Source organism: Methylobacterium sp. 190mf, from assembly GCF_900107945.1.
Classification (GTDB): Bacteria; Pseudomonadota; Alphaproteobacteria; order Rhizobiales; family Beijerinckiaceae; genus Methylobacterium.
Map to the genome: position 1 here is coordinate 56041 of NZ_FNVI01000003.1, position 111140 is coordinate 167180.

The following is a 111140-nucleotide window of genomic DNA, read 5'->3' on the forward strand; positions in this document are numbered from 1 at the left end:
CCGCTGACGGAGGCAGACTGGGCGGCCGAGTTCGCCAAGTACAGGGACACGCCGCAATACAACATCCTCAACCAGGGGATGGGATTGTCCGCCTTCAAGGTGCTGTACGGCTGGGAATGGGGCCATCGCCTGCTCGGCCGGGTGATCGGCCTCGTGTTCTTCCTGCCGCTGATCGTGTTCTGGTGGCAGGGCCGGATCAGCCGGCGGCTCGGCCTCGGCCTGCTCGGTCTCGGCGCGCTCGGCGGCCTCCAGGGCGCCATCGGCTGGATCATGGTCGCCTCGGGCCTCCAGCCGGGCATGACGGCCGTGGCGCCGCTCAAGCTCGCCCTGCACCTCACCACCGCGAGCCTGATCCTGGCCGGGCTGGTCTGGCTGGCCGCGGGCCAGCGCCCCGGCGTCTTGGCGCCCGCCCCGGCGCGCCTGCGGGCCACGGCCCTGCTGCTGCCGATCCTGGTCCTGGTGCAGATCTTCCTGGGTGGCCTCGTCGCCGGCTCGCATGCCGGCCTCGTCTACAACACATGGCCGACCATGGACGGCCACCTCGTCCCGCCGCTGGACAGCCTGTTCGCGATCCGGCCGTGGATCGAGAATTTCATCGACAACCACGCCTTGGTTCAGTTCGACCACCGAGTGACGGCCTACCTCGTCTTCGTCGTGGCGGTGCTGCACGCCGTCGACGCCCGGCTCACCGGCCCGAAGAGCGCGGCTGGGCGGGCCACGGGGGTCGTCATCCTCGTCCTCGCCCAGATGGCGCTTGGGATCGCGACGCTGCTCCTCGCCGTGCCGCTCTGGGCGGCGCTCGCGCATCAGGTGCTCGCCATGGCGGTGCTCACGATGGCCACCGTCCATGCCCGCCTCGGCCGGGGATCCGGCCTGGTCGAGCCCGCAGCCGCCGAGCCGCCGCTGGGCTTCGAGGGGCTCGCCGCCGGCCGCATCTAGGCTCTCGTGCGGTGCAGCGGCCTTGCTGCGCCGCACGAGACTTTTACCGCTTTCAGTGGAACCTTGGGATAACTCCCCATCAGCAATCTGCACATGGAACGACTAATACTTCTCAAGCTTTAAGCTGCACGCGTTGCAGGAGGCTTCAAGATGTCTCTCGCGGAGGATGGTCGACCGCTCTCCCTGACCTGGCACTACACGCCGCGGGAGATCATGGCGGATGGCGTGATCCACGGTCTCGGCGTGGTGCTCGGCCTCGCCGGTGCCGTTGCCCTGGTGGCGACCGCGGTCACGGCGCATCTCGGGCTCGGCGAACGTGCGGCCGTTGTCGTGTACGCCACGGCCCTCGTCCTGATGCTCGGCGTCTCGGCCGTCTACAATCTCTACCCTGTGAGCCCGCGCAAATGGCTCCTGCGCCGCGCCGATCACGCGCTGATCTACCTGATGATCGCCGGGACCTACACGCCGCTGGTGGCCCTCGTCGGGTCGGGCCCGCGGGCCTACGCGCTCCTGGCGATGATCTGGGTCGTGGCCCTCATCGGGATCGCCGTGAAGCTGTTTCTGCCGGGCCGGTTCGACCGCCTGTCGATCGGGCTCTACCTGTTGCTCGGCTGGAGCGGGTTGTTCGCCTACGAATCAGTGATCGCGGCGCTTCAGCCGACCGCCCTGTGGCTCTTGGGAATGGGCGGAGCGCTCTATTCGATCGGCGTCGTGTTCCACATCTGGCGGACCCTGCCCTTCCAGAACGCGATCTGGCACGGCTTCGTCCTCGCCGCCACGGCCTGCCACTACGGGACGATCTGGGCCAGCCTGAACGGCTCGCCGATGACGTAGCGTTGGGATCGATTGCGATCGTGCGCGTAAAATTCCGGTTACCGTCCTGATGGAAAGGTCGAGACGCGGCGACCTGCTTTAAGTTTCCTGCGACCACGGGTGAACCACAACCTAGGGACTGATATTCCCGGGAGCTGGACCGTGGTCCCGAAGACGAACGACTCTGGCATCGCTCAGCGTTACCGGATCCTGCACGTGTTCCGCGCGCCGGTGGGCGGCTTGTTTCGGCACGTGATGGATCTCGCTCGCCTCCAGGCGGCCGCGGGGCACCATGTCGGTCTCATCTGTGATTCCAGCACCGGCGGCGACCGCGCTGCGGGCGCCCTGGCGGACTTGGTGCCCTGCCTGGACCTCGGCCTTGTCCGGCTGCCGATGCGCCGCAATCCGCATCCGTCGGACTGGTCCTGCCTCCGGGCCGTGGCGCAGAGGGCCGCGGAGGTCGGCGCGGAGGTCCTGCACGGACACGGCGCCAAGGGCGGCGCCTATGCCCGGCTCGCCGCGGCAGGTCCGGCGATCCGCGCCTACACGCCGCACGGCGGCAGCTACAATTACCGGCCAGGCAGCCCGCTGCACCGCCTCTACATGGGTGCCGAGGCGGTGCTCGCCCGCCGCACCGACGCGTTCCTGTTCGAGAGCGAGTACGTCGCCGGCCGCCATCGTAGCTTCGTCGGCGGTCCCGAGCGGGTGACGCGGATCGTGCACAACGGCATCGCCGAGGCCGAGTTCGCGCCGCTGGACCGCGTCGCCGAGCCCTTCGACCTGCTCTACGTCGGCGAGCTGCGGGAGGCCAAGGGCCTGCCCTACCTGCTCGAGGCCCTCGTCCGGCTGCGGGCCGAGGGCCGGGCGCTGCGCCTGCTCCTCGTTGGGTCGGGACCGGATGCCGAGATCCTTCGCGACACTGTGGCGCGGCTCGGCCTCGCCGACGCGGTGGCGTTCGAGCCGCCGCAGGCGATCCGCTCCGTGCTCGCCCGCGGGCGGATCCTCGTCGTCCCGTCGCTCGCGGAGTCGCTGCCCTACGTCGTGCTAGAAGCTGCCGCGGCGGCGCAGCCCCTGGTCGCCACTCGGGTCGGCGGAATCCCGGAGATCTTCGGCGCGGCCGCGCGCGACCTCGTGCCGTCGCGCGACCCGGCGGCGCTCGTGGAGGGGATCCGACGGGTCCTCGACGCCGCGCCGGAGGCCCTGGCCGAGCGGACGCAGAGTCTGAGCGCCTCGATCCGGCAGCGCTTCTCCCTGGAACGCATGGGCAGCGAGGTGATCTCCGGCTACGCCGCGGCCTTCGAGGCCCGCGCGGAGCGCCGCGATCCCGCACCGCGCGCGATCGCCGGAGCCCGGACCGCCTGACGACGAGACCATCAGCAAGAGGAACGGGGGCCTGTGCGCCGCGGTGGAAAAGGCGGCGGCGCCCGCGCTCTTAAATGTTCCCACAATGCCCCGTGCCAGGGTTTCGCCGAGGCAGCGACCGCAAGGCTCGGGGGGAGCCGATCGATGAGCGCGTTCGACATTCGCGATCTTCTTGAGGCCGCCGTCCCGATGGAGGCGTCCTCGACCCCGGCCGCGGGCAGCGTGCCCCTCGCCGAGACCGCCGTCCCCGGCCCGACGGCGATCTCGCCCGTCGTGGTGGCCGGTCTGGTGCGCGGGCTGGAATGCGCGCTCATCTTCGGCTTGGGCGCATTGCTGCACGTGCTGATGCTCCGCGGCCGCGTCCCGTTCGGACTGACCTACGCGGGCGCGATCGGCATGATCGCGGTGATCACCGTGACGCTGATCCAGGCGTCCGGCGGCTACCGGGTCGCTGCCTTCCGGAGCTTCTTCAAGACCGCCGTCCGGCTGATCGCGGCGTGGTCGATGACATTCTTGATGGTCGCCGCCGGCCTCGTGCTGGCCAAGGTCGCCGACCACTACTCGCGCCTCTGGCTCGCGACCTTCTTCGGCACCGGCCTCGCGATGCTGCTGGTCGGCCGCTTCGTCCTGTTCCGCATCATCGATGCCCAGACCCGGGCAGGACGGTTCGACCGGCGCACTGCGATCGTGGGCGGCGGACAGCCCGCGGAGGACCTGATCGCCGCCCTGGAGACGCAGAGCGAGAGCGGCATCCGCATCGTCGGGGTGTTCGACGACCGCAATGCCGATCGCTCTTCGGACGTGGTGGCGGGGCACCCGAAGCTCGGCAACGTCGACGACCTCGTCGCCTACGCGCGGCACGCCCGGCTCGACCTGATCGTCTTCACGATCCCGATCACCGCGGAGGCCCGGATCCTCCAGATGCTCGCCAAGCTCTGGGTCCTGCCGATCGACATCCGCCTCTCGGCGCACGCCGCAAAGCTGCGCCTGCGCCCGCGCAGCTACTCGTATCTGGGCTCCGTCCCGGTGCTGGACGTGTTCGACCGTCCGATCGCCGACTGGGACGTCGTGGTGAAGGCGCTGTTCGACCGCTGCGTCGGCCTGATGATGCTGCTGGCGCTATCGCCGCTCATGCTGGTCATCGCCCTCGCGGTCCGGCTGACATCGCGCGGGCCGGTGCTGTTCCGGCAGAAGCGCCACGGGTTCAACAACGAGCTGATCGAGGTCTACAAGTTCCGCTCGATGTACGTGGATCAGTGCGACGCCGGCGCGGCCAAGATGGTGACACGGGGCGATCCCCGGGTCACGCCGGTCGGGCGCTTCATCCGGAAGACCTCGCTCGACGAGCTGCCGCAGCTGTTCAACGTGCTCAAGGGCGACCTGTCGCTGGTCGGCCCGCGCCCGCACGCGTTGCAGGCCAAAGCCGCCAACACGCTCTACGACCAAGTGGTCGACGGGTACTTCGCGCGCCACAAGGTCAAGCCCGGCATCACCGGATGGGCGCAGGTCAACGGCTGGCGCGGCGAGACCGACACCTCAGAGAAGCTGCAGCGGCGCGTCGAGCACGACCTCTACTACATTGAGAACTGGTCGGTGCTGCTCGACCTGCAGATCCTGCTGACCACGCCGTTCGCGCTGTTCAAGACCGAGAACGCCTACTGAGAGGAAGGGCCGGCACCGGAGCGGTGCCGGCCGGAAGCCCACTACGGCAGCGCGCCGGCCTTCTCCTTGGCCTTCAGGATCGTGTCGCGGCAGCCCTGGGCGTCGCCGGCCTTGTCCTGCTGGCGCGCCTGGGCGACCAGCTTCTTGGCCTCCTCCACGCCCGAGGCGGTGGGCTTCACGGCGGCGTCCGACTTGGTGAGCGCTGGCGGCGTGTCGAGCGCCTTGGGCGAGTTGGAGGACGTGGTGCCGCCGGGCGGGGTCGTGCCGGTCACCGAGGCGGCGCCGGCACTGTCGAGCCGCCGCTGCAGCGTGTCGACCTCGTCGGCGCACGGGGTCGCCAGGGCCGGCGTGGCGGCCGCCAGGGCCAGGGCTGCGACGGCGAAACGGATGATCATCGAGACGAGGCTCCACGGTGTCGGGATGCGGCCGGCGCCGACCCCTCATGCGTGAGCGGGCGGTGATGCGCCGGTGCGGCTACCGGGGAGACGCCGGGCGAACGGGCCCGTTCCCGAGACAGGAGGCCGCATGCGGTAGCGCGGAAACGCGACGGGCGCCCCGCGCGGCCTTCTGGCCGCGGGAGGCGCCCGCCTCTCGACATTGCTGACGGATCAGTACTTCCGGATGATCGGCTCCGGCGACATCGGCACCGGATCGGCACCGAAGGCGTAGCGGATGCCGGCGTAGACCGAGAAGGGCTGCGCCAGGGTCGTGGTCCGCGGATCGCTGATCCGCAGGTTGCCCGCCACCGCGCCCGGCTCGGCGTAGGTGCCGAACGTGGTGTAGCGGTTGTTGGTCAGGTTGGTGATGAGGCCGAAGACCTCGAGGTTCTTCGTCACCTGATACTTCGTCTGGAAGTTCAGAACGTAGTAGGGCGGCAGCTTGCGGTTCAGGTTCGACTCGTCGCCGCGGAAATAGGACGAGGAGAAGGCCTGGAGGTAGAGGCCGAACTGCCAGTTGGGCGTGACGAAGTAGTCGAACCCGGCCTTGATCTGGTGGGTCGGCACCAGCGGCACGACGTTGCCCTTGCGGACCTGGATCGCGCCGTCATCCGCGAGCGGGTTGTTGGGCGACGACAGGGTGCCGTTGAACTGGAAGGTCGCGTCGACCAGCGCGTAGTTGGCGTAGACCCGCAGGTAATCGGCCGTGTACTCGCCGCCGACCTCGATGCCCTGCCGCTGCGTCGACGGCACGTTGACGAAGTAGGCGCGGGCGGTGTTGCCGGGGGTGGCCAGCGACAGGATGTCGTTGGCGAGATCGGTGCGGAAGGCGCCGATCTTGTAGGTGATGATGCCGCCGTCATAGGTGTTCGGCAGCTGGCCGCGGAAGCCGACCTCGTAGGTCCGCCCGGTGACCTGCTTGAGCGGCGGGTCGGCCACCAGCGAGTTCGGCAGCAGGCACGGCCGGTCCGGGTTGGCGCAGGCCAGCTCCAGCGGGGTCGGGGCGCGGTTCGATTCCGAGTAGCTGCCGTAGAGGTTCAGCGCGTCGAAGAACCGGTAGGTGAGGCCGGCGACCGGGTTGATCTTGTTGAAGTAGTGCGTGCCGGTCACGTCCGGCGAGAAGCCGGTCAGATCCTCGCTCTGGATGCGCGCGAAGTTGAGCCGCGCGCCGGCGGTCAGCGACAGCCGGTCGGTCACGTCGAGCGTGTCGAGGGTGTAGAGGCCCATGTAGAGGTTGGAGCCGTTGACCGAGCTCGGCGCGATGCCGAGCGCGCCGGCGGTCCGCAGCTGCGGTGTGCCGAGGCCCGGGACGTTGCCGTAGAACGGGTTGCTCGGGTTGGTTGTGATCGACAGATCCGGGTTGATGACGCCGAGCGTGCTGGACGACTTGAAGCCGTAATTGGCCGCGTCGATGCTGCCGCCGACCACGAAGGTGTTGGACAGGCCGAAGATCCGGTCGCGGTTGGCGGCCTGGAGCGAGCCGCCGAAGCCTGTAGCTTCCGTCCGGGTCGTGTCCAGCGTGCCGTACGGGATGCCCGCCCGGAACGGGATGCGCTGGTTCTGCTGCCCCAGGATCAGGAACTGGTTGCGGAAGGCGAGCTGCGACTGACCGGCCGCCGGGCTGAACCCGTCATCCTCGAAGCAGAGGTTGCCGCGGAAGCTGGAGCGCGTGCTGCAGTTCTCGAAGTTGCCGTCGTTGCCGTCGACGTAGGTCTGGCTGAAGCGGCGGAAATAGGCGTTGCCGGCGAGGTCCCAGGTCGGCGAGATGTCGACCCGGCCGGTCAGCTGGAGCGTGCCGACCTCGGTGGTGGTGGTCTGCGGGAAGGTGAAGATCGCCCGCGGGTCGCGGTGGGTGAAGTCCACCGGCGTGGCCGCGGCCGCGCCGAAGAAGCTGCGGGCGGCGAGCCCGATCAGGTGGAACTCCGCATCCTGCGAGCGGTAGCCGATGTCACCGTAGAGGCGGCCGATCGTGCTCGGGCTCTCGTAGCGCCAGCCGCGGTCGTTCAGGCCGTCGCCGGTGAAGTAGACGCTCCAGGGACCGGAGACCTTACCGTACTCGAGATAGCCGGCGGTGCGCGCGTCCGAGCCGCCCCAGGCCGAGATCTCGGTGCCCTGCCAGGTGAAGCCGTTCTTCATCTGGATGTTGACCGCGCCTCCGAGCGCGTTGAGGCCGAAGACCGGGTTGCCGGTGACCACGTCGATGCGCTGGATCGCCTGCGGCGGGATCAGGTCGAAGTTGACGATGTCGCCGAAGGCCTCGTTGATGCGCACGCCATTCTGATACACGGCGAGGCCCTGCGGCACGCCCTGCACGGGCGAGGCCGTGAAGCCGCGGTAGGTGATGTCGACGCGGTTGTTGTTGCCCTGCGAGTCGGAGACGTTGATGCCGGGCGTGCGCCGGGCCAGCGTCGTGGTCAGGTTGTCGCTGGCGCGATCGATCGTGATATCGCTCGCCGTGACCGATTCGACGGTGCTGGGGATCTTGTAGAGCGGCTGCTCGGAGCCGCGCAGCCGCACGCCGGTGCTCGGTCCCAGGGAGCCGGCCGGCGGCACCGGTCCGGGACCGTTGAAGATCTGCGCCTGGCTCGAATTTCCGCCGCCGGACCCGACCGGCGACGTCGAGACGACGCTGATCTCGCCGAGCGTGACCGATTGCTGAGCCTGCACCGCCGCCGGGAGAACCGTCCCGGCGAGAACCGATGCCGACGCGACCAGGCCGCTCCGAAGCGCCCGAAGTGACATCCCCAACCCCCTCAAACCCAAACACGTGCTCGTGACTGCCGAGCTTGGGTCTTTCTTGGAGGGTGCCGGGAACGCGCACAATTGGTTCAAGAACACGTGAGACGCGTTTCGGCCTCATTTCCGGCCTGCGCCGAGCGAAGCCGCCGCCACGTGGTTAAACAGCAACAGTTTCGGTAAAGATTTCAGCCACTTAAGGATATTTCGGCAATCTACCCGGGATAGTTTGGCAATGATCGCCGGCGCGTGGTCAGAGCCGTGCCTGAATCAGGCGCGCGATCTCGCCGAGCCGCTGCTCGAGCAGCTGCGGAACCTCGCAGACATAGGTCAGCGACTGGCTCCGCTCCTGAAAGATCCGGCGATCCCAGGCGAACTTCGTCTCCAGCTCGGACTGGTCTTTCGGGAGTTCCGTGGCGTCGGAGGCGCTCGGCGCGTCCTTCACCTGACTGATCTTGTCGGCCTCGTCGCGGATCCGCTCGGCCATACGGCGCTGGCCCTGCGCGTAGCGCGCGATGCCGCCGACCACCTTGTTGCGCTCGCCGTTCAGCACCTCGAACACGCCAGAGTAGACGCGGGTCAGGGCCTTGTCCTTCGCGTCCTTGTCGGAGCCGAACTTCTCCGCGAACGTGTCGAGGAGCGGGCCGACCTGCGAGAGGTCGGTGCGGCGCGACGCGATCTTCTGCGCCAGGACGGCGGCGTCGTTGTCGCTGCCCCAGTCGCCGGCGGCCTCCACGTCGGGGCCGGTCCAGAACTGGCCGGGACTGAGTGTGGCGACCTTGCGCTGGACGCAGGGCCAATCCGGATCCTGTTTCGGCTGCGCCAGGGCTGGACCGGCGAGGATCACGAGCCCGAGCGCCGGGCCGACGATGCGGGTCAGGAGGACGTTCATTGGGCGGACTCCATCAGGTGTTGTCGCCGGCCGGGCCGCCGCGCCGGGCCATGATGCCGCGGCCGGGGTCGTAGGCGACCACCGCCATGCCGAAGAAGGCGAGCCCCACGCCCAGCACCACGGCGCAGGCGACCGGCTCGAACTGGAGGTAGAGGGCGTAGCGGACGAGCTGGACCGCGTGGCTGAACGGGTTCAGCTCGCAGATCCAGTAGAGGGTCTCGGAGGATTCCCGGATCCGCCACAGGGGGTAGAGGGCCGACGAGGCGAAGAACATCGGGAAGATCACGAAGTTCATCACGCTGGCGAAGTTCTCGAGCTGGCGGACCAGCGAGGACAGGAACAGCCCGATCGCCCCCAGCATCAGCCCCGTGGCCAGGAAGGCCGGCAGGGCCGCGAGGTAGCCCAGCCACGGGATGTCGCTCTCCCAGAAATACGCCACGGCCAGGAACGCGTAGGCCTGCACGATCGACACGGCGACGCCGGCGATCAGCTTGGCGAGCAGGAGCAGCCACCGCGGATAGGGCGAGGTGAGCAGCACCTTCATCGAGCCGACCTCGCGGTCGTAGACCATGGACAGCGACGATTGCATGCCGTTGAACAGCTGGATCATCACGGCGAGGCCCGGCACCACGTAGACCTCGTAGAGCACGTAGGTCTGGTAGGGCGGCTCGATGGACACGCCGAGTGTGTTGCGGAAGCCGGCCGCGAAGATGAACAGCCAGACCAGCGGCCGGACCAGCGCCGAGAAGAACCGCTCCTTCTGATTGAAGAATCGCAGCAGCTCGCGGCGGACGATGCCGCCGAGGCAGATCAGGTAGCCGACCGCATCGAGGCGGCCGATCCGCGCGGCCTGGCCGCGCGGCGGGGCGGTGCCGATCCGGGTGGCGAGGGGCGTCGGGTTCGTCATGCCGCCGCCCTCCCCGGCTCGGCGACCAGGCGGCGGAACGCGTCGGCGAGGGCCTCGCCGGGCCTGCCGATCCCGCCGGCCCGGCCCCGGGCGACGATCCGGCCCCGGTGCAGCACCACGGCGTCGTCGTCGTCCGCGATCTCCTCGAAGATGTGGGTCGCCCAGAGCACCGACAAGCCCTCCTCCCGCACCAGGGCGCGGACGATCGCCACGATGTCGGCCCGCGACTCGAGGTCGAGGCCGACGGTGGGCTCGTCGAGGAGCAGCAGGTCCGGGCGGTGGATCAGCGAGCGGGCGATCTCGATCCGGCGCGACTGGCCGCCCGAGAGTGTGCGCACCTTGTCGTGGCGGCGGTCCGCGAGTCCGACGCGGTCGAGCAGCTCGCCCACACGGACCTTGGCGGCGCCGCGGGCGATGCCGTGCAGGCTCGCGTGGTAGAGGAGATTCTGCTCGACGGTGAGATCGGTGTCGAGGGTGCGGGCCTGGAACACGACGCCGAGCCGCGCCAGCGCCCGGGACGGCTCGCGATCCAGGGCGTGGCCGAAGATCGAAACCCGCCCGGTCTGGTTGTTGTAGAGCCGGGTGATAACCGAGAACAGCGTCGTCTTGCCGGCGCCGTTCGGCCCCAGCAGCGCGGCGAAGTGGCCACGCTCCACCGTGATCGAGACGTCGTTCAGCGCGGCGCGGGCGCCGAACTTGTGGCCGACATGCTCGATCAGGAGGGCCGCCGGCTCGGTCGCGCTCATCGGCCCAGGACCTTCCGGGCGTCGGAGACGGCGTCGAGGCACTCGTCGAACTCGCCCTCCTTCTGCTCCCGCTCGGCCACCCGCAGGGCCTCCCTGAGCTTCGGCACCGCCGTCTCGGGCGGGTTCAGGGCGAGGGCGTCGCGGATCATCGTGATGCCCTCGGCGCAGGACGAGGCGTCGTCGGCCGCGAGGGCCGGGCCGGCGGCGAGGAGGCAGGCGGAGAGGAGGAGGATGCGCATCACTTCACCGTCAGCGTGCCGGTCATGCCCTTGGACTCCAGGCCGTGCACCGACCACGTGTAGGTGCCGGGCTTGATCGCGACGAACTCGATGGCGATCTCACCGGGATCGTCGAACTCCAGGTGATCGGGTGGGCCGCCGCCGTGGATCTCCTTGTGCTCGATCACGATCTGGTTGAACCAGATGTAGCGGAAGAACTCCGGCGCGTAGAATTTGTATTCCTGGCGCCCCTTGGCGACGATCCGTAGCCGGTAGGCCTTGCCGGATTCCAGCGTGATGTCCTTGTTCTCGACCACGAAGTCGTTGCCCTGATCGTCGCCCAGGACGAGGTCGGGCAGGTTCTCCCGCTTCTTGGTCAGGTCGAGGGCACTGGCCGGTGCCGCGGCGAGCAGCCCTGCCAAGCCGAGGGCCGCCGTTCGAAACATGCGTGTCATGTCGTGTTCCACCCTAGGGCCGCGTCGCGCGCGGCCGTCCTCGCTCGGCGCCCGGAGGTCGCGCGGATCAGTTCGGCGAGATCGCCACGCCCCAAGGCAGGAGCCCGACCGGGATGCTCTTCACCACCTTCTCGGCGGCCACGTCGATCACCGAGACGTCGTTAGAGGTGCCGTTCGTGGTGAAGAGCTGCTTCTGGTCAGGCGTGAAGGCGAGCTGCCAGACCCGCTGGCCGACCGGCAGATACTTCTCGACCGCGTAGGTCTTGGCGTCGATCACGGCGACGCGGTTCGCCGGCCCGAGGGCCACGAAGGCCTTGGATCCGTCCTTGGTGATCCGGATGCCCACCGGCTGGATCGCCTCGTCGTTCACGCCCGGGATCTTGAAGGTGATCTTCCTGATCACGCGGCGCTGGGCGACGTCGATCACGCTCACCGTGCCGCCGACCTCCGCCGAGACCCACAGGAACTTGCCGTCGGCGGTGAACTCGGCGAAGCGCGGCCGGGCGTCGACCAGCACGTTGTCGATGACCTGGAATGTCTTCGTATCGATGAAGTGGGCCATGTTGGTCGTCTCGGAGGTGTTGACGAGGATCTTCCCGTCCGGCGACAGGCCCATGCCCTCCGGCTCGACGCCCACCGGTACCTCGGCGAGCACCTTGTTCTTCTCGATGTCGATGATCGTGACCTGGCTGTCGTCCTCGTTGGCCACGTAGAGCGGGTTCCCGGAGGCGTCGAGGATGAACTGCTCCGGATCCGGCCCGGAGCGCAGCGAGCGCACCACCTTTCCGGAACTGGTGTCGAGCACGTCGATCCGGTCGTCGTCGCTCGCGCAGACGAACAGCTCCTTGCCATCCTTGGAGACGGTCACACCGCGCGGGCGCCGCCCGACCTTCCACGTCGCCGTCACCGCCATCGTGTTGGTGTCGATGACGCTGACCGAGTTGCCCTTCTCGTTCGTCACGTAGGCGGTGAAGGCGGCGGCCGGCCCGCACAGGGCGAACCACGCACCGAGGGCGACCCCACTCAGACATGCCTCGACGCGGCGGCTCATACGGTTTCCTTCCCTTGCGACGGCCCGGCGCCCTGGGCGGACGTTCTCGGGGGACGTTTGTAGTGCGATTTCCGCGCGTTGCGAGGGCCTTGGCCGCTCGCCATCGCCGCAGGCCGCGGGTTCACTTGAACTTGCAGGTGGTCTCGGGGAGGTCGACGCCCAGCGTGTCGAGGGGCGTGCGCTGGTGCAGGAAACCCTGCTCCGGCGCGACGGAGACCAGCGCCTTCGGCTGTACCACGATGATCGCCTGCCGGAGCTGGTGGTCCCAGGGCCGGAAGCTCAGCGGCACGCCCTTGTAGGCCGGCAGCGTGAAGGCAGGCTCGACGAGGTACGGGGCGATCACGGCCGGGTCGTTGGTCTTCTTGGCCGTCACGGCCTCGCCCACCGTCCGCACCGCGGCCCAGACCTGATAGTCCAGCGGGCGCATCAGCCGGGAGGCGAGCCGCCGGAACCGGTTCTGGGCCTGCGCGGCGCCCCAGGTCTCCAGCACGGGGGACCAGGTCGTCGGCGTCAGCGCCTGCGTGCCGCCGACGGGGCGCGGATCGACGGTGCGGTAGGGCACGTAGTCGCCCCAGTCGCCCTCCTCGTCGGCCACGATGGCCATGTCGTAGTCGAGGCCCCGGGTGAAGACCATCGCCTCGGCGCGGGTCGGCGTGTCGCCGCGCGCCTTGGCGAGGGGGCCGAAGGTCCAGGGCTTCTCGGCGGTGATCTTCAGCGCGAACTTCCGCGCCGAGTTGCGCATCGCGTCGGCGTAGGCCTTGTCGGCGTCGGTCGGGCCGACGATCAGGAAGAGCTTCCGCCAGCGCATCACGGTCAGGTACTGCGCCAGGGCGTCGGTGAGCATCGCCCGCGACGGCAGGATGTGGAACACGTTGGCGCGGCACTCGGCGCCGCGCAGACGATCGTCGGGCGCCCCCGCGTTGAGCACGACCGCGCCCGTGTCCTTAACGGCGTCGGCCACGGCCAGAACCGCGTCGGCGGGGAGCGCCAGGACCAAGTAGCGCACGCCCTTGCCGATCAGCTCCTTGGCCGCCGCCACGGCGTCCGGCTTGTCGTCGGTCAGGGCGACTTCGTCCAGGACGTAGGTCTGCTTGGTGAAGCGGCCGGTGGTGTTGTTGTCGGCGATGCCCATCTTGGCGCCGGCCAGGCCCTCGTCCTCCGGCGCCGCCTCGGCATCGTACGAGGACGGGGCGGACTGCGGCCGGTAGATCAGGCCGACATGGGTCTCGAGCGCCTGCGGAGCGGCGGCCTGGGCCGGCTGCGCCGCCGCGGCCGGCGCCGGGTCCTCGGCCCGCGCCGCCGCCGGGGCGATGGCGAGCGCGACGGCGGCCGCGCGCAGCCAGGACGGGCGCGTCTTGTGCCGGAGGGCCGTGTCGGGTGCAGGATGGTGCATGCGCGCGGCCTCTATCAGCTTCCGCTCAGGCCGCTCAACCGCGGCGTCTCGTCCCGACGTTCACGTTACCGTCGTGGGATAGGCGGGCGCGGAAGTACATTGCCAAATTGTCCCTTCGCCCGACCTATGGCGGGAACGATGCCGCCGCCTCGGGCGGTCGAACGCCTCGAGAGGAAGCTCCCGCCGATGCGCCACACGTCTCTCCGCGCCGCGCTCGCCTGCGGCGTCGTCCTGTGGACCACCCTGCCCGGTGCGGCCGGCGCCGCCGAGAAGGCCGCCGTCTTCCCGGTCGAGCTGTTCGATCCCGGTGCCGCCTACGGATCCCGGACGCGGCCGGTGGACGCCCGGAAGCTCGCCCTCGTCACCGACGAGTTGCGCAACGCCCTGCGCGACAAGGCCGGTCTGGAGATCGTCGATACCGCGCCCAAGGCCGACGTCGTGGCCAAGGAGGGGCCGCTCTACAAATGCAACGGCTGCGCGGCCGACATCGCCAAGAGCCTGGGTGCGGACCTCGTCGTGACCGGTTATGTGGAGAAGGGGTCCGGCCAGATCTTCAACCTGAGCGTCGCGATCGCCGAAGCCGATACCGGCAAGGTGGTGCGCGGCGGGCAGGTGACGATCCGGGCCGACACCGACGATACCTGGGCGCATGCGATGCGTTGGGTGGTCAAGAACCGCCTGCTCGCCGAGCCGCTGCCCGGGAAGTCCTGAGACGGCCCGTTCAAGTTCGAGTGTTTCGTGCCCGCGTCCACCATCCAGCAAGACCCCCTGCCCCGGCTCCTCGTCAGCGTTCGCGATCCGGCCGAGGCCGAGGCAGCCCGCCTCGCCGGCGCCGACCTGATCGACGCCAAGGACCCGGAGCGCGGGGCGCTCGGCGCCCTGGACGAGGACGTCGTGCGGGAGATCGTCGCCCGCGTGTCCGGCGGTGCCGCGACGAGCGCGGTGGCCGATCCGGCGGCCGGATCCGTCGCCGCCCTGGCCCGGACCGGCGTCGACTGGGTGAAGGTCGGTCTACGTCCTGCCGAGATCCGGGACGCGGCGACGCTGGCCGATCGCGTCGCGGCCGCGCCGGGCCGGCTGATCGCCGTGCTGTTCGCCGAGGACGGGCCGGCGGCCCCGCATGTGCCCGCCCTGGCGGCGGCCGGCTTTGCCGGCGCCATGATCGACACCGCCGGCAAGACCGGCGCCCGCCTGCCCGACCTCGCCGCGCCCTCGGACCTCTCGGCCTTCACCACCGCCTGCCGGGCGAACGGCCTGATGAGCGGCCTCGCCGGGTCGCTGCGGGTCATCGACATCCCCGGCCTCTGCGCGCATCGGCCGGATTACCTCGGCTTCCGCGGCGGCCTGTGCCGGGACTTCGACCGCCGCAACGGCATCGATCCGCTGCGCGTGGCCGAGGCCCTGCGCGCCCTGCGGCCGAGCCGGCAGGACGCGGCGTGACGAGCGTCATCAAGATCGGCGGCAGCCTCGAGGCGGATCCGCATCGCCGCCGCGCCCTGCTGGAAGCGATCGGCGACGGCACGCACGGGCGCTGCATCGTGGTGCCGGGCGGCGGCGCCTTCGCGGACGCCGTCCGGGCCGCGCAGGCGCGGGAGCGCTTCGGCGACGCCGAGGCCCATCGCCGGGCGCTCGACGCCATGAGCGACGCGGCCGGCATCTTCCGCGGGATCGAGCCGCGGCTCGTGCAGAGCCTGGAGCCCTGGGCTGAGACGGCGCCCGCGCGGATTCGGGTCTGGAACCCGCGCGCTCTCCGAGCCGGCCACCCGGACATCCCGGAGACCTGGGACGTCACCTCGGACAGCCTCGCCCTCTGGCTCGCCGCGCGGGTCGGGGCGGAGCGCTGCGTCCTGGTGAAATCCGTCGATGCGCCGCCGGGCGTCGACCCCGCCGCGCTGGCGCGGGACCGGATCGTGGATGCCGCCTTCCCGGGCTTCGCGGCATGTTTCGGGGGGACGATCGAGGTCTGGGGACCGCACCGCCGCGTCGCGGTCGAGACGAGGGCCGCCGCGTGAGCACCGCCGAGCACATCGTCTTCGTCACCGGCCGCCTCGCCCGGGCGCGGCTCGAGAAGGTCGCGGCGGGGCTCCCGCAGACCCTCCACTGGAGCATCGCGGATGCCGGCGTGAAGGTCGCGGCGCTGATGACCGAGGAGATCATCCGCCGGCGGGTCGTGCTGCCCGAGGGCGCCACGCGGATCGTCCTGCCGGGCCGGTGCCGGGCCAATCCCGAGCACCTCGCGGCGCATTTCGGCGTCCCCGTGGAGCGCGGCCCCGACGAGGTGGTCGACCTGCCGGCCTGGCTCGGCCTGACCGCCCGCAAGGTCGACCTGTCCCGGCACGACCTCCGGATCTTCTCGGAGATCGTAGACGCGTCGAAGATGAGCGTCGACCAGATCCTCGCCAAGGGGCTCGATCTCGCCGGGCGCGGCGCGGACGTCATCGATCTCGGCGGTCTGCCCGATACCTCGTTCCCGCACCTCGAGGATTCCGTGCGGGCCCTGAAGGGCGCCGGCCTGAGGGTCAGCGTCGATTCCTTCTCCCGCGAGGAACTGGTCCGGGGCGCCGGCGCCGGCGCCGACTTCCTGCTGAGCCTGAACGAGGAGACCCTCGATCTCGCCTTCGAGACCGACGCGATGCCGATCCTCGTGCCGATGCGGCCGGACGACCTGCCCTCCCTCGATCGCGCGATCGAGCGCATGCTCAAGGCTGGGCGGCCGTTCCTGGCCGACCCGATCCTCGAGCCGATCCACCACGGCTTCGTCGACTCGATCGCGCGCTACCGCGACACCCGCGTCCGCTGGCCCGAGATCGACATGATGATGGGCACCGGCAACCTCACCGAGCTGACCGAGGCCGATTCCCTGGGCGTCACGGCGCTGCTCGTCGGGATGTGCTCGGAGCTGTCGATCCGCAACGTGCTGATCGTGCAGGTCTCCAACCACACCCGCCGCACCGTCGAGGAGCACGACGCCGCCCGGCGGGTCATGTACGCGGCCAAGGCCGATTCGGCGCTGCCGAAGGGCTACGGCCGGGCGCTCCTCGCCCTTCACGACAAGCGCCCGTTCGTGCAGACCGCCGACGAGATCGCCCAGGCCGCCGCCGAGGTGCGTGACCCAAATTACCGGATCGTGATCGCCGAGGACGGGATCCACCTCTACAACCGCGACATCCACAGGGTCGGCACCGACGCGATGGCCTTCTTCCCCGACCTCGACGTGGCGAGCGACGGCGCCCACGCCTTCTATCTCGGCGCCGAACTCGCCAAGGCCGAGACGGCGTGGCGGCTCGGCAAGCGCTACGTTCAGGACGAGGCCCTCGACTGGGGCTGCGCGGCCGACGCCGACATCGAGGATGCCACCGCCTTCAAGAAGGCCGGCCACACCCGCCATTCCGGACCCGACGCGCCCCCGCCCGGGACCCGCGACGCGCGCCTGGCCGGGCCCGAGGCCGGCGCGAGCCCGCCCGAGACCGTCCCGGAGGCCGCGGCGCGCGCCGCGGTCGCGCCCGAGCGCCCGCAGGATCCGCCGTCGAAGCTGGTCTGCGGGCGCCTCGTCCCCGCCGACAAGGCGTGAGGCCATGCCGCTGATTCTCGAGACCATCGTCACCACCTTGTCCCCGGCGGGCGAGCTGCACCTCGTCCCGTTCGGGCTGATCGGCGAGGATGAGGGCTACGTCCTCGCGCCGTTCCGGCCATCGCCGACGATCGTCAACCTGGAGGCCAATCCCTGCTTCGCGGCCTCGAGCCCGCGCGACATCCGGGTGATCGCCGGCGCGGTGACGGGCCGGCGCGAGTGGCCGACGCTGCCGTGCGCGGCGATCGAGGGCCGCCGCCTCGCCGACAGTTTCGGCCACGCGGAATTCGCGGTCGCCTCCGTCGAAGCCCACGAGACTCGGCCTCGCTTCCGTGGCCGGATGGTCCACAGCGCCGCGCATTCGCCGTTCATCGGCTTCAACCGCGCGCAGGCGGCGGTCCTCGAGGCCGCCATTCTTTCGACCCGGCTCCACATGCTGGAGCCCGAGAAGGTGTTGACGGAGATGGCCTACCTCGCCATCGCCATTGGCAAGACCGCGGGACCGCGCGAGCGCGAGGCCTGGGGTTGGATCGAGGACAAGGTCGCGGCGGCCCTCGGCCCCGAGGCGCGCGTCCTCGATCGCGACGACCGCTGAGGGCGGGAGGAGAAGGACAAGATGAAGAAAATCACCCTGGCCCTGGCGGCCACGGCGGCCCTGGTGGCGGCGACCGCGCAGGCCCACGGCCCGACCCGGCGCAAGATCACCGAGTCGATCGAGATCAACGCCCCCGCCGACAAGGTCTGGGCCGTGGTCGGCGACCTGAAGAATTCCGACTGGATGCAGAACGTCACCAAGACGGAGCTCAACGGCGACCCGGCCGGCAAGTTCAAGCGTGTGCTGACGCTCAAGAACGGGAATCAGATCTCCGAGACCAGCAACAAGTACAAGCCGGAGGACAAGCTGTTCTCCTACTACATCGACAAGGTCGACGTGAAGGATCTTCCGGCGAACGACTACTCGGCGACCATCACGGTCGAGCCCGAGGGCAACGCCAAGTCGAAGGTCGAGTGGAAGGCGGCGTTCTATCGCGGCTACATGAACAACGACCCGCCGCCGGATCTGAACGACGAGGCCTCCGAGAAGGGCGTCGGCGACTGGATCAAGGCGAGCCTCGCCAACCTGAAGGCCAAGGTCGAGAAGGGCTCGTGAGCCCGGCTCGGGGCCGCGCGACCCTCGTCGCCGGCCTCGTCCTCGTGGCGACCGCCTCCCGCGCCGAACCGGCCCGGGAGGCCATCGTCACCGCCCAGCTCGGCGGCGCGGTCGAGATCGTCGACCTGGCCGCCGGGAAGGTGGTGCGCCGCATCCCCGTCGACGGGGCCCCGGCTGGGATCGCCCTGTCGCCCGATCGCCGGCGGGCCTACGTCACGCGGCCGGAGGGGCACGGCCTCGCGATCCTCGACCTCGACGCCGGCAAGGTCCTGTCCGAGGTGCCGCTGCCCGGCGGCCCGCTCGGCGTCGCTTCCGACCCGCGGGGCGGCGCGGTCTACGTGGCCGACTGGTACGGGCACCGCCTGTTCGTGCTGACCGAGCGCGACGGCACCCTGGTTCCGGACGGCGAGATCGCCGTCGGCGCTTCGCCCTCGGGGATCGCCGTCAGCCCCGACGGGGCGACGCTCTACGTCGCCAACCGCGAGGCCGACACGGTCTCGGTCGTGGACGCCGCGACCCGGCGGGAGACCAAGGTCATCCCGGTGGGGCAGCATCCGTTCGGAATCACGCTCGATGCCGCGGCGGGGCGCGCCTACACGGCCAACGTGACCGGCGACGACGTCTCGGTGCTGGATCTGAAGACAGGGCGCGAGATCGGCCGCATCCCGACCGGCCGCCGGCCCTACGTCATCGCCCTCGCCGGCGGGCGCGGCTTCGTGACGGACCAGTATGCCGGCAGCGTCACGGCGTTCGACCTCGCCACGCTCAAGCCGATCGCCGATGTCGATGTCGGCGACCACCCTGAAGGGATCGCCGCGGATCCCGACGGACGCCTCTACGTCGCCAACTGGGGCGACAACACGCTGAGCGTTCTCGATTCGAAGACGCTCAAGGTGCTGGCGACCATCCCGACGGGCAACGGCCCACGCTCGTTCGGCGCGTTCCTGCGCTGAGCGTCAGCCCGGTCGGCGCTGGGGCGCCCGCCGGTAGGCCGCCCGGGCCATCAGGAGCGCACCGCCGACCTGCAGGAAGCCGGTCTCGCCGAGATCCGAGGGGGCGATATGCGCCTGGATCAGCAGCCGTGTCAGCGCGTTCAGCGCGAGCAACGTCAGGCAGAAGGCCGCGGCGGCGAGCAGGCTGGCGACGAACTCGGGCATGATCTCCCTCCCGTGTCGAACGGGGAGAGATTAGCAAGCCGCGCGCCAAGGCCAAGCTGCCGGGCCGTCCGACCTCAGCGCTTGCGTCCGGCGGGTGCCGGCGCCGGCGTCCCGGCCTGCGCGGCCGGCGTGGGCCGCGGCGTCTCGACGGCGAGCCGCTTCACCGGCCAGCCGTCGCTCCAGCGCTCCATGTCGGCGAGGCGCGGATTGTTCTTCAGCGCCGTCGCGTCCGATCCGGCGAAGGCCGCCGCGGCGGCGAGGTCGAAGGTCTTCCAGAAACCGAGATAATCGAGTGCGTCGACCCGGGCGAGGTTGATCTGCGAGACCAGGGTCTGCTGCTCGCCGGACAGCGCCATGTCGGCGGACCAGCGGAACGGCGGCGGCTTCGTCGCGTCCTTGGGCGCGTCCTTCGGCTCAGGGCCCGGCTTGATGGCGCCGCCGTCGTAGGCCGTGTCCACGCCGGCCGGGGCCGCCAGGGTCGCCGTCAGGGCCGGGAAGCCGTGATCGTCCGACAGCGCCCGCACGAAGAGCTTGCGCTCCAGCGGCACGGCACTCGCCTCGCGCAGGAGGCGCTTGGCCGCGAGATCGGCGGCCCGCGTGTCCTTGTCGCCGACCATGGTCACGATCAGCGTCGCGGGATCGATCGCCGACAGGTCGTTGAGGGCGATGCCGCGGGATTTCGGCCCGCTGGCGATGCCGCCAGGCATCACCGCGAAGATCAGCTTCGGCACCGGCAGGCCCTGGGCCTTGGCCGCGGCAGCCAGATCCATGGCGAGCGGAGCCCCGGCGAGGTGGCCGATCATCGCGACGCGGCCGAGGTCGGGCTTCGCCTCGCCGTCCGTCGCGATCTCGGCGAGGGCCGCCTTGACGAGGGATTCCGCGATGGCCGGGGCGTCGGCCGGGCGGGTCCGGTTCACCTCCTGAAATCGTGGATACAAGATGAGCCAGCCCTGGCGGGCGAGATGATCGATCCAGCCGCCGTAGCTCTGCGGATTGACCGCGCCCCACCCGTGCAGGACGATCGCGACCGGCCGGCCCTTCTCGGGGGCCGCGCCCGCGGCGTAGAACGCGTAAGTCGAGGCCGTGCCGCGCCCGAGCAGCCGCTTGGTCACCGTCGCCTTGCGGTCACCCACACCGCCCGCGCCGTCGGCGGGCTGGGCCGGCGGGGTCGCCGCCTGAACGGACGCGAGACCGGCCAGGGTCAGGATCGCGGCGGCGGTGAGCGATCCGCGAAGAACTGTGAGACGCATCCGGGACTCGACTGAGAGACGCACTGCGTCGGCAGGTCAGAATGCGCTGAATAGCAGATTCTCTCGTCTTGGCGACCCGCTGGCGCAGTCTCCTGTCAAGGTTCCGCGGCGGAAGCTAGGTCGGGCCGCAGCCCGCGGGACCCGGACGGTCGAGCTGCCGCGCCAGCGCCGCCAATTCCGCCGGCAGGTCGCGATCCGCCGTGCCGTAGACACTGAGCAGCCCCTCCCGGACCGTGTCGAGAACGGCGGATTCCGCCGAATCCCGCGAACCGGGGCGTCGGAGTGAATCGGCGTGGTTGGTTGCGACAATCTTCATGGCGGCGTCGGGGATCGGTTGTACTGCGGAAGTCCGGGCGCGGCGCGCTCCGGAGTGGCGTACAACTGTGCGGCCGCCTCAGGTTTCCAAGCCGGACGGGATTATTTTGCCGCCCGGTCCGATAACGGACGGTCCCGACCCGGCCGAGGGTCGCCCGGCCGCCTGCTCCACCCAGGCGAGGATGTCTTCGGCGCGCCACGGCTTCGGGATGAAGGTCGCCGAGACGCGCAGGTCGCTCGGCTGGTCGCCCGCGTCGCCCGAGGTCAGCAGGACCCGCACGCGCGGCCAAGTCACGCCGATGATCCGCGCGAGCTCGAAGCCGCCGATCGGTCCGGGCGTGCGGACGTCCGAGAAGACGACACTGACCTCGTCCGCGCGATCGTTGAGGATCGCCAGGGCGCGATCGGCGGTCTCGGCCTCGATCACCGTGAAGCCGGTATCCTCCAGCAGCGTGGCCGCGAGGAAGCGCTCGTCGGGCTGGTCCTCCACGACGAGGATCACGGGCTTCTGGCCAGGCTGTACCGAATCGCTCATGGACCAGGACACTCTACAGGGGCTGAACGGCGGTCGCTTCGATCGGTTCAACGCCCGAGCGCCGCGAAGGGCCAGACCCGCGCGGGCACAGATCCTCCTTGGATCCTTGCACGATTGTGAAGTTGTGGCCGTGTCTTGGGTAACACAGCCACTCCGGAACGCGCCCGATCGGGCGTCCTGGGCCGACTATTCAGCCGACGCCGTGCGATTTCAGGAAGGCCAGCGCGCGCTTCCAGCCGTCCTCCGCCGCCTCGCGGCGGTAGCTCGGACGATAATCCGCGTGGAAGCCGTGCGGCGCGTCCGGGTAAACCACGAGTTCGACGCTCTTGCCGGCCGCCCTGGCGCGGTCGCGCGCCTCCTCGACCGCCGCCACGGGGATGCCGGTATCGGCCCCGCCGTAGAGGGCGAGGAGCGGCGCGTGGATCTCGGCCGCCACGTCGCCGGCGGTGCGCGGCTGGATGTCGGTCCGCTCGCCACCGACCGGCCCGTACCAGGCAACGGCCGCCTTCAGGTCGCGACGATGCGCCGCGTAGAGCCACGTGGCGCGCCCGCCGCGGCACCATCCCATGACGCCGAGGCGGTTCGGGTCGCCTTTCGCCGCCGAGGCCGCCCAGGCCACCGTCGCGTCGAGATCGCCGATCCACTGCGCGTCCGGCGTCTTCGCGATGACGTCGCGGATGATCTGCTTCGGATCCGACATGGTCGAGAGGTCGCCCTGGCGGGCGTAGAGCTCGGGAGCCACGGCGCAGTAGCCGGCCTTCGCGAGCCTGCGACAGATGTCCTTGATGTAGTCGTGGACGCCGAAGATCTCCTCGATCACCAGGACGATCGGGAACGGGCCCGCGCCCTCCGGAACCGCGCGGTAGGCCGGCATCGGCCCGTCCGCGGCCGGGATCTTCACCTCGCCGGCCTCGATGCCCGCACTGTCGGTGTGGATCACCTGGGCCTCGACGCGGGTGGTCGCGAGCGTCAGCCCGCTCATCAGGCTCGTCATCACGAAGCCCCGTCGCGACAGGGGCGGCGTGATCAACCCGTCGAGTCCGGCCCGGTCGTGATCCGCCATCGTGCTCTCTCCCTCGTTCCGAGGCTGAGGGCTATCCGCGGGCGGCCGCCCGGGTCAAATCGGCTGCCGTCGCCGGGTCCTCAGGCGCCAGCGGCCGCCAGGGCCCGGACGGGCCGCGGGCTGGCGGCGCGCGCCGGCTCGGCGATCTCGCGGGGCTTCAGCATGTCGCCCAGGCTCACGAAGGTCTCGGCGGCCGGCGAGATCACGGCGCGGATGCCGTAGCCCAGCGCGAAGGAGCGGATCAGCTCGGCGTCCCGCGGGATGCCGAACCGGTCGAGAGCGGCGAGGAACGCCTCGCGGAACAGGCTCGGCCGGCACCAGCGCTTCTCGGCCATCTGCAGCGGCCAGTCCCACAGGCCCTCCGCCCGGCGCGTCGCGAGCGCGGAGCGGGCGATGAAGTAGCCGGTCTGGCGGTGCTCGATTCCGTCCGCCTGCACCGACCAGTCGTCGTTGCCGAACAGTTCGACCTCAGCCGCGTCGCCCATCGGGTCCTCCGCCCTGAACCAGCCTTCCGGCGCACCGGAACATTGCCGGAACACTGGAGCGGAAATCGGCGGTGGTCAAGGCGCTTGTTCCCGGTGCGTTCGCGAATCGCGCGGGCGCGCCTCAGCGGGCCTTGAACATGGCGTGCTCGATCCGGTCGCCCGGGGCGATCCCGAGCTTCGCCGCGGTGCCGGCGTTCAGCTCGAGCACCGCCACGACCGGGCCGCCCGACGGGATGATCGCCGTGGAGAGCGGCTCGGTGTCGGCGGCGATCCGGCTGATCGTCCCGTCGGGCCGGATGAACACCATGTCGAGCGGCAGGTAGGTGTTCTTCATCCACATCGTGACGGGCTGGTTCTGCTCGAAGTCGAACAGCATGCCGTGGTCGGCCGCCATGTGCCGGCGGAACATGAGGCCGCGGGCGCGGGCGGCGTCGTCGCGCATTACCTCGACGTCGAAGCGCTTCGGCCCGGCCTTCGTGACGATCGTCAGCGGCTCCGACTTGGTCGCGGCAGCCCGGGCGGCCGCCTGCGCCACGACGGCGGGCGCCGGGGCGATCGCGGTCAGGGCGAGGCAGGCGATGGCGGCCGCGCGGGCGGTGCGAAGGAGGGATCTCACAGGCTCATGCCTCTCGTGGGATGGCGCGCGGACCGTGAGGCCCGTCGCCCGGTGATAGACCAGGACATGCCGAAGGGGAATCCGGCTCCGGATTTTCCGAGCTTCGACAAGGAGATAGGACGGGGTGTGCCGGGCCGGGGAAACGCGGCCTCAATGGGACGCGGGCATCGTCCCGTCGATCAGCCGCACCTCCGCCGCCATCACGCCCTTCGAGCCGTCGCCGTAGCGCACCAGGACGGACTCGCCGGGCTTCAGCTCGGCGATCCCGTAGCGCCGCAGCGTCTCCATATGCACGAAGATGTCCGGCGTCCCGTCGCCGCGGGTCAGGAATCCGAACCCGCGCAGGCGGTTGAACCACTTCACGACGGCGGTCTCGAGCCCGCTGGTCGGCGTCACGGTGACGTGCGTGCGCGGCATCGGCAGCTCGGAGGGATGCACCGCCGTCGCCTGATCGAGGGAGATGACCCGGAAGGCCTGCCAGCCGCGGGGCCGCTCGACGGCCTCCACGACGATGCGGGCGCCCTCGCTGGCCGCCTGGTAGCCGTCGCGCCGCAGGCACGTGACGTGGAGCAGGATGTCGGGCGCACCGTCGTCGGGCACGATGAACCCGAAACCCTTGGACACGTCGAACCACTTGATGCGGCCGGCCACTTCGACGAGGTCGAGCGCCTCATCCTCGTGCTGATCCAGTTCGCCGGTTCGGGCGACAATCCCCCGCTCGGGGTTCTCCAGCCCGGATCCGCGTTCGTCAGACATGGCCGAGCAACCTACACCGAATCACGCCGCGCGCTCTCCCGGCAAGATTAACGAAGTCCTGATGTCCGGGAAGCCCATTTGGCCGACAGAACAGTGACGCCAAGTTGCAATCTTGGCGCAAGGAGGCGGGGCCGCAACAGTCGATCGGTCGCAGGCTCGGGCGAAACCGGCGTTTAAGCGTCGGGGCTGCCGAGGGGTTTTCCGGATGCCGGCTCTCCCTCCCGGCACTCCCGCGCACGCCGCGTCGGCGTTCACGTTTCCGAGAGCCGACGCACCCGCTTCGGGCTCGGTCGGAGCGTCCGTCGCACGGCGCGATGGAAAGGACGGCCCCGACATGGTTTGGGTGCACCATCATGTCCGTTGACGTCACCCTCGACCGTCCCGTCGCCGCCCCCCCGGTCGCGCCCGCCTCGCAGCGGCGCCGCCTGCCGGTCATCGACGCGGCGCGGGCGGCCGCCCTGCTGGCGATGGCGAGCTACCACACGCTCTGGGATCTCGGTCACCTGCGGCTGACCGCGGAGAACTACGCGCTGACGCCGACGGGGCGGCACGCCGCCGAGACGATTGCCGGCACCTTCCTGGTCCTGGTCGGCGTCGGCCTCGTGCTGATGAACGGGCGCGGGGTCCGGCTTCGACCGACGCTGCTGCGGTTCGCGCGGATCGGCGGGGCGGCGCTCCTCGTGACTCTCGGCACCTGGGTCATGTTCCCGGACGCCTTCGTGTTCTTCGGCGTGCTCCACTGCATCGCCGTCTCGAGCCTGCTCGGGCTGCCGTTCCTGTTCCTGCCGGTCCCGGTCACCGCCGTCGCGGCCGCGGCCGTGCTCGCCGCGCCGCACGTGGTGCACGCGCCCGTCCTCGACGCGCCGGCCCTGTTCTTCCTCGGCCTCGGCTCGGTGTTGCCGCGGACGAACGACTACGTGCCGCTCTTCCCCTGGTTCGGGCTGGTGCTGGCCGGCATCGTCCTGGGTCGTCTGGCCCTGCCGCGGCTCGCCCGGTCGCGGCTGGGAGCCTGGGCGCCGCGCACGCGGCTCGGCCGCGCCGCCACCTTCGCGGGCCGGCACAGCCTCGCGATCTACCTCATCCACCAGCCGCTGCTGCTGGCGCTGCTGACCGGGCTCGTCACGGTGGTCGGCGTCAATCCGCGTGCCGGGCTGCGGGCGTTCCGCGCCGATTACGTGACGATCTGCGCGCGCACCGGCGGCGAGCCGCCGCTCTGCCGCATCGCCGCCCGCTGCACCTCGGAGGCGCTGCTCCGCGAGGACCTGTTCCGGGAGGATGGCCGTCCCTTCAGCGGGACGGAGCGCCTGCGCGCGCAGGCGATCTCGCAGGGCTGCTACGCCACCCTGGAGGCCGCCACGCGATCCGCGCGCTGAACGCGGCGACCGACCTCGCAGGGTTGGTCGCCGGCGCGGACCGGATCAGTCCTTGGCGCGCTCGACGTAGGATCCGTCGGCCGTCATGACGACGACGCGGGTGCCGGCGGCGATGTGGGGCGGCACGGTCGTGCGCACGCCGTTCGACAGGGTCGCGGGCTTGTAGGACGACGAGGCGGTCTGGCCCTTCAGGACCGGCTCGGTCTCGGCGACCTCGAGCGTGACACGCTGGGGCAGCTCGATGGTCAGCGGGACGCCGTTATGGACGGAGAGCATCACCGCCATGCCCTCCTGAAGGTACGGGGCGGCGTCGCCGACCACGTCCTGCGGCACCGCGATCTGCTCGTAGTTCTCGGGGTTCATGAAATGGAACCCCTCGCCGTCGCTGTAGAGGAAGGTGTGCTCGCGATCCTCCACGAAGGCGCGCTCGACCTGCTCGGTCGTCCGGTAGCGCTCGGACACCTTCACGCCGTCCGTGATCCGGCGCATGTCGAGCTGGGTCACCGGGGTGCCCTTGCCGGGGTGGATGTTCTCGGCGAACAGGATCACGTAGAGCTTGCCGTCCTTCTCGACGACGTTGCCCTTGCGGAGCGTTGAGGCGATCACCTTCACGGAATTGCGTCCTGCATTGACATGGGGGCCGGCACGCGCCAAGCGCGGGCGCTGCATCTCGGACCCCGCCACTATCGCATCTGCGCCGCGGTTGCCAGCGGGCGGGCGCGGACCGTCGATGGCAACCGGCATCGGCCGCGGCGCGTCTCCGCGGCCCGGAGCCAGTCAGGTCCGAGGATGAGAGTGCTCCAGAACGCGACGCGTCCCGGTTGGAGCCGGCCGGTCCCGATCCGGCGCGGAGGCCGGTCGTGAGCGGACCCGCCTCCCCCTGGTGGTCGGCCGGCCGCCACGCCGACCGGCGCCCGGCGCTGCTCCTGCGCAACCGCGTCCTCGCGGCGTTCCGCGCGTGGTTCGCGGACCGCGACTTCGTCGAGGCCGAGGCCGCCTGCCTGCAGGTCTCGCCCGGCAACGAGGCGCACCTGTCCGCCTTCGCCACCGAGGCCGTCGGTGCGAGCGGCGCCCGCACGTCCCTCTACCTGCACACCTCGCCGGAATTCGCCTGCAAGAAGCTGCTGGCGGCGGGCGAGCCACGACTGTTCAGCGTCGCCCGGGTGTTCCGAAACCGCGAGCGCGGGCCGCTGCACCATCCCGAATTCACGATGCTCGAGTGGTACCGGGCCGGCGCCCCCTACACGGCGCTGATGGCGGATTGCGCCGACCTGCTCGCCGGCGCGGCCGAGACCGCCGGCGCCCGCCGCTTCACCTTCCGCGACCGGGAGACGGATCCCTTCGCCGAGCCGGAGCGCCTCACCCTGGCCGAGGCCTTCGACCGCTTCGCCGGGATCGACCTGCTGGCGAGCGTCGCGCCGGGCGGCGAGACGGACCGCGAGACTCTGGCCGCCGCCGTCGCGGCCTCCGGCCTCCGGGTCGCCCCGGACGATACCTGGGCCGACCTGTTCTCCCGCGTCCTCGTCGCGCGGATCGAGCCGCATCTCGGCCTCGGCCGCCCGACCATCCTGTGCGAGTACCCGGTCAGCGAGGCCGCCCTCGCCCGTCCGGCGCCGCACGACCCGCGGGTGGCCGAGCGGTTCGAACTCTACGCCTGCGGCGTCGAGCTGGCCAACGCGTTCGGCGAGCTGACCGACCCGGCGGAGCAGCGCCGCCGGTTCGAGGCCGAGATGGCCGAGAAGCAGCGGGTCTACGGCGAGCGCTACCCGATCGACGACGAGTTCCTCGCGGCGCTGGCCGTCATGCCGGAGGCGTCGGGAGTCGCCCTGGGCTTCGACCGCCTGGCGATGCTGGCCTGCGGGGCTACCCGGGTCGAGGACGTGATCTGGACTCCCGTGGCGGAGACGCGGCCATGAACCGGGTCCTGCGCAGCGCGGACGACCTCCTCACCGCCGGCCTGATCTCGGGGGCGGAGGCCGAGGCCCTCGGCGCCGTCCTCGCGCGCTACGCGGTCTCGGTGACGCCCGACATGGCCGAGCTGATCGACCCGCAGGACCCCGACGACCCGATCGGCCGCCAGTTCGTGCCCCGCGCCGCGGAAGCCGTGGCGACGCCGGAGGAGCGCGCCGACCCGATCGGCGACGCCGCCCACGCCCCGGTGACGGGGATCGTGCACCGCTACCCGGACCGCGTGCTGCTGAAGCCGCTCCACATCTGCCCTGTCTACTGCCGCTTCTGCTTCCGCCGGGAGATGGTCGGACCCGACGGGCTCGGGACCCTCACCGACGCCGAACTCGACGCCGCCCTCGCCTACATCGCGCAGGATCCGCGGATCTGGGAGGTGGTGCTCACCGGCGGCGACCCGTTCGCGCTCTCGCCGCGCCGCCTCGGCGCCATCGCGGAGCGCCTCGCCGCCATCCCCCATGTCCGGGTCATGCGGGTCCACACGCGCGTGCCCGTGGTGAAGCCCGATCTCGTCTCCGATGCCCTGGTCCAGGCGCTCAAGCGGTTCGGGCGGGCGGTCTTCGTCGCCGTGCACGCGAACCATCCGCGGGAATTCACCGCCGCCGCCAGCGCCGCCTGCGCCCGGCTGGTCGATGCCGGCATTCCCCTGGTCAGCCAGTCGGTGCTCCTGCGCGGCGTCAACGACGAGGCCGCGACCCTCGAGGCGCTGATGCGGATCCTCGTCGAGAACCGGATCAAACCGTACTATCTCCACCACGGCGACTTGGCCCCCGGGACGGCCCACCTGCGCACGGACGTGCCCAAGGGGCAGGCGCTGATGCGCGCCCTGCGCGGCCGCCTCTCCGGCCTCGCCCAGCCGACCTACGTGCTCGACATTCCCGGCGGCCACGGCAAGGTGCCGATCGGACCGGGCTACCTGCACGACACCCCCGACGGGGTGCGCGTGACCGATCCGGGCGGGCAGGACCACGCCTACCCGCCGAAGGCGTGACGGAGACTCTTCGATTATGCGCAGGCTTTGGGGCCGCCTCACCTCGGTGAACGTGCAGAAGGCGGTGTGGGGACTCGACGAGACGGGCCTGCCGTACGAGCGGGTCGAGGCCGGCGGCGCCCACGGGGTCGTCGACGACCCCGGCTACCGCGCGATGAACCCGAACGGCCTCGTCCCGACCTTGGAGGAGGACGGCTTCGTCCTGTGGGAATCCAACGCGATCCTCCGCTACCTGGCGGCGGTGAGCCCGGCCCTGGCCCTGCCGGCTGACCCCCGGGCGCGCGCCCACGCGGAGCAGTGGCTCGACTGGCAGGCCACGAGCTTCACGCCGGCCATGCGCGACGCCTTCTGGCAGCTCTACCGCGCGGCCGATCCGGACCGCGGCCTGATCGCCGCATCGCTGAAGAAGAGCGAGGCCATGGCGGAGATCCTCGACCGCCATCTCGCGGACCGGACCTACGCGGTCGGCGACAGCTTCGGCATCGCTGACATCGCCCTCGGCTGCGCGGCGCATCGCTGGCTGAACCTTCCGGCCGAGCGGATCGAGCGCCCGGCGCTGCGGCGCTGGTACGACCGGATCGCCGTCCGGCCCGGTGCCGCCCGGGCGCTCGGCGAGCCCATCGCCTGACGGCCGCCGCGGGCGCCCGGAGCCTTGCCGGCACGCCCGCGCGATCCACCTTCCCCGACCGCGCCGCCCGGACCGGGACCGGCCTTTCACGGAGCCCCCGATGGCGATCGACCCAACCCTGCGCGACGCGCTCTCCGCCGTGACACCGGCGAGCCTCGCCCGCGCCCTTGCGCGGGCCGGGGTGAAGGCCTGCACGCCACACGGGCTCTCGGCGCGGGGGAGCGGAACCGTGGTCGGGCCCGCCTACACGATGCGGATGATCCCGGCCCGCGACGACGCCGCGGGCGATCTCGCCGCGGCCATCGATGCCGTCCCCGAAGGCGCTGTGGTCGTGATCGATGCCGCGGCCTCCGCCCTCGCCCTGCCATTCGGAGCGATCCTGGCGGCACGCCTCGCCCAGCGCGGCGCCGTCGGTCTGATCACCGACGCGGCCCTGCCCGAGGAGATCGGCCTCCCCGCCTGGTGCCGGCCGGCCGCGGCCACAGGGGCCCTGGCCCTGGTCGGCACGCAGGAGCGCGTCGCCTGCGGCGGCGCCGCCATCCATCCCGGCGATATCCTGGTCGGCGACTCGAGCGGCCTCGTCGCCGTGCCGGCGGCGCTCGCCGAGCGGGTCGCCCTGGAGGCCGTCGAGCAGCAGCGCCTCGATCTCTGGATCCAGCGCGAGGTCGAGCGCGGCGCCGACCTCGCGAGTCTCCTTCCGCCGGACGCCGCGGCGCTCGCCCGGTTCGAGGCCGAGACGAAGCCGGCCTGAGCACCGTGTTCTTCCCCGTCTCGAAGGTGATCTTCTTCCTGATCACCCCGTCGAACTTCTGCATCTTCGCGATCCTGCTCGGGATCGCCGTCGCTGCGGTGACGCGGTGGCGGAGGGCCGGCCTCGGTCTGGCGCTGCTCGGCACCCTGCTGCTCGGCGCGGCCGGGCTGGCGCCCCTGTCGGACGTGGCCCTGATCCCCCTCGAGCAGCGCTTCCCCGCCTATCCGGATGACGGGCCGGCCCCGGCCGGGATCATCGTGCTGGGCGGCGGCATCGAGACGGGCCTCTCGGAGGCGCGTCGCCAGATCGTCGTCAACGATGCCGGCGAGCGGCCGATCTATCTCGCCGACCTCGCCCGGCGCTACCCGGCGGCGCGGCTGGTCTTCTCCGGCGGCAGCGGCTTCATCGCGGGCGGCATGGCCGAAGCCGACATCGTGAGCCGGCAGGCGGACGTGATCGGCGTTCCGCGGACGCGCCTTATCCTGGAGAACCGCTCGCGCAACACCCACGAGAACGCCGCCTTCTCGGCGGCCCTGGTGCAGCCGAAGCCCGGCGAGCGCTGGCTGCTCGTGACCTCGGCCTGGCACATGCCCCGGGCGGTCGGCTGCTTCCGCCAGGCCGGATTCGCGGTGGACGCGTTCCCGGTGGATTACCGGACCCGCGGCTGGGGCGACGTCGCGCATTTCCACGGCTTCGCGTCGGACGGGCTGCTCCAGTTCGACCTGGCCGTGAAGGAGTGGATCGGCCTCGTCGCCTATCGCCTGTCCGGCTACACGCCGGACTGGCTGCCGGGACCGGATTCCAGGGGGGCTTCCGAGGCCGCATCGGAGGTCGGCAGCGACAGGCGGTAGATCCCGCGGAAATCGTCCGGGTCGACGGGCTTCCCCTTCCGCAGGATCGCGATCCGCCCGGCATGGGCGAGCCGCACCGCGACCCGGCGCACAGGCTGCATCAGCGGGCCCCAGCCGTCCGGGTGCGGGCCGCCGAGGGCGCGGGCGACCTCCGAGGGGCAGACGGTCTTGTCGGCGCCGCGCTCGGCCACGAGGCGCAGCATCGCCGTCTCGATCGCGGCGTCGTCGGGTCGTGGGTCGGTCATGTGCGGGCCTCTTCGGCGGGCGACAGGAGCGGCGCCTCGAGCGGTCCCTCGTGGGGCCCCTCCCCGGCTTCGAGGAGAGCCTTGCGGATCTCCGAGGCAAACTGGCGGCGCCACATGATGATCACGACGGCCGTCGTCGAGACGAACAGCACGTAGGGGCTGATGAACCAGCCGAGATAGGCCAGCGCGAAAAAGAACGCGCGCTGACCGCGGGCGAAGTGCCGCCCGGCGCTGACGTTCATGGCCGCGAGCCGCCGCACCGCCCGCAGCATCTCGACGTCGCTCGTGCCGGACCCCTTGTGCGGCACGGCGCCCAGCAGGATCGCCGTGTAATTGAACAGCCTGTAGGCCCAGGCGAATTTGAAGAACGCGTAGACGAAGATCAGCGCGAGGCCGGCGACCTTCAGCTCCCAGGTCAGGCGATTGGCCACCGTCCCGAAGGGCAGCGTGGCGAACAGGTTCAGGACGTCGTCCCCGGAGCGCGACAGGGTCAGGACGGAACCCAGCGCGATGAGCGAGGTCGAGGCGAAGAAGGCCGTACCGTTCTGCAGCGAGGCGTTGATCTGCGTGTCGACCACCCGGTTGTCGCGGCCGATGACCTGGCGCGCCCAGTTGGCCCGGTGGCCGTTCATGATCTGGCTGAGGGAGACCATCCTGCCGCGCAGCCGGCCGACGGACAGGCCGTAGGCGATCCAGGCGAGGACGAAGTAGAGCAGCGCCGCGAGATCGAGATGCGAGAAGGCGGCGCTGCCGGCGGACAGGTCGGTCATGGTCTCCGGATGGCGGATACGCGAAGGGGCCGTCCGCCATACCAGTCCGCGGGCGCGCGCTGAACCCGCCGCGGCGATCTCAGTCGCGCAGGATCCGGAATTCGCCGTCGCGCGGCACGTCGCCGCCGTCCCGCGCGGCCACGTCGGTCACGCGCGCACCCGGCGGACCCGACCGGCACAGGGCCGCCATCTCCGCCACGGCCTCCGGCGCGCCGCTGAAGACCGCCTCGACCGTGCCGTCGTCGCGGTTGCGCACGGAGCCGGCGAGGCCGCGGGCGCGGGCCTCGGACTGCGTCCAGGCCCAGTAGGACACGCCCTGGACGCGACCGGTGACGATGACGGAGATCGTCCGGGTCTCGCTCATGCGGGCGCGGTCTCGCCTGGATGGGCCCGCGCCGGCGGCGCGGGCCGGGATGGCCTCACTCGGCCGCGATCGGGCGACGCATGCCGGCACCGAGGGCCGGGGTCCGCGTCGCGCCGGTGCGGACATGCGTGGAGTAGAGCATCAGGCCCGTGAAGGCGATGCCGCCCACGATGTTCCCGATCAGCGTCGGGATCTCGTTCCAGAGCAGGTAGTCCATCACCGTGAGGTGGCCGCCCATGAGGATCGCCGACGGGAACAGGAACATGTTCACCACCGAGTGCTCGAAGGTCATGAAGAAGAACACCGTGATCGGCATCCACATCGCGATGACCTTGCCGGGCACCGAGGTCGACAGCATGGCGCCGATGACGCCGGTCGAGACCATCCAGTTGCACAGCATGGCGCGGACGAAGAGCGTCAGCATCCCCGAGGCGCCGTACTTCTCGTAGCCGAGGGTGCGCGCCTCGCCGATCCCGGCGATGAGCTTGCCGACGGCGTTCGGCTCGGTGGCGAAGCCGAAGGTGAAGACGATCGACATCATCACCGCGGTGGTCAGGGCGCCCGCGAAGTTGCCGAAGAAGACCAGCACCCAGTTGCGGGCGACGCCGGCCACGGTGACGCCGGGGCGCTTGTCGATGAGGGCGAGCGGCGTGAGCACGCAGACGCCGGTGAACAGGTCGTAGCCGAGCAGGTACAGCATCGAGAAGCCGACCGGGAACAGCAGCGCCGCGACCAGCGGCTGGCCGGTCGCCTGGTTGACGCTCACCGCGAAGGCGGCGGCGAGCGCCAGGATCGCGCCGGCCATGTAGGCCCGGATGAACGTGTCCTTGGTAGCCATGAAGACCTTCGCCTCACCGGCATCGACGGCCTTCTTCACGAAATCGGCGGGCGCCAGATACGACATGCACAACTCTCCCTCGCGAACGCACGCCGATCGTCGTTGACCGACGGGCGCGCCGCGCAATCACGGATGGCCGGACGGGCGCGGTGCTGCCGCTCGCCCTCCAGCTCGCTCGTGGGCAAGCATGTCGCGTACCAACTGCGCGACGCTCAAGCGGGCAGGCCGCGGGTCCAGGTGCCGAGTTCCCGAAGATAGGCGGGCGGCAGCTGCGCCGCGCGCGCCGCCGCGACGACCGCCTCCAGGTACCCGGGCCTCGGACGCCCGGGCGCGGTCGAGCATCCGCGATAGATCAGGGCGCGCTTGACGCCCTCCCCGGTGCGGATCGGCAGCGCCGCCTTGGTGTAGAGCCCCCCGGCGACGCCCTCGTAGCGGTCGAGGGCCGGGATGTCGTCGGGAGCGAGTTCCCACAGGACGCCCCAGACGGTGCGCCTTCGATCGGGCACGACCGACGCGTAGCCCTCGCGCATGATGATGAAGCGGTGGTTCGGCAGATGTCCGCCGCCGATCAGCCGCGAAACCGGGCAGCGCAGCGCCATCGCGGCGGCATCCATGTTGGCGCCGTAGGCGAAATAGAGGGGCATGCCGGAGCTGTGAGAGCCTACTCGCCCGCTGGGGGATCGAGGCGCTGCGCGGCCCGCTCGTTCGCGCGCACGGCCGCGTAGGCGATCGCCAGCGTGATCGCCGGAATGCCGAACGTTACGAAGATCCAGTCGTAGTTCACGGCTTCAGGCTCCGGAGGGCACGCCTCGCACCGTAACAGTACTGCGCAGCCGGTCCCCAGCCAAACGAGCGTGAAGATCGCGTTCTCGACGCGCAGCGCCGGTGCACTCGGCACACCGAAGCTCGCGGCCGTCATCGGCGTGACGAAGCCGATGACGACGTAGGCAACCGCGATGTTGTTCAGCGCCGTCGCCAGCAGCTTGGTCTGCTCATTGTGAACCGTAGTCACGGCCGCGAGCGCGACGCGTGCCCCGCGATCAGGCGAATTCCAGGATCACCGCGTCGACCGCGAGGCTGTCGCCCTCCTTGGCGTGGATCTTCCCCACCGTCGCGTCGCGCTCGGCGCGGAGGACGTTCTCCATCTTCATGGCCTCGACGACCGCGATCGGCTCGCCGTTCTTCACCTCCTGGCCCTCGGTGACGAGGATCTGCTTCACGAGGCCGGGCATCGGGCAGAGCACCTGCTTGCCCGAGCCGGCCTGCTCCTTCACCGGCATCAGGGCGGCGAGCTCCGCCTCGCGGCGGGTGTAGACCCGGGCCTCGGCGGCCGCGCCGGCGTGCTGCAGGAACACGCCGTTGAGCAGGCTGCGCACCTGGATCGCCACGCGCTCCGAGCCGATCGTGCCGATCCAGACCGGCTCGCCCGGGCGCCAGGCGCTCGCCACCGTGAGCGCCGTGCCGTCGTCGCGGGTGACGAGGATGTCCTCGCCCTCCGGCTCGACCGTCACCGGGAAGGATTGACCCGCCAGGATCACCACGCGCTCACGCTCGAAGGCGAAGAGGCCGGGCGCGCGCATCTGCCCGGAGATGCCGCGCTTGCGCTGGTTGAGCTTGTGGTCGATCGCCGCCGCCGCCGCCATCATGCGGATCGCCACCGGGCCGGCGGGCTCCGGAGCCGTGAAACCCTCGGGGAATTCCTCGGCGATGAAGCCTGTGGACAGCCGACCCTCCTGCCAGCGCGGATGGGCCATCAGCGCCGAGAGGAACGGGATGTTGTGGCGGATGCCGTCGATGGCGAAGGCGTCGAGGGCCTCGCCCTGCGCGGCGATCGCCTCGGCCCGGGTCGGCGCCCAGGAGACCAGCTTGGCGATCATCGGGTCGTAGTGGATGGCGATCTCGCCGCCCTCCTCCACCCCGGTATCGTTGCGGATGATCGCCGTGCCCTGCTGGCCCTCCTCCGGCGGACGGTAGGTGGTCAGCCGACCGATCGAGGGCAGGAAGTTGCGGGTCGGGTCCTCGGCGTAGACGCGGCTCTCGACCGCCCAGCCGTTCAGCTTCACGTCGTCCTGGGTGATCGGCAGCTTCTCGCCGGCCGCGACGCGGATCATCAGCTCGACGAGGTCGAGGCCGGTGATCATCTCGGTGACCGGATGCTCGACCTGCAGACGGGTGTTCATCTCCAGGAAGTAGAAGGACTTGTCCTGCCCGGCGACGAACTCGACCGTGCCGGCCGAATCGTAGTTCACCGCCTTGGCGAGCGCGACGGCCTGCTCGCCCATCTTGCGGCGGGTCTTCTTGTCGAGGAGCGGCGACGGCGCCTCCTCGATCACTTTCTGGTTACGGCGCTGGATCGAGCACTCGCGCTCGCCGAGGTAGACGACGTTGCCGTGCTTGTCGCCGATCAGCTGGATCTCGATGTGGCGCGGGTCGGTGATGAACTTCTCGATGAAGACGCGGTCGTCGCCGAAGGAGGAGGCCGCCTCCGACTTGGCGCGGGCGAAGCCCTCCGCCACTTCCTCGCCCGAGTAGGCGATGCGCATCCCCTTGCCGCCGCCGCCCGCGGAGGCCTTGATCATCACCGGGTAACCGATCTCGTCGGCGATCTTCCTGGCGTGCTCGGGTGATTCGATCACGCCGAGGAAGCCCGGAACCGTCGAGACCTCGGCGGCGGCCGCCGCCTTCTTCGACTCGATCTTGTCGCCCATGGCGGCGATGGCCCCCGGGTTGGGGCCGATGAACACGATGCCGGCAGCCTCGAGCGCCTTCGGGAAGGCCTCGCGCTCGGAGAGGAAGCCGTATCCCGGATGGACGGCCTGGGCGCCGGTCTTCTTGCAGGCCTCGACGATCTTCTCGATCACGAGGTACGATTCGGAGGCGGCAGCGGGCCCGATATGCACGGCCTCGTCGGCCATGGCGACGTGCACGGCGTCGCGATCGGCATCCGAGTAGACCGCTACGGTCTTGATGCCCATCCTCCGGGCCGTCTTGATCACCCGGCAGGCGATCTCACCCCGGTTGGCAATCAGGATCTTGTCGAACATCGCTGGCGCACTGCTTTCGAGATCGCCGGATTGCGCACCGGCTTGACTGTCCCGATAGATCAGTTGCGCCGCCGACGGAAGCTGCGCCTTGGTCTGAGGCTCAGGCGGCCAGGGCGAAGGTCATGCGCGGGGCCTGGACCGTGTCGCGGGCGCGACGGTTGGCCTCGAGGGCGAAGGCCACCAGTGATTCGGCGCTGCTCTCGGCCTCGCGGACGACTTCCATGGCGATCCGGGCACCCACCGCGCTCGGGCCGTCGCGGCCGCTGAGCGAGGCGGCGAGCCACGCGGCGACGTCGCGGTCGATGTAGCCGGTCGGGCGCGAGCCCCACACGGCGAAGTCGACGACCGAGGCGACCAGGAAGTCGGCGAAGGCGTCGGAACCGATCACCGCCCGCTCGAGGGCGATCAGGAGGTCGGCCTCCTCGCGGTTCATGAGGCCGTCCGGGAGAACCTCGCGCTTCAGGACGAGCAGGTCCTCGTCGCTGATCGTGCCGGCCGAGACAGCATGGTTGCAGAACTGTTGAACGGAAATGGTGGTCATGATCGCCTGCCTCCCCGACCTTTGTTGCGGTCGGCTCTAGTCCCTGTGTGTCTTCAACTTACGGGACCGCTCCCCTTCCAGAGGTTAATGGCGAGATCTGAACGGAAGTTCAGGTAAACACCCCCCGAGCAAGCAGGCTTATTGGGACGTTGACCGGTTGCGTTACCGGACGATGACCGTGGCTCCCACGGGCACCCGGTTGTAGAGGTCGACCACGTCGATGTTGCGCATTCGGATGCAGCCCGAGGAGACCGCCTGGCCGATCTTCTCGGGCTCGTTCGTGCCGTGGATCCGGTAGAGCGTGTCCCGACCGCGATCCGACAGGTACAGGGCGCGGGCGCCGAGCGGGTTCATCGGGCCGCCCTGCATGGCGTGGACGTGCGGCCAGCGCCGGATCATCTCGGCCGGCGGGTTCCAGGCCGGCCACTCCGCCTTGCGGTCGATCCGGGCCGTGCCGGTCCAGCCATACGCCTCGTCGCCCACCGACACGCCGTAGCGCATCGCCCGGCCGTTCGGCAGGACGAGGTAGAGCTGGCGCTCCTTGGTCTCGACGACGATGGTGCCGGGCGCTTCCCGGGTCGGGTCGGCGATCTCGTAGCGGGCGAAGTGCGGATCGAACTCGGCCTCGGGCACCAGGGCCATGTACTCGGCGTCGCGGGCCGAGAGCGCCGGATCGGGCACGCCCTTGAAGGTGCAGCCCGCCAGCAGCAGGGCGCAGCCGAGTCCCGAGATAATGCGCATATCCCCGCCTCGAAGGTCGTCGCGGCCGCGGACGGGGCGCGCGGATCGCCGATCCGGGTCCGTCCCGTGGAAGAATCACGCAACCATAAGGGGGCAACGGCACCCCGCCGTAGTCCGCGCGTTGGGCCCGTGGCACATTGCCGGCTCCTGTTGCCGGTGCGCGACAGGCGAGCATCCCGGGAGCGACCCTCGTGACCACCCTGTACGTGAGCCATCCCGCCAGCTTCGATCACGAGGTCCCCGAGGGGCATCCGGAGCGACCGGCCCGGATGCGCGCGGTGGAGCGGGCCCTGGAGGACGAGCGCTTCGCGGGCCTCGTGCGGGCCACGGCGCCCCGGGGCGAGATCGAGACCGTCACCCTCGCGCACCCGCGCGAGTACGTGGACGCGCTGGTGGCGGCGGTGCCCGAGCACGGCATGGTCGGCATCGATTCCGACACGATCCTGTCGGCGGGCAGCCTCGAGGCGACGCTGCGGGCCGTGGGCGGCGGGATGCACGCCGTCGACGCCGTCGTCGGCGGCGAGTGCCGCAACGCCTTCGTGGCCATGCGCCCGCCCGGCCACCACGCGGAGCGGACCCGCGCGATGGGCTTCTGCCTGTTCAACCACGCCGCCATCGCGGCCCTGCACGCCCGGAAGAAGCACGGCGCCGAGCGGGTGGCGCTCGTGGACTGGGACGTCCACCACGGCAACGGCAGCCAGGACATCTTCTGGAACGACGCCTCGGTGCTCTACTGCTCGACCCACCAGATGCCGCTCTATCCCGGGACCGGATCGCCGTCCGAGCGGGGCGAGAAGGACACGATCGTCAACGTGCCGCTGCGGCCGAACGACGACGGCGAGGTGTTCCGCGAGGCGTTCGAGACCGGCATCCTCTCCCGCCTGGAGGCGTTCCGGCCGGACGTGATCGTGATCTCCGCCGGCTTCGACGCGCACCGGCTGGACCCGCTCGCCAATCTGCGGCTGGAGGCCGAGGATTTCGGCTGGGCGACCCGCCGCCTGATGGACCTGGCCGAGCGCTGCGCGGGCGGCCGGGTCGTCTCGATCCTCGAGGGCGGCTACAGCCTCGAGGGCCTCGGCAAGTCGGTGGCCGCCCACGTCGACGCGCTGATGGGCCGCTGACGGCGGCTGCGTTGCGGTCGTCCGGCGGCAGGCGATAATCGGCGTCTCGGAGGAGATCGCCGCCATGCCGCCACGGAGCCGTCTGCGCCCACCCCTGCGGAGCATTCCCGTCCCGGCCGCGGGCACCGCTCGATGACGCTCGCGGGCTTCCTGACCTACGCGCTGGCCCTCGGGGTCGCTGCCGCGATCCCCGGGCCCGGCGTCGTCGCCCTCGTCGCCCGGGCCCTGGGCGCCGGTTTCGGCGCCGCGATGGCCTTCTCGCTCGGCCTGATCCTCGGCGACCTGACCTATCTCGCCGCCGCGATCTTCGGCCTGTCGCTGATCGCAGAGGCGCTCGGGGCGGTCTTCGTCGTCGTCCGCTACGGCGCGGCGCTCTACCTGGCCTACCTGGCGTTCCGGCTCTGGCGCGCGGCCGGAGCCGCAGCCCGGGTCGAGGGGGAATCGCGGGACCGGCCGTGGACCAGCTTCGTCGCCGGGCTGACCATCACCTTGGGCAATCCGAAGACGATCGTCTTCTACCTCGCGATCCTGCCGACGCTCGTCGATCTGCGGGGCGTGACGGCGGCGGATTGCGTCACCCTCGTCGTCATCACGGCCGCGATCCTCTTCGCCGTGATGACGCCCTACGCGGCGCTGGCGGCGCGGGCGCGCGAGTCTCTCCGGCGGCCGGCCTTTCGCGCGCGGCTGAACCGCGGCGCCGCGGCGATCATGGCCGGCGCGGCTTTTTGGACCGTCCTGCGCCGCGCCTGACCGGGGCGCTCTTCCGGGCCTCAGCCCTCCAGGGGCTCGTCGCCGAGGAGCTCGATACCGAAGCCCGAGAGGCCGACATAGGAGCGGGACGAGGTGGCGAGGTTGCGGATCGAGACCACGCCGAGATCGCGCAGGATCTGGGCGCCGAGCCCGACCTCGCGCCACTGCCGCGCCCGCAGCGCCTCCGTTCCCTCGTCGGTGACGCTCTTGACCGGGACACCCGCGGTGCCGTCGCGGAGATAGACCAGCACGCCGCGCCCGGCCGCCGCGAAGCGCTTGAGCACGGCGTCGATCTGCTTGCCGCCGCCGATCACGTCGGCAGCGACGTTGGAGCGGTGCAGGCGCACCAGCACGTCGCGGCCGTCGCCGATCTCGCCCATCACGAACGCGAATTGCTGGATCGACTCGAAGGGCGTCGAGAAGACGTAAGCGTTCAGGTCGCCGTGGTTCGAGCGCACCGGGAAGTGTCCGACCCGCTCCACCAGACGATCGCGGGCCTGCCGATAGGCGATCAGGTCAGCCACCGAGACCTGCTTGAGGCCGTGCTTCTCGGCGAAGGTCTCGATCTGCGGCCCCTTCATGACGGTGCCGTCGTCGTTGGCGAGCTCGCAGATCACGCCTACGGGCGGCAGCTCGGCGAGGCGGCACAGGTCGACGGCGGCCTCGGTGTGGCCCGAGCGCATGAGCACGCCGCCGTCGCGGGCGATCAGCGGGAAGACGTGGCCGGGCCGCACGAAGTCGCCGGCGCCCATGTTGCCGTTGGCCAGCGCCCGCACGGTGTTGCAGCGCTGCTCCGCCGAGATGCCGGTCGTCAGCCCGTGCTTGACGTCGACCGTGACCGTGAAGGCGGTGCCCAGCGGTGCGTCGTTCGACGCCACCATCGGCGCGAGGTGCAGGCGCCGGGCCTCGGCCTGCGTGATCGGCGCGCAGACGATGCCGCAGGTGTTGCGGATGATGAACGCCATCTTCTCCGGCGTGCAGAGCGAGGCGGCGACGACGAGGTCGCCCTCGTTCTCGCGGTCGTCGTCGTCGGTGACGACCACGATCTCGCCGCGGGCGAAGGCCGCGATGGCCTCTGTGACGGTGCAGTGGGGCACGGGCATTCTCGAATTGTTGGGACGGACCCGGATCAGGGCTGGGATCCGACCTGTCCGCGATGGCGCAGATAGTGATCGGCCAGCACGCAGGCCATCATGGCCTCCGCGACCGGCACGGCGCGGATGCCGACACAGGGATCGTGCCGGCCCTTGGTGACGAGATCGACCTCGCCGCCGTCGCGGGTGACGGAGCGGCGCGGGGTCAGGATCGAGGAGGTCGGCTTCACGGCGAACCGCACCACGACCGGCTCGCCGTTGGAGATGCCGCCCAGGATGCCGCCCGCGTGGTTCGCCAGGAAGCGCGGCCGGCCGCCGTTGCCGGCCCGCATCTCGTCCGCGTTGTCCTCGCCGCGCAGGGCCGCCGCCGCGAACCCGTCGCCGATCTCGACGCCCTTCACGGCGTTGATCGACATCATCGCGGCGGCCAGGTCCGCGTCCAGCTTGCCGTAGACCGGTGCGCCGAGACCGGGCGGCACGCCCTCGGCGACGACCTCGATGACGGCGCCGACCGACGAGCCGTCCTTCCGGAGCCCGTCGAGATAGGTCTCGTAGAAGGACGCCGTCTCGGCATCGGGGCAGAAGAACGGGTTGTTGCCGACCGCGTCCCAGTCCCAGCGGGACCGGTCGATGGCGTGCGGGCCCATCTGCACGAGGGCCGCCCGGATGGTCACGCCCGGGATGACCTTGCGCGCCACCGCGCCGGCCGCGACCCGCGCGGCGGTCTCTCGCGCCGAGGACCGGCCGCCGCCGCGGTAGTCGCGGATGCCGTACTTCACGTCGTAGGTGTAGTCGGCGTGGCCGGGGCGGTAGCTGTCGCGGATCTCCGAGTAGTCCTTCGAGCGCTGATCCGTGTTCTCGATCATCAGCGCGATCGGGGTGCCGGTGGTGAGCTGGCGGCCGCCGGTGCGGTCGTCCGCGAAGACGCCGGACAGGATCTTGACCTGATCGGGCTCGCGGCGCTGCGTCGTGAAGCGCGACTGGCCGGGCTTCCGGCGATCCAGCTCGGCCTGGATCTCCTCGGCCTCCAGGGGCAGGCCGGGCGGGCAGCCGTCGACGACGCAGCCGAGCGCGATCCCGTGGCTCTCGCCGAAGGTCGTGACGCGGAACAAGTGGCCGAAGGTGTTGTGCGACATGGCGCGGCTGCCTTAGCGCGGGAGCGGCGGGGGCACAAACGCGGCCCGTGCAGGGCGGCCGGGCAGACCCGCGCGCGGTGACGGGTCGGAGCGCCCGGCAGCCTCACCGGGCCTTCGGCGAACCGGGCAGATCGAGCCCGCCCCGCGCCTTGAGCGCCCGGTACGCCGCGACCGCCGCCGCGAGATCCCGGCGCAGCCGGCGCTCGTCGCCGAGATCGGCGAGGGCGTAGGTGAGGCCGAGGATGTGGGCGGCCTCGTAGCCCTCCGGCAATTCGCCCGCGCTGCCGAGGGCGATCGCCGCGTTCGGCAGCGCGTCGGCGAAGTCCGACAGCCGAGTCCTGAGCGCGGCGCCGCTGGCGCGAAGATGGGCACCGGCCGCCGGACCGTGGCTGCGGATCGCCGCCACCGTTCCCTGCGCCAGCGACAGGTGCACCGCCTCGCGGTTCGCCGGAAACAGGTAGACGAGGTAGTAGCCCCGCGTGGCGCTGGTGGTGACGGCGGGATCGAACACGGCGATCCAGGGGATCGCGGCCCAGTGGCTCCCGCGCCCCGGGCTGCCCTTCACCAGGAACGGCCCGTCGATCGGCTCCAGGGCGGCGCGCAGCTCGTCCGGCGCACCCCTGCGGATGACGGCGGCGAGCGGGTGGCCGGCCGGCGGATCGAGCCGGGCGAGCGGGTATTCCTCGACGATCCGCCGGAGGGCGTAGCCGAGGCTCACGGCCGCGCCAGCACCCCGCCGGTGATGGCCTCGCGTACCCCGGTGGTCGCCGGGAAGGTGATCGGCAGGCCCTTGAGCGAGCGCACCGCGAGGTACGCGAAGGCCTGCGCCTCCAGATAGGCGGAGGACCAGCCGATCGCGTCCGCGGTCGTGATCTCGGCGCGCAGGTGGTAGTTCAGGAGCCGCACCAGCTCGCCGTTGCGGGCGCCGCCGCCGGCCACGATCCAGCGGGTCGGGACCTCCGGGGCGTGGTCGAGGGCCCGGGCCACGGCCCGGGCCGTGAAGGCCGTGAGCGTCGCGGCGCCGTCCTCGGTCGAGAGTTGCCCGGCGAGCTTGTGCGAGAACCAGTTCCGGTCCAGCGACTTCGGCGGTTTGCGGAAGAAGAACGGGTGCGTCAGGAGCCAGGCGAGCAGCTGCTCGTCCGGGCGGCCGCGGGCGGCGGTGCGGCCGCCATCGTCGAGGTTCTTGCCCTCGCGCTCCTGCATCCACTCGTCGATCAGGGCGTTTCCGGGACCGGTGTCGAAGGCGATGACGCCCCCCTTCGAGTCGATCAGCGTCGCGTTGGCGACGCCGCCGATGTTGAGGATGCCGAAGGGCCCGTCGAAGCCCGACGCCTCGGCGAGCGCCTTATGGAAGACCGGCACCAGCGGCGCCCCCTGCCCGCCCGCCTCGATATCGGCCCGGCGCAGGTCCGAGACGACCGGGATGCCGAGCCGGGTCGCCAGCGCCTGCCCGTCGCCGATCTGGATCGAGATCCGCTGGTCCGGGCGGTGGATCACGGTCTGGCCGTGGAAGCCGATCACGTCGATCTCGGAGGCATTCAGGCCGTGCTCCTCCAGGAAGCGCTCCACGGCCTCGGCATGGGCGAGGGTGACGAAGGCCTCGGCCTCCGGCAGACGCCCCGGCCGGTCGGCGGGATGGAGGACGGATTCGGCGTCCTTGGTGGCGGCGCGCAGCAGCGCCTTCTCGTCGTCGGCGTAGCCGCGGTAGCCGGTGGGGCCCAGCGGCTCGAGGAAGTTGTTGTGGCCCTTGACCACGTGGACGCGCTCGCCGTCGGTCTCGATCAGCGCGATGTCGACGCCGTCCAGCGAGGTGCCGCTCATCAGTCCGATCGCGCGCATCATCGCCATGCCGTGCTGCCCCGTGCCTTTCGGTCAACGCCCTGCTAAGAGCGCGCCGTATCCTGAACCCAGCGCGAGCTAGCATGCGGGGCCTCGGCCTGTCGCGCCAGCGCGCGACCCGAGATGGCATCCATGACCGCCGAGAGCTTCGCGCCGAAATCCGACTTCCTGCGGATCCTGACCGAGCGCGGCTATATCCACCAGACCTCGGACCTCGCCGGCATCGACGCCGCGGCCCTCGAGGGCCGGCTGACCACCTATGTCGGCTACGACTGCACGGCGCCCTCGCTCCATGTCGGGCACCTCCTGTCGATCATGATGCTGCACTGGCTGCAGGCCACCGGGGGCAGGCCCATCGCCCTGATGGGCGGCGGCACGACCCGGGTCGGCGACCCGTCCGGCCGCGACGAGACCCGCAAGATCCTCACCGTCGAGCAGATCGACGCCAACAAAGCCGAGATCCGCAAGACCTTCGACCGGTTCCTGCGTTTCGGCGACGCGGCCGGCGACGCCGTGATGGTCGACAACGCCGAGTGGCTGACCAAGCTCAACTACATCGAGATGCTGCGCGACGTCGGCCGCCATTTCTCGGTGAACCGCATGCTGTCGATGGACAGCGTGCGCCTGCGCCTGGAGCGCGACCAGGAGCTGTCGTTCCTCGAGTTCAACTACATGATCCTTCAGTCCTACGACTTCGTGGAGCTGAATCGCCGCTACGGCTGCGTCATGCAGATGGGCGGATCGGACCAGTGGGGCAACATCGTCAACGGCATCGATCTCGGCCGCCGCATGGGCACGCCGCAGCTCTACGCCCTGACCTGCCCGCTGCTGACCACGTCGTCCGGCGCCAAGATGGGCAAGACCGCGGCCGGCGCCGTCTGGCTCAACCCGGACATGCTGAAGCCCTACGATTACTGGCAGTTCTGGCGGAACACCGAGGACGCGGACGTGGCCCGCTTCCTCAAGCTGTTCACCCTGCTGCCCATGGAGGAGATCGCGCGCCTCTCCGCCCTCGCCGGCTCCGAGATCAACGCGGCCAAGACGGTGCTGGCCACGGAGGCGACCGCGCTGATGCACGGCCGCGAGGCCGCCGAGGCCGCCGCCGAGACCGCCCGCAAGACCTTCGTCGAGGGGACGCTGGCCGCCGACCTCCCGAGCGTCACCGTGCCGTCCGCCGCCCTGGAGGCGGGCCTCGGCGTGCTCACCGCCTTCGGGCCGGAGGTCGCCAAGCTCGTGCCGTCCACCAGCGAGGCGCGCCGTCAGATCAAGGGCGGCGGCCTGCGGGTCAACGACGTGCCGGTCACGGACGAGAAGGCTGTCCTCGGCCGCGGCGACGTGACCGCGGACGGGGTGATCAAGCTCTCCTTCGGCAAGAAGCGGCACGTGCTGTTGCGGCCCGAATAGGCCGCCCGAGACCGCCACGAGGGACGGAACGCGTGAGCATAGCCCGCATCCTGGTGATCGACGACGAGCCGCCGATCCGCCGGCTGCTCCGCACCGGTCTCGGGACGCAGGACTACGCGGTCGTCGAGGCCGCCGACGGGGCCGCGGCGCTCGCCGCCCTGGAGGCCGGCGGGGTGGATCTCGCGATCCTCGACCTCGGCCTGCCCGACATGGCCGGCCACGCCCTCCTGGCGGCGATCCGCGAGCGCTGGCCCGACCTGCCGGTCGTGATCCTGTCGAGCCGCGACGACGAGCGCGGCAAGGTCGAGGCTCTCGATCTCGGCGCCGACGACTACGTCACCAAGCCCTTCAGCATGAACGAGTTGCTGGCGCGCATCCGCGCGGCCCTGCGCCATCGCCTCGCCATGCAGGGGGAGCGGCCGGTCTTCCGGGTCGAGGACCTCTCGGTCGACCTCGTCCGCCGCATCGTCCGCGTCGGCGAGCGCGAGGTGAAGCTGTCGCCGCGGGAATACGAGTTCCTGCGCGTGCTGGTGCAGCACGCCGGCAAGGTGCTCACCCACGCGCAGCTCATGCGCCACGCGCCGGCCTCGTCGGACCCGCAGTACCTGCGCGTCTACATCCGGCAGCTGCGCCAGAAGCTCGAGCCCGATCCCGAGCGCCCGCGCTACCTACTCACCGAGACCGGCGTCGGCTACCGCCTGCGCGCGCCGGACTGAGCCCGGCGCACCGGCTCAGGGCTCCAGCCCCTCCTCGACGCGCCGCGCGGCGCGCAGCTTCTCGACCCGCGCCACCGAGAACACCGAGGCCTCGTAGAGGAGCAGCATCGGGATCGCGAGGGAGAGCTGCGAGATGACGTCCGGCGGGGTCAGGATGGCGGCGGCGACGAAGACCAGCACGATCGCGTAACGACGCTTCTCGCGCAGGAACGCCGCGTCGATGATCCCGATCTGGCCGAGCAGCGTCAGGATTACCGGCAGCTGGAAGGCGATGCCGAACGCGAAGATCAGCGTCATGATCAGCGACAGGTACTCGTCGACCTTCGGGAGCAGCTTGATCGTCGGCTCCCCGGCGACGCCCACCTGCTGGAGCGACACCGAGAATTTGATCAGCAGCGGCATCGCCAGGAAGAACACCACGAGCGCGCCGAGCAGGAAGAAGATCGGGGTGGCCACGAGGTAGGGCAGGAACGCCTTGCGCTCGTTGCGGTAGAGGCCGGGTGCCACGAAGGCGTAGATCTGCGTCGCGATCACCGGGAAGGCCAGGAAGGCCGCGCCGAAGACGCTGAGCTTGATGTTGGTGAAGACCTGCTCGAGAAAGTGCGTGGCGATCAGCTCGGCGTTCTGCGCACCCACGATCGAGACGTAGGGGTAGACCAGCACGTTGTAGATGTCGCGCGAGAAGAAGAAGCACGCGAAGAACATCAGCACGAAGGCGATGAGCGACTTGATCAGCCGCGACCGCAATTCGATCAGGTGCTCGAGCAGGGGCGCCCGGGACGCCTCGATCTCGGCCTCGTCCGCCTCGCTGATCATCGGGCAGCCGTGCCGTTCTTGGACTCTTCGGTGGCGGGATGCGCGGCGGGCGGGTCGGGCGGAGGGCCGAACGGATCGTCCACCGAGCCGGGCACGGGCAGGGGCGCCTCCGCGACCTCGGTCGCCGCACCATGGTCCGACGCGCCGGCTGGCGTCACCGGATGCGTATCGGCGGCGTGAGGCGCCGCCGCGGCTTCCTGCTCGGCCTTCAGCTGCGCCGTGGCGTCGGCCAGCGACCGGGTCTCGACCGGGGGTGTCTCGGGGCCGGGCATCTCCGGTCCCATCTTCTCCGGACCCATCTTGGCCCGGCCCTCGACGGCGCCCTTCAGCTCGTCGCGGATCGTCTGCACCGGATTGAAGGTCGAGCCCGCCGTGCGGACGGTGTTGCGGATGCCGTCGACCTCGCGCCGGACGTCGTCGAGCTCGGCCTCGCGGATCGCCTCGTTGAACTGCATCTGAAACTCGCCGGCCATGCGGCGCAGCTTCGTGGTGATCTGCCCGACGGTGCGCAGCGCCTTCGGCAGATCCTTCGGCCCGATGACGATGAGGGCGACGCCGCCGATCAGCATCACCTCGCCCCAGCTCATGTCCAGCATGTCGTCGACGGTCCTGCTGCCCCGAGATCCGGCACGGCGGCCGGACCCCGTCAGGCTCTACACGAGCGCGCGCGCTCTGACAGTCCTACAGTCAAGCTCGCCCTCAGACCGGCTTGCGCTCGCCGCCGGGGATATGACTCGCCGGGATCGCGGTGCCGGGGCTCGTCTCGGCGGTGTGCGGGATGGTGCGAACCGGCTCGGCCGGCGGCGGCGCGGCCTGGGCCGCCGGCGGGGTCTCGTCCTCGGCCATGCCCTTCTTGAAGGCCTTGATGCCCTTGGCGACGTCGCCCATCAGGTCGGACACCTTGCCGCGTCCGAAGAGCAGCATCACGATGACCGCGACGATGACCCAGTGCCAGATACTCATGCTGCCCATGGCAACCTCCTGCGGGCGCCCCGAAGAAGCGGGAGCGTGACGCCACGTCCGGTTGAGGATTTCGGGGCGAACCTAGGGATCGCGCCGCCCGAACACAAGCAGAGGCGATGCCACGGCCGGTGGAAGGCCGCGATGGATCGCCGCGCGGTGTCTCAGGTCAGGCGGCGGCGAGGGCCGCGGCGAAGCGGTCGCGGGCTTCCGCGACGTCGAGCCCGTCGCCGGCGGGGTCGAGCCGCGCCAGCGCAGCGGCGGCGCGCCGCGCGGCCTCGCCGGTCAGTTCGGGCGCCGCCTCGGCCACAGCCTGCATCTCGTCGCGCGCGCCGTTGCAGTGGAGGCCGATGTCGATCCCCGCCGCGAAGGCGCGCTCCGTCCGGTCGCGGAACGTGCCGGTCAGCGCGTGCATGGACAGGTCGTCGGTCATCAGCAGGCCGTCGAAGCCGATGGCGCCGCGGATGATGTCGCGGATGACGGTGTCTGATTGGGTCGCCGGCCGGTCGGGGTCAATGGCGGTGAAGACGACGTGCGCGCTCATCGCCATCGGCAGGTCTGCGAGGGCGCGGAAGGTGCGGAAATCCTGCCCGGCGAGATCCGCGCGGGTCGCGTCGACCACCGGGAGGCCGTGGTGGCTATCGCAGGTGGCGCGCCCGTGCCCCGGAATGTGCTTCATCACCGGCAGGACGCCGCCGGCCATCAGGCCCTCGGCGACGGCGCGTCCGATCTCGGCGACCCGTTCCGGACTCGTCGCGTAGGCGCGGTCGCCGATGATGTCGTGCGAGCCCGGCGCCGGCACGTCGAGGACGGGGGCGCAGTCGACGTTGATGCCGACCTCGGCGAGGTCGTGTGCCATGAGGCGCGCGCCGAGGCGGGCGATGGTCGCGGCGCTGCCGTTCAGCCGACCGTAGCGACCGCCGGCCGGATAGGCCGGCCAGTGGGGCGGGCCCATCCGCTGGACCCGGCCGCCTTCCTGGTCGATCAGGATCGGCGCCCGGTCGGACCCAACGCAGTCCCGGAGTGCCCCGGTGAGGGCGCGGACCTCGTCGGGCGTCCCGATGTTGCGCTTGAACAGGATGAAGCCCCAGGGCTTCACGTCCCGGAAGAAGGCCCTCTCCTCCGCCGTGAGCGACGGGCCGGTGCAGCCGAGAATCAGGGCGCGGGAGGTCATCTGGAACGGCTCGGATACTGCTCGGTGGCGGCGCGAAGACGGCGCGAGAACGGCGGCAGGGCCGCCGGGCGGCGCGAATCGATGGCGACAGAGTCGGGCGGGAACGGGGAGCCGGCAAGACCAAACCGGGGCCCCGGACCGGTGGCCGGGGCGATCGCGCCGCCCGTGTTGCCTAGGGGACTCGGTCGGACGGGCGACGCGGATCACCGCGGACGGGCACGCCGTCCCGTCCGCGAGGTGCCGTCAGGAGATCAGTTCTTGGCCACGAAGCACTGGCCGCCCGCGCCCTGCAGGGCGCTGCACAGGCTCGCGGCCTGAGCCTTCTCCAGCGGTCCGACGCGGACGCGGTAGATCGTCTTGCCGTTGACCTCGGCCTGCCGGATCAGCTCGGGCTTGCCGGCGAGCTGCGCGTACTTGGCCTGCAACTGGTGGAACGCGGCCTTGGCCTCGGCGGCGGAGCTGCGCACTCCCAGCTGGACCGAGAAGCCGCTGACCGGGCCGGACTTCACGGCGTCGTCGTCCGTCGTGGTGCTGGCGGTGGTGTCGGGCGCGGCCGCCCCGGCCGGAGCGACGGCGGCGATGCGCTGGGCGGCCTTCGGCGGCGGCTTCACGGCCACCGGCTTGGGCGCCGGCTGCTCGACCGCGGCTTCCGGCTGCGCGTCGACGGGCGTGGCCGTGGTCGCCGGCATGGCTGCGGCGGTCTGGCGGACGGGCCTGGACTTCGGGGCCGGCGGAGCGGGCGGCTCGTCGCTCGGCAGGACCATGGTGGGGATCGGGGCCGGCCCGGCATCGGCGGCCTGCTGCTCGCGCGGCGGCGGCGCGGGCGGCGCTTCGGGCTTGACCGCCACGGTGCGGACGCGGCGCGGCTCCCCGAAGGCCTCGAACGGGCCGCTGCCCGGCGTCGTGCCACCCTGGGCGCCGCTCGGCTGCGACGGGCCCTGGGCCGCCCGCGCGGCCTCGGCCACGTCGAGGGGCTGCTCCTCGCGGTTCACGATCTTGATCTGGCCGTCCTTCTTGCCCTTCGGGTCGTAGATCTGCCGGTTCTGATCCGGGATCTCGACGCCGTCGGCGACCTTCGGGGCGACCTTGAGGGGCGTAGAATCGGCCTGGACCACCGGAACGCCGCCGTGGCCCGAATTGCTCAGGCCCTTGTAGGTGAGCGCCCCGGTGACGGCGAGCGCCACCACGGCGACGCCGGCACCCACCGAGGCGAGCCGCCGCCGCGGATTGGCGCGCCGGAGCGCGCGGCTGTCCGCGTAGGTCTCCTCGTCGCCGGTCGAGGTCGGGCCGCCCTCCGGAGCGTAGCCGGCGCCCTCGCGGTGCGTGTCCTGCTCTACCGAGGCGAGATACTGGTCGAACGCGTCGGCCGGCGTGGCCTTGGCGGGTTCCGGGGCGAAGCTCGGCTCGACCCGGGCATTCCAGGCGGCCTGCTGCGGGGCGGCGGGCGCGACGGCGCGCATCTCGTCGCGGGCCGCGAGCAGCGCCCGGAACGGGTCGTCCTGGCCGACGATGCGGGCGAGTTCCGCCAGCGGGTCGCCCTTGCCGGACGCCTGCGGCGCCTGGCCCTTCTCCTGACGCAGATCGCGCGCGAGGGCGTCCAAATCGACCTGAGCGCGCGAAGCGTTCGTCATGGCAGCATCCTCACATCAACGCCGAAGACCGGCCCGATGCACCCGGGCCTATCGCATCTCGTCCGGCGCGGTCACACCGAGAATCGCAAGGCCGGCCGCCAGCGTGCTCCGCAGAGCTTCGACGAGCGCCAGCCGGGCCCACGTCGACTTTCGGTCGGTTGCATTAACAAACCGTAATTGCGGCAAGTCTTTGCCCTTGTTCCAGAAACTATGCAGCGCGGAGGCCAGTTCATAGAGGTGGAAGGCGATTCTGTGCGGCTCGTGCGCCAGCGCCGCGGATTCGAGGACCCGCGGGTACTGCGCGATGAGGCGCATCATCTCGATCTCGCCCGGGTCGCTCAGCACGGAGAAATCCGCCTCGCGGGCCAGCGCCGCGGCCGAGAGGTCGGCGTCCGGGAAGGCCTCGCGCGCTTGCCGCTGCACCGAGCGGACGCGGGCATGGGCGTACTGGACGTAGAAGACCGGGTTGTCCTTCGTTTGCTCCACGACCTTGGCGAGGTCGAAATCCAGAGTCGCGTCGTTCTTCCGGTAGAGCATCATGAACCGGATCGCGTCGCGGCCCACCTCGTCGATCACGTCGCGCAGGGTCACGAACTCGCCGGCCCGCTTGGACATCTTCACCGGCGCGCCTGCGCGCAACAGCCGCACGAGCTGGCAGAGCTTGACGTCGAGCGTGGCCTTGCCGTCGCTGACCGCCTTCACGGCAGCCTGCATGCGCTTCACGTAGCCACCGTGATCGGCCCCCAGGACGTCGATCAGCTCGGTCGCGCCGGCGAGGTACTTGGCCCGGTGGTAGGCGATGTCGGAGGCGAAGTACGTGTACGAGCCGTCCGACTTCAGCAGCGGGCGGTCGCTGTCGTCGCCGAATTCCCGGGTGCGGAACAGCGTCTGCTCGCGGTCCTCCCAATCCTCCGGCAGCTGACCCTTGGGCGGCGGCAGGCGGCCCTCGTAGACGAGGCCCTTGGCGCGCAGTTCCGCGAGCAGGGACTTCACGGCCCCGCTCTCCTGGAGCGTGCGCTCGGAGAAGAACACGTCGTGGCGGATGCCGATCGCCGCCAGGTCGGCCCGGATCATATCCATCATCATGCCGAGCGCGGTCTCGCGCACCGCGGGCAGCCACTCCGCCTCCGGCTTGTCGAGGAGCGCGCGGCCGTGGGTCTCGGCCAGCGCGGCGCCCACGGGCTTCAGGTAGTCGCCCGGGTAGAGGCCCTCGGCGATCGCGAAGGGCTCGCCCAGGGCCTCGCGGTAGCGCTGGAAGGCCGAGCGGGCCAGCACGTCGACCTGAACGCCGGCGTCGTTGATGTAGTATTCCCGCGTCACCTGCCGGCCGGCGGCGACGAGCAGGTTGCACAGGGCGTCGCCGAACACCGCGCCGCGGCCGTGACCGACATGCATCGGCCCCGTCGGGTTCGCCGACACGTACTCGACGTTGATCGGGCCGCCGGGCAGCCGCGAGTGGCCGAACGCCTCCGGCGCCGTCAGCGCGTCGCGCACGACCGCGTGGAAGATCGCGGGGTCGAGCCGCAGGTTGATGAAGCCCGGCCCGGCGACGCTCGCCTCGACGATCCGCGGGTCCGCGCGGAGTTCCTCCGCCAGGGCCTCGCCGAGCGCCTTCGGGTTGGTCCGCGCCTCCTTGGCGAGCACCAGGGCGGCATTCGTGGCGAGATCGCCGTGCGACGCGTCGCGGGGCGGCTCGACGACCACGCGGCCCAGGTCGAGGCCCTCGGGCAGGTGGCCGGCGCGGGTCAGCGCCTCCACGGCCTCGCGCACGCGCGCCTCGAACAGGGCGAAGATGTTCATGGGTCTCGATCTCGCTCGCGCGGGGGTCTCGTCGCCCGGCCCGTCCGGCCTGCGCCCGCCCCGGCGGTCTAGCAAGGGGGCGGGAGGGTGTCACGGCGCCGGGCCGCGCACCGACCGCGCGGAATCCGCGGTCGCGGCATCGCTCCGGTAACCACGTGCGCGTCGCCGACGGGTTATCCCGCGCGACGAATACGGATCGCCCAGTGTCCGTCTTGTCTCGAACGAGACGACACGGTGTCATCGTTGGCGATCGTGAGTAGGCCGATCGCGGAGTTACTGATGAAGACCTTGACGATTGCGGGCACGGCGCTCTGCGCGCTCATCCTGGCCACGCCGAGTGCCGAGGCGGGCGGGTTCCGCGGCGGCGGATTCCATGGTGGCGGATTCCATGGTGGCGGATTCCGGGGCGGTTACCGCGGCGGCTACGGCTACCGCGGTGGCTACGCGGCCCGCGGCTTCTACGGGCGCGGCTACGGTTACGGCTACCGCGGCGGCTACGGTCGGGCCCTCGGCTACGGGCTGGCCGGCGCGGGGATCGGCCTCGGGCTCGGGCTCGCCGCCGGCAGCGTCTACGGCGGCTACGGTTATGGCGGCTACGGTTACGGCTACCCGGCCGCCTACGGCGGTTACGGCTACGGTTACGGCTATCCCGCCGCCTACGGTGGCTACGGCTACGGCGGGTGCTACGGCAGCTTCACCTGCGGCTGCGGCTGCTGACACGCGCCGGCCCCGCGCCGGGCCCTCAGGGCTCGGCGAGGGGCAGGCCCCGGCTGGGCAACTCCCAGTGCAGGTCCGGCGTCGTCGCGTAGAGCTTGCGGTGCGCCAGGACCGCGTAAGTGTCGGTCATGCCGGCGATGTAGTCGGCAACACGGCGGGCGACCCGGGCCTCGGTGGCACCGTCGAGACCGGCGCTCCACTCCTCCGGCATCCGGGCCGGCGCCGCGGTGAACGCGGCGAACAGGTCGTTGACGATGGCGTCGGCCTTCTTCCGCACGGCCACCACGCCGGGATGCCGATACATCCGCTCCCACAGGAAGCGCATGATCTCGGCGTCAGCCGCCGCGATCTCCGGCGAGAACACGATGACCGGCTGATCCGCGTCGCGGATGTCCTCGACGCGCTGCGGATCCAGGGCGGCGATGCGGCGGCCGCCCTCGCGGATGACGTCCTCGACGAAGCGGGTGATCACCCGGCGGGCGAGCTCGTGGATCATCCGCGACGGCTCCAGGCCCGGATGCAGCCGGTCGATCTCGTCGAGCAGCCCGGCCAGGAACGGGACCGCCCGCAGCTCCGGGATCTCGAACAGGCCGGCGCGCAGCCCGTCGTCGAGGTCGTGGGCGGCGTAGGCGATGTCGTCCGCCAGCGAGGCGGCCTGGGCCTCGGGGCCGGCCTGGCTCCACAGGTCGAGGGGATTCAGCGCGTCGTATTCCAGGATCGCCGCCGGGATGCCGCGGGCGGCGTAGCGGGGCGTCGGGTGGCCGTCCGCGGTGAGCAGCGGACCGTTGTGCTTGACGAGGCCCTCCAGCGTCTCCCAGGCGAGGTTCAGCCCGTCGAAGCCGGCGTAGCGCCGCTCCAGCCGGGTGACGATCCGCAGCGCCTGGGCGTTGTGGTCGAAGCCGCCGTGGCGCGCCATGCAGGTGTCGAGGGCGTCCTCGCCGGTATGGCCGAAGCAGGTGTGGCCGAGGTCGTGGCTGAGGGCCAGAGCTTCCGCGAGGTCCTCGTCGAGCCCGAGGGCGCGTGCGAGCGCCCGGCCGATCTGGCTCACCTCCAGCGTGTGGGTCAGGCGGGTGCGGTAGTGGTCGCCCTCGTGATGCACGAAGACCTGCGTCTTGTGCTTCAGGCGCCGGAACGCCGTCGAGTGGATGATCCGGTCCCGGTCGCGCTGGAAGTCGCTGCGGGTCGGCGAGCCGGCCTCCGGGATCAGGCGGCCCCGGGTGCGGGCCGGGTCGGTGGCGTAGGGCGCGCGCCAGCGCTCACCGTTCGGTCGCACGGCATCCGCTCTGTAACTCACGCACCCTGCTCATGACGGCTCCCCGCCCGGCGCGTTGCGGCGCGGGCTTGCGGCTCATATCTTGTGGGTCGAGGCGCCCTCGGCAACGGGCCGGGCGCGCCGTCCACCGAACGAATGCGTGGCCAGAGACCGATGGCTGAGATCACCCTGACCGCCCGCGCGGCCAAGCGCATCAACGAGATCATGGTGGCGGAGCCGGCGGGCTCGTCGCTGCGGATCAGCGTCAACGGTGGCGGCTGCTCGGGCTTCTCCTACGCTTTCGACATCACCCGCGCCCGCGAGGCGCAGGACGTCGCGATCGAGCGCGACGGCGCCACCGTGATCGTCGATCCGGTCTCGCTCGAGTACATGAGCGGCTCGACCATCGATTTCGTGAACGATCTGATCGGGCAGTCTTTCAAGATCGAGAACCCGCTCGCCACCGCCTCCTGCGGCTGCGGGACCTCCTTCTCGTTGTAGCCCCCGCCCCGGCGCCGACGCGCCGTTGCGTCCGTACGACACCTTTCCAGGCTCGATCGCCCGGGCCGGCGCGCGCGATTGCCTCGCCCGGCAAAACACGGCACGGCTAGGGCATCCCCGCGAGAGCCCTGGTCCGGACGCTGCCATGAACCACCCGAAGGCCCGTCTCCGCCTCCGGTCGGCCTGGGCGACGGCCGCCACGCTGGCCCTTCTCGGCCTCGCGCCCGCGCCGCTCGCCGCGCAGGAGGGCGCCGCCGCCGTCCAGGACGTGACGGTCAACGACGTGGTGATCCCGCTGGGCGGCACGCTGCTGAAGGCTCCGAAGCTGACGGCCAGCGGCACCCGCCTCTCCAAGGAGGATCTCGCGGCGATCCTGCGCCCGGATTCCAACGTGCCCTGGGAGCAGCGCCTCGCCCGGCTCGACGCCGGCAGCCTGACCGTCCCGGTCCTCGTCTCCGAGAACGCGGGTCCCGGCGAGAACCGGCAGACCGTCACCTACCGCGACGTGGTCGCCCGCGACATCCGGGCCGGCCGCGTCGGCGAGCTGACGGCGGCCGGCGCGACGGTCAGCTCCGTCGCGGGGCCGAACCGCGGGTCCGGGACCTACGGTCAGGTGCGCGCCACGGACCTGGATCTCGCCGCGCTCAGCCGGCTCTACACGGTGCCCGGCGACGGCAAGGGACCGGTCCAGCGCGTCTACGGCACCATCCAGGTCTCGGACGTCACCTACTCGGACGCGCGCGGCACCACCGTGAAGATCGCCCGCCTCGACGGCCGCGACCTCGGCGGCCGGCAGGTCCCGGACGGCTGGAGCGGTGCCTTCGCCATCGTGGCGAACGGCTTCGACGGCGCCAGCGACCGCCGACCGCTGGCCGCCGCCGCCGCCGATCTCATCGACGCCACCTCGGTCGGCAGCCTGGAGATGCAGGGCCTGAGCGTCAGCGACACCGATCCGAAGGGGCCGGTGCTGTTCGAGATCGGCCGGGCCGCCTACACCTCCTCGGGCTCCGAGGGCGGCACCACCCTGGACAACCTGTCGATGACCCTCGGCGCGCTGCGGATCCATGTCGGCCGCGTGGCCGCGCTGGGGACCTCCCTGGCGCCGACCGTCGCGACCCTCCAGGGCATCGCCGCCGAGCCGACGGGCGGCGCCGGCTTCTCCGACGTCGAGATGCGTCGCCTGACGCCGAAGCTCGGCACGCTCACCCTCACCGACCTGTCGATCGACCTGCCGCCCGAGGCGGAGGTCGAGCGGGCGCCTCCCCGCGACGTCCGGCCCCCGGCCCGTGGCGCCCTGCCCGAGCCGGGCCGGTCGGCGCGGACACCCGAGCCCAGGCCGGCCGACAGGACCGCGGATCCCCTGGCGGTCACGGTGTCGCCGCGGACGTCCCCCCGCGTCGCGCTGCGCGAGGCGGCCCTGGCCTTCGGCCCGCTGACCGATGGCGTGCCCAGCGCGACCCGCATCAGCCTCACCGGCCTGAGCCTGCCCGCCGACCTGCTCGCGGGCGCGCCGCTCCTCGGCCTGCTGCCGGCCTACGGCTACCGAGACCTCGACCTCGACCTCGTGGCCGACGCGAGCCTGGACGAGAAGGCCCGCGACCTCGCCCTGCGCGAGGTCACGATCTCCGGGCGGGACATCGGCACCGTCCGCCTGTCCGGCACGCTCGGAGGCATCGGGCCCGAACTGTTCTCCGGCACCCTGCCGGCGGCGACCATGGTGATGTTCTCGGGCAGCGCCAAGACCCTGAACCTGACGGTCGAGAATGCCGGCCTGTTCGAGCGCTTCCTGGCCGCGCAGTCGAAGGATCTCAGCCTCAAGCCGGACGAGTTGCGCAAGGAATACGTCACCGCCAGCCTGCTCGGCGTGCCGATCATCCTGGGCAACAGCGCGGCCGCCAAGGGGATCGGCGCCGCCATGGGCCAGTTCGTGATGAAACCCGGCAAGCTCGTGGTGCACGCCAAGTCCAAGGAGCCGGCGGGGATCGGCTTCATCGACCTGGGCGCGGCGCGCTCACCGGCCGCCGTCCTCGACCGGCTCGAGGTCGAGGCGAAGGCGAACTGAGGGGCGCCGCGATCGGCCGAGGCCATGGCCCGGCTCCGAAGGCGACGCCCGCATATCTGGAAGGGCCGCCCATGCTCGCCGTCCGCCTCTCGAAGGCCGCCCTCGTCGGCGCCCTGGCCCTGACTTGCACGCTGGTCGTGTACGGCAACGTCACGGAGCCGGCAGTGAACCTCGCCTTCGTGCAGCACGTGCTGTCGATGGACACGATCCTGCCGGATTCGGGCATCGCCGACCGCGCGATCACCGATCCGGCACTGCAGCGCGGCGCCTTCGCGATGATCGTCGCCGCGGAGGCTGTCACGGCGCTCCTGCTCTGGATCGGCGTCGCGCTGATGCTCGCGCGGCTGCGGGCCCCGCGCGGCGACTTCGACCGGGCCAAGACCTGGGCGATCGCCGGCCTGAGCGTCGGCTTCCTGGTCTGGCAGGCGGGCTTCCTGGGCATCGGCGCCGAGTGGTTCGGCATGTGGATGTCGAAGGTCTGGAACGGCCAACAATCCGCCTTCCGCTTCGCCATGACGGTCCTCGGCGTGATGATCTACGTCGCCCTGCCCGAGGCCGAGGATCCGGAGGCGGGCCGCATAGGCTGAGATCGCGCGGCCAGCGCTGCCCCGACGCGGGGGCTGTCGTGCCGACCGCGTTCTCGGAGTTCGCCGCACCGCCACCCGGAACGATCGGGAATCGCGATCAGTTCGTTCCATAAGTTCTGTTGGATTGAACGCTCGGCGAGAGGGATGGTGGCTCCCTGTTCCGGAGCCGAGCCGTGTCACGCAGGACCAACCCTCTTTCGATCGCGTGCCGCATCCGCGGTTCCGTAGCCAGGCTTGGCTCCCGCCTCGCGGTCAGCCCCAGAGCCGTCGGCCCGAGGCGGTCGAGGTCGCGATCGTCGACCGGGCCCTGAACCTGCACCCTCGCTCGCCGCGCCCACCGCCGTCAGCCTCCACCTGATCCGCCTTCTCGGCATCGCGTGATGCCCGGGTCCAGTTCGAGGAGCGTCAGGAGAGAGATCGGACCGCGCAACCGCGATCTGCAAACCGCAGAGCAACGGTCATCGAGTTACCCCACGCCGTTGAGGAGACATCGCCGTGAGCCAATCCGCCCTTCCCCGCCGTGCCGTGCTGGCCGGCCTCGGCCTCGGAGGCCTCGCTGCGGCCGCCCCGGCCTGGGCCGCCGGCACGGTCAGACTCCCCCTGCCCGGCGGTCCCGAGCAGCGCGCGGTCACGACCGCCTTCCCCGGGAAGGGCGCGATGATCCTGCAGCGCACCCGGCCGCCACTGCTGGAGACACCCTTCGCGGTGTTCGACGAGGGCGTGTTCACCCCCAACGACCGCTTCTACGTGCGGTGGCACTGGGCCGAGATCCCGACCGCGATCGACGTGCCGTCCTTCCGACTGACAGTGCGCGGTCACGTCGAGACGGCCCTGTCGCTGTCCCTCGACGCACTCGCCGACATGCCGCGATTCGAGATCGCGGCGGTCAACCAGTGCTCGGGCAATTCGCGGGGCCTGTTCGTGCCGCGGGTCCCCGGCGCGCAGTGGGCCAACGGCGCGATGGGGAACGCCCTCTGGACCGGCGTACGCCTGAAAGACGTGCTCGACCGCGCGGGCGTGAGGGCCGGGGCCGTACAGGTGCGCTTCGCCGGCCTCGACGAGCCGGTCGTGAGCGACGCGCCGCACTTCCGGAAATCCCTCGCCCTCGACCATGCCCGCGACGGCGAGGTGATGATCGCCTACGCGATGAATGGCGCGCAGTTGCCGCTGCTGAACGGCTTCCCGCTGCGCCTCGTCGTTCCGGGCCGGTACTCGACCTACTGGGTCAAGATGCTGTCGGACATCGAGGTTCTGGACAGGCCCGACGATCAGTACTGGATGGAGACGGCCTACCGCATCCCGGACGTGCCGGGAGCCAACGTCCAGCCCGGCCAGACCGGCTTCAAGACGGTGCCGATCGACCGCATGGTGCCGCGCGCCTTCGTGACGAACCTGCAGGACGGCGCCCGGGTCGCGGTCGGCGCGCCGGTGGCCGTGCGCGGCATCGCCTTCGGGGGCGATTGCGGGGTCAGGTCCGTGGAGATCTCCACCGACGGCGGCGCGTCTTGGGCGCCGACGCGGCTCGGGGCCGACGCGGGCGCCTACAGTTTCCGCCGCTTCGACGTCGACTTGCCGGCCCTCGCGACCGGCACCCGCGCCATCAAGGTCCGCTGCACCAACACGAACGGACTCGCGCAGCCGATGGACCCCGTCTGGAACGGCGCGGGCTTCATGCAGAACGGCGTCGAGACCGTGACGCTCCAGGTCGCCTAAGGAGGAGTTTCATGTCCCTGACGCCAATAGCGCGCTGCCTGGCCGCGCTCGCCCTGATCCCCGTCTCCGCGGCCGCCGCGCCGGAGCCGATGCGCTTCGCGTCGCAGCAGGTCGAATGGCCCACGTCCGATCAGGTCTTCCCGGCGGGACCGGGCGCCGAGGCGATCAGCAACACCTGCCTCGCCTGTCACTCGGCCGGGATGATCCTCACGCAGCCCGCCCTGTCGAAGGCGCAGTGGAGCGGGATCGTCGACAAGATGATTCACAGCTACAAGGCCAGCGTGGATCCCGCCGACCGGCAGGCCATCATCGACTATCTCGCCGCGCTGAAGCCGCGGCCCTGACTGCGCCGCTCACGGCGTCCCGTCCCGGATCAGGCCGAGCAGGGCGTCCGCGGCGCGGCTCCGGTACCGTTCCCTGTGGCGCAGCATCCGGAAGGTCCGTGCCGGCAACGGGAACGGCGGCGCGACGAGCGCGCCGGCGGCCAGCTTGCCCGCCACGACCGCCTCCGACAGGACGCCCGCACCGGCCCCGGCCTCGATCGCGGCGAGCACGGCCTCGTTGGAGGGCAGCTCGAGCGACACCGTCACATCCGCGAGCGCCAGCCCCGCCGCCGCGAGCGCCGCCTCGAAGGCGGAGCGCGTTCCGGAGCCCGCCTCGCGCAGCACCCACGGGTGGCCCGCGAGATCGGCGGCCGTGAGGGTCTCCCGGGCCGAGAAGGGGTGGCCGGCCGGCACGACGAGCACGAGCCGATCCTGCGCGACCGCCGCGCTCGCCAGGATCGGATCCTCGACTTCGCCCTCGACGAAGCCGAGTTCGGCCGAACCATCGGCGACCGCCCGCGCCACCTCCGCGGTGTTGCCCACGGCGAGCCGGATCGTGACGTCCGGATGGGCGGCCCGGAACGCGACGAGATGGCGGGGCAGCCAGTGGCTGGCGATGGTCTGGCTCGCGTGAACGCGCAGGCTTCCCCGCCGCAGGCCGCTCAGGTCGGCCAAGACCCGCTCGGCCGCCTCGGCGCGGGCGAGGACCGCGCGGGCCTCTTCGAGGAAGACGCGACCGGCATCGGTCAGCTCGATCCCGCGGCCGACCCGGTGGAACAGCTTCACCGCGTGGCGCTCTTCCAGCCCGGACACCGCGGCGCTGACTGCGGACTGCACGATGTTCAAGGCCTCGGCCGCGCGGGTGACGTGCTGACGCTCGGCGACCGCCACGAAGATGCGCAACTGATCGAGGGTCATCGACGGGCTCTGCGACCGCGAGGGACGATCCAGGCTACCACGCCTTCGCGCCGCGCCCTGTCGTGAGCGCGAGCGCCGTCGCGGCCAGCGCCAAGGGCGCGAAGGACACCCAGAGAACCGTGTCCCAGCCGTAGCTCGTCAGCAGGCCCCCGGACGAGAACGAACCGACCGCCACCATTCCGAACACGATGAAGTCGTTGATCGACTGCACCCGCGTCCGCTCCTCCGGGCGATGACAGTCCAGCACCATCGCGGAGGCGCCGACGAAGCCGAAGTTCCATCCGACGCCGAGGAGGATGAGGGACAGCCAGAAATGCCCGACGTCCGCGCCCGCGAGTCCGACGAGCGCGGCCGCCCCCGTCAAGGTGAGGCCGGTCGCCACCACGCGGGACGCGCCGAAGCGCGTGATCAGCCGCCCGGTGAAGAAGCTCGGGCCGTACATGGCGATGACGTGCCACTGCAGGCCCAGATTGGCATCCTCCTGCGCGTGGCCGCACAGGCGCATGGCCAGCGGGGCGGCCGTCATGACGAAGTTCATCAGGAGGTAGGACACGGCCCCGCAGATCACCGCGATCACGAAGCGCGGCTGCGCGAGGATGACGGCTAGCGGTCGTCCGCCCGAGACGGACCCGGTGGACGGCCGCGGCAGGCGAACGCCCGCCAGGATCAGGGCGGCCGCGGCGGCGACGGCGGCCTGGGCCAGGAAGGTGGCGGCGAACAGGTAGGGAGGCCACAGGTCCATGGTGTGGGTGACGAGCTGCGGCCCGATCACTCCGCCGAAGACACCGCCGGCCATGACGGCCGACAGCGCCCGCGGGCGGCGGTCGGCCGGAACGCAGTCCGCGGCGGCGAAGCGGAACGAGAAGACCACGGCCGCGTAGGCGCCCCCGAGGAACATCGCCGCGCAGAACAGCCAGAAACTGGCCGCGACGATCGCCCAGGCCGAGAGCAGGCCGACGAGCACGCCGCACCCGGTGCCGACAATGAAGGCGGTGCGGCGCCCGTGGCGCTTGGCGATGCTGCCGGTCGGAAGGGCGCAGGCGGCCATCCCGACCACGAAGATCGAGATCGGCAATGTGGCCAGGACCTTGCTGGGCGCGAGCATGTTGCCGACGACCGCGCCCGTCGCGAACACGACGGTCGAGTTCGCGCCGGCGAGGGCCTGCGCGACGGCTAGCCTGACTACATTGCCGGTGCCCGACCGGTCGGCGACGGGCGCGCGGTCGATGGCCGAGGGGGACGTGCGGGACATCGGGACGCTCTGGATTCGACAAGGCTCCGCGGCCGGCCGGTGCGACGAGGGCACCGGTATAGCGGCGGCGTTCCCGTCCGTATCGCGATGCGATGACAAACCGTGCCGCCCGGTCCTTCGCCGCGACTCGCGTATCCGGGCCGATCGGCGCCCGCTCGCCGCAGGATCGCCCGCCGTGCGGCAGCGATCCCGAGCGGTCGCGCCTGCCGCGGCTCTTCCGCCATGTAGGCTTTCGCCCCGCTGCCCGACACGGCCTCCGCCGCGTCGCTGAAGGTGCCGCGTTCCAGCACCTCCCGCGCCGCGTGCGCGAGACCGCCGAGGGCCGCCCGCGCGAACGACCTGCCGACACTGATCCCCACCTCCCTCGAGCGACCCTACGCCGCTCGGGTCCCGCGGGGAGATGGCCTACCTGGCCGGGGATCGTCCGAGGTTGAGATGGAGGGAGGTTCAACGATCCGTTCGGGAGGCGCGCTGAACGCAGCGGCCGATCTGGACCGATGGCATCGGCCGAACGGCCGGCGCGACACGCGTCACTGCGCGATGATCTCCGGATGCTGCGCGGCGAGGTTCGCCCGCGTCGCCTCGGCCCAGGCGCGGTCGCGTTCCCGGCGCGGCCGGTCGAGGCGGACGTCGGCGATGAGACTGGCTGGGCGCCGCGACACGAGGAGCAGCCGGTCTGCGATCCCGATCGCCTCGGCGACGTTGTGCGTCACCATCAGCACGCTCATGCCGGCCCGGTCCACCGTGTCCACCACGAGGCCGCGCAGCTCCGCGGCGGCGGCGTCGTCGAGGGACACGAACGGTTCGTCGAGGACGAGGACGCGCGGGCCGTCGGCTAGGGCGCGCGCCAGCGCCACGCGCCGCTGCATGCCCAGTGACAGGGCCTTCGGGTAGCGCGTCCGCCACGCCGTCAGGCCGAGCCGCGCGAACAGATCGTCGAGATCGCGCCCGCGCCGTGCCCGGGGCAGGCCGAGGCGGACGTTGTGCTCGACGCTGCGCCAGGGCAGCAGCCGCGGCTCCTGGAACACGATGCCCGCCCGGTCCGCGCCGGAGACGCGGCCCTCGAACGCGGTGTCGAGGCCGAGCAGGATCCGCAGGGTGGTGGTCTTGCCGGCGCCCGACGGCCCGATCAGGCAGACGATCTCCCCGGCGCCGACGCCGAAGGTCAGGTTCCGGACGGCCTCGACCGCCTCGGCCCGGGCGGGCCGGTACCATTTCGACGCGATCGCGACCTGGAGGACGGGCTCAGCGCCAGCGACGGACATAGGCTTCGAGCCGCTGGAGGAGGAGGACGTCGATGCCGATCATCACGGCCATGAAGACGAGGCTGTAGCCGATGATGGCCGCCACGTCGGTGCTCTGGACGAAGTAGTAGTTGATCGCGAAGCCGACCCCGTCCGGGCGCCCGAGCAGCTCCACGACCAGCACGATCTTCCAGGCGAGCGAGAGGCCCGACCGCGCCGCCGTGACCATGTAGGGCTGGAGCTGCGGGATCAGGATGTCGCGGGCCCAGCTGCGCCGGTCGAGCCGGTAGGCGCGGGCCATCTCGTCGAGCCCGGGATCGAGATTCCGCGCGCCCTCGCGCACGATCACCGCGACGTTCGGCAGCTTGTTGAGCACCACCGCCAGGATCGCGGCGGTCTCGGTGAGGCCGACCCAGACATAGGCCAGGACCGTGATCACCAGGGCGGGCGTGTTCAGGAGGACGAGCAGCGGCGTGTCGAGGGTGAGGTCGGCGGCCTTGGACCGTCCGAGCGCGACGCCGAGGAGGACGCCGAGGACCATCGCCACGGTGAAGGAGATCGCCACGCGGAGCAGTGTCATGCCCACGTTGTGCGCGAGGTCGCCGCGCTCCGCCTCCTGAACGATGAAGCGCAGCACCGCGAGGGGCGCCGGCAGCAGGCGCGAGCCCGCCTCCATCGCGGCGAACTGCCAGGCGGCGAGGAGCACGGCCAGGGACGCGATACGGGTCAGCGCGCCCATGCGGTCCCGATGATCCTGATAGTCTTGACGGTCGACACGCGCGCCCGCCGGGCGGCCGCCTCAACCATTGCGGCCGGTGTAGTAGAGGTCCGGCGGGAGCGCGTTGCCCTTTCCGACGAGGCGGGCGCCGCCGAGCCGCGCCATCACCGCGTAGAGCTTCTCGGCGTCGGCGCGCTCCTCCGCGATGGAGCGGCGCGGAATGCCGGCCAGGAAATCGTGCTTCAGGGCCTCGAAGGTCGCCTCGTCCTCCGCCGCCATCAGCGGGCGCACGATCTCCCACGTGCTCGGGTCGGAGGCGAGCATGTCCTTGGCGGCGCGCGAGGCCCGGGCGAAGGCCGCCACGGCCGCGGGCTTCTCCTTCACGGTGGCGTCCTGGAACAGGTAGCCGATCAGCGCCACGTCGCCCGGGACCCCGAGGGCGTGCATGATGTCCTCGGCGCCGACGAGCTGCCGATAGCCCTTGGCCTTGAGGCGGGCGCAGTAGGTCCAGTAGGTCAGCGCCGCGTCGAGGGCGCCCTGCTCCAGCTTCAGCGTGATCAGCGGCGGGGCGCCGTAGGCGATCTCGGCGGCCTGCTCGAGGTCGATGCCGGCCGCGTCCTTAGCCTGTGCCCGGAGGAGGAGCCAGTTCTTGTCCAGGGGGCCGCCCGCCACCCCGAGGCGCTTGCCCGCGAGATCCTTGAGGCTCTTCACCGGGCTGCCGCCCGGTACCATCACGCCGCCCTCGGAGGTCGAGTACGGGATGAAGCGGACCGCCTGGCCGTCGTTGCCGAGGCGCGCGGCCCAGAGCAGGTCGCCGATGATCGTGTCGACCTGCCCGCCGATGAAGCTGATCCGGGCCGCGTCGTTGCCGGCGAGCTTGACCGCGTCGAGCTCGAAGCCGTTGGCCGTGTCGAGGCCGCGGGCTTTGATCACCGCCGCCTCCCAGGTGGACGTGCCGAAGGGCAGGCTGCCGAGGCGGATCGTCGGCACGTCGGCGCGCGCCGCCCGCAGGCCGAGGCCGCCGAGCAGGCCCCCGGCGAGCATCGCGCGCCGTGACAGCATCACGCCTTCTCCCATCGTATTGCGCAGTCTTCAGCGGCGGCAGACTGGAGTGCCGAACGAGCCGGACGCCATTGCCAAAAGGTCATAGGGCTCACACCGGTTTCAGTCCACCGTGGCAAACACGCTTGCGCGCAACCGGCCGCGGCGGCACCCTCGGCCGCGACGGTTTCATCGGAGATGGATCATGAGCGAGCGACGCGAGGGCGCACTGGACGACGTGACCGTGGAGGCGCGGCTGAAGGCCGAGCTGCCCGCCTGGCGGCTGGAGGACGGGTGGATCCGGCGCACCTACAAGACGTCCGGCTGGAAGAGCACCCTGATGGTGATCAACACGGTCGGCCACCTCGCCGAGGCGGCGTGGCACCATCCGGACATCACGGCCTCCTACGCCTGGGTCGAGGTCCGGCTGATGAACCACGCGGCCAAAGGCATCACCGACAAGGATTTCGCCCTCGCCCGGAAGATCGAGGAGGTCGTCTCCTGGCAGCCGGGCCTGGAGGGACAGGGGCTCGAGGGCACCCCGACCGATCCGCGCTTCGCCTACATCAAGTACGAGAAGTAGCGGTCGCCGCGTGCGTCACCGCGGCTCCTTCACCCGGCGGCACTCGGTCTTCAGGTAGGCGGTCTTGCCGATCTCTTCGCGCAGCTCGGTGCGGGCGATGATCTCCTGCCAGCCGGTGGCGCAGCCGAGTTCATTGGCGACCCGGACCTTGCGGACCTCGAGCGCCTGGGCGTCCGTGCAGGAATCCTGGGCGATCCCGTTGGCGCAGACCAGGACGACGGCGATGAAGGCGTTCATGGGCGGGACGGTCCTCGGTTCCGTCGCACCCTACGCGCCGGAACACCGTCGGGTTTCCGGCGGTGTGGCCCCGCTCGCGTGAAATATCGTCACGGTCGGCCCGCCCTGAGGGGGCGGAGGGGCGGGCCGACCGTTTCTCGCAGCGCCCGCGGGCGCCGCGATCGCGTGATCCGGCCGATCAGCCGGCGTGTGGCGCCGGCGCGCCGCCCGTCTCCGGGCGGATGCGGTAGCAGCCGATGTAGAGGGCGGGCAGGAACAGGAGCGTCAGGAAGGTCGCCGCCAGGATCCCGCCGATCATCGCGAAGGCCATCGGCCCCCAGAACACCTCGCGGGCGATGGGGATCAGGCCCAGGCTCGCCGCGGCCGCAGTCAGGAGGATCGGCCGCATGCGGTGGTGGGTCGCCTCGAAGACCGCCTGCCAGGGCGCCATCCCCTCGGCCCGGAACTCCTCGATCTGGCTCACCAGGATCACCGCGTTGCGGATGATGATCCCGATGAGCGCCAGGATGCCCAGGATGGCGACGAAGCCCATCGGCTTGTCGAACAGGAGCAGCGCCGGCACCACGCCGATCAGGCCGAGTGGTGCCACGGTGAAGACGAGGAGCATCCGGCCGAAGCTCTGAAGCTGCATCATCAGCAGGAACGCCATGGCCAGCAGCATGACCGGGACCACGGCCGCGATCGGGCCCTGGCCCTTGGCGGATTCCTCGACGGCGCCGCCGGTCTGGACCGTGTAGCCCTCCGGGAGCGCCTTGATGAAGGCGTCGAGGCCGGGCTGCAGGGCGGCCACGATGGTGGCCGGCTGGGTCGCGTCGTGGATCGTGGCGCGCACCGTCACGGTCGGGAGGCGATCGCGGCGCCAGACGATCGGCTGCTCGAGATCGTAGCCGATCCGCGCGAAGGCGAGCACCGGCACCACCGTGCCGTTGGCGAGACCGACCTGCAGCGACTGCAGCGTGTCCAGCGAGGACCGCTCGGCGGCGCGGGCGCGGCCGACGACGTTGACGAGGTAGATCGAGTCTCGGACCTGCGTGATCGCCTGCCCGCCCTCGATCCCGTTCAGGATGCCGGCGACGTCCTGGCTGGTCACGCCGAGCTGGCGCGCCTTGTCCTGGAGGATTTCGACGCGCAGGACCTTGCCGGGCTCGTTCCAGTCGAAGGTCGGCACGTCGAGGCGCTTGTCGGCCGCCACCACGTTGGCGAGGTCGAGCGACAGGCGGCGCACCGTCTCCATGTTCGGGCCGCTGAGGCGGTACTGCACCGGCCGGCCCACGGGCGGCCCGAGGCTCAGGGGCTGCACCAGCACGTCGGTGCCGACGAAGTCGCGCAGGCCGATCGTCTGCAGGCGCGCCATCACGCGGTCGCGCACCTCCAGCGACTTCGTGACGATGACGATCTGGCCGAAGAACGCGTTGGCGAGCTGTTGATCGAGCGGGAGGTAGAAGCGCACCGCGCCCTCGCCGACGTAGGACGACCAGCTCGTCACGTCCGGATCGTCCTTCAGGTTCGCCTCGAACCGGTCCATCTGCGCCCGGGTCTCGGCGATGGTGGCGTTCTGCGGAAGGGTCAGGTCCACCAGCACCTCGGACCGGTCCGAGGACGGGAAGAACTGCTGCTGCACGTGCCCCATCCCGACGATGGCCGCCGCCATCAGCCCGAGACAGAGCACCACCGTCGTCCAGTGCCAGCGCATGGCGAGCCGCAGCGCCCAGACGAACAGGCGCGTGAAGATCCCCTCCTTCTCCGTGTGGTGCTTCATGGTCTTCGGCAGGAGCGTGACGCCGACGAGCGGCGCGAACAGGACCGCCACGACCCAGGAGACCAGCAGCGAGGCCGCGATCACCACGAACAGTGAGTAGGTGTACTCGCCGGCGCCGGAGCCGTTGAAGCCGATCGGCAGGAAGCCCGCCACCGTCACGAGCGTCCCGGTCAGCATCGGGAACGCCGTCGACGTGTAGGCGAAGGTGGCGGCCTTCCGCAGCGTGTCGCCCCGCTCCAGGCGGGCCACCATCATCTCGACGGTGATCATGGCGTCGTCGACGAGGAGGCCGAGCGCGATGATCAGCGCGCCGAGGGAGATGCGCTGGAGGGTGACGTCCATGATCTGCATGACGACGAAGACGATCGCCAGCACGAGCGGGATCGACACCGAGACGACGAGGCCGGCCCGGACGCCGAGGCTCACGAAGCTCACCCCCAGCACGATGATGACGGCCTCGACCAGCGCCTGGGTGAAGCCGCCGACCGCGTGCTCGACCTGCTTGGGCTGGTCCGACACGAGATGGACGCCGACACCGAGCGGCAGGGTGGCCTCGATGGCGCGCATGCGCTCCTTCAGGGCCTCTCCGAAATGCAGCAGGTTGGCGCCCGGACGCATCGCGATGGCGAGGCCGATCGCGGGCTTGCCGTCCACCCGGAACAGCGGTGCGGGCGGATCCTCGTAGCCGCGGCTGATCTCGGCGATGTCGGCGAGGCGGAAGAAACGGTCATTGACCCGCAGGTTGAAGTCCTGGAGCGAGGCCTCGGAGGCGAAGGAGCCGCTGACCCGCAGCGAGATGCGCTCCGGCCCGGCCTGCACCACGCCGGAGGCCGAGACCGCGTTCTGCGCCTGCAGGGCCTTGATCAGGGCCTGGAAATCGATGCCGTAGCCGGCGAGCTTCCGGGTGGAGAAGTCGAGGTAGATCGTCTCGTCCTGCGTGCCGATCAGCTGGGTCTTGCCGATATTGGGCACCCGCAGGACCTCGGTGCGGATGCCCTCGACGTAGTCGCGCAGCTGCCGGTGCGTCAGGCCGTCGGCCGTGAACGCGTAGATATTGCCGTAGACGTCGCCGAACTCGTCGTTGAAGAACGGACCCTGCACGCCCTCCGGGAACTGACCCTTGATGTCCCCGAGCCGTTTGCGGACCTGGTAGAAGGCCGGCTGGATCTCGTTCTTCTTGAGCGTGTCGCGGAACTGGACGAAGACTGTCGACGATCCGGGCGTCGTGTAGCTGCGAACGAAGTCGAGGCCGTTGAGCTGCTGGAGCTCCTTCTCGACCCGGTCGGTGACCTGATCGAGGGTGTCCTTGATGGTCGCGCCCGGCCACGTGGTCTGCACCACCATGGTCTTGATGGTGAAGGGCGGATCCTCCTCACGGCCGAGGCGGGTGTAGGCCATCAGGCCCGCGATCAGCGAGACCAGCATGAGGAACCAGACGAACGAGCGGTGCCCAAGCGCCCAGTCGGAAAGGTTGAAGTCCTTCACGCGAAAACCCCGTGCGGCCGGATCAGACGGCGCCGTCGGTCAGGCGCACGGCCTGGCCTTCCTTGATGACGTGGACGCCCGCGACCACGACGCGCTCGCCGGCCTTCAGGCCGGCGACGACCGCGACGCGGCCGTCCTCGGCGTTGTCCCGCGCCGCCACGGTGACGTCGCGGCGCGCTACCGACTTCCCGTCGGGCGAGACGACCCAGACCGAGCGGCGGTCACCGTCCTCGAGCAGCGCCGAGGCGGGCAGAAGGGCGGTGGGCGCGACCTTGCGCATGAGCGACACGTTGATGGTCGCGCCGAGCCGGAAGGCCGGGCCGGGATCGTCCAGGGTGATCCGGATGCGCTTGGACCGCGTCCCCGACTCGGCGAGGGGCGCGATCTCGCGGACGCGCCCGCGCGCCGTCAGCTCCGGCGCGCTCTGGAGCGCGACGGTGAACACGCCGTCCGACGGCAGAGCCCCGACATGGGCCTCGGGAATGTCGACCACCGCCTCGCGGACGTCGGGCCGCGCCACGGTCACGACGCCCTGGCCGGCGCTGAGCACTTGGCCGACCTCGGCGAGGCGCTGGGTCACGACACCGTCGAACTCGGCCTTCAGCTCAGTGTAGCCCATCTGGTCGCGGGCCTTCTGGAGGCTCGCCATCGCCTGATCCACCCGGGCCCGGGCGGTCTCGCGCTTGGCGACAGCCTGATCGAGCGTCGCCTGGGAGACGGCGTTGCCGGTCATCAGGCGCCGGGTCCGCGACTCCGCGGCCTCGGCGTTCTCGGCCTGCGCCTTCGCGTCGGCCAGGTCGGCCTCGGCGCGGGTCAGGTCGAAACGGGTCACGATGGTGTCGAGGGCCGCGAGGCGCTGGCCGCGGGTGACGAGGTCGCCGATCGTCACGTCCCGCGCGACCATGCGCCCGGGGATCTGGAAGCCGAGCTGCGCTTGGTAGCGCGGCTCGATCGTGCCGGCGAACGGCCCGAACGTGACGGTGTCGCTCGGTACGACAACCTGCGTCAGCACCGGACGGACCGGGGCCGCCGCGGCCTCGCCCCCCTCCTCGCCGTGACCGTTGCACCCGGCCAGTGCCGTCGCGAGGAGGCCCAGGACGAGATACGCGCGCGCCGTCATGGGCGGTCTCCGATCTCGGCGGCCGCGACCGTCTGGCCGGGACGCAGGAACTGGATGCCGGCGACGACCACGCGCTCGCCCGGCTCGACGCCGCGCTTCAGCGCGATGATATCGGGGCCGAAGCGATCGATCTCCACCGCGCGGACCGAGACGGTCTTCCGGTCCGGATCGTAGACCCACACCGAGGGCTTACCGTCGTAGCGGTAGAGCGCCGACCAGGGCAGGATCACCGATTCGTGCGGCGCGAAGCGCCCGCGGCCGATCACGACGGCGCCGAGCCCCATGGCGGCGGGCGTCGACTTCAAACCGATCTTGACGCGGACCGTGCCGCTGGCGGCATCCACGGTGGGAGAGATCTCCCGCACGGTCCCGACCGCGGTGACGGACGGGTCCGACTGGAGGGCCACCGCGACGGTGTCGCCGGCCGGCGGCTGGGCCAGCAGCGATTCGTAGACGTTGAAGACCGCGTCGCGGGGCCCGTCCTGCGCGACGACCAGCACGGTCTGGCCCGACTGGACCACTTGGCCGACCTCGAAGCTGCGGCTCGTCACCACGCCGGACACGCCCGCGCGCAGCTCGGTATAGGAGAACTGCTCCTGCGCGGTTCCCAGCGCCGCCTTGGCCGAGTCGACCGCCGCCTGCGTGGTGCGCAGCTCCTGCTCGGCGTTGTCGTAGGTCGAGCGGGTCGTGAAGCCGCCGGCCAGGAGCTGCTTCTGGCGCTCGTACGACATCTTCGCCTGCGTGAGCAGCGCCTCGGCCGAAGCCAGGGCGGCCTTGGCGTTGTCGAGATTCGCCTGCTGCGTCAGGGGTTCGAGGACGGCGAGGACCTGATTGGCCGTGACGTGGTCGCCGATCTCGACGCGCCGCTCGGCGACCTTCCCGTTCGTTCGGAACGAGACGTTGACCTGCGCCTGGGCCTGGACGTCGCCGGTCACCACCACGTCGAGCGCCATCGGTGTGCGACGCGCCTGCACGACCCGCACGCGCGCCACGGCGGAGTCGAGCGCCGTCTCGGGCGCGGCCTGGGCGCACCCGATCCACGCGAGCGCGGTTAACATCAGCAGCGCGGATGCGGATGGAAGGAAGGCGATGCGGTTCATGCGATCGACCGTGTCGGCGCGACTCGTGCGAATTGCGTGGCGCGTTCCTACGCCATCCGTTACATACCGTCCAGACGGTTTTTAGTGCAGGTCCGTGATGCAGGCGAAGCGACAGCGACTGGCGGCGCGCCCCGAGATCATCCTGGAGGCGGCCGCGGCCGTTCTCCTGAAGGGAGGCGTCCGCGGGCTGACCATCGACGCGGTCGCGGCCGAGGCCGGGCTGAGCAAAGGCGGCGTCCTGCACCATTACGCGTCGAAGGACGCCCTGGTGGGGGCGCTGGTCGCCCGCAAGCTCGCGGACGTGCGCGCGGAGATCGACGCCTGCGCGCGGGAGATACCGGCCGGCCCGTCGCAGCTTCCCAGGGCGATGGTGGCGCATATCCGCGGGCACTACTGCGACGACAACGAAGCGGCGCGCGCACTCCTGCTGGCATCGATGGAGTCACCGGAGGCGCAGAAAGACTTCCAGGCGTTCGTCGCGGATCAGCTGGACCAGCTCGGACGGATCGAGGGCGCTCCCCCGGGCGAGGGCTCCGTCCTGTACTTCGCCATCCTCGGTCTGTTCATGAGCCGGGCGCTGGGCTTCCAGCAACTCGACGAGGACGCCCTGGCGCCGATGCTCGAGGCCCTCGACCGCATCGCCGGGCGAGCCGGCGGCTAGATCCGGACGCTCAGGCCTGGAACGCGAGGACGGCGCGCGTCCCGGCGCTTCGGGGGGCATACGACAGGGCCGAGCGCAGGTTCGACGCCATGGCGCGCACGATGCGCGACCCGAGACCGGTGCCGCGGACCTCGCCCTCCCCGGTCCAGCCGATACCGTCATCCTCGACGGCGAGCAGCACGGTGTCGGCGGCGTCCCGCTCGACCGCGACGCGGATCTCGCCCGACGTGCCGACCGGGTAGGCGTACTTGTAGGCGTTGGTCACGAGTTCGGTCACGACAACGCCGACCGACACGGCCTTGTCGGTCGAGAGCCGCACCGGCGCGGCACGAAGGCGGATCGCGTGGTCGCGCCCGCTCGCCCGCATGGCGGCCTGCAACTCCTCGACCAAGCTCTGCAGGTAGGCGTCGAGCTCGACGGATTCGACGTCGTCGGACGTGTAGAGGCGGCGGTGGATGCCGGCGATCGCCGAGATCCGGGCCTGCATCTCGTCGAGCGCCGCCTTGGCGGCCGGGTCCGTGACGGCGTTGCGCTGCATGTGCGCCAGGGCGGCGACGAGGGCCAGGGAGTTGGCCACGCGGTGGTTGACCTCGCGCAGCAGCAGCTCGGCGCGGTCGCGCGCCTCGCGCATCTCGGCCTCGGCCCGCTCCTTGTCGCGCCGCAGGCTCTCCTGCCGGAGGGCGGTGGCGACGGCCTCGCCGAGCAGCTCGCGGAACTGACCCTGGACGTCCTTCCAGACGTAGTCCACAGCTCCGGCCTTCAGGGCCGCCACGGCGACGCGGCTGTCCTCGGAGCCGGTCACGTAGATGACCGGCGGCGCCTCGGGCAGCGCGCGGATCTCGGGCAGCAGGTCGAGGCCCGTCTGTCCCGGCATGTGGTGGTCGAGGGCGACGGCGTCGATCCCGCCCTGGGCGAGCCGCGCCAGCCCCGCCGCGCCGTCGGGACAGAGCTCGACCGCGTAGCCGCGCGCCTCGAGGGCGCGCCGGACCAGGCGGCCGAGGCCGGGATCGTCGTCGATGTAGAGGATGCGTGCCGCCGCGGCGGTGCCGTCCCCGCTGGCACGCCGAGCAGTCATGGGTTCTGCGGAACCTGCATGACCGAGAAGAACAGACCGAGCTGGCGGATCGCGTTCGCGAAGCCGTCGTAGCTCACCGGCTTAGTGATGTAGACGTTGGCCCCGAGGTCGTAGCAGCGCTGGATCTCGCGGCTGTCGTCCGTCGTGGTCAGGACCACCACCGGGGACCGACGCGTGTGCGGGTTCGCCTTCACCTTCTCGAGGATGTCGAGGCCGGTCATGTCCGGCAGGTTGAGGTCGAGCAGGATCAGCAGGTGCCGTCGGGCGCTCGCCTCGCCGGAGCCGTCCGGCCCGAGCAGATAGTCCAGCGCCGAAGTGCCGTTGCGGAACGGCACGATGTCGTTGTTGACGCCGGCGCGTCGGATGTTGCGCTCGATCAGGCGCGCATGGCCCTCGTCATCCTCGATCATCACGATGCTGACGGGGTGCACGGGCCGCTCCACGCTCATTAGGCGGCGATGGGCGCCGGTTCGGGGTCGATCCGGACCGCTGTAGCTGTCCCGTGCGGCAAGGTCACGTCGAACGTCGTGCCCACACCGAGTTCTGAACGGATCTCGATCCGGCCCCCGAACGAGCGCACCAGCGCCTTCACGTGGGCGAGACCGATCCCCTCGCCCGGGCGGTCCTGGGCGCCCGATCGGCGGAAGAGTTCGAAGACGCGGGCATGGTCCCGCGCGGCGATCCCCCGGCCGTTGTCGGCGACGGAGAAGCAGACGCCGCGTTCGCCCACGGCCTTGGCCGTGACGGTGATCCGTCCAGGCCGGCTCGGGTCGAGGTATTTCACGGCGTTGTCCAGCAGGTTGCCGAAGACCTGCTCGATCGCGAGCCGGTCGGCGACGATCTCGGGCAGGTCGCGGGCGATCGTCACCGTGGCCCCGACCGCCTCCGCCTGATGCCGCTGGGCATCGGCCACGCCGCGGAGCACGCCCGTCATGTCGAGGGCCTCGGGCGAGAATTGTCGCCGGCCCTCTCGCGAGAGCTTGAGGATGGCGGCGATCAGCCCCTCCATCCGGTTCACCGCCGCCTTGATGAAGCCGAGCGCCTCGCCGAAATCGGCGTCGAGCCGCTCTGCCGCGGGGTGATCCCGGAGGGCCGCGGCGACCTCGGTCCGGGTCGCCTCCAGCTCGCTCGTGAATCCCATCACGTTGACCAGCGGCGCGCGCAGGTCGTGGCTGACGATGTAGGCGTAGCGCTGGATCTCCTCGTTGGACTCGCGCAGGTCGGCTTCGGCCTGACGCTGCTCGGTGATGTCCGTGTGGACGCCGACCCACTCGCGGATCTCGCCGCGCGCGTCGATGACCGGGATGGCACGGATCGCGAAGTGTCGCCACGTCCCGTCGCGCACCCGAACCCGGTGCTCGTGGACGTAGGTGCGCCGCGCCCGGACGGTCGCGTTCCACGTCTCGACGGAGGCCTCCATGTCGTCGGGATGGACCGCGTCGGCCCAGCCGTAACCCTGATACTCCGCCCGCGTCTGACCGGTGATCGCGCTCCAGCCCGGCTGCTCGCCGAGCATCCGGCCCGTCGCATCGTTAGTCCAGAGCACGCCGCGCACGGCCTGCACGGCGGCCCGGAACCGCGCCTCGCTCGCCTGGAGCTCGCGCTGCACGCGCTGCTGGTCCAGCGACGAGGCGAGCATCGCCAGGAACAGGATGAGGAACGTGGCACCGGCGACGTAGAGGGCGAGGTTCTGCTGAGCCGGAGCGCCGGTCACCGCGTGGGCGGTGTGGGCGCCGCCCGCCTCGGCGGTGATCGTCGCCGCCGCCATGCCGGTGTAGTGCATGCCCGCCACCGCGAGGCCCATCACGCAGGCCGCGACGAGCTTCTGCCAGACGCCGTGTTGCCGGAAGGAGAGCCACAGGGCGGCGGTCGCCGCGGTCACGGCGATCGCCACCGAGAGCGCGATGATCGCCGGGCTATAGGCGAGGTCGCCGGGGATCCGCAGCGCCGCCATGCCGGTGTAGTGCATGCCGGCAACGCCCAGGCCCATCAGCGGGCCGGCGACGAGAAGGCTGCCGGTCCCCTCGCCGACGCGCGCCACCCACAGGAAGGCGGCGCCGGTCGCCGCGACGGCGATCGCGAGGGACAGGAGCGTGAGTCCGGTATCGTAGGCGGCCGGCAGGCCCATCTCGAAGGCCAGCATGCCGATGAAGTGCATCGACCAGATGCCCCCGCCCATGGCGAGGGCGGCGCCGGCGATCCACGGCCAGCGCGGTCCCGCGACGGGCCCGCGGATCCGCGCGCCCAGGTCCAGCGCGGTGTAGGACGCGAAGACCGCGAGGCCGATCGACAGGGCGACCAGCGCCGGATTGTAGCCAGTATGGACCATCGACTGCGATCGACGCGTGAATGAGCCTTCTCGCGATGTATCCCGGGTGATCCGTCGGCGCTATCGCGATTCCGAGACGCATGAAGCTCCCGAACATCGAGCCGCGTCGGCGAGCACCGAGACCGGCGCCGGGACCAGAACGGATCGGCCACCGCGATCGGCATCCCGGTGCGCGCCACACAGGCTCAGGCAAGCAGGGTCAGCGATGATGCACCGCGACCCCCGTCAGACGAGACCGGCAGACAGGATGCGCGCCAGAGGCTGGATGACGGCGACGCTGGCATCCCGGCCGGAATGCCTCGGTGGACAGGCGCGTATCGCCGCCGCTGCGCGGCCGAGCCGCGTCGAAAAAAAACGCGTTCGTCACACAGCGACGGTCTCTCCCGGCGGTCGCGCGCGTTCTAGGTTCTGTTGATCGCTCAACGCGAATGCAGGTTCATGAACGGACACGCCGCGGCACGATTTCCGGACGACCTGCGCGAAGCCCTGGCGCAGGCTCTGTACGATTGCGAGCGGACGGACGGGGAGGATCGCGCCGCCTGGACCGACACGGACCTTGAGGCCCGCCACCCGGGCCTGCGCGAGCGCTATCGCCGATCCGCCGACGCCCTGGCGGCCGGTCCGCTCGCGGACCTGATGGCCGCCCGCCATGCCGACGAGGAGGAACTGCGGGTGCTGCGCCGGCAGAGGATGTCGCCCGAGCGCGAGCGGGAGCTGCTGGAGGCGAACAACCGCCTCGTCGCCCGCGCCGAGGCCGCCGAGACGGCGCGGCACACCGCGGAGGAAGCGCTCGCGACGCTGCGCCGCGAGCGGGATGTCGCGCGGGAAGCCGAGGCGTTCTGGCAGCAATTCGCCTTCGACGCCGACGATCTCGCGACCCGGCGCCTCATCGAGCAGACCGACGCCCGCGCCGAGGCCGAGCGGCGGGCGATCGAGGAGCGTTGCCGACGGGAGCGCGCGGAGGCGGCGCTGCGCCTGTTCGCCGACCGGGCCGACGTCATGCCCAAGGAGGGATGGGCGTCGGAACTGGCGAAGGCCAATCGCGACATCCCGCTCTGGTGGTTCCACGCGGCCCGAGTCGCCCTCGAGCCGCCGGACCTGTCCCGACCGACCGAGGGCGGCGAGGCCTGAACGCCTCAGGCCGCCGCGGGCTGCTTCGCGGGCGTGTCGCGGAACAGAGCCGTACAGCCGGAGCCGCGATGCATGCTCAGGATCGACGCGCGGTCGATCTCCGGGTGCGTCTTGAGCACCTTCTGAACGCAAGCGAGCACCCGCTCGTACTGCGCGGCGTCGTAATTCGGTTCGAGCGGGCTGACGGCGATGTAGGTCTCGACCACCAACACGCGCTCGGCGCGGTCGTGGGCGACGTCGACGGCGATCCAGGACGACTTGATCAGGCTGGTGCTGGCGAGCATGGGCGTTCCTCGTGCAGCGTTACATCGTTTCACCCACGGCCGCGACGCGTATTTCATCCCGCGGCTGGGGCAATTTTGGCGAAATCATGGACCGCCTGTCGGCGAATGCCAAGGGGTCGCCGCCCCGGACCCCCTGCACGCTGTGCAGCGTGTTGAGCGCGAGCCCGCACCGGCTTACGGTCGGCCATCGGCCGGTGCCGGAGGTGTCCACAATAGGCACTCGCATCCGGCAAATGGCATGTGGTATACAAATTGGCGGACTCGTCACCCCGGGTCCGCGTGACGGTGTCGCGATACGACGGGACCGCGCTGTGGGAGGGAGAACAGACATGATCCGTTCGAGGATGGAAGGCCCCTGCCCCTCAGTCGCGGCACGCGCGACACGGGCCCGTGCAGGCATCGAACCGATATCCCGCGCGGCCTGAGCCGCCCTCCGACATCCCCAAACCGACTCCAGCTCCGAGACCGATCATGACCAAGGCCCTCGAAGGCGTCCGCATCCTGGACTTCACCCACGTTCAATCCGGCCCGACCTGTACGCAGCTCCTGGCTTGGTTCGGCGCCGACGTCATCAAGGTCGAGCGGCCGGGCGCGGGGGACGCCACGCGTCAGCAGCTTCAGGACATCCCGGACGTGGACAGCCTCTATTTCACGATGCTGAACCACAACAAGCGGTCGATCACGCTCGACTCGAAGAACCCGAAGGGCAAGGAGGTTCTCTGGCGGCTGATCAAGGAATGCGACGTCCTGGTCGAGAATTTCGCGCCCGGCGCCCTCGCCCGCATGGGCCTGACCTGGGAGAAGATCCATGAGGTCAACCCGCGGATGATCCTGGCCTCCGTGAAGGGCTTCGGTCCGGGCCGCTACGAGGATTGCAAGGTCTACGAGAACGTCGCGCAGTGCGCCGGCGGCTCCGCGTCGACGACGGGCTTCCGCGACGGAATCCCGATGGTGACGGGCGCGCAGATCGGCGATTCCGGCACCGGCCTGCACCTCGCCCTCGGCATCGTCACGGCGCTCTACCACCGGACCCAGAGCGGCCTCGGCCAGAAGGTCGACTGCGCCATGCAGGACGGCGTGCTCAACCTCTGCCGGGTCAAGCTGCGCGACCAGCAGCGTCTCGCGCACGGGCCTCTCAGGGAGTACAGCCAGTTCGGCGAGGGCATCCCGTTCGGCGAGGCGACCCCGCGTGCGGGCAACGATTCCGGTGGCGGCCAGCCTGGCCGGATCCTGCGCTGCAAGGGCTGGGAGCAGGACCCGAACTCCTACATCTACGTCATCACCCAGGCCGCCGTCTGGGAGCCGATCTGCGACATCATCGGTGAGCCGGATTGGAAGACCGATCCGAACTACGCGACCCCGAAGGCCCGCCTGCCGCATCTCAACGAGATCTTCACGCGGATCGAGGCCTGGACGATGAAGGTGTCGAAGTTCGAGGTGATGGACACCCTGAACAAGTACGACATCCCCTGCGGCCCGATCCTGTCGATGAAGGAGATCGCCGAGGACGAGTCCCTGCGGAAGACCGGCACCATCGTGGAGGTCGATCACCCGACCCGCGGCAAGTACCTGACGGTCGGCAACCCCATCAAGCTGTCGGCGAGCCCGAGCGAGGTCACCCGCTCGCCGCTCCTCGGTGAGCACACCGATGAGATCCTGCGCTCCGTGCTCGGCTACTCCGAGGCCGAGGTTGGCGAGATCGCCGAATCTGGCGCGATCGGCGCGGTCCAGAAGATCGCGGCGGAGTGATCGGTCTCCGGCGATCCGGGGGCGAGATCCCGGATCGCCGATGTTACAATCCGGGGGCGTGCGTGAAGCGCGGCCCCGGATTCCGGGTGACGCCGTTCGACAGCCGGGGCACGGTCGCGCCGCCGAGCCCGCGTTCGGTTTGTTTCTCCCCGGCCCCGCTCAGGGTCCGGATGACACCCAGGAGCCTGCATGCGCATCGCCTTCATCGGTCAACAGGATTTCGGAAAAGCGGTCCTGGAGGCGTTCCTCAAACGAGGCGATGAGGTTGCGGCGGTGTTCTGCGCGCCTGAGAAGCCCGGCGCCAAGCCGGACGTCCTCAAGACGGCGGCCGTCGAGAAGGGGCTGACGGTTTTCCAGTTCCCCAGCCTGAAGAGCCCTGAGGCCGAGGACGCCATGCGCGGCCTGAACGCCGATATCGGCGTCATGGCCTACGTGCTCCAGTTCGCGCCGCAGAGCTTCGTCAACATCCCGAAGCACGGCACCATCCAGTATCATCCGAGCCTGCTGCCGCGTTACCGGGGCCCCTCCTCGATCAACTGGCCGATCGCCCGGGGCGAGTTGCAGACCGGCCTGACGATCTTCCGGCCGACCGACGGTCTCGACGAGGGGCCGGTGATCCTGCAGAAATCCTGCCCGATCGGCGCCGACGCGACCCTGGGCGACGTCTACTTCGACAACCTGTTCCCGATGGGCGTCGAGGCCATGCTCGAGGCGGCCGACCTCGTCGTGGCCGGCCAGCATGTCGAGATCGATCAGGACGAGGACGCCGCGAGCTACGAGGGTTGGTTCCGCGGCGCCGAGGCGGAGATCCACTGGTCGGCCCACGCCGAGCAGATCTACAACCTGATCCGCGCGGCGAACCCGGCACCCGGTGCCTGGACCACGCACGACGGCAAGAAGCTCCAGATCTTCGACAGCAGCCTGCATCGGATCCGCAAGCTCGCCGACGTCGTCGGCAAGCCCGGCGAGGTGATCGCCGTCGACGACGAGGGCTTCAGCGTCTGCGCGCAGGGCGGGCGCCTCGAGATCCGCAAGGTCAAGGCGGAGGGCGGCAAGAAGGTCGCGGCCGCCGAGTACGCCCGGGAGGCCGGGCTGGCGGTCGGTCAGTTTCTCGGGCGCTAGGTCACCCGCGCGTCAGGTCGTCTCCGGCGCGGTCGGCCGCGCCGCATTCAGACCGTAGCCGCGGAAGCGCTCGACCGTCGTGCCGATCTCGTCGTCGGACAGGATGATCGGCGTCCCGATCTGCCGCGCGACGGCGTATTGCTGGCAGAGCGTCTCCAGCTCGACGGCGAGCCACAGGGCCTTCTCCAGGCTCGCCCCGGCCGCGATCATGCCGTGATTGGCCAGGAGGCAGACGTTGCGATCGACGAGCGCCGCGAGGGCGAGGTCCGAGAGTTCCGCGGTGCCGTAGGGCGCGTAGGGCGCGCAGCGTACCGTCGGGCCGCCGAAGGTCGCGATCATGTAGTGGACCGCCGGGATGGCCTCTCCGCACATCGCGAAGGCGGTGCAGTAGACCGGATGCGCGTGGACCACCGCGTGGAATTCCGGACGGGACGCGAGGATGTCCCGGTGGAAGCGCCATTCCGATGACGGCTTCCGATCCGGCGCGTGGGTGCCGTCGAGACCCATCCGGACCACGTCGTCCGGTCCGATCCGTTCGGTGGGCACGCCCGACGGGGTGATCAGGAGCCCGTCGCGGAAGCGCACCGAGACATTTCCCGACGTGCCGCGGTTCAGCCCCTGTGCGTCGAGTGCCCGCGCCGCCGCTACGACGCCCTCGCGCGCGATCCGCTCGTCCCTGTCCATGCCCGATCTCCGGAAGGCCCGGTTCCCGGTATGCAGGAAGCCCGGCGCCGTAAAGACGGCGCCGGGCTTATTCGCTTCGGTTCGGCGCCGCGGCGGCGAGCGATCGGGGCCTGCTACTGCGCCAGCACCGGCGCGAGGCCCGCCTCGGGCTTCTTGGTGTAGGCGGCGCGCATCGGCTTGAGGACGAACAGCGCCAGCAGGGCCGCGAGGATGTTGAGGGCCGCGGCCGCGAGGAACACCGTGTGCCAGCTTCCGGTCATGGTCGTGAGCACGCTGGTGTAGGGAACGATCAGCGCCGCAGTGCCCTTGGCCGTGTAGAGCAGCCCGGCATTGGTCGCCGCGTACTTCGAGCCGAACGTGTCGCCGCAGGTCGCCGGGAACAGCGAGTAGATCTCGCCCCACGCGAAGAACACGAGACCGGTCAGCAGCACGAAGGCGATCGGATTCTGGCCGAACTGGCTCAGCGCGTAGATGCCCAGGCCCTCGATCGCGAAGGACAGGAACATCGTGTTCTCGCGGCCGATATGGTCGGAGACCCAGCCGAAGAACGGGCGCGTCACGCCGTTGAGAACCCGGTCGAGCGTGGCCGCGAAGGTCAGCGCCGGCAGCGTGATCCCCAGGAGCGAGACCGGGACGTCGGCGATCTTGAAGTCCTTGGCGATCGGGCCGAGCTGCGCGGTGGCCATCAGGCCGCCGGCGGCCATCATGACGAACATCGCGTACATGACCCAGAAGATCGGGGTGCGGACCATCTCGGAGGGCTTGTAGTCCCGCTTCGACTGGCTGACCCGGGCGACTTCCGGAACCTGGCCCTTGGCCGGCGCGCGCAGGAACAGGGCGATCAGCATGACGATCACGCCCTGCCCGATCCCGAAGTAGAAGAAGGCCGCCTCGTAGCCCTGGGACTTGATCATCGCCTGGATCGGCACGACCGTGAGTGCCGAACCCGCGCCGAAGCCCATGGCGGTGATGCCGGCGGCCAGGCCGCGGCGGTCGGGGAACCACTTCAGCGAGTTGCCCACGCAGGTACCGTAAACCGCGCCTGCACCGGTGCCGCCGATCGCGGCCGCGATGTAGAGCACGGTGAGCGAGTCCGCGTAGGAATTGATCACCCACGCGACGGCGCAGAGCAGGCCGCCGAACAGCGTGACGATGCGCGGACCGTACTTGTCCACGAACCAGCCCTCGATCGGGACCAGCCACGTCTCGGTGACGACGAACAGCGTGAACGCCACCTGGATCGCCGCGCGATCCCAGCCGTGCCGCTCCTGCATCGGGCTCACGAAGAAGGTCCAGCCGTACTGCATATTGGCAATCATGCACATGCAGACGACGCCGAAGGCGAGTTGCAGCCAGCGGCCGCGCCCAACCGGTTTGACGATCTCGGACATACCGTTCCCTCTTGGCAGTATTCTTGTCGGCGTTCGCGCTCGAACCGGGCTTATGCCCTGCCACGGCGCAGCTTGTCAGAACAACGTGATCGGAATTCTTCGAAAAATTCTTGGCCCGCAGACAAATAATCTCTGCAGTACAGCAGCATCCGACGCCGAGTCGGCCTTGATGTCCGATGGTCGACGGTATGCCAGCAAGATGGTGCTGATTTAATCCCGGGGTGTCAATCAAACCTGCAAAAAAACACAGGTTCGCGACCGGGGATTAAATCGCCTTCCCGAACGTGTCGCGCTAGGCGACGGGTGATGGTCGCGCCGCGGCCAATTTTTCAGGTGCCGAGCGCCGGCAATGGTCACAGGTCTGTGGGACCGCTCCGCGATCGACTAGGATCTCGCAAAGGTTTGGGTTAGGTCGTTTGAGAGCGCACGACAGAGAATGCGTGCGAGACATCATGCGTGTGAGCTGACTGGACGAGGGATGTCGAATTCCGAACCGCTGAGCGTGAAGCCCATCGTCGCCAGCTCCAGTCTCCGGACATTGGCCTACGAGGCGCTCAAGACGGCCATCACCAACATGGACATCTACGGGCGTCCGGACGAGGTGCGGCTCGACGAGCGCAAGCTGTCGCAGGATCTCGGTGTCAGCCGCACCCCGGTGCGGGAGGCCCTGACGGTTCTGGAGCAGGAAGGCTTCGTCCGCTCCGAGGCCCGGCGCGGCGTCTTCGTGATCAAGAAGAACAAGCGCGAGATCGTCAGCATGATCCACGCCTGGACGGCGCTGGAGAGCATGGCGGCACGCCTCGCCTGCGCGCGCGCCACCGACGGCCAGCTCCGCTCGCTGCGCGAATCCTTCCCCGAGTTCTTCGAGGGCCAGCCGTCCGAACACATGGACGAGTATTCGGACGCGAACATCCGATTCCATCAGCGGATCATCGCGCTGGGTCACTGCGAGGCGATCGCCGATCTGACCAGCAATTTGCTCATGCACGTGCGCGGCATCCGCAGCACCGCGCTCCGGCAGGGCGATCGGGCGGAGCGCTCCATCCGGGAGCACGTCGCCATCATCTCGGCGCTCGAAGCCCGTGATGCCGATCTGGCCGAGAGACTCGTTCGCGAGCACGGTCTGGGTCTCGCGCAGCACGTCGACACCTACGGCGATTATCTGGATTGAGCGACCGTTCAGTCCTCGCCTGACGGATCGCCCGGCCCGGACGACACCTCGTGCCTGTGCGGCATGATGATGGGCCAAGGGCGCGAGCGGCGCTCGGGGGGAACCCTCGTTTGCCGCGCCGGCTATCACACAAGCTCAGCACACGCCTGAATATAAATCGCGCGCAAGCGTTGATGCACTGCAGAACATGTTCGGCGAGGCCACAACCTTTCAAAGCTGATCGGTTGTGCATTTTTATGCATGACTGGGCAACAATCCGAACTTTGTGGGCTCGATCTGCGCGCCCCATGCATGTTCGACATAATCGGTATTCGTAATCTGGCATACCAAGTTGCGCAGCAGCATGGCACGCATTGCGTCGCAACATGAGGCGGTTCCAGACCGCGCCGGAGAATCCGATGATCGCCAGCTTCCTCGCCATCTTTGTCGCCTTCGCCGCCTGCCAGGCGCTGCTCACCGTCAAGTTCGCGGACTTCCTCTCCGCCGACCGTGCCCGGAACACTGTCGAGCCGACCGCCGACGTCGCGAACGCCAAGCTCGCCTGAAGTCAGAGCTGGATCCGCGATACCAGAGAGTGCGTAGGGGTAACGCTTTCCTCAAATTTTACGCGTAGGGTGAACCGATCGTTGACCGTGCGGGCGAGGAGCTACCGCGTTGGCCCTCGGCGCAGCCTCGGTTTTCTCGGACGGCCCCTTCGTCCTCCTCGTATCGGACCGCCCGTCCGAACGATCGGCCCTCGAGCGTGCCATCGCGCTCGTGATGAACTGCTGGTCGATCCCGCCCGGCGCGCCGCTACCGTCAGGCCGCCCGCACCTCGTCATCCTCGACCTGCCGCCGGCCCAGACCGCCAGAGTGCAGTCGACCCTCCCCCAACACGGACCGCCGGTTCCGCGCCTCGTCCTCGTGCGCGGCGAACCCATGCCGGCTACCCGCTATCTGCGTCAGCTGCCGGCCGCCTCGCCCCGGCAACTCGTTCTGGCGAACGTCTTCGCCATGATCGAGGAGGCGACGCGGTCCGCAGAGCTGCGGCAGCGCCGGCTCCTGGAGCGCGTCTCGGGCGCGACCGCCGTCGTCGCCGAGATCTTCGACAGCGCCGCCCTCGGGGCCCGGCTGCAGCGCGCCGACGCGGATCGCGGGACCGAGCTCGTTCTGGCGGCCATCTCCGAGGTCGGGATCTCCGAGTGGCTTGCCGAGGTCTGGCGCCACGAGATTGGCGTCTATCAGCACACCCTCGGCGTCGCGGGCCATGCCGCCACGTTCGGCTCGCAGATCGGGCTCGGTCAGACCGATCTCGCACTGCTGGTGCGGTCGGCGCTCCTGCACGACATCGGCAAGGCGCGCATCCCCGTGGAGATCCTCAACAAGCCGGGGCCGCTCAACGCCGAGGAATTGCGGCTGATGCAGCGCCATCCCGACATCGGCGCCGATCTGCTCCGGGCGCACGGCGATTTCGAGGACGCGGTGATCGACGTGGTCCGCCACCACCACGAGCGTCTGGACGGGAAAGGATATCCCGATCGGCTGTCCGGCCCCGCGATCTCCGACCTCGTGCGGATCGTGACGATCTGCGACGTGTTCTCCGCGCTGACCGAGCGGCGGACCTATCGGCAGCCCGCCTCGCCCGCCGAGGCGCTGTCGATCATGACGGACAGCGCCGGGCATCTGGATCCGGATCTCCTGCGGGCCTTCGCGCCCTCCATGCTCAAAGGCAGCGCCCTGGCGGCCTGAATCCGCAGCTTGAACTCGCGGCCTGATCCGCGGCCGGGCGTGGCTCTGGCGCCACGCCGGTCGGCGGGATCCTGCCGGCGCGCCGCGCGCCGCGCTTTCGCCGCAACCGCGCCGGAGGGAAGCGATCCCGTCTCACGCAACGCCGTCCGGACCGTGCCCAAACTCAGTCGCGCCATCGCCGCCGCCCTCCTGCTGGCCCTCACCGGGTGCGGCGGTCTCTCGGTCCTTCCCGAGTCCTCTGTCGAGAACGCGACGCACACCGCCGTGCTCGACGAGGTCGCGGCCGCCGCGGCGATCTCGGCCTACCGGGTCCAGCACGGCCTGAGCCCGGTCGTGGTCGATCCGGCTCTCGTGAAGGCGGCCGCCTTCCAGGCCGGCAACAACGCCCGCCGCGGCCAGCTCAGCCACGATGCCGGCGGCAGCTTCACCTCGCGCATGGCGTCGGCCGGTCTCGCGAGATCCTGGGCAGCCGAGAATCTCAGCGCCGGCTCCGAGACCCTGGAACAGGTGCTCGCCCGCTGGAAGGCGAGCCCCGAGCACAACAAGAACATGCTGCTCCCGCAAATCCGCAGGATCGGGATCGCCCGGGTCGATGCACCCACGACGCGGTACAAGCGCTTCTGGGCGCTCGTGATGGCCGGGACCTGACGCCGGGGCGTCTCAGGGTTCGGACCGCGCGAGATCGACGATCCGGAGCTGGGCCCGCTCGGCGCCGCGCCAGCGGTCGCAGGAGAGGGTCCCGGCCACGTGCATCTCTCGGCCGATCCCGTTCAGGAGGGCGAGGCCGAGCGGCCGTTCGGCCGCGCGGAAGCAGATCGCCCCGACCACCTGACCGTCGCGGCTGCGCAGTCGCGCCCTGACATGGTTCGAGCCGACCACGCCGGCATCGACGAGGCGATGCCGGCCCAGCGCGAAGAGCGGCTCGGGCGCGCCCTGGCCGAACGGGCCGGCCTGCTGCAGCAGCCGGACCGTCTCCGCGGTGGCGCCGCCGGCGCTGAGGCCGCCGTCGATCAGCAGGGCGTCGGCCGCGCGGGCCACCGCGACGCTCGCCCCGAGCAGCATCGCCAGGTGCGCCTCGAAGCGTGGGATGTCGTCGGCCCGCACGGTGACGCCGGCCGCCATGGCGTGGCCGCCGCCCTTGCTGGCGAGCCGGGCCTCGACGCAGGCGCGGACCGCGAGCCCGAGATCCGCGCCCGGGATCGAGCGCCCAGACCCCGTGGCGGTGCCGTCCGGGCGGATCGCGAACGCGAAGGCCGGGCGGTTGAAGCGCTCCTTCAACCGCGAGGCGATGAGGCCGACGATGCCGGGGTGCCACTCGGCGCTGGCGATCACCAGCACGGTGCGGGCCGGATCCAGCGTCAGCGCCCGGTCCATCTCGGCCTCGGCCTCCTGGACGGCCTGCGCCTCGATCGCCTGGCGCTCGCGGTTCAGCCGATCGAGGTCGGCGGCGATCCGGGCCGCCTCGCTCGGGTCCGCCGTGGTCAGCAGGCGGGCGCCCAGTGCCGAATCGCCGATGCGGCCCCCGGCATTGATGCGCGGCCCGAGGACGAAGCCGAGGTGCCAGGCTTCCGGCGGCTCGCCGAGCGAGGCGGCGTCCAGCAGCGCCGCGAGCCCGGTGCGGCCGCGATGGCGCATCACCGTGAGGCCCTGGGTCACGAAGGCCCGGTTGAGGCCCGTGAGGGGCACAACGTCGGCAACGGTCGCCAGGGCGACGAGATCGAGGGCGTCGGTGAGCTGCGGTTCGGGACGATGGCCGCCGAAGAAGCCGTCCTGCCGCAGGGCGCGGTTCAGCGCGACCAGGGTCAGGAACACGATGCCGGCGGCGCAGAGATGGCCGAGGCCCGAGAGGTCGTCGAGGCGATTCGGGTTGACCACGGCGCGAGCCGGCGGGAGCACCTCGGAGGCCGCGTGGTGGTCGAGGACGATGACGTCCAGGCCGGATTTCTCGGCCTCCTCCAGGGGCGCGTGGCCGCTCGTCCCGCAATCGACGCAGATAAGGAGCGTCGCGCCCTCGGCCGCGAGCGCGGTGATCGCCGCGATGTTGGGTCCGTAGCCCTCGGTGATCCGGTCGGGAATGTGGATCGGCGCGCGCAAACCCAGCTCGCGGAGGTATCCGGCGAGCAGGGCCGCGCTCGCGGCGCCGTCGACGTCGTAATCGCCGAAAACCGCCACGGTCTCCCCGCGCTTCACCGCCCGAACGAGTCGGCGGACGGCCGCCTCCATGTCGAGCAGCGTGTCCGGATCCGGCATCAGGTCCCGCAGGCGCGGGGCGAGGTGGCGGGGCGCCGCCTCCGGTACGATCCCGCGTCCCGCGAGCACCCGGGCCAGCAGTTCCGGCAGGCCGTGGGCCTGGACCATCTTGGCGATGTGATTCTGGACGGCCGCGCCGCCGCAGCGCTCCTGCCAGCGCCGGCCGGTCACGGAGGCGGCCACACCCAGGAAGGGCGGCAATTCGGCGAGGAGCGGAGCGGACGACACGGGCGCCACCCTACACCGGCCGGCGCGGGGAATCTTGCGCCCCGCCGCAACAGCGACGGTGAACCCGATCGCCACAACGAGAAAGGGCGGGCATCGCTGCCCGCCCCTCGACGCTGCCGGAGACCTGGGTCTCAGAGCGACTTCAGCACGCTGTCCACGACCTTCTTGGCGTCGCCGAACAGCATCATGGTGTTGTCGCGGAAGAACACCTCGTTCTCGACACCCGCGTAGCCGGAGCCCATGCCGCGCTTGATGAACAGCACGGTCTTGGCCTTCTCCACGTCGAGGATCGGCATGCCGTAGATCGGCGAGGCCTTGTCGGTCTTGGCGGCCGGGTTGGTGACGTCGTTGGCGCCGATCACGAAGGCGACGTCCGCCTGCGGGAACTCACCGTTGATGTCCTCCAGTTCGAAGACCTCGTCGTAGGGCACGTTGGCCTCGGCGAGCAGCACGTTCATGTGGCCCGGCATGCGGCCCGCCACCGGGTGGATGGCATACTTCACGTCGACGCCCTCCTTCTTCAGCATGTCGGCCATCTCGCGCAGGGAGTGCTGCGCCTGGGCGACCGCCATGCCGTAGCCCGGGACGATGATGACCCGCTCGGCGTTCTTCATGATGTAGGCCGCGTCGTCGGCCGAACCCTGCTTCACGGGCCGGGTCTCGACCTGGCCGGTGCCGGCCGCGGCGGTGTCGCCACCGAAGCCGCCGAGGATCACCGAGATGAACGACCGGTTCATCGCGTGGCACATGATGTAGGACAGGATCGCGCCCGAGGACCCGACCAGCGAGCCGGTGATGATCAGCGCGAGGTTGCCCAGGGTGAAGCCGATCCCGGCCGCCGCCCAGCCCGAGTACGAGTTGAGCATCGACACGACCACCGGCATATCGGCGCCGCCGATCGGGATGATGATCAGGCCGCCGAGCACCAGCGAGGCGATGACGATCAGCCAGAAGATCGCCTTCGACTCGGTGCCGATGAACAGGGCGATCAGCAGCACGAGGCCGGCGGCCAGCAGCGCGTTGATGAGGTGGCGCTGAGGCAGCATGATCGGCTTGCCGGACATGCGCCCGTCGAGCTTGGCGAAGGCGATCACCGAGCCGGTGAAGGTGATGGCGCCGATGGCCACGCCGAGACCCATCTCGAACAGCGACTGCTTGTGGAAGTGCCCGTTCTCGATGATGCCGAACGCTTGCGGTGCGTAGAGGGCGCCCGCGGCCACGAAGACGGCCGCGAGGCCGACCAGCGAGTGGAAGGCCGCCACGAGCTGCGGCATCGCGGTCATCGGCACGCGCTTGGCGATCACCGCGCCGGCGCCGCCGCCGAGCCCTAAGCCCAGCAGGACGAGGATCCAGGCGCCGGCACCCGCCGGCGGGTGGCCGACCAGAGTGGTCAGGATGGCGAGCCCCATGCCGACCATGCCGTACAGGTTGCCCTGCCGGGAGGTCGTGGGGTGCGAGAGCCCCCGCAGCGCCATGATGAACAGGACGCCGGCGACGATATAGAGAAGGGAGGAGACGTTCTCTGACACCGGCTCAGCCCTTCTTCTTGTACATGCCGAGCATGCGCTGCGTGACGAGGAAGCCGCCGAAGATGTTCACGCTGGCGAGCACGATGCCGATGAAGCCGAAGAACCGGGCGAGGCCCGTGCCCTTCTCGATCAGCGGAACGCCGACCGCCAGGATAGCGCCGACGATGATCACCGACGAGATCGCGTTGGTCACCGACATGAGCGGGGTGTGCAGGGCCGGGGTCACCGACCAGACCACGTAGTAGCCGACGAAGATCGCCAGCACGAAGATCGCGAGCCGGAACACGGTCGGATCGACCGCGCCGCCGGTGGCGGCGCTGAGCCCGTGGCCCATGCCGTCGGCGATGACCTGCGCCTGGTCGGCGGCGTTGCGCGCCACCGCGGCCGCGGCGCGCGCGGCGTCGGCCAGCACGCGGGCCTGATCGGCCGCCTGATCGGGAGGGACGATGACGTTTGCCATTCTGCTACTCCTCTCGGCCAGGCTTCACTGCGCGCCTGCCGGGGTGGCCGCACCGGACGCCTTGCTGGCCTCCGACTTGGCCAGCCCCACGGAGGCGGCTTCCGAGGCTGCGCCATCGGTCTTGGGCTGGAAGGATGCGTGGACGACCGAGCCGTCTCGGGTGAGGTTCGTGGCCTTCACCAGCTCGTCGTCCCAGTTGATGGCCAGCGCCTTCGATTCCTTGTCGATCAGGGTCTCGACGAAGGCGTAGAGGTTGCGAGAGTAGAGGCTCGACGAGGTGGCGGCGAGCCGCCCCGGCACGTTGACGTGGCCGACGATCTTCACGCCGCGATCGTTCGTGACGACCTCGCCAGCCTTGGCGCCGGCGACGTTGCCGCCGCGCTCCACCGCAAGATCGACGAGGACCGAACCCGGCTTCATCGACGCCACCATCTCCTCGGAGACCAGCTTCGGCGCCGGCCGGCCCGGGATCAGTGCGGTGGTGATGACGATGTCCTGCTTGGCGATGTGGCCCTTGACCAGCTCCGCCTGCTTCTTCTGGTACTCGGCTGACATCTCCTTGGCGTAACCGCCGGCCGTCTCGGCCTGCTTGAATTCGTCGTCCTCGACGGCGACGAATTTGGCGCCGAGCGATTCGACCTGCTCCTTGGTGGCGGGCCGGACATCGGTGGCGGTGACGACCGCGCCGAGCCGGCGGGCTGTCGCGATGGCCTGGAGGCCGGCCACGCCGACGCCCATGACGAAGACGCGGGCGGCCGGCACGGTGCCGGCGGCGGTCATCATCATCGGCATGGCCCGCCCGTACTCGGCGGCGCCGTCGACGACCGCGCGGTAGCCGGCGAGATTCGCCTGCGAGGACAGGACGTCCATCACCTGCGCGCGGGTGATGCGGGGCATCAGCTCCATGGCGAAGCCGTTGATCCCCGCCTCGGCCATCGCCTTGAGGGCGTCCTCGTTGCCGTAGGGGTCCATGATCGCGATCACGGTGGCGCCGCGCTTCAACTGCGGCAGCTCCTCGGCGCTCGGGCGCCGGACCTTGAGCACGAGGTCGGCATCCCCGGCAGCATCGGCGGCGCTCCCAGCGATGCTGGCGCCGGCGGCCTCGTACTCGGAGTCCAGGATTCCGGCCTTTTGACCGGCCCCGGACTGCACCACGACGTCGGCACCGAGAGTCTTGAACTTCTTGACGGTCTCAGGAACCGCGGCGACGCGCGGCTCCGCGGAGTCCGTCTCGGACAGCACAGCAATGCGCATGCGAGGGTTCCCCTGGAAAAGCTCGGCCTTTCGAATGCGCGAACCGGCGCAGCTTTTCGAGAGGCGGATCTACGATACCGCGATGGATGCGGCCGGAATGTAACTTGCGCCCAATTTAATTGCCAACAATGTGTCAGCGACCCGCCCGGCGAACGCGAGCGGGTTCGTCATCCGCGGCGACGCTCGACGCCGCCGCCCACGGCCCTCTCAGGCGAAGAACAGGTAGAGGACCAGGAGAATGCCGACGACCAGCGGGGCCTTCCACCCCACGGCCGGCGCGAGGGCGCCCACCGCGCCCGCGGCTCCGGAGGCGATCACGCCGACGATGGCCAGCAGCCACGCCTCGCGGATCCCGCCGATGGCGAGGGCCAGCACCCAGCAGATGACGACGCCAGTGGCGATTTCGACGAACCGGACAAATCCGCGATAGGTCTGCTCGTGCGTCGTCGCGTCCATCGCCGGGCTGTAGGTGTGCCCGGCCACCGTGTCACTCTCGGCCATCGTGCGCTCGTTTCCCTAAGACGCGACTTCTTGCGGTCGCGGTCGGATGTAGCTCAAGCGTTTACCTGCCGCAATCGGACGCACGCAAGTTGATCGCTCTCCCGGTGGATCTTCGCGTCGAATCAGGCCGGTTTCGGCAGACCGGCTTCGGTGAGTGCCCGGCCCTGGCGTTTAGTGAGTTCGTCCAGCGAGAAATGCTCGATCTCGGCCTCGAACAACCGGTGGTAGTTGAGCTCAGATCTGAGGTGGAGGAACACGGCGCCCAGCCCCACGGCCGCGCGATCCATGAAGACGAATTCCTGCGGGACAGTCACGGGCCCGCGCTCCTTCAGGGCCTGATGGACTTGGAAGGCCTGTCGGCGACCGTACTCCCCCGGCTTCACGCCGTCGGCGACGGTGCGAGTACGGTCTTCGAGCAGCGGCCCGTAGATGAAGCGGGCCCAGATGTTCAGGATCTCGATCTTCTCCTTGTCGAGATCCTTGAATCCCCAGACCTCGTAGGCGTGGACGATGCGGGCATCGTCGTTCTCCAACAGGCCGCGGTAGAGATCCACGACGCCGCCGACGAAGCGCGGATGGAAGATCCGAACGCAGCCGTAGTCCAGCAGGTTGATTCCCGCGGCCTCGCCGGCGTCCGAGAACACGGTGTAATTGCCCAGATGCGGGTCGCCGTGGATCACCGCTGCCCGGCTGAACGGGTGCCACCACGCCTTGAACATCGCCTGGGCGATCCGGTTGCGCACCTCGACCGGCTCGTCGGCGAAGCCCAGGATCTTGTCCCCGTCGAGCCAGCCGAGCGTGAGCAGACGCTTCGTCGAGAGCTCCGGAAAGACGCGCGGCACGCGCACCGCCGCGATGTCCTTCAGCACGGCCCCGTAGAGCGCCGCGTGCTTGGCCTCGCGCTCGTAGTCGAGCTCCTCGCGCACCCGGGCGCCGATCTCCTTCGCGATCTCGCGCGTGTCGAGCCACGTGTTCATCCGGCGGTGCAGCGCGAACGCGACCTCCAGCTGCTTCAGGTCGGCCTCCACGGCCGACTGCATGTCCGGGTACTGGAGCTTGCAGGCGAGACGTTCGCCGTCCTTGGTGGTCGCGCGATGGACTTGGCCCAGCGAGGCCGCCGCCGCGGGTTTGAGGTCGAAGCTGCCGAAGCGCTCCTGCCAGCCGGCGCCGAGCTCCGACTGCATCCGGCGCCGGACGAAGGCCGCGCCCATCGGCGGAGCGTCCGCCTGAAGCTTCTGCAGCTCGGTCGCGTATTCGGGCGGGAGCAGGTCCGGAACGGTGGCCAGCAGCTGGGCCACCTTCATGATCGGGCCCTTCAGGCCGCCCAGCGCCTGCGCCAGGGCGGCGGCGTTGGTAGTGCCCTCCTTTCCGAACAGCCGTGCCACGGCCATCCGGGCGGCGACGCCGCCGACGTTGGCGCCCACGCTGGCGTAGCGCCCGGCGCGGGCGGAGAAGCGGTTGGCTTCGCGGTCGGTCTCGGCCATCACTCGATCTGCTTGTCTGACGATGATGCGCAGATAAGCCGCCCCCGGCCGCGAACCAGGGGCGTGGGTCCCTGCGCCGCGGGGGCCGACGGGGTCCGCGGCGCTCGGCTCAGGCCTGTCCTTCCATGCTCTCGAGCTCGACGATCATGCTCTCGATCATGCCGAGCCCGATCTGCCAGAAGCCCGGGTCCTTGGCGTCGAGGCCGAAGGGCGCGAGCAGCTCGCCGTATGGCTTCGAGCCACCGGCCGCGAGCAACGCGAAGTAGCGGTCCACGAAGCCGTCCTCCGCCCGGGCGTAGACGCCGTAGAGCGAGTTCACCAGGCAGTCGCCGAACGCGTAGGCGTAGACGTAGAACGGCGAGTGGATGAAGTGCGGGATGTAGGCCCAGAACGGCTCGTAGCCGGAATCCAGCGTGATGGCCGGACCGAGCGATTCTGCCTGGACGGACAGCCACAGCGCGTTGATCTGATCTGTGGTCAGCTCGCCCTTGGCGCGGGCGAGATGGACCTTCCGCTCGAACGAGTAGAAGGCGATCTGGCGCACCACCGTGTTGATCATGTCCTCGACCTTGGCGGCGAGCATGGCCCGACGCTGGGTCGTGTCCGTGGTCGCGGCGAGGAGCCGACGGAAGGTCAGCATCTCGCCGAAGACGCTCGCCGTCTCGGCCAGCGTCAGGGGCGTCGGCGCCATGAGGGCGCCGTTCGGCCCGGCGAGCACCTGGTGGACGCCGTGGCCCAACTCGTGCGCCAGCGTCATCACGTCCCGCGGCTTGCCCTGGTAGTTGACCAGCACATAGGGGTGGACGGAGGGCACGGTCGGATGCGCGAAGGCGCCCGGCGCCTTGCCGGGACGGGTCGGTGCGTCGATCCAGCGCTCGTCGAAGAAGCGCCGCGCGATCCCCGCCATCTTCGGCGAGAAGGCGTCGTAGGCGGACAGCACCGTGTCGCGGGCCTCCGTCCACGGGATCGTGCGCTGCTCGACGCGGGGCAGCGGCGCGTTGCGGTCCCAGTAGGGCAGAGCCTCCTGCCCGAACCACTTCGCCTTGAGCGTGTAGTAGCGGTGGGACAGGCGGGGATAGGCCGCCCGCACGGCGTCGACGAGGGCTTCCACCACCTCGGGCTCGACCCGGTTCGACAGGTGGCGCGCGTCTGCGACGTCCTTGAACCCGCGCCAGCGGTCGCTGATCTCCTTGTCCTTCGCCAGCGTGTTGGTGATGAGCGTGAACACCCGCAGCTGACCGCGCAGGACCGCGCTGATCGCGCCGGCCGCCTCCTTGCGGACCGCGCCGTCCGGATCCTGAAGCTTGTTGAGCGTCGGCTCCAGCGGCATCTCCTCGCCCTGCACGGTGAAGCGCAGCGCGGCGATCGTTTCGTTGAACAGCCGGTCCCAGGCGGCGTTCGACGTGACCGACTTCTCGAGGAACAGCTTCTCGGTGCGATCGTCGAGCTGGTGCGGCTTCTCCCGCCGCAGGTCCTCGATCCACGGGGCGTAGTGGGCGAGCGGCCCTTCGGCCATCGCGGCGTTCATGGCCGTATCGTCGACGCGGTTCAGCTCCAGGGCGAAGAAGAGGAGATCCGCCGAGGCGCTGGTCAGCCGCTCGCGGGTGTCGCCGTAGAACTTGGCGCGCGCCTCGTCGGTGGTGTCGCCGGAATAGACGAGACCCGCGAAGGACATGAGCTTGCCCAGCAGGTCCTCGATGCCCTCGTAGGCGCGCACCGCCTCGGCCAGCCGCGCGGACGCGTCCGGGCCCGCGGCGAGCTCCGCGATCCGGCCGGCGTAGGTCTCGGAGAAGCGGCGGCACTCCTCCTCGGCGCGGGTCATGTCGCCGGAGAAGTTCGGATCATCGAGGCCGGAATAGAGATCCGTGAGGTCCCATTCCGGAAGATGGCCGAGGTCGGCAGCCTTCGCGGCGGCGCGCGCGGCACTCACGCTCTCCGGCAGGCGGACAGTCACCGGCGAGGCGGTGTGGCTCGGCATCATGGTGTGCGATCCTCTCCAAGGGCTCCGGCCCCGTACCCTGATATCGAGCGTGCCGCCACGCGTTCAACGCGGAGGGACCGTCGGACCGGCGCGCGATCGGTGACGACGCGGCGCAAACGTCGTTAAGCGGCACTTTACGACTGTCGGTCACCCTACGGCTCGAAACGAAACAGTCGCCGAATCGGAAGGCCGCGACCGGGTCGAGCCCGCGTCGCGTGTCCGGCCTTCGCGCGCCGTTCAGGGAGCCGCCATGTCCGCCACCGTGCTCATCGTGGATGACGATCCGGTCCAGCGGCGCCTGGCCGAGGCGGCCGTGCGCCGCTTCGGCTTCGAGGCGCGGATCGCCGAGACCGGTGCGGACGCGCTGACCCTGCTGCGATCCGAGGGTGCGGATGTCGTGCTCCTCGACCTCGTGATGCCGGGGCTCGACGGGCTCGGTGTCCTGGCCGAGATGCGCAAGAGCGGCCTCGCCACGCCGGTCATCGTCCAGACCTCCAACGGCTCCATCGACACTGTGGTCAGCGCCATGCGGGCCGGCGCCGTGGATTTCGTGGTCAAACCGGCGGGCGCGGAGCGGCTCCAGGTCTCGATCAAGAATGCACTGCGGGTCGACACGCTTGAGGAGGAGGTGCGCCGCATGCGCCGCCGCGCCTCCGGGGCGCTCACCTTCAAGGATCTCACCTCGAAGAGCCCCGACATGGAGCGGGTGATCCGCCTCGCCGAGCGGGCGGCGAAGTCGAACATCCCCGTTCTGATCGAGGGCGAGTCCGGCGTCGGCAAGGAGGTCCTGGCCCGGGCGATCCAGGGGTCCGGCGACCGGCGCGGCAAGCCTTTCGTGACCGTCAATTGCGGGGCGATCCCGGAGAACCTGGTGGAATCCACTTTGTTCGGCCACGAGAAGGGGGCGTTCACCGGCGCCACCGAGAAGCACGCCGGCAAGTTCGTCGAGGCCTCGGGCGGGACCCTGTTCCTGGACGAGATCGGTGAGTTGCCCCTCGACGCGCAGGTGAAGCTGCTCCGGGCCCTCCAGGAGGGCGAGGTCGATCCCGTCGGCGGCAAGCGCTCGGTGCGGGTGGACATCCGACTCGTCTCGGCGACGAACCGGTCGCTGCTCGACCTCGTGAAGCAGGGCAAGTTCCGCGAGGATCTCTACTACCGCCTGAACGTCTTCCCGATGACGCTGCCGCCCCTGCGGGCGCGCCGCGAGGACATCCCGGACCTCGTCCGCTCGTTCTGCGCGCGGTTCTCGGCCGAGGAAGGCAAGCGCGTGCGGGCGATCAGCCCGGAGGCCATGGCCCTGCTCACGCGCTATCCCTGGCCGGGCAACGTCCGGCAGCTGGAGAACGCCCTGTTCCGCGCCGTCGTGCTGGCGGACGGCGACGAGTTGACCGTCTCCGAATTCCCCCAGATCGCCGCGCAGGTCGAGGGCTTCGACGTGCGGATCCCGGCAGCGCCGGTCCAGCCGCAGATGCCGGCCTACGCCCCCGAACCGGTGCGGGAGATCGTCCGCGTCGAGGTCCGCGACCCGCACGCTATGTCGCTCGTCGCCGAGGAGACCGGCGAGATGAAGCCGATGGACGTCCTGGAGGCGGAGATTATCCGCTTCGCGCTCCAGTTCTACCGGCAGCGGATGTCCGAGGTCTCGCGCCGCCTCGGCATCGGACGCTCCACCCTCTACCGCAAGCTCAAGGATCTGGGGCTGGAGGAGGACGATAAAACCGAGGACGCGGCCTGATCGAGCGCGGCGTGCGCTAGCGCACCGCGCGCATTCGTTTCGGCCACGGTCGCTGAAATTCTCGGCCCTGCTGCGTCGCGCCGGCAGATGATTGAGCGGATCGTAAGCTGAGCAGCATTAGAAATGACACATTCATCTGCAGGACCGAGCCTCTATTCGCGATAACTGCGGTTGCTCAAAGCCACGCTTGCGCGGATAATCACAATCTGAGCGTGCGGTCCTGCCGCCGCGCCCCGGGAGATCACAATGCGCGTCCCGCGCTCCAGCCTCATCGCGCTGGCCGCCCTTCTCGGTGGCACGCTGGCACCGGCCGGCTCCCTCCGCGCCGCGACGGCCGCGCTGGACCAGCCGGCCACCGATGTCCCCGCGACCCCGCCCACTGCCGCGCCGGGGCCGGCGGCGCCCGCGCCGGCGGACCCGTCGGCGCCCGCCGCGACCGCCCTTCCCGACTACAAGCCTGAGGCGCCGGCGGCCGAGCCGTCCCCGGCTCCCGCCGCGGCGGCCCCGGTCGCCCCGACGGACCCGCTCGGCGCCGCAATCTTCGCCCGGTTCGCGGATGCCGCGCCCCTGCTGCTCCGCCTCGCCGGCAAGGACCGCGACGCGATCCGGAGCTTCTACGAGGCCCGCAGCTTCAAGCCGCTCTGGATCTCCGGCGGGGCCTGGACCGACGCCGCGAAGGCGGTGTCGGCGCGGCTGGCGGCCGCCGCCGAGGACGGGCTCGACCCCCGCGCCTACACGGTCCCGGCGCTCGCCGACAAACCGGACGAGAAGGCGGTCGCCGACGCCGATCTGCGCCTGTCCGCGGCGGCGGTTCTCTATGCCCGGGACGCCCGCGGCGGCCGGATCAACCTGGCCTCGATCTCGCGGCTGATAACCCCGCACCTCGATCTGCCGGCCGGCAACGACGTCCTGGCGAAGCTCGACGAGGCCGGCGCGAAAGCCGGCGAGACACTGCAGGCCTACAACCCGGCGACTCCGGGCTATCTCGCGCTGAAGGCGCGGCTCGCCAGCCTGCGGGGGCCTGCGCCGACCGCGGTGAAGCCGCTGCGCCTCCCGGCCGGGCCGGCCCTGCGCGTCGGCATGCGCGATGCCCGCGTCCCGCTGCTGCGGGCACATTTCAACCTCGAAAGCCGTCCGGCCGCGACCCTGGACAAGGGGCCCGGCGAGCCGGAGGAGTACGATTCCATGGTCGCCGACGCGGTGGCCAAGTTCCAGCGCGGCCGCGGCCTACCTGGGAACGGCGTCCTGAACGTCCAGACGGTGCTCGCCCTCGCCGATGCCGGCCGCACGGCGCGCCCGACGGGCGGTGAGGCCGAACTCATCGTCAACATGGAGCGGTGGCGCTGGCTCCCGGGCGATCTGGGGCCGGATTACATCCTCGTCAACGTGCCGGAGTATCGCCTGCGCGCCTACCGGGGCGGTGTGATGCGCGACGAGGCGCGGGTCATCGTCGGCAAGCCGGAATCGCGCACGCCGCTGTTCTCCGGGATGATGGAGTATGCGGTCGTCAACCCGTCCTGGTACGTCCCGCCGTCGATCCTGAAGACGATGGCGCCGAAGCTCGCCGGCTACGGCGGCAAGACCTGGGGCGGCTACGAGGTCGTCCGTCGCGGCGGGCACATCTCGCTGCGCCAGCCCCCGGGGGAGCGCAACGCGCTCGGCTTCATCAAATTCATGTTCCCGAACCAGCACGCGGTCTACCTGCACGACACGCCGAACCGCTCGCTGTTCTCGGCCGCGAAGCGCGATTTCAGCCACGGCTGCGTCCGCGTCGACGACCCGTTCCGCCTCGCCGACGCGGTGCTGCCGAACTGGTCCGCGGATCGGCTGAAGAAGCTGATCGGCAAGGGCGAGCGCACCATCCGGCTGCCGGAGAAGCTGCCGGTCCACCTCGCCTACTTCACGGCGTTCGTGGACGACGGCGGCACCTACCGCACCCTGCCGGATCTCTACGGCTACGACGCGCCGATGCGCGCGGCCCTCGGGCTGCCCGGCGGCGGCGGTCCGGCGATCGCCAGGCTCCCGGAAGAGCCGGCGCGACGCAAGGCCGAGCGCGCCCCGAAGCCGCCCGCGCCCCGGACCGTCCATCGCCGCGCGCCCGAGCGGCCGATCGCGGATGCCGACGCGTGGCCGGGCGGGCGCTACGAGGAGGCGGAGACGCCGCGCCGCGCCCAGCGTCGCGCCGCCCGTGCCGACAGCGCGCCGGAATACGGCGAGCCCGGCCTCTGGACGCCCGCGCCGCAGCAGGCGGCGCCGCGCGGGTGGTGGTAGCCCACCCGCGCCACCAGCAACTTTCAGGTGCGCGGCCGCACAGCCGGGCACGATTTCGCCACGGTCGAGCCTTAGCCGTTTCGGTCGCGAACCCGGTTCAACAGGCGTCGGGTCAGGCTGTCGGGAGAGGATCAGGACCGTCGTGCCCAGTCTCCCGCGCGCCCTTCGCCACCTCACTCTCGCCCTGTCCGGCCTCGCGCTCGGACTGATCGCCGGGACGGCCGAGACCGAGGACGCGGTCGCCAACGGCGACACCCGCTCCCTGTCGATCTACCACACCCACACGCAGGAGAGCGCGACCATCACGTTCAAGCGCGATGGGCGCTACGACCGCGCGGCTCTCGAGCAGCTGAACTGGCTCCTGCGCGACTGGCGGGTCAACGAGCCGACAAAGATGGACCCGCGGCTGTTCGATACGGTCTGGGAGGCCTATCGCCAGGTCGGGGCGACGCAGCCGATCCACGTCGTGTCGGCCTACCGGTCGCCGGGCACCAACGCGATGCTGCGCCGCCGCTCCAGGATGGTGGCCGAGTACAGCCAGCACATGCTCGGCAAGGCGATGGACTTCTTCCTGCCGGACGTGTCGATCGACCGGATCCGGGAGGTCGGTCTCCGGATGCAGCGCGGCGGCGTCGGCTGGTACCCCCATGCCGGAACGCCGTTCGTGCACCTCGACGTGGGCTCGGTGCGGATGTGGCCGCGCATGACCCACGATCAGCTCGCCCGCCTCTTCCCGGACGGCAAGACCGTCCTGCTCCCGAGCGACAACCGCCCCTTCCCTCGCTACGAGGAGGCCAAGGCCGAGATCCTGGCCCGCGGCGGCACCGTGGCGGGCCTCACGACGCAGATGGCCAGCGGCGAGGAGGAGGACGGGCCCGGCCTGTTCGGCTTCCTGGCCAGCCTGTTCGGCGGCGGCCGGTCGGCACCGGAACCCGCGCCGGTGCCGGCCCCGGTGGAGACGGCGCGGAAGTCGCGCCGCGCGCCCGTCGTCGCCGTGGCGAGCGCCGATCCGCAGGATCCGGCGGGCGCGCGCGCGGCCCTCGCCTACGCGGCGCCCGCGGCCGACGACGCCCTGCGCGGCTCGCTGGCCGAGCGGGCGCAGGCGAAAGGCGCCGAGACCAAGCCCTCCGACACCAGGCCCGCCGACGCCAAGGCGCTCCTGACCGCCAGTCAGCCGGTCGCCGTCGACGATACCGTGACCGCCGTCACGGCACCGCTCCCGCCGCGGCGCCCCGCCGATATGGCCGCCGTCGCGGCGAGCCTGAACATGCCCCTGCCGCCGCCCCGCCCTGTGCAGTTCGCGGCGCTGGAGCGCGGGATGGCCAACCTCGCGCCGGCGGCCGAGATCCGCGCCCTCGACAAGCCGGCGGCGGCGGTTCCGGCTCGCGCCCGCTCCCTCGTGGCTCCGGACGCGGATGCCAAGGCGCAACTGCGCGCCCTGTTCGACTCCGTATCGGCCGGCCCGGGCGCTGCCCCGGCGAGCCGCGCGACCCCCGTGCACGTGGCCGCCACGCGCCTGCGCGGCGCCGCGCCCGACGCGGTGGTCGGCGCAGCGCCCGACCGGGTCACTACGCGCTTCAGTCCCCGCAGCCCCGGCGACGACCTGCCGACCCGTTTCACCGGCTCGGCCGCGCGGGCCGTGTCGGGGGCGCGGTGATTCGACCGTCGTCGTCAGGACGTCCGGATCGGAGCCACGCAGTGGGCCGGGCCACCCGGGGCGGTCGACGCCGGATACCCGCTCAGCGCAGAGGCTTGGACAGGTTGACCGCCAGCGCGCCGACCAGCGTGGTCGCGTAGCTGTCTTCCTGCGTCGCCGAGATGCGCTCCGCCTCGCTGCCGCTGTTGGCCGCGACCGACATCATCAGCATCACGGCCGTGACGACACCGCCGAGACCGGCGACGAGAGCGAGGTAGGCGCGAACGGCGACGCTCGGGACAGCCGCGACCGCTTCGGTCTCGGCGAGGCACAGCGGCGATGGGCTGTGGGACATGGTGGCGGCCGCTTCTGACGGGCGATGCTGAACCCGACGCGGGCCGATTAGGCGCACGTCGGGCGTACCCGTTCAATCGAAGAACGCCTCAAAAAGAGGCGAGTTCGACCGAAAGGCGAATTTTTCCACTGATCCTCATACGGAAGGTTGATAGCCGAAAGGGGGACGTGCTCGGCGTCCCCCGGACCGGTCTCAGCCTTCCTTGCCGGCGACCTTGCCGAGCGCCGCCTGGGCGGCCGCCAGCCGGGCAATCGGCACCCGGTAGGGCGAGCAGGACACGTAATCGAGTCCCACCTCCTGGCAGAAGCCGACCGAGGCGGGATCGCCGCCGTGCTCGCCGCAGATGCCGAGCTTGATGTCCGGCCGGGTCTTGCGGCCGCGCTCGACGCCGATGCGCACCAGCTCGCCCACGCCTTCCTGGTCGATCGTGATGAACGGGTCGGCCGGCAGGATGCCCTTCTGGGTGTAGGGGCCCAGGAAGGTGGCGGCGTCGTCGCGGGAGATGCCCAGCGCCGTCTGGGTGAGGTCGTTGGTGCCGAAGGAGAAGAACTCCGCGGTCTCGGCGATCTCGTTGGCCTTGAGGGCCGCGCGCGGCAGCTCGATCATCGTGCCGACCTGATAGTCGAGGGTCGCGCCCTTCTCCTCGGCCACGGCCTTCGCCATGGCGTCGATGCGGGCCTTCACGATGTCGAACTCGGCGCGGGTGAAGACCAGCGGCACCATCACCTCGGGCGTCACCGCCTTGCCGGTATCGGCGGCCGCCTGGACCGCGGCCTCGAAGATCGCGCGGGCCTGCATCTCGGCGATCTCCGGGAAGGCGATCGCGAGGCGGCAGCCGCGGAAGCCGAGCATCGGGTTGTGCTCGGACAGCTCGCGCGTCCGGTGCCGGATCTTCTCCTCGGAGACGCCCGTCGCCTTCACGACCTCGGCGACCTCGGCGTCGGTGTGCGGCAGGAACTCGTGGAGCGGCGGGTCGAGGAGGCGGATCGTGACCGGCAGGCCGGACATGATCGTGAACAGCTCGAGGAAGTCCTGCCGCTGGTAGGGCAGGATCTTCGCCAGCGCCGTCCGTCGGCCCTCGGCGTCGTCGGCGAGGATCATCTCGCGGACCGCGATGATGCGGTCACCCTCGAAGAACATGTGCTCGGTGCGGCAGAGGCCGATGCCCTCGGCGCCGAAATTGCGCGCGGTCCGGGCGTCGGTCGGCGTGTCGGCGTTGGCGCGGACCTTCATGCCGCGGATCGCGTCGGCCCACTCCATCAGCGTGGCGAAGTCGCCCGACAGCTCGGGCTCCAGCATCTTCACCTCGCCCTGGATCACCTGGCCCGTGGACCCGTCGATGGTGATCCGGTCGCCGGCCTTCAGCGTCGTGCCGCCGACCGTCAGGGTCTGCGCCTTGTAGTCGATCCGGATCGAGCCGACGCCGGAGACGCAGGGCTTGCCCATGCCGCGGGCCACCACGGCGGCGTGGCTGGTCATGCCGCCGCGGGTGGTGAGGATGCCCTCGGCGGCGTGCATGCCGTGGATGTCCTCGGGCGAGGTCTCGATCCGGACGAGGATGCACTTGCGCTCGGCCTTGCGGTGCGCCTCCGCGTCCTCGGAATTGAATACGATCTCGCCGGTCGCCGCGCCGGGCGAGGCCGGCAGGCCGGAGGCGATCACCTTGCGGTCGGCCTTCGGGTCGATGGTCGGGTGCAGGAGTTGGTCGAGGGCGCCGGGCTCGACGCGGCCGATCGCCTCCTCGCGGGAGATCAGCCCCTCGCCCGCCAGATCAACGGCGATGCGCAGGGCGGCCTTGGCCGTGCGCTTGCCGTTGCGGGTCTGGAGCATCCAGAGCTTCCCCTTCTCGATGGTGAATTCCATGTCCTGCATGTCGCGGTAGTGCGACTCCAGGATCCCGTAGATCCGGGTCAGCTCCGCGAAGCTCTCGGGCATGGCCTTCTCCATGGAAGGCTTGTCGCTCTCCGCCTCTTCCCGCGCCTTCTCGGTGATGTTCTGCGGGGTGCGGATGCCCGCCACGACATCCTCGCCCTGCGCGTTGATCAGGAACTCGCCGTAGAGCGCCTTCTCACCGGTGGAGGGGTTGCGGGTGAAGGCGACGCCGGTGGCCGACGTGTCGCCCATGTTGCCGAACACCATGGCCTGCACGTTGACGGCCGTGCCCCAGCTCTCCGGGATGTTGTTCAGCTCCCGGTACTTCTTCGCGCGGGGGATCATCCACGAATTGAACACGGCGCCGATCGCGCCCCAGAGCTGGTCGTCCGCGCCCTGCGGGAAGTCCGAGCCGTGCTCGTCGCGCACGATGCTCTTGTAGGTCTGGATGAGGGTCTTCCAGTCGCCGGCGCCGAGCTCGGTGTCTAGGTCGAAGCCCTTGCCCTCCTTGTACTGCTCCAGCGCCTCCTCGAAGGCGTGGTGCTCAACGCCGAGCACCACGTTCGAGTACATCGTGATGAAACGGCGGTACGAATCGTAGGCGAAACGCTCGTCGTCGGCCTCCTTGGCGAGGGCCAGGACGGTCTCGTCGTTGAGGCCGAGATTGAGGACCGTGTCCATCATGCCGGGCATCGAGGCGCGCGCACCCGAGCGGACCGACACGAGCAGCGGGTTCGTCGCGTCGCCGAACTTGCGGCCGGTGAGCTTGCCCACCTGGGCGAGCGCTTCCGCGACCTGATCCTTGAGTTCCGGCGGATAGGATTTGCCGTGATCGTAGAAGTAGGTGCAGACCTCGGTGGTGATCGTGAAGCCCGGCGGGACCGGCAGGCCCAGGTTGGACATCTCGGCGAGATTGGCGCCCTTGCCGCCGAGCAGGTCGCGCATCTGCGACTTGCCCTCCGCCTTGCCGTCGCCGAAGGCATAGACCCACTTCGCGCTGCCGGTCGCCATGTCGATCCCGTCCGTATCTGGTGCCCGGCGCCGGCCGAGCTGATGGGCGGGGTTGGACCATCCCGCAGCGCAACGCAAGATGAACGCGCGATGGCCCTGTGCGTGCGCGACTGACGGCTCGAGCGGTCTGTCAGGTCCGCGCCGTCGCGGCGCGGGCGCGGCCCGTCAATGCAGGATTCCGAGCCCGATCACGCCGACGACGATCAGGTAGATCGCGACGATGTAGTTGAGCAGCCGCGGCATCACCAGGATCAGGATTCCGGCGAGTATCGCGATCAGCGGCTGGAGGTTCGAGATGGTGATGGTCACGGACGCCTCCTGAGGGCCGAGCTTGGCCGCCGGTATCGACGCCTCTACCCCACGGAGGTTCCCTGTAGCTTGGGCGGGGCGGCCGGTGGTCCGGCCGCCCCGGGGCGGATCAGGGCTTCGGCGTCGGGGTCTCGGTCCCGGGGATCGGGTCCTTGGCCTCGCCGGTCGGCAGGCTCACGGCGATCGTCGGGTGCGACAGCTCCGGATAGGGCTCGATCACGTTGGCGCCGTTGAGCGGCTTGTTGGCGCCGTTGTGACAGGTGGCGCAGTTGATCTTCGGCACGTCGCCCAGGATCCCGAGCCGGTTCCGCGGGAATGTCGATTTCAGCGGCTCCATGTAATCCTGGTTCAGGTCACGCACCATGCGGATGCCGTACCAGGCATGGACGCGGTTGGGCGTGCTGGTGTCCCACTGCGCCACCGATCGGGTGTTGTGGCAGAAGGTGCAGTTGACCCCGAGCGATTGCGACATGCTGATCATGATCGCGAAGGTCTTCTCGGCGTCCTGGATCGGCTTGCCCTTGGTCTCCGGCAGCGCCGTGGTGGCGTTGACCCGGACCGCGTCCTCCGACGTCTCCTTGTGCTGATAGAAGGCCTGATAGACGTCGTAGGGCAGCGAGGTGTTGCCGACTTCTGCGGAGGCGAGGTTCTGGCTGTTGTTGCGCGGGATGAAGCGCCCCGCCCCCTGAACCGGATGATCGAACCAGATATTGGCCGGCACCGGATTGCCGCGGTGACAGGTGTAGCAGGTCACGCCCGCTTGATGGACGTGGTTCTCTTTCCAGGACGAGTTGATGTACTGGGTCATCTGGAGCATCCGCCGGGCGACGCGCTTCTGGTAGAGCTCGTCGGACGCCATGTTCTCGGTGCTGTGGCAGTAGGTGCAGCCCTGCTGCGGGGCCACCCACTCGGTGATCGACACCATCAGCCGGTTGAACTGCTCGGCCGAAAGATCGCCCAGAACCTGGACGTTCTGGTAGACGGCCGAGGCCTTGTCGCCGCCCGCATCGGCCGGATCGGCCGGGGTCGGGGCGACGTTCGCGGCGGCCAGCGCCTCGTTGCCGGCGCGGGTGCGGATCAGGTCCATGCCCGTCCCGCGGAAGCCGGTCTGCTTGTTCGCCATCGGCGGGTGGGTCCAGCCGGCGCCGCCGAACATCGCGATGGTGAGGAAGAGGGCCAGTGCGCCGCCGGCCACCGCCAGAATCGTCTTCATGACGGCCTCCTCACGGCTTCATGCCGGGTGCGAGATGGGCGGGATCCACGATCGGGCCGTAGACCTGCGGGTACGAGGGCGCGACGCCGTGCTTGACGGCCCAGAGGTACCAGTTGTCGACCACGGTCCCGGTGAGCAGGATGCCGATGCCGCCGGTCAGCGTCGTCAGCACGGCGAACCACCACGCCCAGCGATGGACCGACTCCATCGTGGCGTTGAAGCCCATGGTCCAGCGCCAGAACAGGGCGGCGCGCTCGGTGGCCGTGCCGCGGTCGACGATCTGGTCGATCTCGCGCTCCGCGCCGTAGCGCGAGCAGGCCAGGATCGTGCCCCCGTGCATCGCGAACAGCAGCGTCGACCCGTAGAGGAACGTGATCGAGAGCATGTGGAACGGGTTGTAGAAGAGGTTCCCGTAGCGGAGCGAGAAGGCCGCGGTCCAGTCGAGGTGCGGGAAGATGCCGAACGGCACGGCTTCCGACCACGAGCCCATCAGCACCGGCCGGATGAAGCCGAGGACGAGGTAGAGCCAGATCGCCGACGCGAAGGCCCACGGCACGTGCAGGCCGAGGCCGAGCGCCCGCGCCCGCTTGTAGAGATGGACCCACCACAGCAGGATCGAGGCCGTCAGGAAGAAGCCGGCGATGAGCCACCACCCGCCCTCGTTCAGGGGCGGAAGGACCTTCAGGCCGTACTTCGGGAGAGGCGGCTCGAGGGCGAGCCACGGCAATTGCCGGACGAACTGGACCGGGTCCCAGTTCACCGAGGCCCACATGTTGAGCCCGATGATCTCGAAGGCGATCACCCCGCATGTGATCGACAGGGCCGCGATGTAGCCGATGTAGATCGGCCCGACCTGGCTGTTGCCGATCAGCCCGAACAGGTAGCTGTTGAACGGCTTGCCGACCCGCTCGTCGACCGCGACCGGAACGCCCTGATCCGGCACGAGCGGGCGCACCTGAACCTGCGTGAAGATGTTCTGGTAATAGGCCATGGCCTGCCCTCCCCCGGAGTGCCGCGCGCTGAGCGGCGGCGACCCGCGTTAGTCCCCTCGTTCCGATCGCGTCCGACCCGTCACCGCCAGACCGGCAGGTTGAGCCACCAGCCCCACCATTGCGGCCAGCCCTGCGTCCAGAACGGCCCGCTGATGACGATGCAGACCGCGCTCCAGAACCCTGCAGAGAGCGCCAGGAACAGGCCGAGGCGGTGGATGCCGAGCGTGCCGATCGAGTAGCCGATCGTGTCGCGGAAGAAGGTGTCCTCGTGCTCGGGCGTCTTGACGGTCTCGCCCTTCTTCGGGTTGGTCGCCGACAGGATCAGGCCGCCGTGCATCGCCAGGGCCAGCGTCGTCGTGAAGAAGAACGTCACGGCCAGCATGTGGGCCGGATTATAGTGGAAGTGGAGATACTGGTATCCGGTGTTGGACACCCAATCGAGATGGCTGAGGATGCCGTACGGGAAGCCGTAGCCCCAGGCGCCCATCAGCAGCGGCCGGATCACCACGAGGGTGAAGTAGGCGAAGATCGCCATGCCGAAGGCCGCGGGGACGTGGTAGCCGATCCCGAGCTTGCGGCAGATCTCGACCTCGCGCAGCGCCCAGGAAACGAACGAGCCGAGCGCGCACATGGTGATGATCTGCCAGAGCCCGCCATCCTTCAGCGGCGCGAGTCTCAGGCCGTAGCTGACATCGGGCGGCGCGATGTTGATCTGCCAGATGTTCCAGGTCGGTCCGATCGCGGCGCCGTAGATGACGAGCGCGGTGCCCAGCACCGTGAAGAACATACCGACGACGCCGAAGAAACCGACGAAGAACGGCCCGACCCAGAAGTCGAACAGGTCGCCTCCGAGCAAGGTGCCGCCGCGAACCCTGTATTTGCGCTCGAAGCTCAGCATCGCCATGGCGGCTGCTCCTCAGTCAGGCCGGAGAAGAAGAAGGTTGGTGGACCGCGGCCCTCGCGCGCCGCGGTCCGGACCGGCACTCAGGCCGGCATCTGCGGCAGCGCGAGCGTGATGGTGTTCTGGGCCGCCTTGTTGTTTCTCGGGCCGTCCAGCCAGTTGAACCGGTCGGTCGAGAGCAGGATGAAGTGGATCAGCAGCGCCAGGATAAAGAGGAAGGTGAACAGAGCCACCAGCGTGCGCCGCGGATCGAAGAGCAACCAAACCTTGTGCATCCGATCCTCCTCAGCCGATCATCGTGACGAGGGCGTGGGCCGCATCGCGAACGCCCTCGAGAGAGGCGTAGCCCTGCGGTCCGGGGAGCCACGGACGCCACAGCCAGACGAGGATGTGGGCGACCACGGCGATCGCCGTGAAGATGAGGAAGCTCGTCAGGAAGATCGCGTGGAACTCCTTGGCTTCCGGTTCCGTCAGCCCGGACAGGCTGCTCGGTCTTTCTGTTGTGACGGGTCCACTCGCCATCGTTCAGACCTCCGTGTGTTGGCCGCGCCTCTGGCGAGGCGCGACGGGTTCAGCCGCGATGCCTTTCGGCTGTCACGGCCCGACTTCCCCCGCGTGACCGGACGGAAGCGTCTCGCTCAGGGGCGTTTCAGCCCATGAAGGCGAAGGGGATCGCCTGAACCGCCATGGCGCGGGCCTCGCCGAAGACCGAGCGGCGCGCCGGCGCCAGGCCTGGGCGGGCCGTCTCGCGGCTGGGCCGGAACCGGTTCAGCGCCGCGGCGGCGAGGAAGAACGGGTAGGTCGCCGCCAGGATCAGCCGGAACTGAAACGCTTCCTGGTGCTGGCGGCCGGTCGGGACCATCGTTCGCATCGTCAGGTCTCCTCTGGGTGAAACGGAAAGGCGGCTCATGCGGGCACTCCTCCCGCGAGGGCGGCCCGGGCCCGCGCCACGTGGGCGGGCGCTACGGCGGCGGCCTCGGTGTCCCGGGCAGCCCGCTCGGCGGCGTCGCGCAGGCGCTTGGCCGCGGAGATCCGGGCGAGCACCGGCTGGGCCTCGACGAGGGCGTCGAGTGCCTGCCGGGCGGCCTCGTCCCACGGCAGCTCGGCGTGCCGCCGAGTGGGAGTGGCCTCGACCTTGTCCATGTCGCGGGCGAGCGGCAGGATGTGGAAGAGGGTGTCGAACAGGGCGTTGCAGACCTCCTGGACCAGGTAGGTCGCCCCGGCGTAGCCCATGAACGGCGTGCCGGTGTGCCGCCGGATGATCGCGCCGGGGAACGAGGCCGGCACGTAGGTTGCCCGGGCTCCGCACTCGGCGAGGTACATCCGCTCGTTGAACGAGCCGAACAGGACCAGCGGCGGCTTGGCCGCGACGGCGGCGCGGACGGCCGCGTTGTCGGGCTTCAGACCGGCCGAGCGCCCGAAGGCGAAGTGGCAGGGCAGGCCCATCTCGTCTTCTAGGAAGTGGCGCACGCCCCGCGCGTAGGTCTCGGTCGCGACGATGCCGAAGCTCGCGGTCCCGAAGAAGTCCTGCGTCACCGAGCGCCAGAGATCCCAGACCGGCTTGATCGTGGTGTGCCGCTCCCGCTCGATGAACGGCTCGGGATCGAGGCCCAGGATCTCGCCGAGCGAGCGCAGGAACTTGGTCGTGGACAGGATGCCGATCGGCGCCTGAAGGTACGGGCGCTCCAGATCCTCGCAGAGCAGCCGCCCGAACTCCCGGTAGAGGCAGATATTGGCGTCGGTGTTGACCAGCTTCGGCACGTCGGCGAGGTGCGCGCCGAGCGGGAAGGTGAGGTTCACCTCGGCGCCGATCCCCTCGACCAACCGCCGGATCTCGGCGAGGTCGGAGGGCATGTTGAAGGTGCCGTAGGCCGGGCCGATCAGGTTCACCCGCGGCTTCTCGCCGGGCTTCTTCTCCGGCCGGGCCGGGATGCCCTTCTTGGCGAATTTCTTGGCGCCGTATTCCTGCCAGAGCCAGCGCATGGCGCGGTCGGCGGCCTGCCACTGGTCCTCGTCGATGGTGCGCGGCAGGAAGCGCTGGAGGCCGGTGCCCTCAGGGGTCACGCCTCCGCCGATCATCTCGGCGATGGAGCCGGTGACCACGACGCTGGGCTGGCCCGGATCGAGGGTCGCGTGGGCGCGCTTCATGGCGCCCTCGGTGCCGTGCCGGCCGAGTTCCTCCTCGGCGAGCCCGGTGACCACGATCGGCAGCTCGTGCGGCGGCAGCGCGTCGGTGTAGTGCAGCACCGAGGTGACCGGCAGGTTCTCGCAGCCCACGGGGCCGTCGATGACGACCTGCAGGCCCTTGATCGCCGTGAAGACGTAGACCGCGCCCCAGTAGCCCCCGGCCCTGTCGTGATCGAGGATGAGCATCAGGCCATCTCCCCGATCGGCTTCTTCGGACCCTCGATCTTCGGTCCCTGGCGCTTCTGCGGCACCTCCTGCCAGACGCCCGCGGCGTGGCCGGTGCCGACGCCCTCGAAGAAGTCGCGCATGGCGTCGAACCGCGCCCTGTTGCCGAGGGCGGCGTTGATCACCGTGGCGAGCGACCCGGCGCCGGCCGCGCCCATCAGCGGGCGCGCCGAGATCAGGTTGGTGAAGTAGAGCGCCGGCGTGCCGCGCTCCTTGGCGCGCTGCACCACCGGCGTCGTGCCGATGGCGAGATCGGGCTTCAGCGCTTCGAAGGCGAACAGATCATCCTCGAGGGAGGCCCGGTAGCGGACCTCCGTTCCGCGAGACTCGAGCCAGTCGCGATCCGCCTCCGACCAGGGCGTGCGCGGGCAGGCGGTGCCGACATAGGGGACCTCGGCGCCGCTCTCGACGAGGAGGCGCGCCACGAGCAGCTCCGATCCCTCGTAGCCCGAGAGCGTGATCCGTCCCTTGATCGGCATCGCGCCGAGCGCGCCGCGGATGCCGGGCAGGATGCGGTTCTTGGCCGCCTCGACGGTCGCGCGAGCGACACCGCAGGCCTCGCCGATCCGGTCGAGCCAGTCGGCGGTCCCGTCGACGCCCACGGGAGCGGAGCCGACGATCGGGCGGCCCGCCGCCTCGAACTCGCGGATCGAGGCCGTGTAGAACGGGTGGATCGCCGCCACCGCCGCGCAGTCGAGGGCCGCGTAGAGCTCGCGCCATTCCCGGGTCGGCACGACCGGGCCGGCCGCCAGCCCCAGCGGCTCCAGGAGTGATCCGATCACCACCGGGTCGGCTGGGAAGATCTCGCCCAGCAGCGCGACGCTGGGGCGCTCGGAACGGCCACCGCGGGGGGCGGCGACGGGCCCCTGCTCGGCCTCCGCGCGGGCGACCTTGAGCATGGCGCCGGCGAGCACGTCCTTGGCTTCCGCGTGGGTCGGGACTCCGAAGCCCGGCACGTCGATCCCGATCACCCGGACGCCGTCGATCGCCTTCGGCAGCAGGCGCAGCGGCACACCGGAGGCCGTCGGGACGCAGAGGTTGATGACGACGACGGCGTCGTAATCCTCCGGCTTCGCAGTCGCGTGGACCGCCTCGCGGATGTCCTCGAACAGCTTGCCGGTGACGAGCGTCTCGGAGTTGAACGGCACGTAGCCGACGCTGCGCCGCGCCCCGTAGAAATGCGACGTGAAGGTCAGGCCGTACACGCAGCAGGCCGAGCCCGACAGGATCGTCGCCGTGCGGCGCATCCGCAGACCGACCCGCAGCGAGCCGAAGGCCGGGCACATGCTCTGCGGCTGGTCGTGCGGGCCCTGGGGATAATCCTCGCGCAGCTGCGCCAGGGTCTCCGACATGCCGGCGGCTTCCGCGGCCGCCACCATCGCGTCCTTACCGGCGTGGCAGCCCAGGCCGTCGCTCTGCGCCGCGGCGAGGTCGATGGTGGCCGGCGCCTTGCGGGCCCGCAGATCGGCGATGTCGAGGGAGACGGCCATGCGCGTCAGACCTCGTCGTACACGACTTCGAGGGACGGCTTGGACACGTGGGCGACGCCGCACATGTCCTCGTGGGTCGCCGGAACCAGCACGACGTCGCGGCCGGTGGTCTCGCTGGAGAACAGGCCGAGCAGCCCGTCCTGCGAGAGCGGCGTCGGGCGGTGCGGCGCGGCCTCCGCGACATTGGCGGCGAGGTCCGCGAACAGGGTGCCCCAGCGCCCGTCCGGCTTGCCGATGATCTCGTAATTCGCGCTCTTGCGGCGGATGTCCTCGTCGGCCGGGATCGAGGCCAGGACCGGGATGCCGGCCGCCTCCGCGAAGGCCTGGGCCTCGCCGGTGCCGTCGTCCTTGTTGATCACGAGTCCGCCGACGCCGACATTGCCCCCGAGCTTGCGGAAATACTCCACCGCCGAGCAGACGTTGTTGGCGACGTAGAGCGACTGCAGGTCGTTCGAGCCGACGACGATGACCTTCTGGCACATGTCCCGGGCGATCGGCAGGCCGAAGCCCCCGCAGACCACGTCGCCGAGGAAGTCGAGGAGGACGAAGTCGAAGCCCCACTCGTGGAAGCCCAGCTTCTCCAGAAGCTCGAAGCCGTGGATGATCCCGCGGCCGCCGCAGCCGCGCCCGACTTCGGGACCGCCGAGCTCCATTGCGTAGACGCCGTCGCGCTTGAAGCAGACGTCGCCGATCGCGACCGACTCGCCCGCGAGCTTCTTCCTGGTCGACGTCTCGATGATGGTCGGGCAGGCCTTGCCGCCGAAGAGGAGCGAGGTCGTATCGCTCTTCGGGTCGCAGCCGATCAGCAGGACCTTCTTGCCCTGCTGGGCCATCATGTAGCTGAGATTGGCGAGGGTGAACGACTTGCCGATGCCGCCCTTGCCGTAGATCGCGATGATCTGCGTTTCTTTCTTCGCCGGTGCGGTGGACACGGCATCGGGCTCGATCGCGGCCTCGGCGCGGAGCTGAGTCGCCTGGGACAGGGCAGCCTTGTTGAGCTGAACGTTCACGCGGCGTCCCTCCAGTCGAGGATCATCTTCAGGCAGCCCGGATCCGCGAACGCGGTGCGGTAGGCGTCCTGGGCCTGTGCCGCCGGGGCACGGTGGGTAATCAGACCGTCGAGGGAGAGCCGGCCGCTCTCGATCATCCGCGTCACCGCCACCGTGTCCTCGGGCCTGAACTCGGCCGAGATCCGGATCCGGGCCTCGCGCATGAACGCGGGCGGGAAAGCGAAGCTGAGGGGCGCCTCGTAGAACCCGGCGAGGAC

General features: G+C 70.5%; 112 protein-coding genes and 1 pseudogene (2 of these 113 only partly in view). 39 read left to right on the forward strand and 74 right to left on the reverse strand.

The genetic code is table 11. From position 1 onward, the window contains the following. The 4 genes from C4T42_RS04425 to C4T42_RS04440 form a co-directional block, all read left to right on the forward strand. Positions 1-939 carry the 3' portion of a COX15/CtaA family protein gene (locus C4T42_RS04425; RefSeq protein ID WP_020092096.1) on the forward strand. The gene continues 165 nt to the left of window position 1, outside the view, so only the last 939 of its 1104 coding nucleotides appear in the window; the start codon falls outside the window, past its left edge; the stop codon is at positions 937-939. A gap of 150 nt (positions 940-1089) precedes the next feature. Then, positions 1090-1773 carry a hemolysin III family protein gene (locus tag C4T42_RS04430; RefSeq protein ID WP_020092095.1) on the forward strand — a complete coding sequence of 228 codons (684 nt, stop codon included), beginning with the start codon at positions 1090-1092 and terminating at the stop codon, positions 1771-1773. A gap of 141 nt (positions 1774-1914) precedes the next feature. Next, complete coding sequence (locus C4T42_RS04435; protein WP_020092094.1) at positions 1915-3114, forward strand: glycosyltransferase family 4 protein; 1200 nt, start codon at positions 1915-1917, stop codon at positions 3112-3114. A gap of 144 nt (positions 3115-3258) precedes the next feature. Next, the gene (locus tag C4T42_RS04440; protein WP_020092093.1) at positions 3259-4776 is read left to right on the forward strand and encodes an undecaprenyl-phosphate glucose phosphotransferase; all 1518 of its coding nucleotides are present in this window, start codon (positions 3259-3261) and stop codon (positions 4774-4776) included. A 41-nt stretch (positions 4777-4817) separates the two neighbouring features. On the opposite strand, the gene C4T42_RS04445 is transcribed toward C4T42_RS04440, so the two are convergent. From C4T42_RS04445 to C4T42_RS04485, 9 genes are all read right to left on the reverse strand, one after another. After that, positions 4818-5171, reverse strand: a complete 354-nt coding sequence (locus tag C4T42_RS04445; protein ID WP_020092092.1) for a hypothetical protein — start codon at positions 5169-5171, stop codon at positions 4818-4820. A gap of 213 nt (positions 5172-5384) precedes the next feature. Next, the gene (locus C4T42_RS04450) at positions 5385-7955 is read right to left on the reverse strand and encodes a TonB-dependent receptor (protein ID WP_020092091.1); all 2571 of its coding nucleotides are present in this window, start codon (positions 7953-7955) and stop codon (positions 5385-5387) included. A 247-nt stretch (positions 7956-8202) separates the two neighbouring features. Next, positions 8203-8841 carry a hypothetical protein gene (locus tag C4T42_RS04455; RefSeq protein WP_020092090.1) on the reverse strand — a complete coding sequence of 213 codons (639 nt, stop codon included), beginning with the start codon at positions 8839-8841 and terminating at the stop codon, positions 8203-8205. Between the two features lie 13 nt (positions 8842-8854). Then, the gene (locus C4T42_RS04460) at positions 8855-9748 is read right to left on the reverse strand and encodes an ABC transporter permease (RefSeq protein WP_020092089.1); all 894 of its coding nucleotides are present in this window, start codon (positions 9746-9748) and stop codon (positions 8855-8857) included. After that, on the reverse strand, positions 9745-10494 hold the full coding sequence (locus tag C4T42_RS04465; RefSeq protein ID WP_020092088.1) for an ABC transporter ATP-binding protein: 750 nt from the start codon (positions 10492-10494) through the stop codon (positions 9745-9747). The genes C4T42_RS04460 and C4T42_RS04465 overlap by 4 nt, the downstream gene beginning before the upstream one ends. Continuing rightward, positions 10491-10733, reverse strand: a complete 243-nt coding sequence (locus C4T42_RS04470; protein WP_020092087.1) for a hypothetical protein — start codon at positions 10731-10733, stop codon at positions 10491-10493. The genes C4T42_RS04465 and C4T42_RS04470 overlap by 4 nt, the downstream gene beginning before the upstream one ends. Then, a complete protein-coding gene (locus C4T42_RS04475; protein ID WP_081636452.1) occupies positions 10733-11167 on the reverse strand; it encodes a hypothetical protein in 435 nt (144 codons plus the stop codon). Before C4T42_RS04475 ends, C4T42_RS04470 begins: the two co-directional genes overlap by 1 nt. A gap of 67 nt (positions 11168-11234) precedes the next feature. Then, complete coding sequence (locus C4T42_RS04480) at positions 11235-12218, reverse strand: YVTN family beta-propeller repeat protein (protein WP_020092085.1); 984 nt, start codon at positions 12216-12218, stop codon at positions 11235-11237. Between the two features lie 121 nt (positions 12219-12339). After that, entirely contained in the window at positions 12340-13611 is a 1272-nt protein-coding gene (locus C4T42_RS04485; RefSeq protein WP_042672901.1) for an ABC transporter substrate-binding protein, read from the reverse strand. A gap of 186 nt (positions 13612-13797) precedes the next feature. On the opposite strand from C4T42_RS04485, the gene C4T42_RS04490 reads away from it, so the two are divergent. The 7 genes from C4T42_RS04490 to C4T42_RS04520 are packed head-to-tail and all read left to right on the forward strand — an operon-like array spanning position 13798 to position 19285. Continuing rightward, the gene (locus C4T42_RS04490; RefSeq protein WP_026604768.1) at positions 13798-14322 is read left to right on the forward strand and encodes a DUF3280 domain-containing protein; all 525 of its coding nucleotides are present in this window, start codon (positions 13798-13800) and stop codon (positions 14320-14322) included. Between the two features lie 27 nt (positions 14323-14349). Further along, entirely contained in the window at positions 14350-15051 is a 702-nt protein-coding gene (locus C4T42_RS04495) for a (5-formylfuran-3-yl)methyl phosphate synthase (protein ID WP_020092082.1), read from the forward strand. After that, positions 15048-15623 (forward strand): uridylate kinase, encoded by a 576-nt coding sequence (locus C4T42_RS04500; protein WP_020092081.1) that lies wholly within the window; start codon positions 15048-15050, stop codon positions 15621-15623. Before C4T42_RS04495 ends, C4T42_RS04500 begins: the two co-directional genes overlap by 4 nt. Next, a complete protein-coding gene (locus C4T42_RS04505; protein WP_020092080.1) occupies positions 15620-17182 on the forward strand; it encodes a DUF6513 domain-containing protein in 1563 nt (520 codons plus the stop codon). The genes C4T42_RS04500 and C4T42_RS04505 overlap by 4 nt, the downstream gene beginning before the upstream one ends. Positions 17183-17186: 4 nt before the next feature. Next, positions 17187-17777, forward strand: coding sequence for a DUF447 domain-containing protein (locus C4T42_RS04510; protein WP_020092079.1), 591 nt, complete (start codon positions 17187-17189; stop codon positions 17775-17777). A gap of 21 nt (positions 17778-17798) precedes the next feature. Then, entirely contained in the window at positions 17799-18332 is a 534-nt protein-coding gene (locus C4T42_RS04515; RefSeq protein ID WP_020092078.1) for an SRPBCC family protein, read from the forward strand. Further along, positions 18329-19285, forward strand: a complete 957-nt coding sequence (locus tag C4T42_RS04520) for a YncE family protein (RefSeq protein WP_020092077.1) — start codon at positions 18329-18331, stop codon at positions 19283-19285. The genes C4T42_RS04515 and C4T42_RS04520 overlap by 4 nt, the downstream gene beginning before the upstream one ends. Before the next feature lie 3 nt (positions 19286-19288). Here C4T42_RS04520 and C4T42_RS04525 read toward each other — a convergent pair whose 3' ends face one another. The 8 genes from C4T42_RS04525 to C4T42_RS04560 all read right to left on the reverse strand — a co-directional run bounded on the left by C4T42_RS04525 (position 19289) and on the right by C4T42_RS04560 (position 24509). After that, complete coding sequence (locus C4T42_RS04525) at positions 19289-19489, reverse strand: hypothetical protein (RefSeq protein ID WP_020092076.1); 201 nt, start codon at positions 19487-19489, stop codon at positions 19289-19291. Positions 19490-19563: 74 nt separating this feature from the next. After that, the gene (locus C4T42_RS04530) at positions 19564-20739 is read right to left on the reverse strand and encodes an alpha/beta hydrolase (RefSeq protein WP_020092075.1); all 1176 of its coding nucleotides are present in this window, start codon (positions 20737-20739) and stop codon (positions 19564-19566) included. Between the two features lie 115 nt (positions 20740-20854). Beyond that, a complete protein-coding gene (locus tag C4T42_RS04535) occupies positions 20855-21055 on the reverse strand; it encodes a hypothetical protein (RefSeq protein ID WP_020092074.1) in 201 nt (66 codons plus the stop codon). Between the two features lie 78 nt (positions 21056-21133). Further along, a complete protein-coding gene (locus tag C4T42_RS04540; RefSeq protein WP_042675510.1) occupies positions 21134-21589 on the reverse strand; it encodes a response regulator in 456 nt (151 codons plus the stop codon). A 190-nt stretch (positions 21590-21779) separates the two neighbouring features. Next, positions 21780-22652 carry a dienelactone hydrolase family protein gene (locus tag C4T42_RS04545; protein ID WP_020092072.1) on the reverse strand — a complete coding sequence of 291 codons (873 nt, stop codon included), beginning with the start codon at positions 22650-22652 and terminating at the stop codon, positions 21780-21782. Between the two features lie 80 nt (positions 22653-22732). Next, the gene (locus tag C4T42_RS04550) at positions 22733-23137 is read right to left on the reverse strand and encodes a hypothetical protein (protein WP_020092071.1); all 405 of its coding nucleotides are present in this window, start codon (positions 23135-23137) and stop codon (positions 22733-22735) included. Between the two features lie 121 nt (positions 23138-23258). Beyond that, the gene (locus tag C4T42_RS04555) at positions 23259-23693 is read right to left on the reverse strand and encodes a DUF192 domain-containing protein (RefSeq protein WP_081636457.1); all 435 of its coding nucleotides are present in this window, start codon (positions 23691-23693) and stop codon (positions 23259-23261) included. A gap of 210 nt (positions 23694-23903) precedes the next feature. Then, positions 23904-24509, reverse strand: a complete 606-nt coding sequence (locus tag C4T42_RS04560) for a cold-shock protein (protein WP_244603166.1) — start codon at positions 24507-24509, stop codon at positions 23904-23906. A 353-nt stretch (positions 24510-24862) separates the two neighbouring features. On the opposite strand from C4T42_RS04560, the gene C4T42_RS04565 reads away from it, so the two are divergent. Continuing rightward, complete coding sequence (locus C4T42_RS04565) at positions 24863-25882, forward strand: heparan-alpha-glucosaminide N-acetyltransferase (RefSeq protein WP_103984756.1); 1020 nt, start codon at positions 24863-24865, stop codon at positions 25880-25882. A 45-nt stretch (positions 25883-25927) separates the two neighbouring features. On the opposite strand, the gene efp is transcribed toward C4T42_RS04565, so the two are convergent. Beyond that, positions 25928-26551, reverse strand: a complete 624-nt coding sequence (gene efp, locus C4T42_RS04570; RefSeq protein ID WP_199778764.1) for an elongation factor P — start codon at positions 26549-26551, stop codon at positions 25928-25930. 191 nt (positions 26552-26742) lie between these two features. On the opposite strand from efp, the gene epmA reads away from it, so the two are divergent. From epmA to C4T42_RS04595, 5 genes are all read left to right on the forward strand, one after another. Continuing rightward, positions 26743-27798 carry an EF-P lysine aminoacylase EpmA gene (gene epmA / locus C4T42_RS04575; RefSeq protein WP_026604766.1) on the forward strand — a complete coding sequence of 352 codons (1056 nt, stop codon included), beginning with the start codon at positions 26743-26745 and terminating at the stop codon, positions 27796-27798. Further along, positions 27795-28838, forward strand: coding sequence for a lysine-2,3-aminomutase-like protein (locus C4T42_RS04580; protein WP_103984757.1), 1044 nt, complete (start codon positions 27795-27797; stop codon positions 28836-28838). Before epmA ends, C4T42_RS04580 begins: the two co-directional genes overlap by 4 nt. Before the next feature lie 16 nt (positions 28839-28854). Further along, positions 28855-29466 (forward strand): glutathione S-transferase family protein, encoded by a 612-nt coding sequence (locus C4T42_RS04585; RefSeq protein WP_020092064.1) that lies wholly within the window; start codon positions 28855-28857, stop codon positions 29464-29466. Between the two features lie 100 nt (positions 29467-29566). Next, the gene (locus C4T42_RS04590) at positions 29567-30217 is read left to right on the forward strand and encodes a dimethylmenaquinone methyltransferase (protein ID WP_020092063.1); all 651 of its coding nucleotides are present in this window, start codon (positions 29567-29569) and stop codon (positions 30215-30217) included. A 5-nt stretch (positions 30218-30222) separates the two neighbouring features. Next, a complete protein-coding gene (locus C4T42_RS04595; RefSeq protein ID WP_020092062.1) occupies positions 30223-31068 on the forward strand; it encodes a YdcF family protein in 846 nt (281 codons plus the stop codon). Here the strand turns inward: C4T42_RS04595 and C4T42_RS04600 are convergent. The 9 genes from C4T42_RS04600 to C4T42_RS04640 form a co-directional block, all read right to left on the reverse strand. Next, on the reverse strand, positions 30987-31313 hold the full coding sequence (locus tag C4T42_RS04600; protein ID WP_020092061.1) for a DUF3253 domain-containing protein: 327 nt from the start codon (positions 31311-31313) through the stop codon (positions 30987-30989). The genes C4T42_RS04595 and C4T42_RS04600 overlap by 82 nt on opposite strands. Next, positions 31310-32083 (reverse strand): DUF599 domain-containing protein, encoded by a 774-nt coding sequence (locus C4T42_RS04605; protein WP_020092060.1) that lies wholly within the window; start codon positions 32081-32083, stop codon positions 31310-31312. Before C4T42_RS04605 ends, C4T42_RS04600 begins: the two co-directional genes overlap by 4 nt. Before the next feature lie 79 nt (positions 32084-32162). Next, positions 32163-32447, reverse strand: coding sequence for an acylphosphatase (locus tag C4T42_RS04610; protein WP_103984758.1), 285 nt, complete (start codon positions 32445-32447; stop codon positions 32163-32165). Between the two features lie 55 nt (positions 32448-32502). Next, on the reverse strand, positions 32503-33351 hold the full coding sequence (locus C4T42_RS04615) for a formate/nitrite transporter family protein (protein ID WP_020092058.1): 849 nt from the start codon (positions 33349-33351) through the stop codon (positions 32503-32505). A gap of 146 nt (positions 33352-33497) precedes the next feature. Next, entirely contained in the window at positions 33498-33929 is a 432-nt protein-coding gene (locus tag C4T42_RS04620) for a gamma-glutamylcyclotransferase family protein (RefSeq protein ID WP_020092057.1), read from the reverse strand. 17 nt (positions 33930-33946) lie between these two features. Next, positions 33947-34297, reverse strand: a complete 351-nt coding sequence (locus C4T42_RS04625; RefSeq protein WP_020092056.1) for a hypothetical protein — start codon at positions 34295-34297, stop codon at positions 33947-33949. 28 nt (positions 34298-34325) lie between these two features. After that, positions 34326-36329, reverse strand: a complete 2004-nt coding sequence (locus tag C4T42_RS04630) for an acetyl/propionyl/methylcrotonyl-CoA carboxylase subunit alpha (protein ID WP_020092055.1) — start codon at positions 36327-36329, stop codon at positions 34326-34328. A gap of 100 nt (positions 36330-36429) precedes the next feature. After that, complete coding sequence (locus C4T42_RS04635) at positions 36430-36870, reverse strand: hypothetical protein (protein WP_020092054.1); 441 nt, start codon at positions 36868-36870, stop codon at positions 36430-36432. Between the two features lie 162 nt (positions 36871-37032). Further along, positions 37033-37611 (reverse strand): L,D-transpeptidase, encoded by a 579-nt coding sequence (locus C4T42_RS04640; protein WP_020092053.1) that lies wholly within the window; start codon positions 37609-37611, stop codon positions 37033-37035. 191 nt (positions 37612-37802) lie between these two features. On the opposite strand from C4T42_RS04640, the gene C4T42_RS04645 reads away from it, so the two are divergent. After that, complete coding sequence (locus C4T42_RS04645; protein WP_103984759.1) at positions 37803-38732, forward strand: histone deacetylase family protein; 930 nt, start codon at positions 37803-37805, stop codon at positions 38730-38732. 132 nt (positions 38733-38864) lie between these two features. Then, positions 38865-39482 (forward strand): LysE family translocator, encoded by a 618-nt coding sequence (locus C4T42_RS04650; RefSeq protein ID WP_020092051.1) that lies wholly within the window; start codon positions 38865-38867, stop codon positions 39480-39482. Between the two features lie 20 nt (positions 39483-39502). On the opposite strand, the gene ribB is transcribed toward C4T42_RS04650, so the two are convergent. From ribB to C4T42_RS04670, 4 genes are all read right to left on the reverse strand, one after another. After that, on the reverse strand, positions 39503-40579 hold the full coding sequence (ribB, locus tag C4T42_RS04655) for a 3,4-dihydroxy-2-butanone-4-phosphate synthase (RefSeq protein ID WP_026604765.1): 1077 nt from the start codon (positions 40577-40579) through the stop codon (positions 39503-39505). Between the two features lie 32 nt (positions 40580-40611). After that, on the reverse strand, positions 40612-41712 hold the full coding sequence (aroC, locus tag C4T42_RS04660) for a chorismate synthase (RefSeq protein WP_020092049.1): 1101 nt from the start codon (positions 41710-41712) through the stop codon (positions 40612-40614). 103 nt (positions 41713-41815) lie between these two features. Continuing rightward, positions 41816-42430, reverse strand: coding sequence for a DUF3578 domain-containing protein (locus C4T42_RS04665; RefSeq protein ID WP_042675259.1), 615 nt, complete (start codon positions 42428-42430; stop codon positions 41816-41818). Then, positions 42427-43560 (reverse strand): anhydro-N-acetylmuramic acid kinase, encoded by a 1134-nt coding sequence (locus C4T42_RS04670; RefSeq protein WP_020092047.1) that lies wholly within the window; start codon positions 43558-43560, stop codon positions 42427-42429. The genes C4T42_RS04665 and C4T42_RS04670 overlap by 4 nt, the downstream gene beginning before the upstream one ends. Before the next feature lie 123 nt (positions 43561-43683). Between C4T42_RS04670 and tyrS the strand changes: the two genes are divergently transcribed. Together tyrS and C4T42_RS04680 are read left to right on the forward strand one after the other, a co-directional pair. After that, complete coding sequence (gene tyrS / locus C4T42_RS04675; RefSeq protein ID WP_042675258.1) at positions 43684-44955, forward strand: tyrosine--tRNA ligase; 1272 nt, start codon at positions 43684-43686, stop codon at positions 44953-44955. 32 nt (positions 44956-44987) lie between these two features. Next, positions 44988-45671, forward strand: coding sequence for a response regulator transcription factor (locus C4T42_RS04680; RefSeq protein ID WP_103984760.1), 684 nt, complete (start codon positions 44988-44990; stop codon positions 45669-45671). A gap of 15 nt (positions 45672-45686) precedes the next feature. On the opposite strand, the gene tatC is transcribed toward C4T42_RS04680, so the two are convergent. The 6 genes from tatC to argS all read right to left on the reverse strand — a co-directional run bounded on the left by tatC (position 45687) and on the right by argS (position 52052). Further along, on the reverse strand, positions 45687-46487 hold the full coding sequence (gene tatC, locus C4T42_RS04685) for a twin-arginine translocase subunit TatC (RefSeq protein WP_020092044.1): 801 nt from the start codon (positions 46485-46487) through the stop codon (positions 45687-45689). Continuing rightward, positions 46484-47083 (reverse strand): Sec-independent protein translocase protein TatB, encoded by a 600-nt coding sequence (gene tatB, locus C4T42_RS04690; RefSeq protein ID WP_056528755.1) that lies wholly within the window; start codon positions 47081-47083, stop codon positions 46484-46486. Before tatB ends, tatC begins: the two co-directional genes overlap by 4 nt. A 103-nt stretch (positions 47084-47186) precedes the next feature. Continuing rightward, positions 47187-47459, reverse strand: coding sequence for a twin-arginine translocase TatA/TatE family subunit (locus C4T42_RS04695; protein WP_020092042.1), 273 nt, complete (start codon positions 47457-47459; stop codon positions 47187-47189). Between the two features lie 157 nt (positions 47460-47616). Then, the gene (nagZ, locus tag C4T42_RS04700; protein ID WP_020092041.1) at positions 47617-48621 is read right to left on the reverse strand and encodes a beta-N-acetylhexosaminidase; all 1005 of its coding nucleotides are present in this window, start codon (positions 48619-48621) and stop codon (positions 47617-47619) included. Between the two features lie 251 nt (positions 48622-48872). Further along, positions 48873-50252, reverse strand: a complete 1380-nt coding sequence (locus C4T42_RS04705) for an SPOR domain-containing protein (RefSeq protein ID WP_020092040.1) — start codon at positions 50250-50252, stop codon at positions 48873-48875. A 48-nt stretch (positions 50253-50300) separates the two neighbouring features. Further along, positions 50301-52052 (reverse strand): arginine--tRNA ligase, encoded by a 1752-nt coding sequence (gene argS / locus C4T42_RS04710; RefSeq protein ID WP_103984761.1) that lies wholly within the window; start codon positions 52050-52052, stop codon positions 50301-50303. A 279-nt stretch (positions 52053-52331) separates the two neighbouring features. Here argS and C4T42_RS04715 point away from each other — a divergent pair, with 279 nt between their 5' ends. Beyond that, positions 52332-52769 (forward strand): hypothetical protein, encoded by a 438-nt coding sequence (locus C4T42_RS04715; protein WP_020092038.1) that lies wholly within the window; start codon positions 52332-52334, stop codon positions 52767-52769. Between the two features lie 25 nt (positions 52770-52794). Here the strand turns inward: C4T42_RS04715 and C4T42_RS04720 are convergent, their stop codons facing one another. After that, a complete protein-coding gene (locus C4T42_RS04720; RefSeq protein WP_020092037.1) occupies positions 52795-54042 on the reverse strand; it encodes a deoxyguanosinetriphosphate triphosphohydrolase in 1248 nt (415 codons plus the stop codon). A 153-nt stretch (positions 54043-54195) separates the two neighbouring features. Here C4T42_RS04720 and C4T42_RS04725 point away from each other — a divergent pair, with 153 nt between their 5' ends. The 5 genes from C4T42_RS04725 (at position 54196) to C4T42_RS04745 (ending at position 59228) form a co-directional block, all read left to right on the forward strand. Beyond that, positions 54196-54522 carry an iron-sulfur cluster assembly accessory protein gene (locus tag C4T42_RS04725; RefSeq protein WP_020092036.1) on the forward strand — a complete coding sequence of 109 codons (327 nt, stop codon included), beginning with the start codon at positions 54196-54198 and terminating at the stop codon, positions 54520-54522. Positions 54523-54667: 145 nt separating this feature from the next. After that, on the forward strand, positions 54668-56584 hold the full coding sequence (locus C4T42_RS04730; RefSeq protein WP_103984762.1) for a hypothetical protein: 1917 nt from the start codon (positions 54668-54670) through the stop codon (positions 56582-56584). Between the two features lie 71 nt (positions 56585-56655). Further along, positions 56656-57171, forward strand: coding sequence for a DUF2165 domain-containing protein (locus C4T42_RS04735; RefSeq protein WP_020092034.1), 516 nt, complete (start codon positions 56656-56658; stop codon positions 57169-57171). 495 nt (positions 57172-57666) lie between these two features. Beyond that, positions 57667-58884, forward strand: a complete 1218-nt coding sequence (locus C4T42_RS04740) for a molybdopterin-dependent oxidoreductase (protein WP_020092033.1) — start codon at positions 57667-57669, stop codon at positions 58882-58884. Positions 58885-58895: 11 nt separating this feature from the next. Further along, positions 58896-59228, forward strand: coding sequence for a hypothetical protein (locus tag C4T42_RS04745; RefSeq protein WP_020092032.1), 333 nt, complete (start codon positions 58896-58898; stop codon positions 59226-59228). A 9-nt stretch (positions 59229-59237) separates the two neighbouring features. Here C4T42_RS04745 and C4T42_RS04750 read toward each other — a convergent pair whose 3' ends face one another. The 6 genes and pseudogenes from C4T42_RS04750 to C4T42_RS04775 form a co-directional block, all read right to left on the reverse strand. Beyond that, on the reverse strand, positions 59238-60125 hold the full coding sequence (locus C4T42_RS04750; protein WP_020092031.1) for a LysR family transcriptional regulator: 888 nt from the start codon (positions 60123-60125) through the stop codon (positions 59238-59240). Between the two features lie 34 nt (positions 60126-60159). Next, a complete protein-coding gene (locus C4T42_RS04755) occupies positions 60160-61377 on the reverse strand; it encodes an MFS transporter (protein ID WP_020092030.1) in 1218 nt (405 codons plus the stop codon). Positions 61378-61625: 248 nt separating this feature from the next. Beyond that, a pseudogene (locus C4T42_RS32310) lies at positions 61626-61730 on the reverse strand (isocitrate lyase/phosphoenolpyruvate mutase family protein); the annotation flags it as partial. A 177-nt stretch (positions 61731-61907) separates the two neighbouring features. Next, positions 61908-62642 carry an ATP-binding cassette domain-containing protein gene (locus tag C4T42_RS04765; RefSeq protein WP_103984763.1) on the reverse strand — a complete coding sequence of 245 codons (735 nt, stop codon included), beginning with the start codon at positions 62640-62642 and terminating at the stop codon, positions 61908-61910. Then, on the reverse strand, positions 62623-63360 hold the full coding sequence (locus C4T42_RS04770) for an ABC transporter permease subunit (RefSeq protein ID WP_056528723.1): 738 nt from the start codon (positions 63358-63360) through the stop codon (positions 62623-62625). Before C4T42_RS04770 ends, C4T42_RS04765 begins: the two co-directional genes overlap by 20 nt. Before the next feature lie 60 nt (positions 63361-63420). Beyond that, positions 63421-64401, reverse strand: coding sequence for an ABC transporter substrate-binding protein (locus C4T42_RS04775; RefSeq protein ID WP_100251230.1), 981 nt, complete (start codon positions 64399-64401; stop codon positions 63421-63423). Positions 64402-64585: 184 nt separating this feature from the next. Here C4T42_RS04775 and C4T42_RS04780 point away from each other — a divergent pair, with 184 nt between their 5' ends. Continuing rightward, positions 64586-64963 (forward strand): 4a-hydroxytetrahydrobiopterin dehydratase, encoded by a 378-nt coding sequence (locus C4T42_RS04780; RefSeq protein ID WP_103984764.1) that lies wholly within the window; start codon positions 64586-64588, stop codon positions 64961-64963. A gap of 15 nt (positions 64964-64978) precedes the next feature. Here the strand turns inward: C4T42_RS04780 and C4T42_RS04785 are convergent, their stop codons facing one another. The 4 genes from C4T42_RS04785 to C4T42_RS04800 form a co-directional block, all read right to left on the reverse strand. Continuing rightward, positions 64979-65200 (reverse strand): hypothetical protein, encoded by a 222-nt coding sequence (locus tag C4T42_RS04785; protein WP_012319732.1) that lies wholly within the window; start codon positions 65198-65200, stop codon positions 64979-64981. 178 nt (positions 65201-65378) lie between these two features. Next, complete coding sequence (locus C4T42_RS04790; protein WP_103984765.1) at positions 65379-68444, reverse strand: efflux RND transporter permease subunit; 3066 nt, start codon at positions 68442-68444, stop codon at positions 65379-65381. Between the two features lie 22 nt (positions 68445-68466). After that, positions 68467-69564, reverse strand: a complete 1098-nt coding sequence (locus C4T42_RS04795; protein WP_091976516.1) for an efflux RND transporter periplasmic adaptor subunit — start codon at positions 69562-69564, stop codon at positions 68467-68469. Next, positions 69561-70622 (reverse strand): efflux RND transporter periplasmic adaptor subunit, encoded by a 1062-nt coding sequence (locus C4T42_RS04800; protein WP_244603167.1) that lies wholly within the window; start codon positions 70620-70622, stop codon positions 69561-69563. The genes C4T42_RS04795 and C4T42_RS04800 overlap by 4 nt, the downstream gene beginning before the upstream one ends. Before the next feature lie 139 nt (positions 70623-70761). Between C4T42_RS04800 and C4T42_RS04805 the strand changes: the two genes are divergently transcribed. Next, entirely contained in the window at positions 70762-71325 is a 564-nt protein-coding gene (locus C4T42_RS04805; RefSeq protein ID WP_020092021.1) for a TetR/AcrR family transcriptional regulator, read from the forward strand. A gap of 10 nt (positions 71326-71335) precedes the next feature. On the opposite strand, the gene C4T42_RS04810 is transcribed toward C4T42_RS04805, so the two are convergent. The 3 genes from C4T42_RS04810 to C4T42_RS04820 are packed head-to-tail and all read right to left on the reverse strand — an operon-like array spanning position 71336 to position 74729. After that, positions 71336-72400: a response regulator gene (locus tag C4T42_RS04810; protein WP_020092020.1), complete on the reverse strand. Its 1065-nt coding sequence runs from the start codon at positions 72398-72400 to the stop codon at positions 71336-71338. Further along, positions 72397-72849: a response regulator gene (locus C4T42_RS04815; RefSeq protein WP_020092019.1), complete on the reverse strand. Its 453-nt coding sequence runs from the start codon at positions 72847-72849 to the stop codon at positions 72397-72399. Before C4T42_RS04815 ends, C4T42_RS04810 begins: the two co-directional genes overlap by 4 nt. Further along, complete coding sequence (locus tag C4T42_RS04820; RefSeq protein WP_103984767.1) at positions 72849-74729, reverse strand: MHYT domain-containing protein; 1881 nt, start codon at positions 74727-74729, stop codon at positions 72849-72851. Before C4T42_RS04820 ends, C4T42_RS04815 begins: the two co-directional genes overlap by 1 nt. Positions 74730-75167: 438 nt before the next feature. Between C4T42_RS04820 and C4T42_RS04825 the strand changes: the two genes are divergently transcribed. Further along, on the forward strand, positions 75168-75860 hold the full coding sequence (locus C4T42_RS04825) for a hypothetical protein (protein ID WP_020092017.1): 693 nt from the start codon (positions 75168-75170) through the stop codon (positions 75858-75860). Positions 75861-75865: 5 nt separating this feature from the next. Here C4T42_RS04825 and C4T42_RS04830 read toward each other — a convergent pair whose 3' ends face one another. Next, entirely contained in the window at positions 75866-76144 is a 279-nt protein-coding gene (locus C4T42_RS04830) for a hypothetical protein (protein WP_012319741.1), read from the reverse strand. Between the two features lie 471 nt (positions 76145-76615). On the opposite strand from C4T42_RS04830, the gene frc reads away from it, so the two are divergent. Both frc and C4T42_RS04840 read left to right on the forward strand, forming a co-directional pair. After that, entirely contained in the window at positions 76616-77893 is a 1278-nt protein-coding gene (frc, locus tag C4T42_RS04835; RefSeq protein ID WP_020092016.1) for a formyl-CoA transferase, read from the forward strand. Between the two features lie 189 nt (positions 77894-78082). After that, positions 78083-79015, forward strand: a complete 933-nt coding sequence (locus tag C4T42_RS04840) for a methionyl-tRNA formyltransferase (RefSeq protein WP_020092015.1) — start codon at positions 78083-78085, stop codon at positions 79013-79015. A 12-nt stretch (positions 79016-79027) separates the two neighbouring features. Here C4T42_RS04840 and C4T42_RS04845 read toward each other — a convergent pair whose 3' ends face one another. After that, complete coding sequence (locus tag C4T42_RS04845; protein ID WP_020092014.1) at positions 79028-79699, reverse strand: class II aldolase/adducin family protein; 672 nt, start codon at positions 79697-79699, stop codon at positions 79028-79030. Between the two features lie 113 nt (positions 79700-79812). After that, positions 79813-81090, reverse strand: a complete 1278-nt coding sequence (gene oxlT, locus C4T42_RS04850) for an oxalate/formate MFS antiporter (protein ID WP_020092013.1) — start codon at positions 81088-81090, stop codon at positions 79813-79815. A gap of 478 nt (positions 81091-81568) precedes the next feature. Between oxlT and C4T42_RS04855 the strand changes: the two genes are divergently transcribed. The 4 genes from C4T42_RS04855 to C4T42_RS04865 all read left to right on the forward strand — a co-directional run bounded on the left by C4T42_RS04855 (position 81569) and on the right by C4T42_RS04865 (position 84637). Continuing rightward, positions 81569-82261, forward strand: coding sequence for a GntR family transcriptional regulator (locus C4T42_RS04855; RefSeq protein WP_020092012.1), 693 nt, complete (start codon positions 81569-81571; stop codon positions 82259-82261). Between the two features lie 398 nt (positions 82262-82659). Next, positions 82660-82806, forward strand: a complete 147-nt coding sequence (locus C4T42_RS31870) for a hypothetical protein (protein WP_020092011.1) — start codon at positions 82660-82662, stop codon at positions 82804-82806. A 109-nt stretch (positions 82807-82915) separates the two neighbouring features. Then, complete coding sequence (locus tag C4T42_RS04860; RefSeq protein WP_020092010.1) at positions 82916-83989, forward strand: HD-GYP domain-containing protein; 1074 nt, start codon at positions 82916-82918, stop codon at positions 83987-83989. A gap of 153 nt (positions 83990-84142) precedes the next feature. Continuing rightward, positions 84143-84637, forward strand: coding sequence for a CAP domain-containing protein (locus C4T42_RS04865; protein ID WP_020092009.1), 495 nt, complete (start codon positions 84143-84145; stop codon positions 84635-84637). A 12-nt stretch (positions 84638-84649) separates the two neighbouring features. On the opposite strand, the gene recJ is transcribed toward C4T42_RS04865, so the two are convergent. From recJ to C4T42_RS04900, 7 genes are all read right to left on the reverse strand, one after another. Continuing rightward, complete coding sequence (recJ, locus tag C4T42_RS04870) at positions 84650-86467, reverse strand: single-stranded-DNA-specific exonuclease RecJ (protein ID WP_020092008.1); 1818 nt, start codon at positions 86465-86467, stop codon at positions 84650-84652. A 131-nt stretch (positions 86468-86598) separates the two neighbouring features. After that, positions 86599-87996, reverse strand: coding sequence for an NAD(P)(+) transhydrogenase (Re/Si-specific) subunit beta (locus C4T42_RS04875; RefSeq protein ID WP_020092007.1), 1398 nt, complete (start codon positions 87994-87996; stop codon positions 86599-86601). 4 nt (positions 87997-88000) lie between these two features. Beyond that, a complete protein-coding gene (locus tag C4T42_RS04880) occupies positions 88001-88456 on the reverse strand; it encodes a proton-translocating transhydrogenase family protein (RefSeq protein WP_020092006.1) in 456 nt (151 codons plus the stop codon). A gap of 24 nt (positions 88457-88480) precedes the next feature. Continuing rightward, positions 88481-89710 (reverse strand): Re/Si-specific NAD(P)(+) transhydrogenase subunit alpha, encoded by a 1230-nt coding sequence (locus C4T42_RS04885; RefSeq protein WP_020092005.1) that lies wholly within the window; start codon positions 89708-89710, stop codon positions 88481-88483. A gap of 207 nt (positions 89711-89917) precedes the next feature. Continuing rightward, a complete protein-coding gene (locus C4T42_RS04890; RefSeq protein ID WP_020092004.1) occupies positions 89918-90211 on the reverse strand; it encodes an aa3-type cytochrome c oxidase subunit IV in 294 nt (97 codons plus the stop codon). A 122-nt stretch (positions 90212-90333) separates the two neighbouring features. Continuing rightward, complete coding sequence (locus tag C4T42_RS04895; RefSeq protein WP_020092003.1) at positions 90334-91695, reverse strand: AarF/ABC1/UbiB kinase family protein; 1362 nt, start codon at positions 91693-91695, stop codon at positions 90334-90336. A 109-nt stretch (positions 91696-91804) separates the two neighbouring features. After that, positions 91805-93676, reverse strand: a complete 1872-nt coding sequence (locus C4T42_RS04900; RefSeq protein WP_020092002.1) for a M3 family oligoendopeptidase — start codon at positions 93674-93676, stop codon at positions 91805-91807. Between the two features lie 250 nt (positions 93677-93926). Here C4T42_RS04900 and C4T42_RS04905 point away from each other — a divergent pair, with 250 nt between their 5' ends. From C4T42_RS04905 to C4T42_RS04915, 3 genes are all read left to right on the forward strand, one after another. After that, positions 93927-95411 carry a sigma-54 dependent transcriptional regulator gene (locus C4T42_RS04905; RefSeq protein ID WP_020092001.1) on the forward strand — a complete coding sequence of 495 codons (1485 nt, stop codon included), beginning with the start codon at positions 93927-93929 and terminating at the stop codon, positions 95409-95411. Between the two features lie 246 nt (positions 95412-95657). Then, positions 95658-97682: a L,D-transpeptidase family protein gene (locus C4T42_RS04910; protein WP_103984768.1), complete on the forward strand. Its 2025-nt coding sequence runs from the start codon at positions 95658-95660 to the stop codon at positions 97680-97682. A gap of 142 nt (positions 97683-97824) precedes the next feature. Further along, positions 97825-99339 (forward strand): DUF882 domain-containing protein, encoded by a 1515-nt coding sequence (locus tag C4T42_RS04915; protein ID WP_103984769.1) that lies wholly within the window; start codon positions 97825-97827, stop codon positions 99337-99339. Between the two features lie 82 nt (positions 99340-99421). Here C4T42_RS04915 and C4T42_RS04920 read toward each other — a convergent pair whose 3' ends face one another. From C4T42_RS04920 to bchC, 13 genes are all read right to left on the reverse strand, one after another. Then, positions 99422-99673 (reverse strand): hypothetical protein, encoded by a 252-nt coding sequence (locus tag C4T42_RS04920; RefSeq protein ID WP_020091998.1) that lies wholly within the window; start codon positions 99671-99673, stop codon positions 99422-99424. 192 nt (positions 99674-99865) lie between these two features. Further along, complete coding sequence (gene ppdK / locus C4T42_RS04925; RefSeq protein ID WP_042671174.1) at positions 99866-102556, reverse strand: pyruvate, phosphate dikinase; 2691 nt, start codon at positions 102554-102556, stop codon at positions 99866-99868. A 165-nt stretch (positions 102557-102721) separates the two neighbouring features. Then, entirely contained in the window at positions 102722-102865 is a 144-nt protein-coding gene (locus C4T42_RS04930) for a DUF3096 domain-containing protein (RefSeq protein WP_012319762.1), read from the reverse strand. Positions 102866-102974: 109 nt separating this feature from the next. Beyond that, the gene (gene pufC / locus C4T42_RS04935; protein ID WP_056528659.1) at positions 102975-104078 is read right to left on the reverse strand and encodes a photosynthetic reaction center cytochrome PufC; all 1104 of its coding nucleotides are present in this window, start codon (positions 104076-104078) and stop codon (positions 102975-102977) included. Between the two features lie 10 nt (positions 104079-104088). Next, positions 104089-105069, reverse strand: coding sequence for a photosynthetic reaction center subunit M (gene pufM, locus C4T42_RS04940; RefSeq protein WP_020091995.1), 981 nt, complete (start codon positions 105067-105069; stop codon positions 104089-104091). An 80-nt stretch (positions 105070-105149) separates the two neighbouring features. Then, positions 105150-105974 carry a photosynthetic reaction center subunit L gene (pufL, locus tag C4T42_RS04945; protein ID WP_020091994.1) on the reverse strand — a complete coding sequence of 275 codons (825 nt, stop codon included), beginning with the start codon at positions 105972-105974 and terminating at the stop codon, positions 105150-105152. Between the two features lie 80 nt (positions 105975-106054). After that, positions 106055-106246, reverse strand: coding sequence for a light-harvesting antenna LH1, alpha subunit (gene pufA / locus C4T42_RS04950; RefSeq protein WP_020091993.1), 192 nt, complete (start codon positions 106244-106246; stop codon positions 106055-106057). Positions 106247-106256: 10 nt separating this feature from the next. After that, on the reverse strand, positions 106257-106493 hold the full coding sequence (gene pufB, locus C4T42_RS04955; RefSeq protein ID WP_012319767.1) for a light-harvesting antenna LH1, beta subunit: 237 nt from the start codon (positions 106491-106493) through the stop codon (positions 106257-106259). A 127-nt stretch (positions 106494-106620) separates the two neighbouring features. Continuing rightward, the gene (locus tag C4T42_RS04960) at positions 106621-106842 is read right to left on the reverse strand and encodes a hypothetical protein (RefSeq protein WP_026604760.1); all 222 of its coding nucleotides are present in this window, start codon (positions 106840-106842) and stop codon (positions 106621-106623) included. Positions 106843-106877: 35 nt separating this feature from the next. Beyond that, positions 106878-108344 (reverse strand): chlorophyllide a reductase subunit Z, encoded by a 1467-nt coding sequence (gene bchZ / locus C4T42_RS04965; RefSeq protein WP_020091991.1) that lies wholly within the window; start codon positions 108342-108344, stop codon positions 106878-106880. After that, positions 108344-109873, reverse strand: a complete 1530-nt coding sequence (bchY, locus tag C4T42_RS04970) for a chlorophyllide a reductase subunit Y (protein WP_103984770.1) — start codon at positions 109871-109873, stop codon at positions 108344-108346. The genes bchZ and bchY overlap by 1 nt, the downstream gene beginning before the upstream one ends. 5 nt (positions 109874-109878) lie before the next feature. Beyond that, entirely contained in the window at positions 109879-110883 is a 1005-nt protein-coding gene (locus C4T42_RS04975) for a chlorophyllide a reductase iron protein subunit X (protein ID WP_020091989.1), read from the reverse strand. Next, a protein-coding gene (gene bchC, locus C4T42_RS04980) for a chlorophyll synthesis pathway protein BchC (protein ID WP_020091988.1) crosses the window boundary here: on the reverse strand, positions 110880-111140 show its end. 678 nt of this gene lie beyond the right edge of the window; the window shows 261 of its 939 coding nt (coding positions 679-939); its start codon lies beyond the right edge, outside the window; it ends in the stop codon at positions 110880-110882. The genes C4T42_RS04975 and bchC overlap by 4 nt, the downstream gene beginning before the upstream one ends.

Bases quoted from the DNA above. Each gene is read 5' to 3' on its own strand.
- pufA (WP_020091993.1), bottom strand. From the start codon at position 106,246: ATGCACAAGGTTTGGTTGCTCTTCGATCCGCGGCGCACGCTGGTGGCT.
- C4T42_RS04895 (WP_020092003.1), bottom strand. From the start codon at position 91,695: ATGGCCGAGACCGACCGCGAAGCCAACCGCTTCTCCGCCCGCGCCGGG.
- tatC (WP_020092044.1), bottom strand. From the start codon at position 46,487: ATGATCAGCGAGGCGGACGAGGCCGAGATCGAGGCGTCCCGGGCGCCC.
- efp (WP_199778764.1), bottom strand. From the start codon at position 26,551: ATGCAGCGCCCGCGCTTGGCGCGTGCCGGCCCCCATGTCAATGCAGGA.
- C4T42_RS04610 (WP_103984758.1), bottom strand. From the start codon at position 32,447: ATGAGCGAGACCCGGACGATCTCCGTCATCGTCACCGGTCGCGTCCAG.
- C4T42_RS04465 (WP_020092088.1), bottom strand. From the start codon at position 10,494: ATGAGCGCGACCGAGCCGGCGGCCCTCCTGATCGAGCATGTCGGCCAC.
- C4T42_RS04600 (WP_020092061.1), bottom strand. From the start codon at position 31,313: ATGACCGACCCACGACCCGACGACGCCGCGATCGAGACGGCGATGCTG.
- C4T42_RS04530 (WP_020092075.1), bottom strand. From the start codon at position 20,739: ATGCGTCTCACAGTTCTTCGCGGATCGCTCACCGCCGCCGCGATCCTG.
- C4T42_RS04615 (WP_020092058.1), bottom strand. From the start codon at position 33,351: ATGTCGTATCTGGCGCCCGCCGATTTCGTGAAGAAGGCCGTCGATGCC.
- C4T42_RS04450 (WP_020092091.1), bottom strand. From the start codon at position 7,955: ATGTCACTTCGGGCGCTTCGGAGCGGCCTGGTCGCGTCGGCATCGGTT.
- C4T42_RS04735 (WP_020092034.1), top strand. From the start codon at position 56,656: ATGCTCGCCGTCCGCCTCTCGAAGGCCGCCCTCGTCGGCGCCCTGGCC.
- C4T42_RS04805 (WP_020092021.1), top strand. From the start codon at position 70,762: ATGCAGGCGAAGCGACAGCGACTGGCGGCGCGCCCCGAGATCATCCTG.
- C4T42_RS04910 (WP_103984768.1), top strand. From the start codon at position 95,658: ATGCGCGTCCCGCGCTCCAGCCTCATCGCGCTGGCCGCCCTTCTCGGT.
- C4T42_RS31870 (WP_020092011.1), top strand. From the start codon at position 82,660: ATGATCGCCAGCTTCCTCGCCATCTTTGTCGCCTTCGCCGCCTGCCAG.
- tatB (WP_056528755.1), bottom strand. From the start codon at position 47,083: ATGCTGGACATGAGCTGGGGCGAGGTGATGCTGATCGGCGGCGTCGCC.
- pufL (WP_020091994.1), bottom strand. From the start codon at position 105,974: ATGGCGATGCTGAGCTTCGAGCGCAAATACAGGGTTCGCGGCGGCACC.
- C4T42_RS04695 (WP_020092042.1), bottom strand. From the start codon at position 47,459: ATGGGCAGCATGAGTATCTGGCACTGGGTCATCGTCGCGGTCATCGTG.
- C4T42_RS04725 (WP_020092036.1), top strand. From the start codon at position 54,196: ATGGCTGAGATCACCCTGACCGCCCGCGCGGCCAAGCGCATCAACGAG.
- C4T42_RS04830 (WP_012319741.1), bottom strand. From the start codon at position 76,144: ATGCTCGCCAGCACCAGCCTGATCAAGTCGTCCTGGATCGCCGTCGAC.
- C4T42_RS04590 (WP_020092063.1), top strand. From the start codon at position 29,567: ATGGCGATCGACCCAACCCTGCGCGACGCGCTCTCCGCCGTGACACCG.
- C4T42_RS04485 (WP_042672901.1), bottom strand. From the start codon at position 13,611: ATGCACCATCCTGCACCCGACACGGCCCTCCGGCACAAGACGCGCCCG.
- C4T42_RS04490 (WP_026604768.1), top strand. From the start codon at position 13,798: ATGCGCCACACGTCTCTCCGCGCCGCGCTCGCCTGCGGCGTCGTCCTG.
- C4T42_RS04670 (WP_020092047.1), bottom strand. From the start codon at position 43,560: ATGGCGATGATGCGCGCGATCGGACTGATGAGCGGCACCTCGCTGGAC.
- C4T42_RS04705 (WP_020092040.1), bottom strand. From the start codon at position 50,252: ATGACGAACGCTTCGCGCGCTCAGGTCGATTTGGACGCCCTCGCGCGC.
- C4T42_RS04815 (WP_020092019.1), bottom strand. From the start codon at position 72,849: ATGAGCGTGGAGCGGCCCGTGCACCCCGTCAGCATCGTGATGATCGAG.
- C4T42_RS04455 (WP_020092090.1), bottom strand. From the start codon at position 8,841: ATGAACGTCCTCCTGACCCGCATCGTCGGCCCGGCGCTCGGGCTCGTG.
- C4T42_RS04780 (WP_103984764.1), top strand. From the start codon at position 64,586: ATGAGCGAGCGACGCGAGGGCGCACTGGACGACGTGACCGTGGAGGCG.
- C4T42_RS04800 (WP_244603167.1), bottom strand. From the start codon at position 70,622: ATGTTAACCGCGCTCGCGTGGATCGGGTGCGCCCAGGCCGCGCCCGAG.
- C4T42_RS04765 (WP_103984763.1), bottom strand. From the start codon at position 62,642: ATGTCCGTCGCTGGCGCTGAGCCCGTCCTCCAGGTCGCGATCGCGTCG.
- C4T42_RS04480 (WP_020092085.1), bottom strand. From the start codon at position 12,218: ATGAGCCGCCGCGTCGAGGCATGTCTGAGTGGGGTCGCCCTCGGTGCG.
- C4T42_RS04630 (WP_020092055.1), bottom strand. From the start codon at position 36,329: ATGTTCGACAAGATCCTGATTGCCAACCGGGGTGAGATCGCCTGCCGG.
- nagZ (WP_020092041.1), bottom strand. From the start codon at position 48,621: ATGACCTCCCGCGCCCTGATTCTCGGCTGCACCGGCCCGTCGCTCACG.
- bchY (WP_103984770.1), bottom strand. From the start codon at position 109,873: ATGGCCGTCTCCCTCGACATCGCCGATCTGCGGGCCCGCAAGGCGCCG.
- C4T42_RS04620 (WP_020092057.1), bottom strand. From the start codon at position 33,929: ATGCCCCTCTATTTCGCCTACGGCGCCAACATGGATGCCGCCGCGATG.
- C4T42_RS04470 (WP_020092087.1), bottom strand. From the start codon at position 10,733: ATGCGCATCCTCCTCCTCTCCGCCTGCCTCCTCGCCGCCGGCCCGGCC.
- C4T42_RS04565 (WP_103984756.1), top strand. From the start codon at position 24,863: ATGTCCGTTGACGTCACCCTCGACCGTCCCGTCGCCGCCCCCCCGGTC.
- C4T42_RS04855 (WP_020092012.1), top strand. From the start codon at position 81,569: ATGTCGAATTCCGAACCGCTGAGCGTGAAGCCCATCGTCGCCAGCTCC.
- C4T42_RS04880 (WP_020092006.1), bottom strand. From the start codon at position 88,456: ATGGCAAACGTCATCGTCCCTCCCGATCAGGCGGCCGATCAGGCCCGC.
- C4T42_RS04730 (WP_103984762.1), top strand. From the start codon at position 54,668: ATGAACCACCCGAAGGCCCGTCTCCGCCTCCGGTCGGCCTGGGCGACG.
- C4T42_RS04460 (WP_020092089.1), bottom strand. From the start codon at position 9,748: ATGACGAACCCGACGCCCCTCGCCACCCGGATCGGCACCGCCCCGCCG.
- aroC (WP_020092049.1), bottom strand. From the start codon at position 41,712: ATGTCGCACAACACCTTCGGCCACTTGTTCCGCGTCACGACCTTCGGC.
- C4T42_RS04820 (WP_103984767.1), bottom strand. From the start codon at position 74,729: ATGGTCCATACTGGCTACAATCCGGCGCTGGTCGCCCTGTCGATCGGC.
- C4T42_RS04580 (WP_103984757.1), top strand. From the start codon at position 27,795: ATGAACCGGGTCCTGCGCAGCGCGGACGACCTCCTCACCGCCGGCCTG.
- C4T42_RS04445 (WP_020092092.1), bottom strand. From the start codon at position 5,171: ATGATCATCCGTTTCGCCGTCGCAGCCCTGGCCCTGGCGGCCGCCACG.
- C4T42_RS04745 (WP_020092032.1), top strand. From the start codon at position 58,896: ATGTCCCTGACGCCAATAGCGCGCTGCCTGGCCGCGCTCGCCCTGATC.
- C4T42_RS04640 (WP_020092053.1), bottom strand. From the start codon at position 37,611: ATGCGCATTATCTCGGGACTCGGCTGCGCCCTGCTGCTGGCGGGCTGC.
- C4T42_RS04560 (WP_244603166.1), bottom strand. From the start codon at position 24,509: ATGTCTGACGAACGCGGATCCGGGCTGGAGAACCCCGAGCGGGGGATT.
- C4T42_RS04605 (WP_020092060.1), bottom strand. From the start codon at position 32,083: ATGACCGACCTGTCCGCCGGCAGCGCCGCCTTCTCGCATCTCGATCTC.
- frc (WP_020092016.1), top strand. From the start codon at position 76,616: ATGACCAAGGCCCTCGAAGGCGTCCGCATCCTGGACTTCACCCACGTT.
- C4T42_RS04905 (WP_020092001.1), top strand. From the start codon at position 93,927: ATGTCCGCCACCGTGCTCATCGTGGATGACGATCCGGTCCAGCGGCGC.
- C4T42_RS04430 (WP_020092095.1), top strand. From the start codon at position 1,090: ATGTCTCTCGCGGAGGATGGTCGACCGCTCTCCCTGACCTGGCACTAC.
- tyrS (WP_042675258.1), top strand. From the start codon at position 43,684: ATGACCGCCGAGAGCTTCGCGCCGAAATCCGACTTCCTGCGGATCCTG.
- C4T42_RS04810 (WP_020092020.1), bottom strand. From the start codon at position 72,400: ATGACTGCTCGGCGTGCCAGCGGGGACGGCACCGCCGCGGCGGCACGC.
- C4T42_RS04750 (WP_020092031.1), bottom strand. From the start codon at position 60,125: ATGACCCTCGATCAGTTGCGCATCTTCGTGGCGGTCGCCGAGCGTCAG.
- C4T42_RS04890 (WP_020092004.1), bottom strand. From the start codon at position 90,211: ATGGCCGAGAGTGACACGGTGGCCGGGCACACCTACAGCCCGGCGATG.
- C4T42_RS04540 (WP_042675510.1), bottom strand. From the start codon at position 21,589: ATGAGCGATTCGGTACAGCCTGGCCAGAAGCCCGTGATCCTCGTCGTG.
- C4T42_RS04885 (WP_020092005.1), bottom strand. From the start codon at position 89,710: ATGCGCATTGCTGTGCTGTCCGAGACGGACTCCGCGGAGCCGCGCGTC.
- C4T42_RS04785 (WP_012319732.1), bottom strand. From the start codon at position 65,200: ATGAACGCCTTCATCGCCGTCGTCCTGGTCTGCGCCAACGGGATCGCC.
- pufM (WP_020091995.1), bottom strand. From the start codon at position 105,069: ATGGCCTATTACCAGAACATCTTCACGCAGGTTCAGGTGCGCCCGCTC.
- C4T42_RS04900 (WP_020092002.1), bottom strand. From the start codon at position 93,676: ATGATGCCGAGCCACACCGCCTCGCCGGTGACTGTCCGCCTGCCGGAG.
- C4T42_RS04525 (WP_020092076.1), bottom strand. From the start codon at position 19,489: ATGCCCGAGTTCGTCGCCAGCCTGCTCGCCGCCGCGGCCTTCTGCCTG.
- C4T42_RS04920 (WP_020091998.1), bottom strand. From the start codon at position 99,673: ATGTCCCACAGCCCATCGCCGCTGTGCCTCGCCGAGACCGAAGCGGTC.
- C4T42_RS04825 (WP_020092017.1), top strand. From the start codon at position 75,168: ATGAACGGACACGCCGCGGCACGATTTCCGGACGACCTGCGCGAAGCC.
- oxlT (WP_020092013.1), bottom strand. From the start codon at position 81,090: ATGTCCGAGATCGTCAAACCGGTTGGGCGCGGCCGCTGGCTGCAACTC.
- C4T42_RS04535 (WP_020092074.1), bottom strand. From the start codon at position 21,055: ATGAAGATTGTCGCAACCAACCACGCCGATTCACTCCGACGCCCCGGT.
- pufB (WP_012319767.1), bottom strand. From the start codon at position 106,493: ATGGCGAGTGGACCCGTCACAACAGAAAGACCGAGCAGCCTGTCCGGG.
- C4T42_RS04545 (WP_020092072.1), bottom strand. From the start codon at position 22,652: ATGGCGGATCACGACCGGGCCGGACTCGACGGGTTGATCACGCCGCCC.
- pufC (WP_056528659.1), bottom strand. From the start codon at position 104,078: ATGAAGACGATTCTGGCGGTGGCCGGCGGCGCACTGGCCCTCTTCCTC.
- C4T42_RS04775 (WP_100251230.1), bottom strand. From the start codon at position 64,401: ATGCTGTCACGGCGCGCGATGCTCGCCGGGGGCCTGCTCGGCGGCCTC.
- C4T42_RS04715 (WP_020092038.1), top strand. From the start codon at position 52,332: ATGAAGACCTTGACGATTGCGGGCACGGCGCTCTGCGCGCTCATCCTG.
- C4T42_RS04635 (WP_020092054.1), bottom strand. From the start codon at position 36,870: ATGACCACCATTTCCGTTCAACAGTTCTGCAACCATGCTGTCTCGGCC.
- C4T42_RS04755 (WP_020092030.1), bottom strand. From the start codon at position 61,377: ATGTCCCGCACGTCCCCCTCGGCCATCGACCGCGCGCCCGTCGCCGAC.
- C4T42_RS04840 (WP_020092015.1), top strand. From the start codon at position 78,083: ATGCGCATCGCCTTCATCGGTCAACAGGATTTCGGAAAAGCGGTCCTG.
- C4T42_RS04440 (WP_020092093.1), top strand. From the start codon at position 3,259: ATGAGCGCGTTCGACATTCGCGATCTTCTTGAGGCCGCCGTCCCGATG.
- C4T42_RS04650 (WP_020092051.1), top strand. From the start codon at position 38,865: ATGACGCTCGCGGGCTTCCTGACCTACGCGCTGGCCCTCGGGGTCGCT.
- bchZ (WP_020091991.1), bottom strand. From the start codon at position 108,344: ATGCTCATCCTCGATCACGACAGGGCCGGGGGCTACTGGGGCGCGGTC.
- C4T42_RS04960 (WP_026604760.1), bottom strand. From the start codon at position 106,842: ATGCGAACGATGGTCCCGACCGGCCGCCAGCACCAGGAAGCGTTTCAG.
- C4T42_RS04770 (WP_056528723.1), bottom strand. From the start codon at position 63,360: ATGGGCGCGCTGACCCGTATCGCGTCCCTGGCCGTGCTCCTCGCCGCC.
- ppdK (WP_042671174.1), bottom strand. From the start codon at position 102,556: ATGGCGACCGGCAGCGCGAAGTGGGTCTATGCCTTCGGCGACGGCAAG.
- C4T42_RS04475 (WP_081636452.1), bottom strand. From the start codon at position 11,167: ATGACACGCATGTTTCGAACGGCGGCCCTCGGCTTGGCAGGGCTGCTC.
- C4T42_RS04510 (WP_020092079.1), top strand. From the start codon at position 17,187: ATGCCGCTGATTCTCGAGACCATCGTCACCACCTTGTCCCCGGCGGGC.
- argS (WP_103984761.1), bottom strand. From the start codon at position 52,052: ATGAACATCTTCGCCCTGTTCGAGGCGCGCGTGCGCGAGGCCGTGGAG.
- C4T42_RS04585 (WP_020092064.1), top strand. From the start codon at position 28,855: ATGCGCAGGCTTTGGGGCCGCCTCACCTCGGTGAACGTGCAGAAGGCG.
- C4T42_RS04795 (WP_091976516.1), bottom strand. From the start codon at position 69,564: ATGACGGCGCGCGCGTATCTCGTCCTGGGCCTCCTCGCGACGGCACTG.
- C4T42_RS04515 (WP_020092078.1), top strand. From the start codon at position 17,799: ATGAAGAAAATCACCCTGGCCCTGGCGGCCACGGCGGCCCTGGTGGCG.
- C4T42_RS04550 (WP_020092071.1), bottom strand. From the start codon at position 23,137: ATGGGCGACGCGGCTGAGGTCGAACTGTTCGGCAACGACGACTGGTCG.
- C4T42_RS04845 (WP_020092014.1), bottom strand. From the start codon at position 79,699: ATGGACAGGGACGAGCGGATCGCGCGCGAGGGCGTCGTAGCGGCGGCG.